Here is a 115343-nt window from a genome sequence, read left to right on the forward strand (position 1 = left end):
TTGAACCCCCACGTCCGTAAGGACACTAACACCTGAAGCTAGCGCGTCTACCAATTCCGCCACCTTCGCACAGTCATCTTACTTTTTTTGATATCGCCTCGTTTGGTGCGAGGGGGGGGACTTGAACCCCCACGTCCGTAAGAACACTAACACCTGAAGCTAGCGCGTCTACCAATTCCGCCACCTTCGCCCAGTGCGAGCAATATCAACGTGGTTTTTGGTGCGAGGGGGGGGACTTGAACCCCCACGTCCGTAAGGACACTAACACCTGAAGCTAGCGCGTCTACCAATTCCGCCACCTTCGCATACCATCAATTCTTAAAAAGAATTGCTACCACGGAGGCGCATTCTAGTGGTTTTCAGCTTTTCGTCAATAGTTAATTATCGCCTGATGTGTAATTGCTGGAAAAATGTCCATCAGGAGACTAACGTGCAGGTTTGGTAGGCATTCGGGGGCAGATGCCAGATGCGACGCTGGCGCGTCTTATCTGGCCTACGAAGGGCTAACGTGCAGGTTTGGTAGGTCAAATAAGGCGTTCACGCCGCATCCAACAAGGCTTGCGGCGGGATACTTAACCTTTCTTCGCCTGGCGGGTCATAATGGCGCGATACACCTTGAAGCGCCCGGTTTGCGCGATCACTTCATGGAAGCCAAATGTCTCATCCAGCACGTCCGGGTAAGGCAGGAAGGCGTTCGCTACAATTCGCAGCTCGCCACCACTATTAAGATGACGCACCGCGCCGCGAATCAACGTTTGTGCTGCATCGAGGCTGGTTTGCATCCCATCGTGGAACGGCGGGTTGGAGATGATCATATCAAAACGACCTTTCACCTCGGAAAAGACGTTGCTGGCAAAGACTTCACCTTCAACACCGTTGGCCGCAAGCGTTGCGCGGCTGGCTTCTACCGCTGGTGCAGAGACATCGCACAGAGTGAGACGAATTTTCGGCGAATGGCGCGCAAAGGCAACTGAAAGCACACCCGCGCCACAGCCGACATCCAGCACTTTACCTTTCGTGTGCGGGGTTAACGTCGAGAGCAGCAACTGGCTACCGACATCCAGACCGTCGCGGCTAAACACGCCCGGCAGCGTTTTGACCGTCAGGCCATCGACGCTGTATTCGCCCCAGAATTTATCCGCATCAAATACTGGCTGTTTTTCCAGACGACCAAAATAGAGGCCACAGCGACGAGCGCTGTCGACTTTATTCAACGGCGCATAATCTGCCAGCATCTGCTCAGCGCTGCGCACGCCGCTGCGGTTCTCGCCAACGACAAAAATATCTGTCCCCACTGGCAGCAGAGAAAGTAAATTCATCAACTGGAACTGGGCTTCCGGTTTGTTCTTCGGCCAGTAGTAAATCAGCGTATCGCAATCTGCGACGTCATCCGCCGTGGCGACCAGACTGAAACGGGCGTTATCCCCCATCTGGCGGCTTAACACCTGCCAATGGTGGAATTGCTGGGTATGAGCACGGCTGGCCGCGGTATCTAAACGCGCGGGCAGGTCATCCTGTAAGTCTCCGGCAAACAGAATACGGCTTTGTTCGAAATCATCACTGTGACGCAGCAAGACTTCACTTGCCGGGGTAAATGCAGACATGGAATGCTCCTCAATTGATACTGGCGGCGATTATAGCCATATGTTGGCGCGGTATCGACGAATTTGCTATATTTGCGCCCCTGACAACAGGAGCGATTCGCTATGACATCCCGACGAGACTGGCAGTTACAGCAACTGGGCATTACCCAGTGGTCGCTGCGTCGCCCTGGCGCGTTGCAGGGGGAGATTGCCATTGCTATCCCCGCACACGTCCGTCTGGTGATGGTGGCAAACGATCTTCCCGCCCTGACCGATCCTTTAGTGAGCGATGTTCTGCGCGCATTAACCGTCAGCCCCGATCAAGTGCTGCAACTGACGCCAGAAAAAATCGCGATGCTGCCGCAAGGCAGTCGCTGCAACAGCTGGCGGTTGGGTACTGACGAACCGCTATCACTGGAAGGCGCTCAGGTGGCATCACCGGCGCTCACCGAATTACGGGCAAACCCAACGGCACGCGCCGCGTTATGGCAACAAATTTGCACATATGAACACGATTTCTTCCCTCGAAACGACTGATTTACCAGCGGCTTACCACATTGAACAACGCGCCCACGCCTTTCCGTGGAGTGAAAAAACCTTTGCCAGCAACCAGGGCGAGCGTTATCTCAACTTTCAGTTAACGCAAAACGGCAAAATGGCGGCGTTTGCGATTACGCAAGTGGTGCTGGATGAAGCTACATTGTTCAATATTGCGGTCGATCCTGACTATCAGCGTCAGGGATTGGGAAGGGCGCTGCTGGAACATCTGATCGACGAACTGGAAAAACGCGGCGTGGCGACGCTATGGCTGGAAGTCCGTGCCTCAAACGCTGCCGCCATTGCCCTGTACGAAAGTTTAGGCTTTAACGAGGCGACGATTCGCCGCAATTACTACCCCACCACGGACGGTCGCGAAGACGCCATCATCATGGCGTTGCCAATCAGTATGTAAGACAAGGTGGAATAATGAAGTGGGACTGGATTTTCTTTGATGCCGATGAAACGCTGTTTACCTTTGACTCATTCACCGGCCTGCAGCGGATGTTTCTTGATTACAGCGTCACCTTTACCGCTGAAGATTTTCAGGACTATCAGGCCGTTAACAAGCCACTGTGGGTGGATTATCAAAACGGCGCGATCACTTCATTACAGCTTCAGCACGGGCGGTTTGAGAGCTGGGCCGAACGGCTGAACGTCGAGCCAGGTAAACTCAACGAAGCCTTTATTAATGCGATGGCGGAAATCTGCACGCCGCTGCCGGGCGCGGTTTCTCTGCTTAACGCCATTCGTGGCAACGCCAAAATCGGCATCATCACCAACGGCTTTAGTGCCTTGCAACAGGTGCGTCTGGAACGCACGGGCCTGCGTGATTACTTCGATTTGCTGGTGATTTCCGAAGAAGTTGGCGTTGCCAAACCGAATAAGAAAATTTTCGATTATGCGCTGGAACAGGCGGGCAATCCTGACCGTTCACGCGTGCTGATGGTTGGCGACACTGCCGAGTCCGATATTCTCGGTGGCATCAACGCCGGGCTTGCGACCTGCTGGCTGAATGCGCACCATCGCGAGCAACCAGAAGGCATCGCGCCCACCTGGACCGTTTCTTCGTTGCACGAACTGGAGCTGCTCCTGTGTAAACACTGATTGCCTCCCCCCCGTTGATGGGTAAAATAGCCGCAATTTTTCGTTTTCAACAAGCGCGGCGCGATGCCGCTTACTCAAGAAGAAAGAATTATGACGTTGTCTCCTTATTTGCAAGAGGTGGCGAAGCGCCGCACTTTTGCCATTATTTCTCACCCGGACGCCGGTAAAACTACCATCACCGAGAAGGTGCTGCTGTTCGGACAGGCCATTCAGACCGCCGGTACAGTAAAAGGCCGTGGTTCCAACCAGCACGCTAAGTCGGACTGGATGGAGATGGAAAAGCAGCGTGGGATCTCCATTACTACGTCTGTGATGCAGTTTCCGTATCATGACTGCCTGGTTAACCTGCTCGACACCCCGGGGCACGAAGACTTCTCGGAAGATACCTACCGTACCCTGACGGCGGTGGACTGCTGCCTGATGGTTATCGACGCCGCAAAAGGTGTTGAAGATCGTACCCGTAAGCTGATGGAAGTTACCCGTCTGCGCGATACGCCGATCCTCACTTTCATGAACAAACTTGACCGTGATATCCGCGACCCGATGGAACTGCTCGATGAAGTTGAGAACGAGCTGAAAATCGGCTGTGCGCCGATCACCTGGCCGATTGGCTGCGGCAAGTTATTTAAAGGCGTTTACCACCTTTATAAAGATGAAACCTATCTCTATCAGAGCGGTCAAGGTCACACCATTCAGGAAGTACGCATTGTTAAAGGGCTGAATAACCCGGATCTCGATGCTGCGGTTGGTGAAGATCTGGCACAGCAGCTGCGTGACGAACTGGAACTGGTTAAAGGCGCGTCTAACGAGTTCGACAAAGAGCTGTTCCTTGCGGGCGAAATCACTCCGGTATTCTTCGGTACTGCGCTGGGTAACTTCGGCGTTGATCATATGCTGGATGGCCTGGTGGAGTGGGCGCCTGCGCCGATGCCGCGTCAGACCGATACCCGTACCGTAGAGGCGAGCGAAGATAAATTTACCGGCTTCGTATTTAAAATTCAGGCCAACATGGACCCGAAACACCGCGACCGCGTGGCGTTTATGCGTGTGGTGTCCGGTAAATATGAAAAAGGCATGAAACTGCGCCAGGTGCGCACTGCGAAAGATGTGGTGATCTCCGACGCGCTGACCTTTATGGCGGGTGACCGTTCGCACGTTGAAGAAGCGTATCCGGGCGATATCCTCGGCCTGCACAACCACGGCACCATTCAGATCGGCGACACCTTTACCCAGGGTGAGATGATGAAGTTCACCGGTATTCCGAACTTCGCGCCAGAACTGTTCCGTCGTATCCGCCTGAAAGATCCGCTGAAGCAAAAACAGCTGCTCAAAGGGCTGGTACAGCTTTCCGAAGAGGGCGCGGTGCAGGTGTTCCGTCCGATCTCCAACAACGACCTGATCGTTGGTGCAGTTGGTGTGCTGCAGTTTGATGTGGTGGTAGCGCGCCTGAAGAGCGAATACAACGTTGAAGCAGTGTATGAGTCAGTCAACGTTGCCACTGCCCGCTGGGTAGAATGTGCGGACGCGAAGAAATTCGAAGAGTTCAAGCGTAAGAACGAAAGCCAACTGGCGCTTGATGGCGGCGATAACCTCGCTTACATCGCTACCAGCATGGTTAACCTGCGCCTGGCACAGGAACGTTATCCGGACGTTCAGTTCCACCAGACCCGCGAGCATTAATTCTTGTCTCCAGGGCGCGGTAGCCGCTGCGCCCTGTCAATTTTCCTTCCTTATTAGCCGCTTACGGAATGTTCTTAAAACATTCACTTTTGCTTATGTTTTCGCTGATATCCCGAGCGGTTTCAAAATTGTGATCTATATTTAACAAAGTAATGACATTTCTGACGGCGTTAAATACCGTTCAATGCGTAGATATCAGTATCTAAAGCCGTCGATTGTCATTCCACCGATATTAATAACTGATTCAGAGGCTGTAATGGTCGTTATTCATTACCCATCGCTTTTGTGATGGCGACCATTGACTTCTGTAGAGGGTGAAGTCTCTCTCTATTCAGCAATGCAACCTCGTGTTGCCAGGCTCAAATTATGAGCAAACATACAGGAATAAATCGATGACTATGACAAGACTGAAGATTTCGAAAACTCTGCTGGCTGTAATGTTGACCTCTGCCGTCGCGACCGGCTCTGCCTACGCGGAAAACAACGCACAGACTACCAATGAAAGCGCAGGGCAAAAAGTCGATAGCTCTATGAATAAAGTCGGTAATTTCATGGATGACAGCGCCATCACCGCGAAAGTGAAGGCGGCGCTGGTGGATCATGACAACATCAAGAGCACCGATATCTCTGTCAAAACCGATCAAAAAGTCGTGACCCTGAGCGGTTTCGTTGAAAGTCAGGCCCAGGCCGAAGAGGCAGTGAAAGTGGCGAAAGGCGTTGAAGGCGTGACCTCTGTCAGCGACAAACTGCACGTTCGCGACGCTAAAGAAGGCTCTGTGAAGGGCTACGCGGGTGACACCGCCACCACCAGTGAAATCAAAGCCAAACTGCTGGCGGACGATATTGTCCCTTCACGTAAAGTGAAAGTTGAAACCACCGATGGCGTGGTTCAGCTCTCCGGTACCGTAGATTCTCAGGCACAAAGTGACCGTGCTGAAAGTATCGCCAAAGCGGTAGATGGTGTGAAAAGCGTTAAAAATGATCTGAAAACTAAGTAATTCGTCGTAATTCGTCCTCCCGAACTTTGTCGGGAGGCGCGATGTGCACCACACTAAAAATATCGCATTGAGTGATTTTCACGCTCATATCAAGCGGTGACATTAACTATGGTAAAGGAGACGCTTATGTTTCGTTGGGGCATCATATTTCTGGTTATCGCGTTAATCGCCGCCGCACTTGGGTTTGGTGGTCTGGCCGGTACCGCTGCAGGCGCAGCAAAAATTGTCTTTGTCGTCGGGATTATTCTGTTCCTGGTGAGTTTGTTCATGGGCCGAAAACGACCCTAGATTTCAAACCATTAAGAAAATTTTATACAAAGCCAGTCCAGCGGACTGGCTTTTGCGGTTTTAGCGAATAATAAATTGCGTTACTTTGTCAGTCTTTCACAACAAAAACAGGAAGGCAGAGGTGGGGCAGCGAATACCTGTAACGCTTGGTAATATTGCGCCGTTGTCGCTAAGGCCGTTCCAGCCCGGACGAATTGCTCTGGTGTGCGAAGGCGGCGGGCAGCGTGGAATTTTCACGGCTGGCGTGCTGGATGAGTTTATGCGCGCGCAGTTTAATCCTTTCGATCTTTATCTCGGCACATCTGCCGGGGCACAGAACCTTTCGGCATATATTTGTAATCAGCCCGGTTACGCGCGCAAAGTCATCATGCGCTATACCACAAAACGCGAATTTTTCGATCCATTGCGTTTTGTCCGTGGAGGAAATCTTATCGATCTCGACTGGCTGGTGGAGGCGACTGCAAACCAGATGCCGTTGCAGATGGACACTGCCGCACGGTTGTTCGATAGCGGCAAATCGTTTTATATGTGCGCCTGTCGTCAGGATGACTACGCGCCGAATTACTTTTTACCAACCAAACAAAACTGGCTGGATGTGATTCGCGCCTCCAGTGCGATACCTGGCTTTTATCGTAGCGGAGTGTCGCTGGAAGGTATTAACTACCTGGATGGCGGGATCAGTGATGCGATTCCGGTTAAAGAGGCGGCAAGGCAGGGCGCTAAAACGTTGGTCGTCATCCGCACTGTGCCGTCACAAATGTACTACACGCCGCAGTGGTTCAAACGCATGGAACGCTGGCTGGGTGACAGTAGCCTGCAGCCGCTGGTCAATCTGGTGCAGCATCATGAAACCAGCTATCGTGACATTCAGCAATTTATTGAGAAACCACCGGGCAAGCTGCGGATATTCGAAATTTATCCGCCGAAGCCGTTGCATAGTATCGCGCTCGGCAGTCGGCTTCCGGCGCTGCGTGAAGACTATAAACTTGGACGTTTATGCGGTCGTTATTTTCTGGCAACGGTTGGTAAGCTATTAACTGAAAAAGCGCCGCTTACCCGCCATCTGGTGCCGGTGGTGACGCCGGAATCGATCGTTATTCCGCCTGCGCCAGTCGCCAACGATACGCTGGTTGCCGAAGTGAGCGACGCTCCGCAGGCGAACGACCCGACATTTAACAATGAGGATCTGGCTTGATTTGCCGTTTTATCGACACCCACTGCCATTTTGATTTTCCGCCGTTTAGCGGTGATGAAGAGGCTAGCCTGCAACGCGCGGCACAAGCGGGCGTAGGCAAGATCATTGTTCCGGCAACCGAGGCGGCAAATTTTGCCCGCGTGCAGGCGTTAGCGGAAAATTTTCAGCCGCTGTATGCCGCATTGGGCTTGCATCCTGGTATGTTGGAAAAACATAGCGATGTGTCTCTTGAGCAGCTACAGCAGGCGCTGGAAAGGCGTCCGGCGAAGGTGGTGGCGGTGGGGGAGATTGGCCTGGATCTCTTCGGCGACGCTCCGCAATTTGAGAGGCAGCAGTGGTTGCTCGACGAACAACTGAAACTGGCGAAACGTTACGATCTGCCGGTGATCCTGCATTCACGGCGCACACACGACAAACTGGCGATGCATCTTAAACGCCACGATTTGCCGCGTGCTGGTGTTGTCCACGGATTTTCTGGCAGCCAGCAACAGGCTGAACGGTTTGTACAGCTGGGCTACAAAATCGGCGTAGGCGGTACTATCACCTATCCACGCGCCAGTAAAACCCGCGATGTCATCGCAAAATTACCGCTGGCATCGTTGTTGCTGGAAACCGATGCGCCGGATATGCCGCTCAACGGTTTTCAGGGGCAGCCTAACCGCCCTGAACAGGCCGCCCGTGTGTTTGCCGTGCTTTGTGAGTTACGCTCGGAACCCGCGGATGAAATTGCCGAAGTGTTGCTTAATAACACGTATACGTTGTTTAACGTGCCGTAGGCCGGATAAGGCGTTTACGCCGCTTCCGGCAGTCGGCGCACAATGCCTGATGCGACGCTTGACGCGTCTTATCATGCCTACAAGTCTGTGCCGAACCGTAGGCCGGATAAGGCGTTTACGCCGCATCCGGCAGTCGGCGCACAATGCCTGATGCGACGCTTGACGCGTCTTATCATGCCTACAAGTTTATGCCGATCCGTAGGCTGCATCCGGCATGTCACAAATACAGCGCCGGAAAAATCAACCGGCTCACCCCGCGCTCCCGTAACGCGCCAGCCAACTGTTCCACGTCTTCCGGCGTGGCGCTCGCCCAGCTTTGCGCCTCGCCATACACGCCGTGGGCATGAAACGCGTTCAGGCGTACCGGAACATCGCCGACTCCCTTGATAAACGCCGCCAGTTCTTCGATGTGTTGCAAATAATCCACCTGGCCAGGGATTACCAGCAAACGCAGTTCCGCCAGCTTACCGCGCTCTGCCAGCAAACAGATGCTGCGCTTAATCTGCTGATTATCGCGTCCGGTTAATTGCTGATGACATTCGCTCCCCCACGCTTTGAGATCGAGCATTGCGCCGTCGCACACCGGGAGCAATTTTTCCCAGCCGGTTTCGCTCAACATACCGTTACTGTCCACCAGACAGGTGAGATGGCACAGTTGCGGATCGTTTTTGATGGCAGTAAACAGCGCCACCACAAACGGCAGCTGGGTCGTGACTTCGCCGCCGCTCACCGTTATCCCTTCAATAAACAGCACCGCTTTGCGGATATGGCTAAGCACCTCGTCCACGCTCATGGATTGCGCCATTGGCGTGGCATGTTGCGGACACATCTTCAGGCAGGTATCACACTGCTCGCAGACAGCCGCGTCCCACACCACTTTGCCGTCAACAATCTGCAACGCCTGATGCGGACACTGCGGCACGCACTCTCCGCAATCATTGCAACGTCCCATCGTCCACGGATTGTGACAATTTTTGCAGCGCAGATTGCAGCCCTGCAAAAACAGAGCCAGACGACTGCCTGGCCCGTCAACGCAGGAGAAGGGGATAATCTTACTGACTAAAGCGCATCTGCTGTTCATGGCTTATCACGCGCGGCTGGCGTTCCAGAATACGAGTATTGCGTGCGTCCTCTTCGCCCAGCCAGGTGGTGTTGGTGCGTGAACCTTCGGCGCGATATTTTTCTAAATCTGACAAACGCACCATATAACCGGTAACGCGAACCAGATCGTTACCGCTGACATTGGCGGTAAATTCACGCATTCCGGCTTTAAAGGCACCGAGGCAAAGCTGTACCAGCGCCAGCGGATTACGTTTGATGGTTTCGTCGAGCGTCAGAATGTCGCTGATGCCAGAATAATAATAAGCATGATGCGGGGCGACAGTTTGCAGATGGGTGATCGGATCTGGCTCATCGCCATACGGCAAACGCGCGCCCGGCGTGGTGCCGATATCGGAACTGATCCCCGACTGTGCGTGTAACATAGCGCGTTTTTGCCAGCCATATTTCACGGGGGTATTGGCGACAAACTCCGCCAGCTGTGCACTGATGCGATAACCCACTTCATTTGCGGCGGCCTCTTTACCGTAGCGCGCGGCAATCCCTTCTTTTTCGCACAGCAAGTTAACCGCTTCCGCCAGTCCGTACATGCCAAACATCGGCACAAAACGTTCAGGATCAATCAACCCTTCTTTCACCAGGAAGCTATTCTCAAAGAAGTGTGATTGTTGATAGAGGAATTCACACCGCGCATCGATGATGGCGATCTGCTGCTGGCAATAGTGCGGTAGAGTGCGCGTAAAGAAGTCATCCAGCGACTCACTGCGCTCGGCAATGGCTTTCAGATTAAGGCGTACCAGCGTGCTACCACCGCCAGCCAGCGGTAGAGAGTTGTAACAGCTCACTATCCCGTAGCCCCCTTTTGTGAAAATTTTATCATGCACCGGACCGTTGGCGATGTGCGGTTTGCTACATTCACAGATGTTTTTCACCACTTCCAGCAGCAGGTCATCAGGGGTGATTTCAGGATCGTAGATAAAGGTCAGGTTCGGTGAAACCTGCTTCAGTTCTGCATCTGCACGTAATATTGCCCGAGTTATAGGGGAATCCGACGGGCCGATGTTGGCATGCATAAAGGCGTCTGGCAGGGTTCTGTCGAGGTAACGCCAGAAACGTTTTATTCGAATATCAATTTCGTCTTGTGTTAGAATTCTAACATACGGTTGCAACAACGCATCCAGTTGCCCCAGGTAGACCGGCATCGATGTGACCGAAGGGACATGATGATAAAGAATGGTCAGCAGAGAGAGTGCATCATCAAGATCTTTTGCGCCTTCCAGCTCCAGCCATTCGGAACCGTTCGCCAGAAAACGAGCGTAATCGGGTAAGACATAGCGCGGTTTGTACGGCGCATGACCTTCAAACATATCGCAGATTACGCCTTCATCCAGCGCGCGGCGGGCTTTGGCAGGCAGCTGCGGGTAGGGCAGATTGTTTTCTGCTTCCAGCGCCAGAAAATGGCGTTTCTGCTCCGGGGTAAGTACCGGACTGGTCACAATTTGCTGGCAACGTTGTTGCAGTGCGCTTTCATTAGACGTGGGCATCTTCTTTTCCTTTTATGCCGAAGGTGATGCGCCATTGTAAGAAGTTTCGTGATGTTCACTTTGATCCTGATGCGTTTGTCACCATCAGTGCATTCGTTTGAAAGTGAATTATTTGAACCAGATCGCATTAACGTAATGCAAATTTGTAAGTAGATTTTCTTAATTGTGATGTATATCGAAGTGTGTTGCGGAGTCGATGTTAGAATACTAACAAACTCGCAAGGTGAACTTTATTGGCGACAAGCCAGGAGAATGAAATGACTGATCTGAAAACAAGCAGCCTGCGTGCACTGAAATTGATGGACCTGACCACCCTGAATGACGACGACACCGACGAGAAAGTAATCGCTCTGTGTCATCAGGCCAAAACTCCGGTCGGCAATACCGCCGCTATCTGTATCTATCCTCGCTTTATCCCGATTGCTCGCAAAACGCTGAAAGAGCAGGGCACCCCGGAAATCCGTATCGCTACGGTAACTAACTTCCCACACGGTAACGACGATATCGAAATCGCGCTGGCAGAAACCCGCGCGGCAATCGCCTACGGTGCTGATGAAGTTGACGTGGTGTTCCCGTACCGCGCGCTGATGGCGGGTAACGAGCAGGTTGGTTTTGACTTGGTGAAAGCCTGTAAAGAGGCTTGCGCAGCGGCGAACGTACTGCTGAAAGTGATCATCGAAACCGGCGAACTGAAAGACGAAGCGCTGATCCGCAAAGCGTCTGAAATCTCCATCAAAGCGGGTGCTGACTTCATCAAAACCTCTACCGGTAAAGTGGCTGTGAACGCGACGCCGGAAAGCGCGCGCATCATGATGGAAGTGATTCGCGATATGGGCGTAGAAAAAACCGTTGGTTTCAAACCGGCGGGCGGCGTGCGTACTGCGGAAGATGCGCAGAAATATCTTGCCATCGCAGATGAACTGTTCGGTGCTGACTGGGCAGATGCGCGTCACTACCGCTTTGGCGCTTCCAGCCTGCTGGCAAGCCTGCTGAAAGCGCTGGGCCATGGCGACGGTAAGAGCGCCAGCAGCTACTAAGTAAGATGCTTTGCGCCCGATGCGCTGTGCTTATCAGGCCTACGAGACGTATCATCCGTAGGCCGGATAAGGCGTAGACGCATCCGGCAAAAGCCGCCTCATACTCTTTTCCACGGGAGGTTACCTTGTTTCTCGCACAAGAAATTATTCGTAAAAAACGTGATGGTCATGCGCTGAGCGATGAAGAAATTCGCTTCTTTATCAACGGCATTCGCGACAACACTATCTCCGAAGGGCAGATTGCCGCCCTCGCGATGACCATTTTCTTCCACGATATGACAATGCCTGAGCGTGTCTCGCTGACGATGGCGATGCGAGATTCAGGAACCGTTCTCGACTGGAAAAGTCTGCATCTGAATGGTCCGATTGTTGATAAGCACTCTACTGGCGGCGTTGGCGATGTGACTTCGCTGATGTTAGGGCCGATGGTGGCTGCTTGTGGCGGCTATATTCCGATGATCTCCGGTCGTGGCCTCGGTCATACTGGCGGTACGCTCGACAAACTGGAATCCATCCCTGGCTTCGACATCTTCCCGGATGACAACCGTTTCCGCGAAATTATTAAAGATGTTGGCGTGGCGATTATCGGCCAGACCAGCTCACTGGCTCCGGCGGATAAACGTTTCTATGCGACCCGCGATATTACCGCAACCGTGGACTCCATTCCGCTGATCACCGCCTCTATTCTGGCGAAGAAACTTGCGGAAGGTCTGGATGCGCTGGTGATGGACGTGAAAGTGGGTAGCGGTGCATTTATGCCGACCTACGAACTTTCTGAAGCCCTTGCCGAAGCGATTGTTGGCGTGGCTAACGGCGCAGGCGTGCGCACCACCGCACTGCTCACCGACATGAATCAGGTGCTGGCCTCCAGTGCCGGTAACGCGGTTGAAGTACGTGAAGCGGTGCAGTTCCTGACGGGTGAATATCGTAACCCGCGTCTGTTTGATGTCACGATGGCGCTGTGTGTGGAGATGCTGATCTCCGGCAAACTGGCGAAAGATGACGCCGAAGCGCGCGCGAAATTGCAGGCGGTGCTGGACAACGGTAAAGCGGCAGAAGTCTTTGGTCGTATGGTAGCGGCACAAAAAGGCCCGACCGACTTCGTTGAGAACTACGCGAAGTATCTGCCGACAGCGATGCTGACGAAAGCAGTCTATGCTGATACCGAAGGTTTTGTCAGTGAAATGGATACCCGCGCGCTGGGGATGGCAGTGGTTGCAATGGGCGGCGGTCGCCGTCAGGCATCTGACACCATCGATTACAGCGTTGGCTTTACTGATATGGCGCGTCTGGGCGACCAGGTAGACGGTCAGCGTCCGCTGGCGGTTATCCACGCGAAAGACGAAAACAGCTGGCAGGAAGCGGCGAAAGCGGTGAAAGCGGCAATTAAACTTGCCGATAAAGCACCGGAAAGCACACCAACTGTCTATCGTCGTATCAGTGAATAACGGTATACTGATCTGATCATTTAAATTTGAAGCACTGAGTACGGAGAACATATGAAACGTGCATTTATTATGGTGCTGGACTCATTCGGCATCGGCGCTACAGAAGATGCAGAACGCTTTGGTGACGTCGGGGCTGATACCCTGGGTCATATCGCAGAAGCTTGCGCCAAAGGCGAAGCTGATAAAGGTCGTAAAGGCCCGCTCAATCTGCCAAATCTGACCCGTCTGGGGCTGGCGAAAGCACACGAAGGTTCTACCGGTTTCATTCCGGCGGGAATGGACGGCAACGCTGAAGTTATCGGCGCGTACGCATGGGCGCACGAAATGTCATCCGGTAAAGATACCCCGTCTGGTCACTGGGAAATCGCCGGTGTACCGGTTCTGTTTGAGTGGGGATATTTCTCCGATCACGAAAACAGCTTCCCGCAAGAGCTGCTGGATAAACTGGTCGAACGCGCTAATCTGCCGGGTTACCTCGGTAACTGCCACTCTTCCGGTACGGTCATTCTGGATCAACTGGGCGAAGAGCACATGAAAACCGGCAAGCCGATTTTCTATACCTCCGCTGACTCCGTGTTCCAGATTGCCTGCCATGAAGAAACTTTCGGTCTGGATAAACTCTACGAACTGTGCGAAATCGCCCGTGAAGAGCTGACCAACGGCGGCTACAATATCGGTCGTGTTATCGCTCGTCCGTTTATCGGCGACAAAGCCGGTAACTTCCAGCGTACCGGTAACCGTCACGACCTGGCTGTTGAGCCGCCAGCACCGACCGTGCTGCAGAAACTGGTTGATGAAAAACACGGCCAGGTGGTTTCTGTCGGTAAAATTGCAGACATCTACGCCAACTGCGGTATCACCAAAAAAGTGAAAGCGACTGGCCTGGACGCGCTGTTTGACGCCACCATCAAAGAGATGAAAGAAGCGGGTGATAACACCATCGTCTTCACCAACTTCGTTGACTTCGACTCTTCCTGGGGCCACCGTCGCGACGTCGCCGGTTATGCTGCGGGTCTGGAACTGTTCGACCGCCGTCTGCCGGAGCTGATGTCTCTGCTGCGCGATGACGACATCCTGATCCTCACCGCTGACCACGGCTGTGATCCGACCTGGACCGGTACTGACCACACGCGTGAACACATTCCGGTACTGGTTTACGGCCCGAAAGTAAAACCGGGTTCACTGGGTCACCGTGAAACCTTCGCGGATATCGGCCAGACTCTGGCAAAATATTTTGGTACTTCTGATATGGAATATGGCAAAGCCATGTTCTGATAATGGGTGCGGCCTGATGCCCTCACCCCGGCCCTCTCCCACAGGGAGAGGGTGAAAACATGTTGATAAGGATAAAACAATGGCTACCCCACACATTAATGCAGAAATGGGCGATTTCGCTGACGTAGTTTTGATGCCAGGCGACCCGCTGCGTGCGAAGTATATTGCTGAAACTTTCCTTGAAGATGCCCGTGAAGTGAACAACGTTCGCGGTATGCTGGGCTTCACTGGTACTTACAAAGGCCGCAAAATTTCCGTAATGGGTCACGGTATGGGTATCCCGTCCTGCTCCATCTACACCAAAGAACTGATCACCGATTTCGGTGTGAAGAAAATCATCCGTGTTGGTTCCTGTGGCGCTGTTCTGCCGCACGTAAAACTGCGTGACGTGGTGATTGGTATGGGTGCCTGCACCGATTCCAAAGTTAACCGTATCCGCTTTAAAGACCATGACTTCGCAGCTATCGCTGACTTCGACATGGTGCGTAACGCAGTAGATGCAGCTAAAGCACTGGGCATTGATGCGCGCGTTGGTAACCTGTTCTCCGCTGACCTGTTCTACTCTCCGGACGGCGAAATGTTCGACGTGATGGAAAAATACGGCATTCTCGGCGTGGAAATGGAAGCGGCTGGTATCTACGGCGTCGCTGCAGAATTTGGCGCGAAAGCACTGGCTATCTGCACCGTGTCTGACCACATCCGTACTCACGAGCAGACCACTGCCGAAGAGCGTCAGACCACCTTCAACGACATGATCAAAATCGCGCTGGAATCCGTTCTGCTGGGCGATAAAGAGTAATCGTTTTTCGCTGAAAGGCGATTGTTGTGTTAAGCCGGAGTGGGAAACTGCTCCGGCTTTTTAGTATCTATTCATCAATAGTGACTGATTTATAGATTTACTATTATTTTTCATATTGATAGAAAATAAAACCCATTCAAAAATCTATTCATTTATGTTCAGCTGTCATCCAGCAAGGGCATATCAGCAACTCTGGTGGACAACCATAAATTCCTGCCATTTTGATTTTGATGTTTGAACTAAGCCGTTCCGTCTTTTCGATCTGTTTTAGAGAATTAATGGAGATACCTAACATTTTACTTACTTCAGCAAGCGATAATTTATGCCTGATACGCACGGCGGCTAGCCAGGAAATACGCTGGCTGAACATTAAATTGATAATCTCCCGTTCCTGGTTTTCCAGATCGATCATATTTCCTTCCCTGGATATTTTAATCAGCGAGTTACCGCACCGCCCCTGCCATCCACGCCGACAGTTCCCGTAGCTCTTTTTCCTGTTCCGGGAAGTCAACCAACAGTGCTTCGCACTCTTGTTGCAGCATATCCGCGCGGTACAGGCAGCCTTGCAGTCGCCCGGCGAGGGCTTCCAGTGGCGCGGGGTTAAGGCTGTCGGTAAATACCTGGGCGCGGGTGATATGGCCTTTTTCGACGTCGAAATGCAGTTCCACGCCGCCCCAGCTAAAGCGTTCATCCAGCAGATGCGAGAACGCCGGAGCCTGACCGAAGTTCCATTCCCAGCTACTCTGACGGGCAAAGGTTTCGTTGAAGTTCGGCAGGTCTGGCGTTTTGTCCGGGGAGATGATTTCCGCTTCCACGCGCTCGCCATAATGGGCGAAAAAGGCCTCGGTTATGGCCTCGCAAACCTGCTCATGGGTGATCCCCGGCAGCAGCTCGGTGAGGTTGGTCACGCGGGAACGTACTGACGTAATGCCTTTCGCCGCCAGTTTCTTTTTATCTGGGTTGAGATAGTTTGCCAGACGGCTGAGGTCGGCATTGAGCAGCAAGGTGCCGTGGTGGAAGCCACGATCCTTGGTTTCGCGATAGGCCGAGCCTGAGACTTTGCGGTCGCCTTCAGCCGTTTTCACCACCAGATCGTTGCGCCCGGAAGCTTCTGCGGTGGCGCCGAGCGCGTTCAGCGCATTAAGCACAATCGCCGTGGAGATGGTTTTATCATACTCCGGCTTGCCAGCCATAAAGGTAAAACAGGTATTGCCGAGATCGTGGAACACCGCGCCGCCACCGCTGCTGCGCCGTGCCAGGCGAACGTTATCTTCTTCCATCCGCCGGGTATTACACTCTTTCCACGGGTTTTGCGCACGACCAATCACTACCGTGTCGGCATTGCGCCAGAGAAACAGAACGCGCTGCGTGGCGGGCATCTGGCGAAAAATACACTCCTCCACCGCCAGGTTAAACCACGGATCGTAAGAGTCAGAGATGAGCAGGCGTAATGTGGACATAACGATTTCCTTTCTTGTAGTAATGGGTCACTCTTTTTTCTCGCTTTCTTCCTCTTCCGGCACCGGTTTGCTGGCGGTTAACAGGAAGGGCGATTGCTGCCAGCGGGTGCGTTTACCTTGCAATAGCGTGCGGGTCAGCACCACGCCGATTGCCAGCGAGAGCAGCAGCATCAGACGTAAAATATTGGTGGTGTTATCCACCTGTTTGGCTTCGGTGGCGAGCGTATGGGTATCGAGCGTCAAGCGCAGATAACCAAGCGGTCCATTTTTCCCCTTAATCGGCTCGACAATCTGCTGGTTAAAATAGCCACCTGCTTTTTTACCGTCGAGCGCCAGTCGGTCGCGCACCTCGACGCTTTCGCCTGCACGGGCGATAAGATCGCCTTGTTCGTCATATACACCCGCGTCGAGGATGCGACTTTCGTCCGTTAACTGGTCGAGAATCGCCTGAATGCGTTTTTCATCAGGTGAGTTGGTACGCATCAGCGGCGCAACGTTCAGGGTTACCTGATGCGCCAGGGTACGGGCCAGTTCTTCCAGCTGAGGATTACGCTGTCGCTGGTGGTTTTGACTAAACCATGATGCTCCCTGCATTAGTGCGACTAACAACGCGAGACAGAACAGGACAATCACTGCCCGATGCAGCCGGAATTTTAGTTTTGTGCGAGCCATATTCCACCCGTTGAAAATTTGAGACTTAATGTTGCCAGAAGCAATGGATACAAGGTAGCCTCATGCGTTATTTTCCCTGCTTCGAACGATTTTACAGGAGCCTTAATGCCTAACATTACCTGGTGCGACCTGCCTGAAGATGTCTCTTTATGGCCTGGTCTGCCTCTTTCATTAAGTGGTGATGAAGTGATGCCACTGGATTACCACGCAGGTCGTAGCGGCTGGCTGCTGTATGGTCGTGGGCTGGATAAACAACGTCTGACCCAGTACCAAAGCAAACTGGGCGCGGCAATGGTGATTGTTGCCGCCTGGTGCGTGGAAGATTATCAGGTGATTCGTCTGGCAGGTTCGCTCACCACGCGGGCAACGCGCCTGGCGCATGAAGCACAGCTGGATGTCGCGCCGCTGGGGAAAATACCGCACCTGCGCACGCCAGGGCTGCTGGTGATGGACATGGACTCCACCGCCATCCAGATAGAATGTATTGATGAAATTGCCAAACTGGCCGGAACGGGCGAGATGGTGGCGGAAGTGACAGAACGGGCAATGCGCGGGGAGCTTGATTTTACTGCCAGCCTGCGTAGCCGCGTGGCGACGCTGAAAGGCGCTGACGCGAACATTTTGCTACAAGTGCGTGAAAATCTCCCGCTGATGCCGGGCTTGACGCAACTGGTACTCAAGCTGGAAACGCTGGGCTGGAAAGTAGCGATTGCCTCTGGCGGCTTTACCTTCTTTGCCGAATATCTGCGCGATAAGCTGCGCCTGACTGCCGTGGTAGCCAATGAACTGGAGATTATGGACGGTAAATTTACCGGCAATGTGATCGGCGACATCGTAGACGCGCAGTACAAAGCTAACACCCTGACCCGGCTGGCGCAGGAGTATGATATCCCGTTGGCGCAAACCGTGGCGATTGGCGATGGCGCCAATGACCTGCCGATGATCAAAGCGGCGGGACTGGGGATTGCCTACCATGCCAAGCCAAAAGTGAATGAAAAGACGGAAGTCACCATCCGTCACGCTGACCTGATGGGGGTATTCTGCATCCTCTCCGGCAGTCTGAATCAGAAGTAATTGCGCGCCCGTCATCCTGCGGGCGGCACAGCATTAACGAGGTACACCGTGGCAAAAGCTCCAAAACGCGCCTTTGTTTGTAATGAATGCGGGGCCGATTATCCGCGCTGGCAGGGGCAGTGCAGTGCCTGTCATGCCTGGAACACCATCACCGAGGTGCGTCTTGCTGCGTCGCCAACGGTGGCGCGTAACGAGCGTCTGAGTGGCTATGCCGGTAGCGCCGGGGTGGCGAAAGTCCAGAAACTCTCCGATATCAGCCTTGAAGAGCTGCCGCGTTTTTCCACCGGATTTAAAGAGTTCGACCGCGTATTAGGCGGCGGGGTGGTACCAGGAAGCGCCATTCTGATTGGCGGTAACCCCGGTGCGGGGAAATCCACGCTGTTGCTGCAAACGCTGTGCAAACTGGCCCAGCAGATGAAAACGCTATATGTCACCGGCGAAGAGTCGCTGCAACAGGTGGCAATGCGCGCTCACCGTCTCGGCCTGCCGACCGACAATCTCAATATGTTGTCGGAAACCAGCATCGAACAGATCTGCCTGATTGCCGAAGAAGAGCAACCGAAGCTGATGGTAATTGACTCGATCCAGGTGATGCATATGGCGGATGTACAATCATCGCCAGGCAGCGTGGCGCAGGTACGTGAAACAGCAGCTTATCTGACGCGTTTTGCCAAGACGCGTGGTGTGGCGATCGTCATGGTCGGTCACGTAACTAAAGATGGTTCACTGGCTGGCCCTAAAGTGCTGGAACACTGTATCGACTGTTCGGTGCTTCTGGACGGCGATGCCGACTCCCGTTTCCGCACCCTGCGCAGCCATAAAAACCGCTTCGGCGCGGTGAATGAACTGGGCGTATTTGCGATGACCGAGCAGGGGCTGCGTGAAGTCAGCAACCCTTCGGCAATTTTCTTAAGTCGCGGCGATGAAGTGACCTCCGGTAGTTCAGTGATGGTGGTATGGGAAGGAACGCGCCCGTTGCTGGTGGAGATTCAGGCGCTGGTCGATCACTCGATGATGGCGAATCCGCGCCGCGTGGCGGTAGGTCTGGAGCAAAACCGTCTGGCTATCCTGCTGGCAGTGCTGCACCGTCACGGCGGTCTGCAAATGGCCGATCAGGATGTGTTTGTGAACGTGGTCGGCGGCGTTAAGGTGACCGAAACCAGCGCCGATTTAGCGTTACTGCTGGCGATGGTTTCCAGCCTGCGTGACAGACCGCTGCCGCAGGATCTGGTGGTGTTTGGTGAAGTCGGGCTGGCAGGTGAGATCCGCCCGGTGCCCAGTGGTCAGGAACGAATCTCAGAAGCGGCGAAACACGGTTTTCGGCGGGCGATTGTTCCGGCGGCTAACGTACCGAAAAAAGCGCCGGAAGGGATGCAGATTTTTGGCGTTAAAAAACTCTCCGACGCGCTTAGCGTGTTCGACGACTTATAATGAGAGATACGGAGGGAGATATGTCGTCATTTGATTACCTGAAAACTGCCATCAAGCAACAGGGCTGCACGCTACAGCAGGTGGCTGATGCCAGCGGTATGACCAAAGGGTATTTAAGCCAGTTACTGAATGCCAAAATTAAAAGCCCCAGCGCGCAAAAGCTGGAGGCATTGCACCGTTTTTTGGGGCTTGAGTTTCCCCGGCAGAAGAAAACGATCGGCGTTGTATTTGGTAAGTTCTACCCGCTGCATACCGGACATATCTACCTTATCCAGCGCGCCTGTAGCCAGGTTGACGAGTTGCATATCATCATGGGCTTTGACGATACCCGTGACCGCGCACTGTTCGAAGACAGTGCCATGTCGCAGCAGCCCACGGTGCCGGATCGTCTGCGCTGGTTATTGCAAACTTTTAAGTATCAGAAAAATATCCGTATTCATGCCTTCAACGAAGAGGGCATGGAGCCGTATCCGCACGGCTGGGATGTGTGGAGCAATGGCATCAAAAAATTTATGGCCGAAAAAGGAATTCAGCCGGATCTGATCTACACCTCGGAAGAAGCCGACGCGCCGCAGTATATGGAACATCTGGGGATCGAAACGGTGCTGGTCGATCCGAAACGTACCTTTATGAGTATCAGCGGTGCGCAGATCCGCGAAAACCCGTTCCGCTACTGGGAATATATTCCTACCGAAGTGAAGCCGTTCTTTGTGCGCACCGTGGCGATCCTCGGCGGCGAATCGAGCGGTAAATCCACCCTGGTAAACAAACTCGCCAATATCTTCAACACCACCAGTGCGTGGGAATATGGTCGCGATTATGTCTTTTCACACCTCGGCGGTGATGAGATTGCATTGCAGTATTCCGATTACGATAAAATCGCGCTGGGTCACGCACAATATATTGATTTTGCAGTGAAATATGCCAATAAAGTGGCGTTTATCGACACCGATTTCGTGACAACTCAGGCGTTCTGCAAAAAGTACGAAGGGCGTGAGCATCCGTTCGTGCAGGCGTTGATTGATGAATACCGTTTCGATCTGGTGATCCTGCTGGAGAACAACACTCCGTGGGTGGCGGATGGTTTACGCAGCCTCGGCAGTTCGGTGGATCGCAAAGAGTTCCAGAACTTGCTGGTGGAGATGCTGGAAGAGAACAATATCGAATTCGTGCGGGTTGAAGAGGATGATTACGACAGCCGTTTCCTGCGCTGCGTGGAACTGGTGCGGGAGATGATGGGGGAGCAAAGGTAAGAACTTATGCCTGATGCGACGCTTACCGCGTCTTATCAGGCCTACAGTTTTACAACGTATTGAAATTGCTGGTTTTGTAGGCCGGATAAGGCGTTCACGCCGCATCCGGCATTTTACGCATTACTTCGCAATACGCTTGTACTTGATACGCTTCGGCTCCAGCGCGTCTGCGCCCAGCGTGCGTTTTTTGTACTCTTCGTACTCGGTAAAGTTACCTTCGAAGAACTCAACTTTACCTTCATCCTGGTAGTCCAGGATGTGCGTGGCAATACGGTCGAGGAACCAACGGTCGTGCGAGATAACCATCGCGCAGCCAGGGAACTCCAGCAGGGCGTTTTCCAGCGCGCGCAGGGTTTCGATATCCAGGTCGTTAGTTGGTTCGTCGAGCAGCAGCATGTTGCCGCCAACCTGCAGCAGCTTCGCCAGATGCAGACGACCGCGCTCACCACCGGAGAGTTCACCAACGCGTTTACCCTGATCAACCCCTTTAAAGTTAAAGCGGCCAACGTAGGCGCGGCTTGGCATCTCGGTGTTGCCAATCTTCATGATATCCAGCCCGCCGGAAACTTCTTCCCAAACGGTTTTGCTGTTATCCATTGAGTCACGGAACTGATCAACCGATGCCAGTTTCACCGTTTCACCCAAAGTGATGGTGCCGCTGTCCGGCTGTTCCTGACCGGAGATCATACGGAACAGGGTCGATTTACCCGCGCCGTTCGGACCGATGATCCCGACGATCGCCCCTTTCGGGATCGAGAAGCTCAGGTCATCAATCAGCAGGCGATCGCCGTAGGATTTACGCAGGTTGCTGACTTCCAGCACTTTATCGCCCAGACGCGGTCCAGGTGGAATAAACAGTTCGTTGGTTTCGTTACGTTTCTGGTATTCGGTATTGTTCAGCTCTTCAAAGCGTGCCAGACGTGCTTTGCCTTTCGACTGACGGCCTTTAGTACCCTGACGTACCCACTCCAGCTCTTTCTCAATCGACTTACGACGCGCCGCTTCTTGTGAAGCTTCTTGCGCCAGACGCTGATCTTTCTGCTCCAGCCAGGAAGAGTAGTTGCCTTCCCACGGAATACCTTCACCGCGGTCAAGTTCGAGGATCCAGCCCGCAACGTTATCGAGGAAGTAACGGTCGTGGGTAATCGCCACCACGGTGCCTTCGAAGTCGTGCAGGAAGCGTTCCAGCCACGCCACGGATTCGGCATCCAGGTGGTTGGTTGGTTCGTCGAGCAGCAGCATGTCTGGTTTTTCCAGCAGCAGGCGGCACAACGCCACGCGACGACGCTCACCACCGGAGAGGTTAGCGATTTTCGCGTCCCAGTCCGGCAGACGCAGCGCATCCGCCGCACGCTCCAGCTGTACGTTCAGGTTATGACCGTCGTGAGCCTGAATGATCTCTTCCAGACGGCCCTGTTCAGCGGCCAGTTTGTCGAAATCTGCATCCGGATCGGCATACAGCGCGTACACTTCATCCAGACGTTTCAGGGCGTTAACCACTTCAGAAACGGCTTCTTCAATGGACTCACGTACGGTGTGTTCCGGGTTGAGCTGCGGTTCCTGCGGCAGATAGCCGATTTTGATATCCGGTTGCGGACGCGCTTCACCTTCGATGTCTTTATCGATGCCCGCCATAATGCGCAGCAGGGTAGACTTACCCGCGCCGTTCAGACCCAGGACGCCAATTTTTGCCCCGGGGAAGAAACTCAGAGAGATGTTTTTCAAAATATGACGTTTCGGCGGAACAACTTTGCCGACACGATGCATGGTATAAACGAATTGAGCCACGTTGGACTTCGCCTCTATGTTTATCGTGATGATGAGTTTTCAAAGGCGAAGTGTAGCCTGTTTCCTTATCTAATCCCAGCCGGTCGATCACCCTCGCAGTATACTCGTCATACTTCAAGTTGCATGTGCTGCGCTTACGCTCGCTCACCCCAGTCACTTACTTCTGTAAGCTCCTGGGGACTCACTCACTTATCGCCTTCCTGCAACTCGAATTATTTAGAGTATAAAAGTAAAAAAGTGTCCGTAACGTGGCGTAAACGGCAATGACTGGTTAGCATAAATCTATTACGCGGCATGATGCTGCATTGATGTATTTACACTTAGAGGGTGCGCTTGTGGAAAAAGCCAAACAAGTTACCTGGCGGCTGTTGGCTGCTGGTGTCTGTCTGCTGACGGTCAGCAGCGTGGCGCGAGCCGACTCACTGGATGAGCAGCGTAGCCGCTACGCGCAAATTAAACAGGCATGGGATAATCGACAAATGGATGTGGTCGAACAAATGATGCCATCCCTGAAGGATTACCCGTTATATCCCTACCTGGAATATCGTCAGATAACCGATGATCTGATGAATCAACCGGCAGTGACGGTGACTAATTTTGTTCGCGCTAACCCCACGCTTCCTCCCGCTCGCACGCTGCAATCTCGTTTCGTCAATGAACTGGCGCGGCGTGAAGACTGGCGTGGCCTGTTAGCCTTTAGCCCAGAAAAACCAGGCACAACCGAAGCCCAGTGTAATTACTACTATGCAAAATGGAACACTGGGCAGAGTGAAGAAGCCTGGCAGGGGGCGAAAGAGCTGTGGCTAACCGGGAAGAGCCAGCCTAACGCTTGTGACAAGTTATTTAGCGTCTGGCGTGCGTCCGGTAAACAAGAACCGCTGGCTTATTTAGAGCGTATCCGTCTGGCGATGAAAGCAGGCAATACCGGTCTGGTGACGGTGCTGGCAGGGCAGATGCCTGCCGATTACCAGACTATCGCTTCGGCAATCATTTCGCTGGCGAATGATCCTAATACGGTGCTGACCTTCGCGCGTTCGACCGGCGCGACCGATTTTACCCGTCAGATGGCGGCGGTGGCATTTGCCAGCGTGGCACGTCAGGATGCTGAAAACGCACGGCTGATGATCCCGTCGCTTGCCCAGGCGCAGCAGCTTAATGAAGATCAGATTCAGGAGCTGCGCGATATCGTCGCCTGGCGTTTGATGGGCAACGATGTTACCAACGAACAGGCGAAATGGCGTGATGACGCGATTATGCGTTCGCAATCCACGTCGTTAATTGAACGCCGCGTGCGGATGGCGCTTGGCACTGGCGATCGCCGTGGTCTGAATACCTGGCTGGCGCGTCTGCCAATGGAGGCGAAAAATAAAGATGAATGGCGCTACTGGCAGGCGGATATACTGCTGGAACGCGGGCGTGAAGCTGAAGCAAAAGAGATTTTGCATCAACTCATGCAACAGCGTGGATTTTACCCGATGGTCGCTGCGCAACGTATTGGCGAAGAGTATCAACTAAAGATTGATAAAGCGCCGCAGAATGTTGACAACGCCCTGACCCAGGGGCCGGAGATGGCGCGCGTGCGTGAGTTGATGTACTGGAATATGGATAACACCGCGCGTAGCGAGTGGGCCAATCTGGTGAAGAGCAAGTCAAAAACAGAGCAGGCGCAGTTGGCACGTTATGCCTTTAATAATCACTGGTGGGATCTCAGTGTTCAGGCGACGATCGCCGGGAAATTGTGGGATCATCTGGAAGAACGATTCCCACTGGCCTACAACGATCTCTTCGAACGTTACACCAACGGCAAAGATATCCCGCAAAGCTATGCAATGGCGATTGCCCGTCAGGAGAGCGCCTGGAATCCGAAAGTGAAATCACCGGTAGGGGCCAGCGGCCTGATGCAGATTATGCCCGGGACGGCGACTCAAACGGTGAAGATGTTTTCTATTCCTGGTTATAGCAGCCCTGGGCAATTGCTGGATCCGGAAACAAACATCAACATAGGCACTAGTTACCTGCAATATGTTTATCAGCAGTTTGGCAATAACCGTATTTTCTCCTCAGCAGCTTATAACGCCGGACCAGGACGGGTACGCACCTGGCTTGGCAACAGCGCCGGGCGTATCGACGCGGTGGCGTTTGTCGAGAGTATTCCGTTCTCCGAGACACGCGGTTATGTGAAAAATGTTCTGGCTTATGACGCGTACTATCGCTATTTCATGGGCGATAAACCCACGCTTTTGAGCGCTACGGAATGGGGACGTCGTTACTGATCCACACGTTTATGATATGCTATCGTACTCTTTAGCGAGTACAACCGGGGGAGGCATTTTGCTTCCCCCGCTAACAATGGCGACACACTATGGCCCAACAATCACCCTATTCAGCAGCGATGGCAGAACAGCGTCACCAGGAGTGGTTACGTTTTGTCGACCTGCTTAAGAATGCCTACGAAAACGATCTCCATTTACCGTTGTTGAATCTGATGCTGACGCCGGATGAGCGCGAAGCATTGGGGACTCGCGTGCGTATCGTCGAAGAGTTGTTGCGCGGTGAAATGAGCCAGCGCGAGTTAAAAAATGAACTCGGCGCGGGCATCGCGACCATTACGCGTGGATCTAACAGTCTGAAAGCCGCCCCCGTTGAGCTGCGTCAGTGGCTGGAAGACGTGTTACTGAAAAGCGATTGATTTTGTAGGTCTGATAAGACGCGGCAGCGCCGAATCAGGTGTTTAATACACGGCATTATGAAACGGACTCAGCGCCAGGATCACCGCCTGGTGATAAACACTGGCGCGGGTGAGTTTCCCGGCAGTAAACACGCCAATCGCCCCTTCCTTACGGCCAATTTCATCAATACCGGTATAACGCGACATCACGGGGCCAAGCGCCTCGCCTTCACGCACTTTTTCCAGAATCACCGCAGGTAACGGCAAAGTTGCCGAACGCGCTTCGCCGCGTTGGTTGGTGCTTTCAATGACCACCCAACTGAAGGTGCTGTCACCATCAATGCCCGCTTCAATCGCCACCCAAAAATCAGCCTCTGGATGTAAACGGCGGGCATTTTCTACCCGATTTCGTGCGCCAGCGCGCGTTTCCTCACTGCCAAAGGGTTGTTCCGGTACACCGCTCTCGACGGCAACGGACTCAATGTGGCAGGATCCTTCGCCGAAGATCTCGTGAAATGCCTGCAGAATGGCCTGAATTTTAGCGGGATTGGTGGTCGCACAGACAACATGGTGCATAATCAGGATTACTCAAAAATTAACGTTACAGCAGTATACGGAAAAAAAGCATGTTACAGGTATACCTAGTCCGCCACGGTGAAACGCAGTGGAACGCCGAGCGACGTATTCAGGGCCAGTCTGATAGCCCACTGACTGCCAAAGGTGAGCAACAAGCAATGCAGGTGGCGGCGCGTGCCAAAGAGCTTGGCATTACACATATCATCAGTAGCGATTTAGGTCGCACCCGGCGCACGGCGGAAATCATCGCCCAGGCTTGCGGCTGTGACATAATCTTTGATTCCCGCCTGCGTGAATTAAATATGGGCGTGCTGGAAAAAAGACATATCGATTCTCTGACCGAAGAAGAAGAGAACTGGCGTCGCCAACTGGTAAATGGCACTGTCGACGGGCGTATTCCTGAAGGCGAGTCAATGCAGGAACTGAGCGATCGCGTCAATGCGGCCCTGGAATCCTGCCGGGATTTGCCGCAGGGAAGTCGACCACTACTGGTGAGCCACGGTATCGCGCTGGGATGTCTGGTGAGTACTATTCTGGGCCTACCTGCATGGGCAGAACGCCGCTTACGTCTGCGTAACTGTTCTATTTCGCGTGTGGATTATCAGGAAAGCCTGTGGCTGGCGTCTGGTTGGGTCGTTGAAACAGCAGGGGACATCTCGCATCTGGACGCCCCTGCATTAGACGAGTTGCAGCGTTAACGACGTACTGGAATCAGCAGTTCGCAGCGCAGATTAATTGGGCGATCTCCCGCTTTGGCATCTTCTGCCGGGTAGTATCGCTCAATATCCTGACCTTTACGGCGCGTCAGGTTGAGCATTGGCATGCATGTTCCGTATACCGTCAGGATAAACTCCTGTACGCCGGTTCCCAGACCTTCATAGGTAAACATCACATATTCGCCGCCCTGCAACAGCACCGGATGCCCCGTCAGAACATAGCCGTCTGCTTGCTCCTGAGCCAACGCAGTAGTGTAGAACACCTCTTGCTCGTCGTCTTTATCCTGGCTTGGACGCGTTTCATTCAGGCCGTAAAGTACTGGCGGAATGGTCGGTGCGTTGCCGAGAAAATCGTGCCAGAACTGATAACGCATTTCATGGCGGAAATCAGAGATTTGCTCCAGTGAACAGGAGTAACTCTGAGTTACGCCAATCAGCGGCGTGTCTTCCAGCGTGACAAATTTGTGCTCTGGCATGGTGAATTCACCCAGACGCAGCGGCGGGCGAATACCAAAGGCGCTCCATTCAGGAGAACGGCGGTAAAGTGCGGGAGTCTGGGCAAACTGCTTCTTGAATGCGCGAGTAAATGTCTGTTGAGAGTCGAAGCGGTATTGCAGCGCAATATCCAGAATTGGGCGCGCGGTCAGGCGTAGTGCAACCGCCGATTTCGACAAACGACGAGCACGTATATACGCGCCAATAGCATGGCCAGTGACATCTTTAAACATTCTCTGTAAGTGCCACTTGGAATAACCTGCTTTCGCCGCTACATTGTCGAGCGACAGTGGCTGATCCAGATGACCTTCCAACCAGATTAAAAGGTCGCGAATAATGCCGGCCTGATCCATAAAATATCCTCATCCTTTCACAACGAGCACCTGACATCAGGTAATTGGATAATAGCATTTTTTGCTGTTTTAGCATTCAGTGTTTTTTTCTTAGTAGAGTATGTTTTAGGTCTTGACGGAAATAAAATTGTTGAAATTTTGTTCTTAATCAATATGTTATTTACCGTGACGAACTAATTGCTCTGTGTAACTTATTAAAATGGTAACAATATGAAATACAAGCATTTGATCCTGTCTTTAAGCCTGATAATGCTGGGGCCATTGGCACATGCGGAAGAAATTGGTTCGGTCGATACCGTATTTAAAATGATCGGCCCGGACCACAAAATTGTCGTAGAAGCCTTTGACGATCCCGATGTGAAAAATGTCACCTGTTATGTGAGTCGGGCAAAAACCGGCGGTATTAAAGGGGGATTGGGCCTGGCGGAAGATACTTCCGATGCGGCTATTTCCTGCCAGCAAGTCGGGCCGATTGAACTGTCAGAGCGCATTAAAAACGGCAAAGCTCAGGGCGAAGTGGTATTCAAAAAACGTACGTCGCTGGTCTTTAAGTCGTTACAGGTCGTACGCTTCTATGACACCAAACGCAACGCGCTCGCTTACCTTGCCTACTCCGACAAAGTTGTTGATGGGTCACCAAAAAACGCGATTAGCGCGGTGCCTGTCATGCCGTGGCGGCAATAACAGAGGCGATATATGCAACGGGAAACGGTCTGGTTAGTGGAAGACGAGCAAGGGATAGCCGACACGCTGGTCTACATGTTGCAGCAGGAAGGTTTTGCCGTCGAGGTCTTTGAACGAGGTTTGCCGGTTTTGGATAAAGCACGCCAGCAGGTTCCCGACGTCATTATTCTCGATGTTGGTCTGCCGGATATCAGCGGCTTTGAATTGTGCCGTCAGTTGCTGGCGATCCATCCGGCGCTACCTGTACTGTTCCTGACTGCTCGTAGTGAAGAGGTGGATCGCCTGCTTGGGCTGGAAATAGGCGCTGACGACTACGTGGCTAAACCGTTTTCACCCCGCGAAGTGTGCGCCAGAGTGCGCACCTTACTGCGTCGGGTGAAGAAGTTCTCGACGCCGTCTCCCGTCATCCGTATTGGTCATTTTGAATTAAATGAACCCGCGGCGCAGATCAGCTGGTTTGACACGCCATTAACGCTAACACGGTATGAGTTTTTGTTGCTGAAAACGTTACTCAAGTCGCCGGGCCGCGTCTGGTCGCGTCAGCAACTGATGGATAGCGTCTGGGAAGATGCGCAGGACACCTACGATCGCACTGTCGATACTCACATTAAAACGCTGCGTGCCAAACTGCGCGCTATTAATCCCGAGCTTTCGCCGATCAATACCCATCGCGGCATGGGATACAGCCTGAGGAGCCTGTAATGCGTATCGGCATGCGGCTGTTGCTGGGGTATTTTTTACTGGTGGCGGTAGCCGCCTGGTTCGTACTGGCTATTTTTGTCAAAGAAGTTAAACCGGGCGTGCGAAGAGCAACGGAGGGGACGTTGATCGACACCGCAACGTTGCTGGCGGAGCTGGCGCGTGCCGATTTGCTCTTTGGTGACCCAACGCATGGGCAGCTGGCGCAGGCGTTTAACCAGCTACAAAATCGCCCGTTTCGCGCCAATATCAGCGGCATCAACAAAGTGCGTAACGAATATCATGTCTATATGACCGATGCGCAGGGCAAAGTATTGTTTGATTCGGCAAATAAAGCCGTTGGGCAGGATTATTCGCGCTGGAATGACGTCTGGCTAACGTTGCGTGGTCAGTATGGTGCGCGCAGCACGTTGCAAAATCCTGCCGATCCCGAAAGTTCGGTGATGTATGTTGCCGCGCCGATTATGGACGGCTCGCGGCTTATTGGCGTTTTGAGCGTAGGCAAACCGAACGCGGCGATGGCTCCGGTCATTAAGCGCAGCGAGCGGCGAATTTTATGGGCCAGCGCCATTTTGCTGGGAATTGCACTGGTAATTGGCGCAGGCATGGTTTGGTGGATCAACCGCTCCATTGCCCGGCTCACTCGCTATGCCGATTCCGTTACCGACAATAAGCCCGTTCCGCTTCCTGAACTCGGCAGTAGCGAGTTGCGTAAGTTAGCGCAGGCGCTGGAAAGTATGCGCGTGAAGCTGGAAGGGAAAAACTATATTGAGCAGTATGTTTATGCGTTAACCCATGAGTTGAAAAGCCCGCTGGCGGCGATTCGTGGTGCTGCGGAAATTTTACGCGAAGGTCCGCCGCCGGATGTGGTGGCTCGTTTTACCGACAACATTCTGACGCAAAACGCGCGAATGCAGGCGCTGGTGGAAACGCTACTACGCCAGGCAAGACTGGAGAATCGTCAGGAGGTCGTTCTTTCTGCGGTTGATGTGGCGGCATTATTTCGCCGCGTCAGCGAAGCGCGCACCGTGCAGTTGGCAGAAAAAAACATCACTCTGCATGTTATGCCCACCGATATTAACGTTGCTGCTGAACCTGCGTTGTTGGAACAGGCGCTGGGGAATTTACTGGATAACGCTATCGATTTTACTCCCGAGAATGGCTGCATAACGCTTAGTGCTGGGGGGGGAGCAGGAACACGTTACGCTTAACGTGCAGGATACCGGTAGCGGCATTCCTGACTACGCGCTATCGCGTATTTTTGAACGCTTTTACTCTTTGCCGCGTGCGAATGGGCAAAAAAGCAGTGGTCTGGGGCTGGCGTTTGTCAGTGAAGTCGCCCGCTTGCTTAATGGCGAAGTCACGCTGTGCAACGTGCCGCAAGGCGGTGTGCTGGCCTCGCTTCGACTTCACCGTTACTTCACATAACTTCAAATTCTTCCCATATAGTCTTCATATCCTGTCGCCATTGCAAAGGAGAAGACTATGTTGAAATCCCCCCTGTTCTGGAAAATGGCCACTTTATTTGGTGCAGTATTGCTGTTGTTAATTCCATTAATGTTGATTCGACAGGTAATTGTCGAACGAGCCGATTACCGTAGCGATGTTGAAGATGCGATTCGTCAAAGCACCAGTGGACCGCAAAAATTAGTTGGACCGCTTATCGCTATTCCTGTGACCGAGCTTTATACGGTGCAGGAAGAGGATAAAACCGTGGAGCGGAAACGAAGTTTTATCCATTTCTGGTTACCTGAGTCGTTGATGGTTGATGGTTGATGGCAATCAGAATGTGGAAGAACGCAAGATTGGGATTTATACCGGTCAGGTCTGGCACAGCGATTTAACACTAAAAGCCGATTTCGATGTTTCGCGTCTTAGTGAACTCAACACGCCAAACATCACCTTAGGCAAGCCGTTTATTGTGATTAGCGTAGGCGATGCGCGCGGGATCGGCGTAGTGAAAGCGCCTGAACTTAACGGAACAGCGCTGACCATTGAGCCCGGAACAGGGTTAGAGCAAGGCGGGCAGGGCGTGCATATTCCTTTACCCGAAGGGGACTGGCTGAAGCAGAACTTGAAGCTGAATATGGCGCTGAATTTAAGCGGTACTGGCGATTTGTCCGTGGTGCCGACGGGACGTAATAGCGAAATGACTTTAACCAGCAACTGGCCGCATCCCAGCTTTTTAGGTGATTTTTTGCCAGCGAAACGAGAAATAAGAGCATCCGGTTTTCAGGCGCAATGGCAAAGCAGTTGGTTTGCTAATAATCTCGGTGAGCGTTTTGCTTCAGGCAATGATACCGGCTGGGAAAACTTCCCGGCGTTTAGCGTCGCAGTGACGACGCCAGCCGATCAGTATCAATTAACGGACCGGGCGACTAAGTACGCCATTTTGCTGATTGCGCTGACTTTTATGGCCTTCTTTGTTTTTGAAACGCTCACCGCGCAACGTTTACACCCAATGCAATATTTGCTGGTGGGACTGTCACTGGTGATGTTTTATCTGCTCTTGCTGGCGCTTTCTGAACACACCGGTTTTACCGTGGCATGGATAATCGCCAGTCTGATTGGAGCGTTAATGAATGGTATTTACTTGCAGGCGGTATTGAAAGGCTGGCGTAACAGCATGTTGTTTACATTCGCGCTGCTGTTGCTGGATGGTGTGATGTGGGGGCTACTGAGTTCTGCTGACAGTGCATTGTTGTTGGGGACGAGTGTGCTGGTGGTGGCGTTGGCAGGCATGATGTTTGTGACGCGGAATATCGACTGGTATGCGTTGTCACTGCCAAAAATGAAAGCCAGTAAAGAAGTTACAACGGACGATGAATTACGTATCTGGAAATAAGGTTGAAAAATAAAAACGGCGCTAAAAAGCGCCGTTTTTTTTGGACGGTGGTAAAGCCGATTAATCTTCCAGATCACCGCAGAAGCGATAACCTTCACCGTGAATGGTGGCGATGATTTCCGGCGTATCCGGCGTAGATTCGAAGTGTTTACGAATACGACGGATCGTCACGTCTACAGTACGGTCGTGCGGTTTCAGCTCACGGCCGGTCATTTTCTTCAGCAGTTCAGCACGAGACTGAATTTTGCCTGGATTTTCACAGAAGTGAAGCATGGCGCGGAACTCGCTGCGCGGCAGTTTGTACTGCTCGCCATCAGGACCGATCAACGAACGGCTGTTGATGTCCAGTTCCCAACCATTGAACTTATAGCTTTCAACGCTACGACGTTCTTCGCTGACTGTACCCAGGTTCATGGTACGGGACAGCAGGTTGCGTGCACGGATGGTCAGTTCACGCGGGTTGAACGGTTTGGTGATGTAGTCATCTGCACCGATTTCGAGGCCGAGAATTTTATCGACTTCGTTGTCACGGCCAGTCAGGAACATCAACGCAACATTCGCCTGCTCGCGCAGTTCACGCGCTAACAGAAGACCGTTCTTACCCGGCAGATTGATATCCATGATCACCAGGTTGATGTCATATTCAGAGAGGATCTGATGCATTTCCGCGCCATCTGTCGCTTCGAAAACATCATAGCCTTCCGCTTCGAAAATACTTTTCAACGTGTTGCGTGTTACCAACTCGTCTTCAACGATAAGAATGTGCGGGGTCTGCATGTTTGCTACCTAAATTGCCAACTAAATCGAAACAGGAAGTACAAAAGTCCCTGACCTGCCTGATGCATGCTGCAAATTAACATGATCGGCGTAACATGACTAAAGTACGTAATTGCGTTCTTGATGCACTTTCCATCAACGTCAACAACATCATTAGCTTGGTCGTGGGTACTTTCCCTCAGGACCCGACAGTGTCAAAAACGGCTGTCATCCTAACCATTTTAACAGCAACATAACAGGCTAAGACGTGCCGGACACCCAATAAAACTACGCTTCGTTGACATATATCAAGTTCAATTGTAGCACGTTAACAGTTTGATGAAATCATCGTATCTAAATGCTAGCTTTCGTCACATTATTTTAATAATACAACTAGTTGCCTTATACAACTAATAAACGTGGTGAATCCAATTGTCGAGATTTATTTTTTATAAAATTATCCTAAGTAAACAGAAAGATATGTAGCAATTTTTAACAATTACACCGTTAGTATAGTCAAGAAATAGTTTAGCTTTTTTTAAGTTAAGTGAAGGGCTTTTTCTGCGACTTACGTTACGAATTTGTAAATTCTCTCCGCGTAATAAGTTGACATTCATCACCCTGTTCGCGGTTATTTGATCAAGAAGAGTGGCAACATGCGTATAACGATTATTCTGGTGGCACCTGCCAGAGCAGAAAATATTGGTGCAGCGGCCCGGGCGATGAAAACAATGGGATTTAGCGAGCTGCGCATTGTCGATAGTCAGGCACACCTGGAGCCAGCTACCCGCTGGGTGGCGCATGGATCTGGTGATATTATTGATAATATTAAGGTTTTCTCAACGCTGGCTGAATCGCTACACGACGTTGATTTTACCGTTGCCACCACTGCGCGCAGTCGGGCGAAGTACCATTACTACGCCACGCCGATAGAGCTGGTGCCGCTACTGGAGGAAAAATCGACATGGATGAACCACGCGGCGCTGGTCTTTGGTCGCGAAGATTCCGGCTTGACTAACGAAGAGTTGGCGCTTGCTGATGTCCTCACCGGCGTGCCAATGGTGGCGGATTATCCATCGCTGAATTTGGGGCAGGCGGTGATGGTTTATTGCTATCAATTAGCAACATTAATACAACAACCGGTGGAATCTGCCGCAACGGCGGACCCATTTCAACTGCAGGCATTACGTGAACGTGCCATGTCATTGTTAACGACTCTGGCGGTGGCAGATGACACCAAACTGGTCGACTGGTTACAGCAACGCATTGGGCTGTTAGAGCAACGAGACACGGCCATGTTGCATCGTTTGCTGCATGATATTGAAAAAAATATCACCAAATAAAAAACGACAAGGAAGGACGTTTTCAGATTTTTATTCTGACTGCAATGGGCAATATGTCTCTGTATGGATTAAAAAAAGAGCATCTGCCAGCACTCTATGAACTGGTAACCTGCCGTGAGCAAATTAAAATTTTATTGACTTAGGTCACTAAATACTTTAACCAATATAGGCATAGCGCACAGACAGATAAAAATTACAGAGTACACAACATCCATGAAACGCATCAGCACCACCATTACCACCACCATCACCATTACCACAGGTAACGGTGCGGGCTGACGCGTACAGGAAACACAGAAAAAAGCCCGCACCTGACAGTGCGGGCTTTTTTTTCGACCAAAGGTAACGAGGTAACAACCATGCGAGTGTTGAAGTTCGGCGGTACATCAGTGGCAAATGCAGAACGTTTTCTGCGGGTTGCCGATATTCTGGAGAGCAATGCCAGGCAGGGGCAGGTGGCCACCGTCCTCTCTGCCCCCGCCAAAATTACCAACCATCTGGTCGCAATGATTGAAAAAACCATTAGCGGTCAGGATGCTTTACCCAATATCAGTGATGCCGAACGTATTTTTGCCGAACTTCTGACGGGACTCGCCGCCGCCCAACCGGGATTTCCACTGGCGCAATTGAAAGCGTTCGTCGATCAAGAATTTGCCCAAATCAAACATGTCCTGCATGGCATTAGCCTGTTGGGGCAATGTCCGGACAGCATCAACGCCGCGCTGATTTGCCGTGGTGAAAAAATGTCGATCGCCATTATGGCCGGTGTGCTGGAAGCGCGTGGTCACAACGTTACCGTTATTGATCCGGTCGAAAAACTGCTGGCAATCGGTCATTACCTCGAATCTACCGTCGATATTGCTGAGTCCACCCGCCGTATTGCGGCAAGTCGCATTCCGGCTGATCACATGGTGCTGATGGCTGGTTTCACTGCGGGTAACGAAAAAGGCGAACTGGTGGTGCTGGGACGTAACGGTTCCGACTACTCCGCCGCGGTACTGGCCGCCTGTTTACGCGCCGATTGTTGCGAGATCTGGACGGACGTCGACGGTGTCTATACCTGCGACCCGCGTCAGGTGCCCGATGCGAGGCTGTTGAAGTCGATGTCCTACCAGGAAGCGATGGAGCTTTCCTACTTCGGCGCTAAAGTTCTTCACCCCCGCACCATTACCCCCATCGCCCAGTTCCAGATCCCTTGCCTGATTAAAAATACCGGAAATCCTCAAGCACCAGGTACGCTCATTGGTGCCAGCCGTGATGAAGATGAATTACCGGTCAAGGGCATTTCCAATCTGAACAACATGGCAATGTTCAGCGTTTCTGGTCCGGGGATGAAAGGGATGGTCGGCATGGCGGCGCGTGTCTTTGCGGCAATGTCACGCGCCCGCATTTCAGTGGTGCTGATTACGCAATCATCTTCCGAATACAGTATCAGTTTCTGCGTTCCACAAAGCGACTGTGCGCGAGCTGAACGGGCAATGCAGGAAGAGTTCTATCTTGAACTGAAAGAAGGCTTACTGGAGCCACTGGCAGTGACAGAACGGCTGGCCATTATCTCGGTGGTAGGCGATGGTATGCGCACCTTGCGTGGGATCTCGGCGAAATTCTTTGCTGCGCTGGCCCGCGCCAATATCAACATTGTCGCCATTGCTCAGGGATCTTCTGAACGCTCAATCTCTGTCGTGGTAAATAACGATGATGCGACCACTGGCGTGCGCGTTACCCACCAGATGCTGTTCAATACCGATCAGGTTATCGAAGTGTTTGTGATTGGCGTTGGTGGCGTTGGCGGCGCGCTGCTGGAGCAACTGAAGCGCCAGCAAAGCTGGCTGAAGAACAAACATATCGATCTTCGCGTTTGCGGCGTTGCTAACTCGAAGGCGCTACTCACCAATGTGCATGGCCTTAACCTGGAAAACTGGCAGGAAGAACTGGCGCAAGCCAAAGAGCCGTTTAATCTCGGGCGCTTAATTCGCCTGGTGAAAGAATATCATTTGTTGAATCCGGTGATTGTCGATTGCACTTCCAGCCAGGCGGTGGCGGATCAATATGCCGATTTCCTGCGAGAAGGTTTCCACGTGGTGACGCCGAACAAAAAGGCCAACACCTCGTCGATGGATTACTACCATCAGCTGCGTTACGCGGCGGAAAAATCACGGCGTAAATTCCTCTATGACACCAACGTTGGTGCGGGATTACCGGTCATTGAGAACCTGCAAAACCTGCTTAACGCTGGCGACGAACTGATGAAATTCTCCGGCATTCTTTCTGGTTCGCTTTCTTTCATCTTCGGTAAGTTAGACGAAGGGATGAGCTTCTCCGAGGCCACCACGCTGGCAAGGGAAATGGGCTATACCGAACCGGACCCGCGTGATGATCTTTCTGGTATGGATGTGGCGCGCAAGCTGTTGATTCTTGCTCGTGAAACGGGGCGTGCCCTGGAGCTGGCGGATATCGAAATCGAATCTGTGCTGCCCGCAGAGTTTAACGCGGAAGGTGATGTTGCGACTTTTATGGTGAACCTGTCACAACTCGACGATCTCTTTGCCGCACGCGTGGCGAAGGCCCGTGATGAAGGTAAAGTTTTGCGCTATGTTGGCAATATTGATGAAGATGGCGTCTGCCGCGTGAAGATTGCTGAAGTGAATGGCAACGATCCGCTGTTCAAAGTGAAAAACGGCGAAAACGCCCTGGCCTTCTATAGCCACTATTATCAGCCACTGCCGCTGGTTCTGCGCGGATACGGCGCGGGTAATGACGTTACGGCTGCCGGTGTCTTTGCCGATCTGCTACGTACCCTCTCATGGAAGTTAGGAGTCTAAAATGGTTAAGGTTTATGCTCCGGCTTCTAGTGCCAATATGAGCGTCGGGTTTGATGTGCTCGGGGCGGCGGTGGCGCCTGTTGATGGTTCCTTGTTGGGAGATGTAGTAACGGTTGAGGCGGCAGAGACATTCAGTCTCAACAATCTTGGACGGTTTGCAGGCAAGCTACCGTCAGAACCGCAGGAAAACATCGTTTATCAGTGCTGGGAGCGTTTTTGCCAGGAAGTGAGTAAGCAAATTCCGGTGGCGATGACCCTGGAAAAGAATATGCCGATCGGTTCTGGCTTAGGTTCCAGCGCCTGTTCGGTAGTTGCAGCGCTGGTGGCGATGAATGAACACTGCGGTAAGCCGCTCAATGATACTCGCCTGCTGGCCTTGATGGGCGAACTGGAAGGGCGTATCTCCGGCAGCATTCATTACGACAACGTGGCACCGTGCTTTCTTGGCGGCATGCAGTTGATGATCGAAGAAAACGGCATCATCAGCCAGCAAGTGCCAGGGTTTGATGAGTGGTTATGGGTGTTGGCGTATCCGGGGATTAAAGTCTCGACGGCAGAAGCGCGGGCTATTTTACCGGCGCAATATCGCCGCCAGGATTGCATTGCTCATGGGCGACATCTGGCGGGCTTCATTCACGCCTGCTATTCCCGCCAGCCTGAGCTTGCTGCGAAGCTGATGAAAGATGTTATCGCTGAACCCTACCGCGAACGATTACTGCCTGGCTTCCGGCAGGCGCGGCAGGCGGTCGCGGAAATCGGCGCGGTAGCGAGCGGTATCTCCGGCTCCGGGCCGACCTTGTTCGCGCTGTGCGATAAACTGGATACCGCCCAGCGCGTTGCCGACTGGTTAGGTAAGAATTACCTGCAAAATCAGGAAGGTTTTGTTCATATTTGCCGGCTGGATACGGCGGGCGCACGAGTACTGGAAAACTAAATGAAACTCTACAATCTGAAAGATCACAACGAGCAGGTCAGTTTTGCGCAAGCCGTAACGCAGGGATTGGGCAAAAATCAGGGGTTGTTTTTCCCTCATGAGTTACCGGAATTCAGCCTGACCGAAATTGACGAGATGCTGAAACTGGATTTCGTCACTCGCAGCGCGAAGATCCTCTCGGCGTTTATTGGTGATGAGATCCCACAGGAAGTACTGGAAGAGCGCGTGCGTGCGGCATTTGCTTTCCCGGCTCCGGTTGCCAAAGTTGAAAATGACGTCGGTTGTCTGGAGTTGTTCCACGGGCCAACGCTGGCATTTAAAGATTTCGGCGGTCGCTTTATGGCGCAAATGCTGACCCATATTGCGGGCGATAAGCCAGTGACTATTCTGACTGCGACTTCCGGCGATACCGGAGCGGCAGTGGCTCACGCTTTCTACGGCTTACCGAACGTTAAAGTGGTCATTCTTTACCCGCACGGCAAAATCAGTCCACTGCAAGAAAAACTGTTCTGTACGCTGGGGGGCAATATTGAAACTGTTGCCATTGACGGCGATTTCGATGCCTGCCAGGCGCTGGTGAAGCAGGCGTTTGATGATGAAGAACTGAAAGCGACGCTGGGGCTGAACTCTGCTAACTCTATTAACATCAGCCGTTTGCTGGCGCAAATTTGCTACTACTTTGAAGCTGTGGCGCAGTTGCCGCAGGAAGCGCGCAACCAGTTGGTTGTTTCGGTGCCGAGCGGAAACTTCGGCGATTTGACGGCAGGATTGCTGGCGAAATCACTCGGTCTACCGGTGAAGCGTTTTATCGCTGCCACTAACGTCAACGATACGGTGCCGCGTTTCCTGCACGACGGGCAGTGGTCACCTAAAGCGACTCAGGCGACATTATCCAATGCGATGGATGTCAGCCAGCCAAACAACTGGCCGCGTGTGGAAGAGTTGTTCCGCCGCAAAATCTGGCAACTGAAAGAGCTGGGTTATGCGGCGGTGGATGATGAAACCACGCAACAGACAATGCGTGAGTTAAAAGAGCTGGGCTATACCTCGGAACCGCACGCTGCCGTAGCTTATCGTGCGCTGCGTGACCAGTTGCATCCAGGAGAATATGGCCTGTTCCTCGGCACCGCGCACCCGGCGAAGTTTAAAGAGAGCGTGGAGGTGATTCTTGGTGAAACGCTGGAACTGCCAAAAGAGCTGGCAGAACGTGCTGATTTGCCCTTACTTTCACATAGTCTGCCTGCCGATTTTGCTGCGCTGCGCAAACTCATGATGAATCATAATTAATATCCATTAAATTCCGACAAAATAGCCGGGTTTGCGTTTATGCAGCTCGGCTTTTTTGTGGAGAAAATATGAGAAAAATCGACAGAAAAAAAGGAGAAATTTTCAATAAATGCGGTGACTTAGATTGGATAATGACAACGAGGATTCTTTTACCGTAAGCTCCTTATATCGGCCCATAACTGGCAATGATGATAAGGAGTCACCTGTGAAAAAGATGCAATCTCTCTTACTCGCATTTTCCCTGGTTCTGGTTGCTCCTATGGCAGCGCAGGCTGAGGAAATAATGCTGGTGCCATCAGTAAAATTACAGATTGGCGATCGTGATTATCGCGGTTTCTACTGGGATGGCGGTTATTGGCGTGACCACGACTGGTGGCACAGAAATTATGAATGGCGAGGCAATCGCTGGCACCCATACGGACTGCAGCCGCACTATAATAATCATCGCGATTATCGTGACGATCATCGTCATGATCACCGGGATGATCATCATCCGGGGCCAGGCAGACATCACCGCTAAATATAAATGCCGGATGACCTCCGGCATTTACCACAAACTTAACGCAGTTCGTAGCGTTTAAATACCAGTTCGCCATTGCTGGAAGAGGCTTCATCGAAGAAATAACCTTCACTATTAAAACCTGTCAGCTGCTCTGGTTTGGTCAGGCGATTTTTAATGATAAACCGACTCATCAGGCCACGCGCTTTTTTAGCATGGAAGCTGATGACCTTAAACTTGCCGTTCTTCTCATCGAGGAATACTGGCTTGATTATCTCGGCATTTAATTTCTTCGGCTTCACTGATTTAAAATACTCATCTGACGCCAGGTTAATCACTACCTGATCGCCTTGTGCTTCGAGCGCTTCGTTCAGCTTGTTGGTGATCACATCCCCCCAGAATTGGTACAGGTCTTTACCCCGCGCATTCTCAAGACGGATCCCCATCTCCAGACGGTATGGTTGCATTAAATCGAGCGGGCGTAATACACCGTATAAACCGGAAAGCATACGTAAATGCTGCTGGGCAAAAGCGAAATCTTCTTCACTAAAGGTTTCGGCTTGCAAGCCGGTATAGACATCGCCTTTAAATGCCAGAATGGCCTGTCGGGCATTCTCTGGCGTAAAGTCAGGCTGCCAGTCATGAAAGCGGGTAGCGTTGAGATCGGCCAGCTTGTCACTGATTTTCATCAGCTTGCCAATCTGCGGTGCCGTTAGTTTTCGCGCTTCATGGATAAGCTGTTGGGAGTTGTCTAACAGCTCCGGCAGCGTGTAGCGCGTGGTGGCCAAAGGGCTTTGATAATCAAGTGTTTTAGCAGGTGAAATCAGAATCAACATATCCAGTCCTTGCAGGAAATTTACTGCGACTGTAGCAAAAAAAGGGGATGAGTTGATCGATAGTTGTGATTACTCCTGCGACAAATCATCCCACGCGTCAGGGGACAGTTGATGGCTGATATCCGGGTAGCGCAGCGGATCAAACACCGGACGCACGCCGAGTTTACGCTGGCGCAGATAATCGCTGGCAATGATATGCACCACAGGAGAAAGCAGCAAAATCGCAGTCAAATTGGTGATTGCCATACAGGCCATAATAATATCGGCCAGTTGCCACATCATAGGAAGGCTCAGTAGGGTGCCGCCAATGACTGTAACAAAGATACAGATACGCAGACTCCAGATAGCTTTCCGGTTATTCAGCCGTAAAAAGAAAAGATTATTTTCGGCATAAATGTAGTTGGCGACGATTGAGCTGTAAGCAAAGAGAATCACCACTATCGTGACAAATTCTGCCCCCCAGGAACCCATTAATACACGCATCGCTTTCTGAATGAGTTGGATACCTTCCAATGGCATATAGGTGGTGCCGTTACCGGCCAGCAATATCAGCATGGCGCTTGCCGTACAGATGACTAGCGTATCGATAAAGATGCCGATCATCTGGACAATACCTTGCGCTGCAGGATGCGGAGGCCATGATGCCGCCGCCGCCGCTGCGTTCGGCGTTGATCCCATCCCCGCCTCATTGGAAAACATACTGCGCTGAAAGCCGTTAGTAATCGCCTGAGTCAGGGTATAACCCGCCGCGCCGCCTGCCGCTTCCTGCCAGCCAAAGGCGCTTTCAAAAATAGACCAAATAACGTGCGGAAGTTGCCCGATATTCATTGCGCAAATAATCAGGCTGGCGAGTACCCAGATTAACGCCATAATAGGGACAAACCATTGCATTAATCGGGCGATGCCATGAATGCCGTGAGTTATCGCCAACAGAGTAAAAATGGCGAGAATGACACCCGTTACTAACGGAGGGCAATCAAATGCAAAACTCATCGCGTGAGCGACAGCATTTGCCTGGACTCCGCTGAAAATCAGTCCGTAGGCGATGAGCAAAAAGACGGCGAACAGAACGCCCATCCAGCGCATCCCCAGCCCGCGCGCCATATACCATGCTGGTCCGCCGCGAAACTGCCCATTGACGTCACGTTCTTTATACAGCTGGGCAAGGGAACATTCGGCAAAAGAGGTCGCCATGCCAATAAACGCGGCAACCCACATCCAGAAGACGGCTCCAGGTCCGCCGGCGGTAATTGCCAGCGCAACGCCTGCCAGGTTGCCGCTGCCGACGCGCGCGGCGAGACTGGTACACAATGATTGAAAAGAGGTTAAACCGCCTCGTTGCGGATGAATGCTATTTTTAAGACTTTTGCCAAACTGACGAATGTAGCGAAATTGAACGAACCCAGAACGAAAAGTGAACCAACAACCTGCCCCGAAGAGCAGATAGATCATCACTGATCCCCATAGTACGTTGTTAATAAAAGAGAAAAAATCAGGCATTCGTATCCCTCTTGTCGCCGGCGCGCGGTTACATTCCCGTGTAAACGTTACCAATTGATTAAGAATTATATACGATGTGCATTGGTTGATAACGTCTGTGTAGCATACATGAGGTTTTGTTTAAAAATGGCGGGTGATATCAACGCCGTGTCAGAAATCTGAAACAGTCTTGCCTGGCGACAACCCTCTTGTCTGCGGTTGCGCTGTCGTTACGTCGTGATATCATCAGGGCAGACCGGTTACATCCCCCTAACAAGCTGTTTAAAGAGAAATACTATCATGACGGACAAATTGACTTCCCTTCGTCAGTACACCACTGTAGTGGCCGACACTGGGGACATCGCGGCAATGAAGCTGTATCAACCGCAGGATGCCACAACCAACCCTTCTCTCATTCTTAACGCAGCGCAAATTCCGGAATACCGTAAGTTGATTGATGATGCTGTCGCATGGGCGAAACAGCAGAGCAACGATCGTGCGCAGCAGATCGTAGACGCAACCGACAAACTGGCGGTAAACATTGGTCTGGAAATTCTGAAACTGGTTCCGGGCCGTATCTCAACTGAAGTTGATGCGCGTCTTTCCTATGACACCGAAGCGTCCATTGCGAAAGCAAAACGCCTGATCAAACTCTACAACGATGCTGGCATCAGCAACGATCGTATTTTGATCAAACTGGCGTCTACCTGGCAGGGTATCCGTGCTGCAGAACAGCTGGAAAAAGAAGGCATCAACTGTAACCTGACTCTGCTGTTCTCCTTCGCTCAGGCGCGTGCTTGTGCGGAAGCGGGCGTGTTCCTGATCTCTCCGTTTGTTGGCCGTATTCTTGACTGGTACAAAGCCAATACCGATAAGAAAGAGTACGCTCCGGCAGAAGATCCGGGTGTGGTTTCTGTATCTGAAATCTACCAGTACTACAAAGAGCACGGTTATGAAACCGTGGTTATGGGCGCAAGCTTCCGTAACATCGGCGAAATTCTGGAACTGGCAGGCTGCGACCGTCTGACCATCGCACCGGCACTGCTGAAAGAGCTGGCTGAGAGCGAAGGGGCAATCGAACGTAAACTGTCTTACACCGGTGAAGTGAAAGCGCGTCCGGCGCGTATCACCGAGTCCGAGTTCCTGTGGCAGCACAACCAGGACCCAATGGCAGTTGATAAACTGGCGGAAGGTATCCGTAAGTTTGCTGTTGACCAGGAAAAACTGGAAAAAATGATCGGCGATCTGCTGTAATCATTCTTAGCGTGACCGGGAAGTCGGTCACGCTACCTCTTCTGAAGCCTGTCTGTCACTCCCTTCGCAGTGTATCATTCTGTTTAACGAGACTGTTTAAACGGAAAAATCTTGATGAATACTTTACGTATCGGCTTAGTTTCCATCTCTGATCGCGCGTCCAGCGGCGTTTATCAGGATAAAGGCATCCCTGCGCTGGAAGAATGGCTGACATCGGCGCTAACCACGCCATTTGAGCTGGAAACCCGATTAATCCCCGATGAGCAGGCGATTATTGAGCAAACGTTGTGTGAGCTGGTGGATGAAATGAGTTGCCATCTGGTGCTCACCACGGGCGGAACTGGCCCGGCGCGCCGTGACGTAACGCCCGACGCAACGCTGGCAGTGGCTGACCGCGAGATGCCTGGCTTTGGCGAACAGATGCGCCAGATTAGCCTGCATTTTGTACCAACTGCGATCCTTTCGCGCCAGGTGGGGGTGATTCGTAAGCAGGCACTGATTCTTAATTTACCCGGTCAGCCGAAGTCCATCAAAGAGACACTGGAAGGAGTGAAGGACGCCGAGGGTAAGGTCGTGGTACATGGCATTTTCGCCAGCGTACCTTACTGCATTCAGTTGCTGGAAGGACCATACGTTGAAACGGCACCGGAAGTGGTTGCAGCATTCAGACCGAAGAGTGCAAGACGCGAAGTTAGCGAATAAAAAAATCCCCCCGAGTGGGGGGATCTCAAAACAATTAGTGGGATTCACCAATCGGCAGAACGGTACGGCCAAACTGCTCGTTCAGCACTTCACCCATTGCCAGATAAATTGCGCTGGCACCGCAGATCAGGCCAATCCAGCCTGCGAAGTGAATGATTGCTTCGTTACCAGCAATGTTACCGATAGCCAGCAGCGCAAACAGCACGGTCAGGCTGAAGAAAACGAATTGCAGAACGCGTGCGCCTTTCAGCGTGCCGAAGAACATAAACAGCGTAAACACGCCCCACAGACCCAGGTAGACACCAAGGAACTGCGCATTTGGCGCATCGGTCAGGCCCAGTTTCGGCATCAGCAGAATCGCAACCAGCGTCAGCCAGAAAGAACCGTAAGAGGTGAAGGCGGTTAACCCGAAAGTGTTGCCTTTTTTATACTCCAGCAGACCAGCAAAAATTTGCGCGATGCCGCCGTAGAAGATGCCCATAGCAAGAATAATACCGTCCAGAGCGAAATAACCCACGTTGTGCAGGTTAAGCAGAATGGTGGTCATGCCGAAGCCCATCAGGCCCAGCGGTGCCGGATTAGCCAACTTAGTGTTGCCCATAATTCCTCAAAAATCATCATTGAATGAATGGTGAAATAATTTCCCTGAATAACTGTAGTGATTTCAGGGCGCGGCATAATAATCAGCCAATGGAGTAGTGTCCATGATCTTTTGAGGGGAAAATGAAAATTTTCCCCGATGTGAGGGATTAAGCCTGAGTGGCGCTGACAATTCGACGCAGGCAGGCAATTTGCAGTACCGCCGGAATGGTGACGCGATAGGCGCTACCGCTGACGGCTTTAACGCCGTTTAATGCCGCGCCTACCGGACCACCAAGCCCCGCACCGCGTAGTAGGCCATGCCCAAGAACGCTCATTGCTGCGTGGGTCCGTAAAATGCGGGTAAGCTGGCTGGAAAGCAGATGCGATACACCTTTTGCCAACAATTTGTCTTTCATCAGCAGCGGTAATAGCTCTTCCAGCTCGTTGACACTGGCATCGACCGCCTGGAGAAATTCCTGTTTATGTTCCTCGTCCATTTTCTTCCAGGTATTACGCAGAAATTGCTCCAGTAACTGTTGCTCAATTTCAAAGGTAGACATCTCTTTATCGGCTTTCAGCTTCAGCCGTTTTGAGACGTCGAGCAAAATGGCCCGGTATAGTTTGCCGTGTCCGCGAAGTTTGTTAGCGATGCTATCGCCGCCAAAATGCTGTAATTCTCCAGCAATCAGCTGCCAGTTGCGGCGATGTTGCTCGGGATGTCCTTCCATCGATTTGAACAGTTCATTACGCATCAGAACGCTGGAGAGTCGAGTTTTGCCTTTTTCGTTATGGGTGAGCAAACGGGCGAAACTGGTCAGCTGCTCCTCACTACAATGCTGGAGAAAATCCAGATCTGAATCATTCAGGTAATTAACATTCATTTATTGTGGCTTCTCTTTCAAGCATTAATCGTCGCCGATAATTTTCAGCGTGGCCATATCGGACGAGTTCACTGTATGACCGGAAAAGGTGATTTTTGACACGCAGCGTTTGTTGTCGTTATCGCTGTTAATGTTGATCCAACTGGTGGTTTGCCCTTCTTTAATTTCTGCGGGAACATTCAGGCTTTGGCTGGCGCTACGGGCGGCTTTGAAATAAACCGACGCGCCGCTCAACTGTAAATCGCCGTGGTCGGCGGTGAGTTGGATGCGTTTTACGATGCGACAAACGGGGAGCTTCAGCGCCAGATCGTTGGTTTCGTTACGCGGCATTGCAATGACGCCGAGGATTTTATGGTCGTTAGCTTGTGCCGTGCAGCACAGCATAAAGCCAAGTACCAGGCTGGCGGAAACCGTAAAAACGGATTTCATAAAGATTCTCTTAGCGGGGAGCAGTAGGGGATGAATAGCCACTAGTTTACTGCTGACGAAAAGAAGATTCAGGTATGTAATCTTTTCTTTTTATTACAATTTTTTGGTGAATGCCTTGTGTTGGATTCATTCTTTATGTGAATGAATTTGTTGCCAGTTTCATGTCTTCTTCCGGCATATCACGAAATTTCTGCGCAAAAGCACAAAAAATTTTTGCATCTCCCCCTTGATGACGTGGGTTACGACCCCATTTAGTAGTCAACCGCAGTGAGTGAGTCTGCAAAAAAATGAAATTGGGCAGTTGAAACCAGACGTTTCGCCCCTATTACAGACTCACACCACATGATGACCGAATATATAGTGGAGACGTTTAGATGGGTAAAATTATTGGTATCGACCTGGGTACTACCAACTCTTGTGTAGCGATTATGGATGGCACCACTCCTCGTGTGCTGGAGAACGCCGAAGGCGATCGCACCACGCCTTCTATCATTGCCTATACCCAGGATGGTGAAACTCTGGTTGGTCAGCCGGCTAAACGTCAGGCAGTGACGAACCCGCAAAACACCCTGTTTGCGATTAAACGCCTGATTGGCCGCCGCTTCCAGGACGAAGAAGTACAGCGTGATGTTTCCATCATGCCGTTCAAAATTATTGCTGCTGATAACGGCGACGCATGGGTCGAAGTTAAAGGCCAGAAAATGGCACCGCCGCAGATCTCTGCTGAAGTGCTGAAAAAAATGAAGAAAACCGCGGAAGATTACCTGGGCGAACCGGTAACTGAAGCTGTTATCACCGTACCGGCATACTTTAACGATGCTCAGCGTCAGGCAACCAAAGACGCAGGTCGTATCGCTGGTCTGGAAGTAAAACGTATCATCAACGAACCGACCGCAGCTGCTTTGGCTTACGGTCTGGACAAAGGTACTGGCAACCGTACTATCGCGGTTTATGACCTGGGTGGTGGTACTTTCGATATTTCCATTATCGAAATCGACGAAGTTGACGGCGAAAAAACCTTCGAAGTTCTGGCAACCAACGGTGATACCCACCTGGGTGGTGAAGACTTCGACAGCCGTCTGATCAACTACCTGGTTGAAGAATTCAAGAAAGATCAGGGCATTGACCTGCGCAACGACCCGCTGGCAATGCAGCGCCTGAAAGAAGCGGCAGAAAAAGCGAAAATCGAACTGTCTTCCGCTCAGCAGACCGACGTTAACCTGCCGTACATCACTGCAGATGCGACCGGTCCGAAACACATGAACATCAAAGTGACTCGTGCGAAACTGGAAAGCCTGGTAGAAGACCTGGTTAACCGTTCCATCGAGCCGCTGAAAGTTGCACTGCAGGACGCTGGCCTGTCCGTATCTGATATCGACGACGTTATCCTCGTTGGTGGTCAGACTCGTATGCCAATGGTTCAGAAGAAAGTTGCTGAGTTCTTCGGTAAAGAGCCGCGTAAAGACGTTAACCCGGACGAAGCTGTGGCCATCGGTGCTGCTGTTCAGGGTGGTGTACTGACTGGTGACGTGAAAGACGTACTGCTGCTGGACGTTACCCCGCTGTCTCTGGGTATCGAAACCATGGGCGGTGTGATGACGACGCTGATCGCGAAAAACACCACTATCCCGACCAAGCACAGCCAGGTGTTCTCTACCGCTGAAGACAACCAGTCTGCGGTAACCATCCATGTGCTGCAGGGTGAACGTAAACGTGCGGCTGATAACAAATCTCTGGGTCAGTTCAACCTGGATGGCATCAACCCGGCACCGCGCGGCATGCCGCAGATCGAAGTTACCTTCGATATCGATGCTGACGGTATCCTGCACGTTTCCGCGAAAGATAAAAACAGCGGTAAAGAGCAGAAGATCACCATCAAGGCTTCTTCTGGTCTGAACGAAGATGAAATCCAGAAAATGGTACGCGACGCAGAAGCTAACGCTGAAGCCGACCGTAAGTTTGAAGAGCTGGTACAGACTCGCAACCAGGGCGACCATCTGCTGCACAGCACCCGTAAGCAGGTTGAAGAAGCAGGCGACAAACTGCCGGCTGACGACAAAACTGCTATCGAGTCTGCGCTGACTGCACTGGAAACTGCTCTGAAAGGTGAAGACAAAGCCGCTATCGAAGCGAAAATGCAGGAACTGGCACAGGTTTCCCAGAAACTGATGGAAATCGCCCAGCAGCAACATGCCCAGCAGCAGACTGCCGGTGCTGATGCTTCTGCAAACAACGCGAAAGATGACGATGTTGTCGACGCTGAGTTTGAAGAAGTCAAAGACAAAAAATAATCGCCCTATAAACGGGTAATTATACTGACACGGGCGAAGGGGAATTTCCTCTCCGCCCGTGCATTCATCTAGGGGCAATTTAAAAAAGATGGCTAAGCAAGATTATTACGAGATTTTAGGCGTTTCCAAAACAGCGGAAGAGCGTGAAATCAAAAAGGCCTACAAACGCCTGGCCATGAAATACCACCCGGACCGTAACCAGGGTGACAAAGAGGCCGAGGCGAAATTTAAAGAGATCAAGGAAGCTTATGAAGTTCTGACCGACTCGCAAAAACGTGCAGCATACGATCAGTATGGTCATGCTGCGTTTGAGCAAGGCGGCATGGGCGGCGGCGGTTTTGGCGGCGGCGCAGACTTCAGCGATATTTTTGGTGACGTTTTCGGCGATATTTTTGGCGGCGGACGTGGTCGTCAACGTGCGGCGCGTGGTGCTGATTTACGCTATAACATGGAGCTCACCCTCGAAGAAGCTGTACGTGGCGTGACCAAAGAGATCCGCATTCCGACTCTGGAAGAGTGTGACGTTTGCCACGGTAGCGGTGCAAAACCAGGCACGCAGCCGCAGACCTGTCCGACCTGTCATGGTTCTGGTCAGGTGCAGATGCGCCAGGGCTTCTTCGCTGTACAGCAGACCTGTCCGCACTGTCAGGGGCGCGGTACGCTTATCAAAGATCCATGCAACAAATGTCATGGTCATGGTCGCGTTGAGCGCAGCAAAACGCTGTCCGTTAAAATCCCGGCTGGGGTAGACACTGGAGATCGCATCCGTCTTGCGGGCGAAGGTGAAGCGGGCGAACACGGCGCACCGGCAGGCGATCTGTACGTTCAGGTACAGGTTAAACAGCACCCGATTTTCGAGCGTGAAGGCAACAACCTGTATTGCGAAGTACCGATCAACTTCGCTATGGCAGCCCTGGGCGGCGAAATCGAAGTGCCGACCCTTGATGGTCGCGTTAAACTGAAAGTTCCTGGCGAAACCCAGACCGGTAAGTTGTTCCGTATGCGCGGTAAAGGCGTCAAGTCTGTTCGCGGCGGTGCGCAGGGTGACTTGCTGTGCCGCGTTGTGGTCGAAACACCGGTAGGTCTGAACGAGAAGCAGAAACAGTTGCTGCAAGATCTGCAAGAAAGCTTCGGTGGCCCAACCGGCGAGAAAAACAGCCCACGCTCGAAGAGCTTCTTTGATGGTGTGAAGAAGTTTTTTGACGACCTGACTCGCTAACCTCCCCAAAAGCCTGCCCGTGGGCAGGCCAGGGTAAAAACAAGGGTGCGTTGAAGATATGCAAGCACCTGTAAAGTGGCGGGGATTGTTCCCCGCCGTTGCTCTTACTCGGATTCGTAAGCCGTGAAAACAGCAACCTCCGTCTGGCCAGTTCGGGTGTGAACCTCACAGAGGTCTTTTCTCGTTACCAGTGCCGCCACTACGGCGGTGATACAGATGACGATCAGGGCGACAATCATCGCCTTATGCTGCTTCATTGCTCTCTTCTCCTTGACCTTACGGTCAGTAAGAGGCACTCTACATGTGTTCTGCATATAGGGGGCCTCGGGTTGATGGTAAAATATCACTCGGGGCTTTTCTCTATCTGCCGTTCAGCTAATGCCTGAGACAGACAGCCTCAAGCACCCGCCGCTATTATATCGCTCTCTTTAACCCATTCTGTTTTATCGATTCTAATCCTGAAGACGCCTCGCATTTTTATGGCGTAATTTTTTAATGATTTAATGATTTAATTATTTAACTTTAATTTATCTCTTTATCGCAATTATTGACGACAAGCTGGATTATTTTTGAAATATTGTCCTAACAAACAACGCCGACTGACAACAAATCAATTATTACTTTTCCTAATTAATCCCTCAGAAATCCTCACATTAAGCTATGATTATCAGGGCTAAGGGTCACTCGTCAGCGCTTACAGCCGTCAAAAGACTCATCTCACCGCTGATGGCGCAAATCCTTCAATGGCTCGTAAAAAACGAACTATTCCTACACTATAATCTGATTTTAACGATGATTCGTGCGGGGTAAAATCGTAAAAACGATCTATTCACCTGAAGAGAAATAAAAAGTGAAACATCTGCATCGATTCTTTAGCAGTGATGCCTCGGGAGGCATTATTCTCATTATTGCCGCTGTATTAGCGATGATTATGGCCAACAGCGGTGCAACCAGTGGATGGTATCACGACTTTCTTGAGACGGCGGTTCAGCTCCGGGTTGGGGCACTTGAGATCAACAAGAACATGCTGCTATGGATCAATGACGCTCTGATGGCGGTATTTTTCCTGTTGGTTGGTCTGGAAGTTAAACGCGAGCTGATGCAAGGTTCGCTGGCCAGTTTGCGCCAGGCAGCATTCCCGGTTATTGCCGCAATCGGCGGGATGATTGTTCCGGCATTGCTCTATCTGGCTTTCAACTATGCCGATCCTATCACTCGTGAAGGCTGGGCGATCCCGGCGGCAACGGATATTGCCTTTGCTCTGGGCGTGTTGGCACTTTTAGGCAGTCGTGTGCCCTTGGCACTGAAGATCTTCTTGATGGCTCTGGCTATTATCGATGATCTTGGAGCCATCATTATCATCGCCTTGTTCTACACTAATGACTTGTCGATGGCCTCTCTCGGCGTTGCGGCAGTAGCGATTGCCGTACTCGCGGTACTGAATATCTGTGGTGTTCGCCGCACGGGTGTTTATATTCTGGTTGGCGTTGTGCTGTGGACAGCGGTGTTGAAATCAGGTGTCCATGCAACGCTGGCTGGCGTCATTGTCGGCTTCTTTATTCCGTTAAAAGAGAAGCATGGGCGCTCTCCGGCTAAACGTCTGGAGCATGTTTTGCATCCGTGGGTGGCATATCTGATTTTGCCGCTGTTTGCGTTTGCCAATGCGGGTGTATCTCTGCAAGGTGTGACGCTGGATGGCCTGACCTCCATTCTGCCATTGGGGATCATCGCTGGCTTGCTGATTGGCAAACCGCTGGGGATTAGTCTGTTCTGCTGGTTGGCGCTGCGTTTGAAACTGGCGCATCTGCCAGAGGGAACGACTTACCAGCAAATTATGGCGGTTGGTATCCTGTGCGGTATCGGTTTTACTATGTCTATCTTTATTGCCAGCCTGGCGTTTGGTAGCGTAGATCCAGAACTGATTAACTGGGCAAAATTAGGCATCCTTGTCGGTTCAATTTCTTCGGCGGTAATTGGATATAGCTGGTTACGCGTTCGTTTACGTCCAGCAGTTTGACAGGACGGTTTACCGGGGAGCCATAAACGGCTCCCTTTTCATTGTTATCAGGGAGAGAAATGAGCATGTCTCATATCAATTACAACCACTTATACTACTTCTGGCATGTCTACAAAGAAGGTTCTGTGGTTGGCGCAGCGGAGGCGCTCTATTTAACACCACAAACGATTACCGGGCAGATCAGGGCGCTGGAAGAGCGTCTGCAAGGGAAATTATTTAAGCGTAAAGGGCGCGGTCTGGAACCCAGTGAACTGGGGGAGCTGGTCTATCGCTATGCCGATAAAATGTTCACTTTAAGTCAGGAAATGCTGGATATCGTGAATTATCGCAAAGAGTCCAATTTATTGTTTGATGTTGGCGTGGCTGACGCGCTTTCCAAACGTCTGGTCAGTAGCGTACTGAACGCCGCAGTGGTAGAAGGGGAGCCGATTCATCTACGTTGCTTTGAGTCTACTCACGAAATGCTCCTCGAGCAGCTAAGCCAGCATAAACTGGACATGATTATTTCGGACTGCCCGATAGATTCTACGCAGCAGGAAGGCCTGTTCTCCGTGAGGATTGGAGAATGCGGCGTGAGCTTCTGGTGCACAAATCCGCCGCCGGAAAAACCTTTCCCGGCTTGTCTGGAAGAACGGCGGCTACTGATTCCTGGGCGTCGCTCCATGTTAGGGCGTAAATTGCTTAACTGGTTTAATTCTCAGGGATTAAACGTCGAGATTCTTGGTGAATTTGATGATGCCGCGTTGATGAAAGCTTTTGGCGCGATGCACAATGCTATTTTTGTCGCGCCGACGCTTTATGCATATGATTTTTATGCTGATAAAACTGTCGTAGAAATTGGCCGCGTTGAGAATGTGATGGAAGAGTACCATGCCATTTTTGCTGAACGCATGATTCAGCATCCGGCAGTACAGCGTATCTGTAATACGGATTATTCTTCGTTGTTTTCTCCTGCCTCACGATAGATATTAGAACTCACGCCCCGCTATATACGGGGCGTGCTAATGAACAAACAATGTCCTTTAAGCGGGTAATAGCTGGCGATATTTCCCTTTCTCGCGAATGAATACCGGTATCTGGTGCAGCGGCGCACAATGATGAAGCGTTTGCCCACCCGCGTAGTGTTCATGGGTATAAAAATCGATCCATGTCTCTCCGGCAGGCAACCAGACATCACGTGAACGTGTACCTTCGTGCATTACAGGGGCAACGAGAAGGTCCGGGCCAAAGCAGTACTGATCATAAATGTTCCAGCTTTCAGCCTGGTCAGGAAATTCAAAGAACATCGTGCGCATTACCGGGCTGTTCTTCTCGTGCGTCTCAGCCATAATTTTACTGATATAAGGTTTCAGCTTCTCACGCAACAGCAGGCAGGAAGTGAGAATTTCACCGGTTTCTTCACCATAGCTCCAGACTTCATTCGGCGCGCCAGTCGGACATTGTGCGATGCCATCACGATAGGGTTGTTCTGGCAAAACTTGCGGGTCGCGGTTGCCATGTAAACGCATTACTGGGCTGAATACCCCCCACTGGAACCAGCGAATAAGCAGTTCATGAAATTTTGGATCATGTATGTTGCCACCGTGGAAACCGCCAATATCCGTCGTCCACCACGGGATCCCGGCAATTCCCATGTTCAGCCCGGCAGCAAACTGATTGCGCAGAGAACGGAAGGAGGAGTGGATATCGCCTGACCACACCAGGGCACCATATTTCTGACTACCGGCCCAGGCGCAACGTAGCAGGTTGATCACCTGCTTTTCTCCGGCTGCCTGCATGCCATCGAAGAAAGTTTTGGCGTACATACGCGGATAGATATTACCGACTTCCAGCACAGGCCCTGCGTAGTAACGATAGTTGTCGTAATCGTAAACACCGAACTCTGGCTCGGCTTCATCCAGCCAGAACAGCTTCACGCCTTTATCGTAATAATTGCGTTTGGCTTTGTTCCAGACATATTCCCGTGCGCCAGGATGGGTCGCATCAAAGAATGTGGTGTTGCCAAGGAAATCCATATTGATCGGCAAACCACGTTCGGTATGGACCAGCCAGCCATTTTCTTTCATCTCCCGATAACTCTCGGTACGGTTATCTACGGTAGGCCAGAATGAAACCATCAGTTCGATGCCCATTTCTTTTAATTCGGCGATCATCGCATCGGGATCTGGCCAGTCACGCAGATCGAACATCCAGTCGCCCTGATTAGGCCAATGGAAGAAATCGATGACAATCACCGAGATCGGAAGATTGCGTTGCTTGTAGCCGCGTGCGACCTCTAACAATTCTTGTTGATTACGATAGCGAAGCTTGCATTGCCAGAACCCCATTGCGTAATCAGGCATCATCGGTGGCGTACCGGTTACTCGTGCATAGGCTTCACTGATTTCAGCCGGTGTATCGCCCGCGGTGATCCAGTAGTCCAGTTGTTCACTGACCTCTGCTACCCATTCCGTGCCGTTTTGCGCGAAGGTGACGCGGCCAATTGCTGGGTTATTCCACAGAAAACCATAACCCTGATCTGATAGCAGGAAGGGAACAGAAGCCTGCGAGTTACGTTGTGCAAGCTCCAGCATGCAACCTTTTAAATCCAGATTTGGTTGCTGATACTGGCCCATGCCAAACAGTTTCTCGCCATCGTTGGCTTCAAATCGTGCCTTAATTGTGAATTTCCCGCCAGGAATAGGCTTGAATTCACGGGCCTGTAGATTAAGAGCGCTCACATATTGGCCGTGTGCGGACTCATCTTCACCAATTTCGCCACGTTGACGCCAGAACTCTTGCAGCAGGCATTTATCATCATTACGCCAGAAAGAGAGCTGGCCCTGAAGATTTACAATGGCAGTGATTTTACCATTTCTCAGCGTTGCCTGTTTTTCATCCCAGGTGATATGAGCGATAGCATCGCCAGGATCCTGAGTTAACGCCCAGTTTTCATTGCGCATTACCGGTAAATGGCGGCCGCTTCGCACGCGTAAACTGTTTTCGCCCCAGGCCTCAATCCAGAGATAACGATCGTCTTGTTGCCAGACCAGACGGTGGGGATCTTGCTTAATAAACGACATAATTGTTCCTCCCAGGAGCAAGTGGCATGTTGATTAAATTCAACGATTGTGGGCTTGCAGATCGTGTTGGATGCGACCTTCCATCGCTTCATACTGGCGAAAGAAGAGCAGTGGTACAGCCGCGAGAGCAAAGAGCAGCGCAGGGACCCAGATAAATGCCAGACTGATACCTTCCAACCCCGCAGCCGTCTGTTGTTGGTTGGGGATATAACCAAAACTGTCCATAATCAAGGCTGCGAAAGCTGTACCGATACCACTGCCCATCTTGATGCAGAAGGTGCTGCCGAAGGCGATCAGAATGCCGGTAGCTTTAATGCCGGTTTTCCAGCGACCAAAGTCAACGGCGAAACCGAGCATCGCGAAAGGCATAGAACAGGCGATACCGCTGCCGATATTGGCGAGTACCCAGGCGGCGATCATCAAAGGGATGCTGTCGGCAGCTAGCCACATGAGGCCCCCGCCTAACATCGCGACCAGCAGCCCGGTAATCCAAATCCAGGTTTTGGTGAGATAGCGACTGAAGAACGGAATGGCAATAATAAACAGGATTTGAATGGTGGCGAGACTGTTAACCAGCGGGACCAGATCTTTGCGATCCAGATTGTAGGTTAAATAGTAAACAATAGTGGTGTTGCGCTGCTGTAGGGCAATCCAGAAGATGAGGTTCGCCACTACCATCAGGATCCACGGCCAGTTCCCCTTCATTGCCGAAAAACTCTTTTTCATCGGCAGTCGTGGTTCTTGCTGTATTTTATCGGTATCCAGTTCGCGAATATTTTTAAAGGCAAACAACGTTAAGGCACAGGATATTACAGCAAAGACAATGGCAGTATAAATAAAGCCTGCTTTATCGTTACCATTACCAAGGAAAGCGACCAATGGCAATGCTGTCGCATTCATTAATAGTACGCCAATTTGCCCACCAGTCATGCGATATGAGTTTAATACCAGACGTTCCTTTGGTGACAGCGTCATCAACGGTAATATGGCGCTTAATGGTGTATTCAACCCAGTAAACAGAATGCTGGCTAACATGTACGATATTGCTGCATAAACAGCTTTTCCTGTCATGCTGATATCGGGTGACCAGAAAGAAAGTGCACTAAATACAGCAAAAGGTAATGGTAACCATAAAAACCATGGACGGCATTTTCCATAACGCGAATGGGTTTTATCGATAATGATCCCCCACACTGGCGCATCAATACCGTCTACAATGCGCGCCAGCAGTAGGATGATGCCTGCAACCGCCAGACTAATCCCTGCTACGTCGGTGTAGAAATAAAGAATGTAGGTAGAGCCAAAACAGTAGAGCAGATTACCGGCAACATCCAGTGAGCCGTAGCTAATTCGCTGTATTAAAGGTAAGGAATCGGATGAAGTTGATTGAGTAGTTTCAATGACGGAACTCATTATATTCTCTCCAGAACAAGAATGCCTGTCTCAGAAAAAAAGCTTTTATTTTCTAAGCAAATACATACTGACTTTCCTTAATGCATATTTATTAATGATTTAAACAACGTTGTGAGAATGAGGTTAGTTAAGGAGAGTGATGGCGACAATTATAATTTTTCGTTTTAAGTTTGCGTTAATTCGTTTTTAGCTTTGTTTCTCTGTATTTTGTTATGCAGTTCACGTTTTATCAGGGAATAAAACATTTTAACTTTTATGATGAAATGTTAAATATTTTATACTTAGGGGAATATATGGCGGCAGAAATAAGCAAAAGAGAGATGCCTTTCATTTGAAACTTCCAGGCGTGCAGGTATAAAAAAACCCGCTTGCGCGGGCTTTTTCACAAAGCTTCAGCAAATTGGCAATTAAGCCAGTTTGTTGATCTGTGCAGTCAGGTTAGCCTTATGACGTGCAGCTTTGTTTTTGTGGATCAGACCTTTAGCAGCCTGACGGTCCACGATCGGTTGCATTTCGTTAAATGCTTTCTGTGCAGCAGCTTTGTCGCCAGCTTCGATAGCTGCGTATACTTTCTTGATGAAAGTACGCATCATAGAGCGACGGCTTGCGTTGTGCTTACGAGCCTTTTCAGACTGAATGGCGCGCTTCTTAGCTGATTTGATATTAGCCAAGGTCCAACTCCCAAATGTGTTCTATATGGACAATTCAAAGGCCGAGGAATATGCCCTTTTAGCCTTCTTTTGTCAATGGATTTGTGCAAATAAGCGCCGTTAATGTGCCGGCACTCGTTACGTAGTGATGGCGCAGGATTCTACCAGCTTGCGTGGTGTGAATACAGCTTTTCCGCGATAAAAATTGCAGCAGGCCGTGAGTTTCTTCCTGTGATTTGCGCCATGGCAATGAAAAGCCACTTCTTTCTGATTTCGGTACTCAATCGCCGGTTAACCTTGACCGCTGTACAAGGTATACTCGGACGATTTTCACTGTTTTGAGCCAGACATGAAGCTGATACGCGGCATACATAATCTCAGCCAGGCCCCGCAAGAAGGGTGTGTGCTGACTATTGGTAATTTCGACGGCGTGCATCGCGGTCATCGCGCGTTGTTACAGGGCTTGCAGGAAGAAGGGCGCAGGCGAAACTTACCGGTAATGGTGATGATTTTCGAGCCTCAACCGCTGGAACTGTTTGCCACTGATAAAGCCCCGGCGCGGCTGACCCGGCTGCGGGAAAAACTGCGTTACCTTGCAGAGTGCGGCGTAGATTACGTGCTCTGTGTGCGTTTCGATAGGCGTTTTGCAGCGTTGACCGCGCAAAATTTCATCAGCGATCTTCTGGTAAAGCATTTGCGGGTAAAATTCCTCGCCGTGGGTGATGATTTCCGCTTTGGCGCTGGTCGTGAAGGCGATTTCTTGTTATTACAGAAAGCTGGCTTGGAATACGGCTTTGACATTACCAGTACGCAAACTTTTTGCGAAGGTGGCGTGCGTATCAGCAGCACCGCCGTGCGTCAGGCACTGGCAGACGATAATCTGTCTCTGGCAGAAAGTTTACTGGGGCACCCGTTTGCCATCTCCGGGCGTGTGGTCCACGGTGATGAATTAGGGCGCACTATAGGTTTCCCGACGGCGAATGTACCGCTGCGCCGTCAGGTTTCCCCGGTGAAAGGGGTTTATGCGGTGGAAGTGCTGGGCCTCGGTGAAAAGCCGTTACCCGGCGTGGCAAACATCGGAACACGCCCAACGGTTGCCGGTATTCGCCAGCAGCTGGAAGTGCATTTGTTAGATGTTGCAATGGACCTTTACGGTCGCCATATACAAGTAGTGCTGCGTAAAAAAATACGCAATGAGCAGCGATTTGCGTCGCTGGACGAACTGAAAGCGCAGATTGCGCGTGATGAATTAACCGCCCGCGAATTTTTTGGGCTAACAAAACCGGCTTAAGCCTGTTATGTAATCAAACCGAAATACGGAACCGAGAATCTGATGAGTGACTATAAATCAACCCTGAATTTGCCGGAAACAGGGTTCCCGATGCGTGGCGATCTCGCCAAGCGCGAACCGGGAATGCTGGCGCGTTGGACTGATGATGATCTGTACGGCATCATCCGTGCGGCTAAAAAAGGCAAAAAAACCTTCATTCTGCATGATGGCCCTCCTTATGCGAATGGCAGCATTCATATTGGTCACTCGGTTAACAAGATTCTGAAAGATATAATCGTGAAGTCCAAAGGACTTTCCGGTTATGACTCGCCGTATGTGCCTGGTTGGGACTGCCACGGTCTGCCGATCGAACTGAAAGTAGAGCAAGAATACGGTAAGCCAGGTGAGAAATTCACCGCCGCCGAGTTCCGCGCTAAGTGCCGCGAATACGCTGCGACCCAGGTTGACGGTCAGCGCAAAGACTTTATCCGTCTGGGCGTGCTGGGCGACTGGTCGCACCCGTACCTGACCATGGACTTCAAAACTGAAGCCAACATCATCCGCGCGCTGGGCAAAATCATCGGTAATGGCCATCTGCACAAAGGCGCGAAGCCGGTGCACTGGTGCGTAGACTGCCGTTCTGCACTGGCAGAAGCAGAAGTTGAGTATTACGACAAAACTTCTCCGTCCATTGACGTCGCTTTCCAGGCGGTCGATCAGGATGCGCTGAAAGCGAAATTTGGCGTCAGCAACGTTAACGGCCCAATCTCGCTGGTTATCTGGACCACCACGCCGTGGACGCTGCCTGCGAACCGTGCAATCTCTATTGCACCTGATTTCGACTATGCGCTGGTGCAGATCGACGGTCAGGCTGTGATTCTGGCAAAAGATCTGGTTGAAAGCGTAATGCAGCGTATCGGCGTGACCGATTACACCATTCTCGGCACGGTAAAAGGTGCGGAGCTTGAGCTGCTGCGCTTTGCCCATCCGTTTATGGGCTTCGATGTTCCGGCAATTCTTGGCGATCACGTTACCCTGGATGCCGGTACTGGTGCCGTTCACACCGCGCCAGGCCACGGTCCGGACGACTATGTAATCGGTCAGAAATATGGTCTGGAAACCGCTAACCCGGTTGGCCCGGATGGCACTTATCTGCCGGGTACTTACCCGACGCTGGATGGCGTGAACGTCTTCAAAGCGAACGACATCGTCGTTGCACTGCTGCAGGAAAAAGGCGCGCTGCTGCACGTTGAGAAAATGCAGCACAGCTATCCGTGCTGCTGGCGTCACAAAACGCCGATCATCTTCCGCGCAACGCCGCAGTGGTTCGTCAGTATGGATCAGAAAGGTCTGCGTGCGCAGTCACTGAAAGAGATCAAAGGCGTGCAGTGGATCCCGGACTGGGGCCAGGCGCGTATCGAGTCGATGGTCGCTAACCGTCCTGACTGGTGTATCTCCCGTCAGCGTACCTGGGGCGTACCGATGTCGCTGTTCGTGCACAAAGACACTGACGAATTGCATCCGCGTACCCTCGAACTGATGGAAGAAGTGGCTAAACGCGTTGAAGTTGACGGTATCCAGGCGTGGTGGGATCTCGATGCGAAAGAGATCCTCGGCGACGAAGCTGACCAGTATGTGAAAGTGCCGGATACTCTCGATGTATGGTTTGACTCCGGATCTACCCACTCTTCTGTTGTTGACGTGCGCCCGGAATTTGCTGGTCACGCAGCGGACATGTATCTGGAAGGTTCTGACCAGCACCGTGGTTGGTTCATGTCTTCCCTGATGATCTCCACCGCGATGAAAGGCAAAGCGCCGTATCGTCAGGTACTGACTCACGGCTTTACCGTGGATGGTCAGGGTCGCAAGATGTCTAAATCCATCGGCAACACCGTTTCGCCGCAGGATGTGATGAACAAGCTGGGCGCGGATATTCTGCGTCTGTGGGTGGCATCAACCGACTACACCGGCGAAATGGCCGTTTCTGACGAGATCCTGAAACGTGCTGCCGATAGCTATCGTCGTATCCGTAACACCGCGCGCTTCCTGCTGGCAAACCTGAACGGTTTTGATCCAGCAAAAGATATGGTGAAACCGGAAGAGATGGTGGTACTGGATCGCTGGGCCGTAGGTTGTGCGAAAGCGGCACAGGAAGATATCCTCAAGGCGTATGAAGCATACGATTTCCACGAAGTGGTACAGCGTCTGATGCGCTTCTGCTCCGTTGAGATGGGTTCCTTCTACCTCGACATCATCAAAGACCGTCAGTACACCGCGAAAGCGGACAGCGTGGCGCGTCGTAGCTGCCAGACTGCGCTGTATCACATCGCGGAAGCGCTGGTTCGCTGGATGGCACCAATCCTCTCCTTCACCGCTGATGAAGTGTGGGGCTACCTGCCGGGCGAACGTGAAAAATACGTCTTCACCGGCGAGTGGTACGAAGGCCTGTTTGGTCTGGCAGACAGTGAAGCGATGAACGATGCGTTCTGGGACGAGCTGTTGAAAGTGCGTGGCGAAGTGAACAAAGTCATTGAGCAAGCGCGTGCCGACAAGAAAGTGGGCGGCTCGCTGGAAGCGGCAGTGACGCTGTATGCTGAACCGGAACTGGCGGCGAAACTGACCGCGCTGGGCGATGAATTACGATTTGTCCTGTTGACCTCTGGCGCTACCGTTGCAGACTATAACGACGCACCTGCTGATGCTCAGCAGAGCGAAGTACTCAAAGGGCTGAAAGTCGCGTTGAGTAAAGCCGAAGGTGAGAAGTGCCCACGCTGCTGGCACTACACCCAGGATGTCGGCAAGGTGGCGGAACACGCAGAAATCTGCGGCCGCTGTGTCAGCAACGTCGCCGGTGACGGTGAAAAACGTAAGTTTGCCTGATGAGTCAATCGATCTGTTCAACAGGGCTACGCTGGCTGTGGCTGGTGGTAGTCGTGCTGATTATCGATCTGGGCAGCAAATACCTGATCCTCCAGAACTTTGCTCTGGGGGATACGGTACCGCTGTTCCCGTCGCTTAATCTGCATTATGCGCGTAACTATGGCGCGGCGTTTAGTTTCCTTGCCGATAGCGGCGGCTGGCAGCGTTGGTTCTTTGCCGGTATTGCGATTGGTATTAGCGTGATTCTGGTGGTGATGATGTATCGCTCGAAGGCCACGCAGAAGCTAAACAATATCGCTTATGCGCTGATTATTGGCGGCGCGCTGGGCAACCTGTTCGACCGCCTGTGGCACGGCTTCGTTGTCGATATGATCGACTTCTACGTCGGCGACTGGCACTTCGCCACCTTCAACCTTGCTGATACAGCCATCTGTGTCGGCGCGGCACTGATTGTGCTGGAAGGTTTTTTGCCTTCTAAAGCGAAAAAACAATAATAAACCCTGCCGGATGTGATGCTGACGCATCTTATCCGGCCTACAGATTGCTGCGAAATCGTAGGCTGCATCCGGCAAAAATCCTCAAAATATAAGAGCAAACCTGCATGTCTGAATCTGTACAGAGCAATAGCGCCGTCCTGGTGCACTTCACGCTGAAACTCGACGATGGCACCACCGCCGAGTCTACCCGTAACAATGGTAAACCGGCGCTATTCCGCCTGGGCGATGCTTCTCTCTCCGAAGGGCTGGAGCAACACCTGCTGGGGCTGAAAGTGGGCGATAAAACCACCTTCTCGCTGGAGCCAGATGCGGCGTTTGGCGTGCCGTCACCGGACCTGATTCAGTACTTCTCCCGCCGTGAATTTATGGATGCAGGCGAGCCAGAAATTGGCGCAATTATGCTTTTTACCGCAATGGATGGCAGTGAGATGCCTGGCGTGATCCGCGAAATTAACGGCGACTCCATTACCGTTGATTTCAACCATCCGCTGGCCGGGCAGACCGTTCATTTTGATATTGAAGTGCTGGAAATCGATCCGGCACTGGAGGCGTAACATGCAGATCCTGTTGGCCAACCCGCGTGGTTTTTGTGCCGGGGTAGACCGCGCTATCAGCATTGTTGAAAACGCGCTGGCCATTTACGGCGCACCGATATATGTCCGTCACGAAGTGGTGCATAACCGCTACGTGGTCGATAGCCTGCGCGAGCGTGGGGCTATCTTTATTGAGCAGATTAGCGAAGTACCGGACGGCGCGATCCTGATTTTCTCCGCACACGGTGTTTCTCAGGCGGTACGTAACGAAGCAAAAAGCCGCGATTTGACGGTGTTTGATGCCACCTGTCCGCTGGTGACCAAAGTGCATATGGAAGTCGCCCGCGCCAGCCGCCGTGGCGAAGAGTCGATTCTCATCGGCCACGCCGGGCATCCGGAAGTGGAAGGTACGATGGGCCAGTACAGTAACCCGGAAGGGGGAATGTATCTGGTCGAATCGCCGGACGATGTGTGGAAACTGACGGTCAAAAACGAAGAGAAACTCTCCTTTATGACCCAGACCACGCTGTCGGTGGATGACACGTCTGATGTGATCGACGCGCTGCGTAAACGCTTCCCGAAAATTGTCGGTCCGCGCAAAGATGACATCTGCTACGCCACGACTAACCGTCAGGAAGCGGTACGCGCCCTGGCAGAACAGGCGGAAGTTGTGTTGGTGGTCGGTTCGAAAAACTCCTCCAACTCCAACCGTCTGGCGGAGCTGGCCCAGCGTATGGGCAAACGCGCGTTTTTGATTGACGATGCGAAAGATATCCAGGAAGAGTGGGTGAAAGAGGTTAAATGCGTCGGCGTGACTGCGGGCGCATCGGCTCCGGATATTCTGGTACAGAATGTGGTGGCACGTTTGCAACAGCTGGGCGGTGGCGAAGCCATTCCGCTGGAAGGCCGCGAAGAAAACATTGTTTTCGAAGTACCGAAAGAGTTGCGTGTCGATATTCGTGAAGTCGATTAAGTCATTAGCAGCCTAAGTTATGCGAAAATGCCGGTCTTGTTACCGGCATTTTTTATGGAGAAAACATGCGCTTACCCATTTTCCTCGATACTGACCCCGGCATTGACGATGCCGTCGCCATTGCCGCCGCGATTTTTGCCCCCGAACTCGACCTGCAACTGATGACCACCGTCGCGGGTAATGTCTCGGTTGAGAAAACCACCCGCAACGCCCTGCAACTGCTGCATTTCTGGAATGCGGAGATTCCGCTCGCCCAGGGAGCCGCTGTGCCGCTGGTACGCGCACCGCGTGATGCAGCATCTGTGCACGGCGAATCGGGAATGGCTGGCTACGACTTTGTTGAGCACAACCGAAAGCCACTCGGGATACCGGCGTTTCTGGCGATTCGGGATGCCCTGATGCGTGCACCAGAGCCCGTTACCCTGGTGGCCATCGGCCCGTTAACCAATATTGCGCTGTTACTTTCACACTGCCCGGAATGTAAACCGTATATTCGTCGTCTGGTGATCATGGGCGGTTCTGCTGGTCGCGGCAACTGTACACCAAACGCCGAGTTTAATATCGCTGCCGATCCAGAAGCGGCAGCCTGTGTCTTCCGCAGTGGTATTGAAATCGTCATGTGCGGTCTGGATGTCACCAATCAGGCAATATTAACCCCTGACTATCTCGCTACTTTGCCGGAGTTGAATCGCACCGGAAAAATGCTCCACGCCCTGTTTAGCCACTACCGTAGCGGCAGTATGCAAAGCGGTCTGCGAATGCACGATCTCTGCGCCATCGCCTGGCTGGTGCGCCCGGATTTATTCACCCTCAAGCCGTGTTTTGTCGCGGTAGAAACTCAAGGCGAATTTACCTCAGGCACGACGGTGGTTGATATCGACGGTTGCCTGGGCAAACCAGCCAATGTACAGGTGGCATTGGATCTGAATGTAAAAGGCTTCCAACAGTGGGTGGCTGAGGTGCTGGCTCTGGTGCCGTAACCTGTCACATGTTATCGGCATGCAGTCATTCATCGACTCATGCCTTTCACTGATATCCCTCCCTGTTTATCATTAATTTCTAATTATCAGCGTTTTTGGCTGGCGGCGTAGCGATGCGCTGGTTACTCTGAAAACGGTCTATGCAAATTAACAAAAGAGAATAGCTATGCATGATGCAAACATCCGCGTTGCCATCGCGGGAGCCGGGGGACGTATGGGCCGCCAGTTGATTCAGGCGGCGCTGGCATTAGAGGGCGTGCAGCTTGGCGCGGCGCTGGAGCGTGAGGGATCTTCTTTACTGGGTAGCGACGCCGGTGAACTGGCTGGAGTCGGAAAAACAGGCGTTACCGTGCAAAGCAGCCTCGATGCGGTAAAAGATGATTTTGATGTGTTTATCGATTTTACCCGTCCGGAAGGTACGCTGAATCATCTCGCTTTTTGTCGCCAGCACGGCAAAGGGATGGTGATTGGTACAACGGGTTTTGATGACGCAGGCAAACAGGCGATTCGCGACGCCGCCGCCGATATTGCGATTGTCTTTGCCGCCAATTTTAGCGTTGGCGTTAACGTCATGCTTAAGCTGCTGGAGAAAGCAGCCAAAGTGATGGGGGACTACACCGATATAGAAATTATCGAAGCACATCATCGACATAAAGTTGATGCACCGTCAGGCACTGCACTGGCGATGGGGGAGGCGATTGCCCACGCACTGGACAAAGATCTGAAAGATTGCGCGGTCTACAGTCGTGAAGGCCATACCGGTGAACGTGTGCCTGGCACCATTGGTTTTGCCACCGTGCGAGCGGGCGACATCGTTGGCGAACATACCGCCATGTTTGCCGATATTGGCGAGCGTCTGGAGATTACCCATAAGGCGTCCAGCCGCATGACATTTGCTAACGGCGCGGTAAGATCGGCTTTGTGGTTGAGTGGTAAGAAAAGTGGTCTTTTTGATATGCGAGATGTGCTTGATCTCAATAATTTGTAACCACAAAATATGTATGGTGATGCAAAAATAACATATTTAATTTATTGATTATAAAGGGCTTTAATTTTTAGCCCTTTTATTTTTGGTGTTATATTTTTAAATTTTATGCAAGCACTAAAAATTACATGTTTTGTCTTCTATTTTTGTTGTTTTAATGTAATTTTTGACCATTTGGTCCACTTTTTTCTTCTCGTTTTAATTTCATGCAATCTTCTTGCTGCGCAAGCGTTTTCCAGAACAGGTTAGATGATCTTTTTGTCGCTTAATGCCTGTAAAACATGCATGAGCCACAAAATAATATAAAAAATCCCGCCATTAAGTTGACTTTTAGCTCCCATATCTCCAGAATGCCGCCGTTTGCCAGAAATTCGTCGGTAAGCAGATTTGCATTGATTTACGTCATCATTGTGAATTAATATGCAAATAAAGTGAGTGAATATTCCCTGGAGGGTGTTTTGATTAAGTCAGCGCTATTGGTTCTGGAAGACGGAACCCAGTTTCACGGTCGGGCCATAGGGGCAACAGGTTCGGCGGTTGGGGAAGTCGTTTTCAATACTTCAATGACCGGTTATCAAGAAATCCTCACTGATCCTTCCTATTCTCGTCAAATCGTTACTCTTACTTATCCCCATATTGGCAATGTCGGCACTAATGACGCCGATGAAGAATCTTCTCAGGTACATGCACAAGGTCTGGTGATTCGCGACCTGCCGCTGATTGCCAGCAACTTCCGTAATACCGAAGACCTCTCTTCTTACCTGAAGCGCCATAACATCGTGGCGATTGCCGATATTGATACCCGTAAGCTGACGCGTTTACTGCGCGAGAAAGGCGCACAGAATGGCTGCATTATCGCAGGCGATAACCCGGATGCGGCGCTGGCGTTAGAAAAAGCCCGCGCGTTCCCAGGTCTGAACGGCATGGATCTGGCAAAAGAAGTGACCACCGCAGAAGCCTATAGCTGGACACAAGGGAGCTGGACGTTGACCGGCGGCCTGCCAGAAGCGAAAAAAGAAGACGAGCTGCCGTTCCACGTCGTGGCTTATGATTTTGGTGCCAAGCGCAACATCCTGCGGATGCTGGTGGATAGAGGCTGTCGCCTGACCATCGTTCCGGCGCAAACTTCTGCGGAAGATGTGCTGAAAATGAATCCAGACGGCATCTTCCTCTCCAACGGTCCTGGCGACCCGGCCCCGTGCGATTACGCCATTACCGCCATCCAGAAATTCCTCGAAACCGATATTCCGGTATTCGGCATCTGCCTCGGCCATCAGTTGCTTGCACTGGCGAGCGGTGCGAAGACCATCAAGATGAAGTTCGGCCACCACGGCGGCAACCATCCGGTTAAAGATGTTGAGAAAAACGTGGTGATGATCACCGCTCAGAACCACGGTTTTGCGGTGGACGAAGCAACATTACCTGCAAACCTGCGTGTCACGCATAAATCCCTGTTCGACGGTACGTTACAGGGCATTCATCGCACCGATAAACCGGCGTTCAGCTTCCAGGGTCACCCTGAAGCCAGCCCTGGTCCACACGACGCCGCGCCGTTGTTCGACCACTTTATCGAGTTAATTGAGCAGTACCGTAAAACCGCTAAGTAATCAGGAGTAAAAGAGCCATGCCAAAACGTACAGATATAAAAAGTATCCTGATTCTGGGTGCGGGCCCGATTGTTATCGGTCAGGCGTGTGAGTTTGACTACTCTGGCGCGCAAGCATGTAAAGCCCTGCGCGAAGAGGGTTACCGCGTCATTCTGGTGAACTCCAACCCGGCGACCATCATGACCGACCCGGAAATGGCCGATGCGACCTACATCGAGCCGATTCACTGGGAAGTGGTACGCAAGATTATTGAAAAAGAGCGCCCGGACGCGGTGCTGCCAACTATGGGCGGTCAGACGGCGCTGAACTGCGCGCTGGAGCTGGAACGTCAGGGCGTGTTGGAAGAGTTCGGCGTCACCATGATTGGTGCCACTGCCGATGCGATTGATAAAGCAGAAGACCGCCGTCGTTTCGACGTAGCGATGAAGAAAATTGGTCTGGAAACCGCGCGTTCCGGTATCGCACACACGATGGAAGAAGCGCTGGCGGTTGCCGCTGACGTGGGCTTCCCGTGCATTATTCGCCCATCCTTTACTATGGGTGGTAGCGGCGGCGGTATCGCTTATAACCGCGAAGAGTTTGAAGAAATTTGCGCCCGCGGTCTGGATCTCTCTCCGACCAAAGAGTTGCTGATTGATGAGTCGCTGATCGGCTGGAAAGAGTACGAGATGGAAGTGGTGCGTGATAAAAACGACAACTGCATCATCGTCTGCTCTATCGAAAACTTCGATGCGATGGGCATCCACACCGGTGACTCCATCACTGTCGCGCCAGCCCAAACGCTGACCGACAAAGAATATCAAATCATGCGTAACGCCTCGATGGCGGTGCTGCGTGAAATCGGCGTTGAAACCGGTGGTTCCAACGTCCAGTTTGCGGTGAACCCGAAAAACGGTCGCCTGATTGTTATCGAAATGAACCCACGCGTGTCCCGTTCTTCGGCGCTGGCGTCGAAAGCGACCGGTTTCCCGATTGCTAAAGTGGCGGCGAAACTGGCGGTGGGTTACACCCTCGACGAACTGATGAACGACATCACTGGCGGGCGTACTCCGGCCTCCTTCGAGCCGTCCATCGACTATGTGGTTACTAAAATTCCTCGCTTCAACTTCGAAAAATTCGCCGGTGCTAACGACCGTCTGACCACTCAGATGAAATCGGTTGGCGAAGTGATGGCGATTGGTCGCACGCAGCAGGAATCCCTGCAAAAAGCGCTGCGCGGCCTGGAAGTGGGCGCAACTGGCTTCGACCCGAAAGTGAGCCTGGATGACCCGGAAGCGCTGACCAAAATCCGCCGCGAACTGAAAGACGCCGGCGCAGAGCGTATCTGGTACATCGCCGATGCTTTCCGCGCGGGCCTGTCTGTGGACGGCGTCTTCAATCTGACCAACATTGACCGCTGGTTCCTGGTGCAGATTGAAGAGCTGGTGCGTCTGGAAGAGAAAGTCGCAGAAGTGGGCATCACTGGCCTGAACGCTGACTTCCTGCGCCAGTTGAAACGTAAAGGCTTTGCCGATGCGCGTCTGGCAAAACTCGCGGGCGTGCGCGAAGCGGAAATCCGTAAGCTGCGTGACCAGTATGACCTGCACCCGGTCTACAAGCGCGTGGATACCTGTGCGGCAGAGTTTGCCACCGACACCGCTTACATGTACTCCACTTATGAAGAAGAGTGCGAAGCGAATCCGTCTACCGACCGTGAAAAAATCATGGTGCTTGGCGGCGGTCCAAACCGTATCGGTCAGGGTATCGAATTCGACTACTGCTGCGTACACGCCTCGCTGGCGCTGCGTGAAGACGGTTACGAAACCATTATGGTTAACTGTAACCCGGAAACCGTCTCTACCGACTACGACACTTCCGATCGCCTCTACTTCGAGCCGGTCACTCTGGAAGATGTGCTGGAAATCGTGCGTATTGAGAAGCCGAAAGGCGTTATCGTTCAGTACGGCGGTCAGACCCCGCTGAAACTGGCGCGTGCACTGGAAGCCGCTGGCGTACCGGTTATCGGCACCAGCCCGGATGCTATCGACCGTGCGGAAGACCGTGAACGCTTCCAGCATGCGGTTGACCGTCTGAAACTGAAACAACCGGCGAACGCCACCGTTACTGCTATTGAAATGGCAGTTGAGAAGGCAAAAGAGATTGGCTACCCGCTGGTGGTGCGTCCGTCTTACGTTCTCGGCGGTCGGGCGATGGAAATCGTCTATGACGAAGCTGACCTGCGTCGCTACTTCCAGACGGCGGTTAGCGTGTCTAACGATGCGCCAGTGTTGCTGGATCATTTCCTTGATGACGCAGTAGAAGTTGACGTGGATGCCATCTGCGACGGCGAAATGGTGCTGATTGGCGGCATCATGGAGCACATCGAGCAGGCGGGCGTGCACTCCGGTGACTCCGCATGTTCGCTGCCAGCGTACACCTTAAGTCAGGAAATTCAGGATGTGATGCGCCAGCAGGTGCAGAAACTGGCCTTCGAATTGCAGGTGCGCGGCCTGATGAACGTGCAGTTTGCGGTGAAAAACAACGAAGTCTACCTGATTGAAGTTAACCCGCGTGCGGCGCGTACCGTTCCGTTCGTCTCCAAAGCCACCGGCGTACCGCTGGCAAAAGTGGCGGCGCGTGTGATGGCTGGCAAATCGCTGGCTGAGCAGGGCGTAACCAAAGAAGTTATCCCGCCGTACTACTCGGTGAAAGAAGTGGTGCTGCCGTTCAATAAATTCCCGGGCGTTGACCCGCTGTTAGGGCCAGAAATGCGCTCTACCGGGGAAGTCATGGGCGTGGGCCGCACCTTCGCTGAAGCGTTTGCCAAAGCGCAGCTGGGCAGCAACTCCACCATGAAGAAACACGGTCGTGCGCTGCTTTCCGTGCGCGAAGGCGATAAAGAACGCGTGGTGGACCTGGCGGCAAAACTGCTGAAACAGGGCTTCGAGCTGGATGCGACCCACGGCACGGCGATTGTGCTGGGCGAAGCGGGTATCAATCCGCGTCTGGTAAACAAGGTGCATGAAGGTCGTCCGCACATTCAGGACCGCATCAAGAATGGCGAATATACCTACATCATCAACACCACTTCAGGTCGTCGCGCGATTGAAGACTCCCGCGTGATCCGTCGCAGTGCGCTGCAATATAAAGTGCATTACGACACCACTCTGAACGGCGGATTTGCCACCGCGATGGCGCTGAATGCCGATGCGACCGAAAAAGTAACTTCGGTACAGGAAATGCACGCACAGATTAAGAAGTAACCCCTCCGCGCCCGGTAACATTGCTGTTGCCGGGCGCAACTCGCCTCAGAACCTTCTGCTTTTTCACTTGCTTTCAGGCAGTTAACCTAAACTGAATGCTTACTACAGCAAAGCAGAGGAAAAGACGATGCAACATAAAGTATTGATCACATCAATCTTCGCCGCGGCGGTAATGTTCACTATGGCTGGCTGCTCCTCAAACCAGGCGGTAAGAACAACCGATGGCCAAACGATAGTCACCGATGGTAAACCGCAGGTTGATGACGATACCGGGCTGGTTTCTTACAAAAATGCGCAAACCGGGCAAACTGAACAGATCAACCGCGATCGGGTTAAGGATATGAGTGAGTTGGACAACTGATTCAGATTTCTGCTTTTTTTAGATCAATATTATTGACTATAAGCCGCGTGAATATATGACTACACTTTGTGGGAAAACAAAGGCGTAAACACGCGGGCTAATAACTATGATCCTCATAATTTATGCGCATCCGTATCCGCATCATTCCCATGCGAATAAACGGATGCTTGAACAGGCAAGGACGCTGGAAGGCGTCGAAATTCGCTCTCTTTATCAACTCTATCCTGACTTCAATATCGATATTGCTGCCGAGCAGGAGGCGCTGTCTCGCGCCGATCTGATCGTCTGGCAGCACCCGATGCAGTGGTACAGTATTCCTCCGCTTCTTAAACTTTGGATCGATAAAGTTTTATCGCACGGCTGGGCTTACGGTCACGGCGGCACGGCGCTGCATGGCAAACATTTGCTGTGGGCGGTGACGACCGGCGGCGGGGAAAGTCATTTTGAGATTGGCGCGTATCCGGGCTTTGATGTGCTGTCGCAGCCGCTACAGGCGACGGCAATCTACTGCGGGCTGAACTGGCTGCCGCCGTTTGCCATGCATTGCACCTTTATTTGTGACGACGAAACCCTCGAAGGGCAGGCGCGCCACTATAAGCAACGTCTGCTGGAATGGCAGGAGGCCCATCATGGATAGTCATACGCTGGTTCAGGCGCTGATCTACCTCGGATCGGCGGCGCTGATTGTACCCATTGCGGTACGTCTTGGTCTGGGATCGGTACTTGGCTACCTGATCGCCGGCTGCATTATTGGCCCGTGGGGGCTGCGACTGGTGACCGATGCCGAATCTATTCTGCACTTTGCCGAGATTGGGGTGGTGCTGATGCTGTTTATTATCGGCCTCGAACTCGATCCACAAAGGCTGTGGAAGCTGCGGGCGGCAGTGTTCGGCGGCGGCGCATTGCAGATGGTGATTTGCGGCGGCCTGCTGGGGCTGTTCTGCATGTTACTTGGGCTGCGCTGGCAGGTAGCGGAGCTGATTGGCATGACGCTGGCGCTTTCCTCAACAGCGATTGCCATGCAGGCGATGAATGAGCGCAACCTGACGGTGACGCAAATGGGCCGTAGCGCCTTTGCGGTGCTGCTGTTCCAGGACATCGCTGCGATCCCGCTGGTGGCGATGATCCCGCTACTGGCGGCGAGCAGTGCCTCGACCACGCTGGGCGCATTTGCCCTGTCGGCATTAAAAGTGGCAGGCGCGTTGGTGCTGGTGGTATTGCTGGGGCGCTATGTCACGCGTCCGGCGCTGCGTTTTGTTGCCCGCTCTGGCTTGCGGGAAGTGTTCAGTGCAGTGGCTTTATTCCTCGTGTTTGGCTTTGGTTTGCTGCTGGAAGAGGTCGGCTTGTCGATGGCGATGGGCGCGTTTCTGGCGGGTGTACTGCTGGCAAGCTCGGAATACCGTCATGCGCTGGAAAGCGATATCGAACCGTTTAAAGGTTTGCTGTTGGGGCTGTTTTTCATCGGTGTTGGCATGTCGATAGACTTTGGCACGCTGATTGAAAACCCATTGCGCATTGTCATTTTGCTGCTCGGTTTCCTCATCATCAAAATCGCCATGCTGTGGCTGATTGCCCGACCGTTGCAGGTGCCAAATAAACAGCGTCGCTGGTTTGCGGTGTTGTTAGGGCAGGGCAGTGAGTTCGCCTTTGTAGTATTTGGTGCGGCGCAGATGGCGAATGTGCTGGAGCCGGAGTGGGCGAAATCGCTGACCCTGGCGGTGGCGCTGTCGATGGCGGCTACGCCGATTCTGCTGGTGATCCTCAATCGTCTTGAGCAATCCAGCACTGAAGAGGCGCGTGAAGCCGATGAGATTGACGAAGAACAGCCGCGGGTAATCATTGCCGGATTCGGGCGTTTTGGGCAGATCACCGGACGTTTACTGCTCTCCAGCGGGGTGAAAATGGTGGTGCTCGATCACGACCCGGACCATATCGAAACCTTGCGTAAATTCGGCATGAAAGTGTTTTACGGCGATGCCACGCGGATGGATTTACTGGAATCTGCCGGAGCGGCGAAAGCGGAAGTGCTGATTAACGCTATTGATGATCCGCAAACCAACCTGCAACTGACGGAGATGGTGAAAGAACATTTCCCGCATTTGCAGATTATTGCCCGCGCCCGCGATGTCGACCACTACATCCGTTTGCGTCAGGCAGGCGTTGAAAAGCCGGAGCGTGAAACCTTTGAAGGTGCGCTGAAAACCGGGCGTCTGGCGCTGGAAAGTTTAGGGCTGGGGCCATATGAAGCGCGGGAGCGTGCTGATGTTTTCCGCCGCTTTAATATTCAGATGGTGGAAGAGATGGCGATGGGCGAAAACGATGCTAAAGCCCGCGCGGCTGTTTACAAACGCACCAGTGCGATGTTGAGCGAAATCATCACCGAGGATCGCGAACATCTGTCATTAATTCAACGGCATGGCTGGCAGGGAACCGAAGAAGGGAAACATACCGGTAATATGGCGGATGAACCGGAAACGAAACCCTTATCCTGATAAAGAGTGACGTAAATCACGCTTTACAGCTAACTATTTGTTTTTATTTCATTGTAATGCTGCGAGTCCATGAACAGATTATGGACTCGCCAGCAAAATAAAAATTTTCCTCAACATCATCCTCTCGCCAGTCGACGAAGGTTTACGCTTTACGTATAGTGACGACAATTTTTTTTATCGGGAAATTTCAATGATCAGTTTGATTGCGGCGCTAGCGGTAGATCGCGTTATAGGCATGGAAAACGCCATGCCGTGGAATCTGCCTGCCGATCTCGCCTGGTTTAAACGCAACACCTTAAATAAACCTGTGATTATGGGCCGCCATACCTGGGAATCCATTGGCCGCCCGCTACCTGGACGCAAGAATATTGTCATCAGCAGTCAACCGGGTACGGACGATCGCGTAACGTGGGTTAAATCGGTGGATGAAGCCATCGCGGCGTGTGGTGATGTACCAGAAATTATGGTGATTGGCGGCGGTCGCGTTTATGAGCAGTTCCTGCCGAAAGCGCAAAAACTGTATCTGACGCATATCGACGCGGAAGTGGAAGGCGACACCCATTTCCCGGATTACGAGCCGGATGACTGGGAATCGGTGTTCAGCGAGTTCCACGACGCTGATGCGCAGAACTCTCATAGCTATTGCTTTGAGATTCTGGAGCGGCGGTAAGTTTGTATAGAATTTACGGCTAGTGCCGGATGCGACGCCGGTCGCGTCTTATCCGGCCTTCCTGTATCAGGCTGTGTTTAAGACGCCGCCGCTTCGCCCATATCCTTATGTCTGTTCGACGGCTGGACAAAATACTGTTTATCTTCCCAGCGCAGGCAGGTTAATGACCCACCCCAGCAACAACCTGTATCCAGCGCATAAATGCCTTCTGGCGTGCCTTTGCCTTCCAGCGATGCCCAGTGGCCAAAGACAATACTGTAATCCTCACTGACTGGTCCCGGAATGGCAAACCACGGTTTCAGCGGGGCAGGGGCTTCTTCCGGCGATTCTTTGCTGTACATATCCAGTTGGCCGTTTGGAAAGCAAAAGCGCATACGGGTAAAGGCATTGGTGATAAAACGCAATCGCGCCAGACCACGCAAATCGGGTGACCAGTTGTTCGGCATATCGCCGTACATGGCATCGAGGAAGAAGGGGTAAGAGTCGCTTGACAGTACCGCTTCTACGTCTCGTGCGCACTCTTTCGCGGTCGGTAAGTCCCACTGCGGCGTGATCCCCGCGTGGGCCATAACCAGCTTTTTCTCTTCATCGATTTGCAACAAAGGCTGACGACGTAGCCAGTTAAGTAGTTCGTCGGCATCAGGCGCTTCCAGCAGCGGCGTAAGGCGATCTTTGGGTTTGTTGCGGCTTATGCCTGAAAATACTGCCAGCAGATGCAGATCGTGATTGCCCAGCACCAGACGTACGCTGTCGCCTAGGGATTTCACATAGCGCAGAACATCAAGCGAACCAGGCCCACGCGCAACCAGATCGCCCGTCAGCCAGAGGGTATCTTTCCCAGGGGTAAATTCTACTTTATGCAGCAATGCGATAAGTTCATCGTAACAGCCATGAATATCGCCAATAAGGTATGTTGCCATATTTTTTAATGAATGAGTGTGGGAACGGCGAGTCGGAATACGGGAATGTCGATACTGAATGGGACGCCGTTTTCATCGATCATTTCGTAATGACCCTGCATGGTGCCCAGCGGCGTTTCAATGATTGCACCGCTGGTGTACTGGTACTCTTCGCCAGGGGCGATATGCGGTTGAACGCCAACGACACCTTCGCCCTGGACTTCTGTTTCACGGCCATTGCCGTTAGTGATCAGCCAGTAACGCCCCAACAACTGCACTGGCGCTCGCCCCAGATTGCGTATGGTTACGGTATAAGAAAAAACGTAACGTTCATTATCAGGTGAAGATTGTGCCTCAATGTAGACGCTTTGAACCTGAATACACACTCGGGGCGAATTGATCATTGTTAACTCTCCTGCAAAGGCGCGTTCTCCGCCAGATAGTTAGCCATCTGACAATATTGCGCGACAGAGATATTTTCCGCTCGCATCGCCGGGTCGATGCCCATTCCCGTTAACACATCGGCGCTAAACAGGTTGCCGAGGCTGTTACGAATGGTTTTACGACGCTGGTTAAAGGCTTCTGTGGTGATACGACTCAGCACGCGAATATCTTTAACCGGATAAGGCATCGTCGTGTGCGGAACCAGACGTACGACGGCGGAATCCACTTTGGGTGGTGGTGTAAAGGCTGATGGCGGCACTTCCAGCACCGGGATCACGTTGCAATAGTATTGCGCCATGACGCTTAATCGACCATACGCCTTGCTGTTCGGTCCTGCAACCAGACGATTCACCACCTCTTTTTGCAACATGAAGTGCATGTCGGCAATGGCATCAGTATAGCTAAACAGATGGAACATCAACGGCGTGGAGATGTTATACGGCAGGTTGCCGAAAACACGCAGCGGCTGGCCCATTTTCTCTGCCAGTTCACCGAAGTTGAAGGTCATCGCATCCTGCTGATAAATAGTCAGTTTCGGGCCTAAGAACGGATGCGTTTGCAGGCGCGCTGCCAGATCACGGTCAAGTTCGATGACTGTCAGCTGGTCCAGTCGTTCGCCAACCGGTTCGGTTAAAGCTGCCAGACCGGGGCCGATTTCGACCATTGCCTGGCCCTTTTGCGGGTTAATGGCAGAAACAATACTGTCGATCACGAACTGATCGTTGAGAAAGTTTTGCCCGAAGCGTTTACGGGCTAAATGGCCCTGGTGGACTCGATTATTCATTGGGTATTAACAATCATTTTGATGGCGAGATTAAGCGCCGTAATAAAACTGCCGACATCGGCTTTGCCACGTCCCGCCAGTTCAAGCGCGGTGCCGTGGTCCACTGATGTGCGAATAAAGGGCAGGCCCAGCGTAATGTTCACACCGCGCCCGAAGCCCTGGTATTTTAGCACGGGAAGACCCTGATCGTGGTACATCGCCAGCACGGCGTCGGCGTTGTCGAGATATTTCGGCTGAAACAGGGTATCTGCCGGCAACGGCCCGTTGAGTTTCATCCCCTGCGTCCGCAGTTCGTCGAGAACGGGAATGATGGTGTCTATCTCTTCCGTGCCCATATGACCGCCTTCGCCCGCGTGCGGATTCAGGCCACAGACCAGAATGCGCGGTTCGGCAATACCAAATTTGCTACGCAGATCGTGATGCAAAATAGCAATCACTTCGTGCAGAAGCTCAGGGGTGATGGCGTCAGCAATATCGCGCAGCGGTAAATGCGTTGTTGCCAGCGCCACGCGAAGTTCTTCGGTCGCCAGCATCATCACCACTTTTTTCGCCTGCGAACGCTCTTCGAAAAACTCGGTATGTCCGGTAAACGGGATGCCAGCGTCGTTAATGACGCCTTTATGCACAGGCCCGGTAATCAGCGCGGCGAATTCACCTTTCAGGCAACCGTCGCACGCGCGCGCCAGCGTCTCCACCACATAATGCCCATTCTCCACTGCTAATTGTCCCGCAGTGACGGGTGCGCGTAGTGCAATGGGAAGTAGCGTCAGCGTTCCCGCAGATTGCGGTTGCGCAGGGGAGTCGGGGGAGTAAGGGCGGAGGGTGAGCGGTAAACCGAGCATTGCTGCCCGGTCGGTAAGGAGAGTGGCATCGGCACAAACAACCAGTTCTAGTGGCCACTCTCGCTGTGCAAGCTGGACAACTAAGTCCGGGCCAATCCCGGCGGGTTCGCCGGGAGTGATCACAACACGTTGGGGTTTAACCATTAGTTGCTCAAAATTTTCACATAAGCGCTGGCGCGTTGTTCCTGCATCCAGCTTGCTGCTTCTTCCGAGAACTTACGGTTCATCAGCATGCGGTATGCACGATCTTTTTGCGCCGCATCGGTTTTATCGACATTACGGGTGTCCAGCAGTTCGATTAAATGCCAGCCGAATGAAGAGTGAACCGGTGCGCTCATTTGACCTTTATTCATGCGGGTCAACGCATCACGGAAGGCTGGATCGAAAATATCTGGCGTAGCCCAACCGAGATCGCCGCCCTGATTTGCAGAGCCAGGATCCTGAGAGAACTCTTTCGCTGCCGCAGCAAACGTGGTTTTCCCGCTCTTGATATCCGCAGCAATTTGTTCCAGTTTCACGCGGGCTTGTTCGTCAGTCATGATCGGCGACGGCTTCAGCAGAATATGGCGAGCATGAACTTCGGTCACCGAGATATTTTTGCTTTCGCCGCGCAGGTCGTTAACTTTCAGAATGTGGAAGCCAACGCCGGAACGAATTGGGCCAACAATGTCGCCTTTCTTCGCGGTGCTTAATGCCTGGGCGAAGATCCCCGGCAGTTCCTGAATGCGCCCCCAGCCCATCTGGCCGCCGTTCAGCGCCTGCTGGTCGGCAGAGTGAGCGATAGCCAGTTTGCCGAAGTCTGCACCGTTACGCGCCTGGTCAACAATGGCACGCGCCTGAGTTTCCGCCTCATTCACCTGTTCAGAAGACGGGTTTTCCGGCAGCGGGATCAGGATGTGGCTTAAGTTCAGTTCAGTGCTGGCATCATTTTGATTACCAACTTGCTGCGCCAGAGCTTCAACTTCCTGTGGCAGGATAGTGATGCGACGACGCACTTCGTTGTTGCGCACTTCCGAGATAATCATCTCTTTGCGGATCTGATTACGATAGGTGTTGTAGTTCAGACCATCGTAAGCCAGACGGCTGCGCATCTGATCCAGCGTCATGTTGTTCTGTTTGGCAATGTTGGCAATCGCCTGATCAAGCTGCTCATCGGAGATTTTAACCCCCATTTTCTGCCCCATCTGCAGGAGGATTTGATCCATGATCAAACGTTCCATGATTTGGTGGCGCAGCGTAGCGTCATCAGGAAGTTGCTGCCTTGCCTGGGCAGCGTTCATTTTTACCGACTGCATTAATCCATCAACGTCGCTTTCCAGCACGACGCCGTTATTGACGACGGCTGCGACTTTATCGACTACCTGGGGGGCAGCGAAACTGGTATTCGCAATCATGGCGATACCGAGAAGCAGCGTTTTCCAGTTCTTCATACTTTTTCCATTTCAATTAACCGCACTGCGGATTACGTGGTAAATCAACAAATCACAAAGAGTTTTGATACGGCAGAATGTTCGAACGCAGCATCTCTTGCGTACCCAGACCGTAGTTGGAACTCAGGCCGCGAAGTTCGATGTTAAAGCCGATTGCGTTGTCATATATCGCATGTTGTTTATCGTTATCCCAACCGTTCAGCTTACGCTCATAACCGACGCGGATCGCATAGCAGCAGGAGCTGTATTGCACACCTAACATTGAGTCGGCTTGCTTGTTCGCGTTGGTGTCGTAGTAGTACGCCCCGACAATCGACCAACGATCGGCGATTGGCCAGCTAGCGACTGCACCCACCTGCGAAATACCATTCTTATACTGCTCGGCAGTAGAATAGTATTTAGGTAGCGTAGCCTGAATATATTCCGGGCTGGCGTAGCGGTAGTTCAGCTGAACCAGACGGTCTTCATCCCGGCGGTATTCAATGCTGGTGTTACTGGTGGCTACGTTATCCAGACGAGTATCGTACTGAATGCCGCCACGCAATCCCCAGCGTTCGGAGATGCGCCAGTAGGTATCGCCTGCCCATACCAGTGAGCCCGTTTTGTCGTCATTCTCCCATGTTATGTTGTCATCGCCGGTGCGAGACTCCGTGAAATAGTAGATTTGACCAACGGAAATATTAAAACGTTCAACGGCTGCATCATCATATACGCGAGTTGTGATACCGGTCGTGACCTGGTTCGCGGAAGCAATACGGTCAAGACCGCCATAAGTCCGGTCCCGGAACAGGCCCGAGTAGTCGGATTGCAGCAAGGAGGAGTCGTAATTATAGATGTCGCTCTGATCGCGATACGGCACATACAGGTATTGCGCGCGTGGCTCCAGCGTCTGGGTGTAACCCGGCGCCAGCATTTCCATATCACGTTCGAAGACCATTTTGCCGTCAACCTTAAATTGCGGCATTACGCGGTTAACAGAATCTGCCAACTTATTGTTTTGTGGGTTGCTGTTATACCAGTCGAGATTGGTCTGCTGATAATGGGTAGCCAGCAGCTTCGCTTCGGTATTGAGACTGCCCCAGGTGTTAGATAACGGCAGGTTGATCGTCGGCTCCAGATGAACGCGAGTAGCCTCCGGCATATTGCTGTTTGTATTAACAAAATGCACTGCCTGACCATAAACACGGGTATCAAACGGGCCGAGATCGTTATGGTAGTAGTTGACGTCTAACTGCGGTTCAGCGGCATAGCTGTTGCCACTGGTATCATCAAAAACCTGGAATTGTTTCGTCGAAAGCGTGGCGTCAAAGTTCTGCACCGCATAGCCCACGCTGAATTTTTGCGTGGCGTAACCATCGGTACTGGAACCATATTTATTATCAAAATCATTGAAATAGGTCGGGTCGCTGACTTTGGTGTAGTCGATGTTAAAGCGCCAAACCTGATCCATCACTCCGGAGTGTTGCCAGTAGAACAACCAACGGCGTGAATTGCTATCTTCTGGATGTTCATCTTCATAGACTTTATCCGAAGGCAGATAGTCCAGTTCCATCAAGCCGGCGCCTGCCTGGGTGAGATAACGGAATTCGTTTTCCCACATAATGTTGCCACGACGATGCATATAATGCGGCGTGATGGTGGCATCCATATTTGGCGCGATGTTCCAGTAATACGGCAGGTAGAACTCAAAGTAGTTGGTGGTGGTGTACTTGGCGTTCGGGATCAAGAAACCAGAACGGCGTTTGTCACCCACCGGCAACTGTAAATAGGGGCTGTAAAAGATCGGAACCGGACCCACTTTAAAACGGGCGTTCCAGATCTCTGCGACTTGTTCTTCGCGGTCATGAATAATTTCGCTACCCACCACGCTCCAGGTATCAGAACCCGGCAGACAGGAGGTAAAAGTACCGTTATCCAGAATGGTGTAGCGGTTTTCGCCACGCTGTTTCATCAGGTCTGCTTTACCACGCCCCTGACGTCCCACCATCTGATAATCACCTTCCCAGACGTTGGTGTCTTTGGTGTTCAGATTCGTCCAGCCTTTTGGCCCTTTGAGGATCACCTGGTTATCGTCGTAATGGACATTACCGAGCGCATCAACGGTACGTATCGGCTCCGGTTGTCCTGGCGCCTCTTTCTGATGAAGCTGTACTTCATCGGCCTGCAGACGGCTGTTACCCTGCATGATATCCACGCTGCCGCTAAACACGGCGTCATCGGGGTAGTTCCCCTTTGCATGGTCAGCATTAATCGTCACGGGTAAGTCATTGGTATCGCCCTGTACCAGAGGACGGTCATAGCTTGGCACGCCCAACATGCACTGTGAGGCGAGGTCGGCTGCCAGTCCCTGTTGACTATAAAGGGCGGTGGCAATCATGGTGGCCAGGAGAGTGGGGATACGTTTTTTCATACGTTGATTTTATTGTTCCATCATCGGTAACGTTGCGCGTGACAAACGGTCAGAGACTAACGTACTCGTCATCTCTACGCTAGTGTTAATCCTGTCCGAATAGCGTCTGTGGTGTTAGGCACGGCATTGAATGACAGGTATGATAATGCAAATTATAGGCGATGTCCCACAATTGACCGCAGCCGGAAAACGGTAAAAGCACCTTTATATTGTGGGAGATAGCGCTGGTTTCCGTTAGTCCATTTGGGGAATATATGCAGTATTGGGGAAAAATCATTGGCGTGGCCGTGGCCTTACTGATGGGCGGCGGCTTTTGGGGCGTAGTGTTAGGCCTGTTAATTGGCCATATGTTTGATAAAGCCCGTAGCCGCAAAATGGCGTGGTTCGCCAACCAGCGCGAGCGTCAGGCGCTGTTTTTTGCCACCACTTTTGAAGTGATGGGGCATTTAACCAAATCCAAAGGTCGCGTTACCGAGGCTGATATTCATATCGCCAGCCAGCTGATGGACCGAATGAATCTTCATGGTGCTTCCCGTACTGCGGCGCAAAATGCGTTCCGGGTGGGAAAATCAGACAATTACCCACTGCGCGAAAAGATGCGTCAGTTCCGCAGCGTCTGCTTCGGTCGTTTTGATTTAATTCGTATGTTTCTGGAGATCCAGATTCAGGCGGCGTTTGCTGATGGTTCACTGCACCCGAATGAACGAGCAGTGCTGTATGTCATTGCTGAAGAATTAGGGATCTCCCGCGCCCAGTTTGACCAGTTTTTGCGCATGATGCAGGGCGGTGCACAGTTTGGCGGCGGTTATCAGCAGCAATCTGGCGGTGGTAACTGGCAGCAAGCGCAGCGTGGTCCAACCCTGGAAGATGCCTGTAATGTGCTGGGCGTGAAGCCAACGGATGATGCGACCACCATTAAACGTGCCTATCGTAAGCTGATGAGTGAACACCATCCGGATAAGCTGGTGGCGAAAGGTCTGCCGCCAGAAATGATGGAGATGGCGAAGCAAAAAGCGCAGGAAATTCAGCAGGCGTATGAGCTGATTAAGCAGCAGAAAGGATTTAAATAAGTTTCAAACTGTAGGCCTGATAAGATGCGGCCCGCGTCGCATCAGGTAATCGGCGCAAAATTGCCGGATGCGGCGTGAACGCCTTCTCCGGCCAACCGAACTTCGCCAGCGTGACTATTAAAAATCCGCTGGCGCCTTAAACGTCATACTATTGCCATACGCCGGATGGGTAATCGTCAGCATCTCGGCATGCAGCAACAAACGCGGTGCCATCGCTCTCGCTTCTGGTGAAGCATAAAAACGATCGCCAAGAATCGGATGACCCAGCGCCAGCATATGCACGCGTAGCTGATGCGAACGCCCGGTAATCGGTTTTAACACTACTCTTGCCGTGTTATCCGCCGCATACTCCACCACTTCATATTCCGTCTGCGCAGGCTTACCCGTTTCGTAACAGACTTTCTGTTTCGGGCGGTTTGGCCAGTCGCAAATCAGTGGTAGATCCACCAGACCTTCCGCAGGGGATGGATGCCCCCAAACGCGGGCCACATACTGCTTTTTCGGCTCGCGCTCGCGGAACTGGCGTTTTAACTCCCGCTCCGCGGCTTTGGTCAGCGCCACTACAATCACCCCGCTGGTAGCCATATCCAGACGATGCACCGATTCTGCCTGCGGATAATCACGCTGAATGCGCGTCATCACGCTGTCTTTGTGCTCTTCCAGACGACCCGGCACAGACAACAAACCGCTCGGCTTGTTGACCACCATAATGTGATCATCCTGATACAGGATAACCAGCCAGGGTTCCTGCGGTGGATTGTAGTTTTCCATCCCCATCTTCGGCTCCGTTACTGATGCGTCACAACGATCAAACGCAGGGCATCCAGACGCCAGCCTGCCTGATCCAGGCTTTCCATTACCTGCTGACGGTTGCTTTCAATGGCGGTTAGTTCGTCGTCACGAATGTTCGGGTTCACTGCGCGCAGCGCTTCCAGACGAGACAGCTCGGCAGACAGTTTTTCGTCGGCTTCGTTACGCGCTGCATCAATCAATGCACGGGCAGATTTCTCAATCTGCGCTTCACCCAACTGGAGGATAGCGTGAACATCCTGCTGCACGGCGTTAACCAATTTGCTGCCGGTGTGACGGTTAACCGCGTTAAGCTGGCGGTTAAATGTTTCAAACTCCACCTGCGCAGCCAGGTTGTTGCCGTTTTTATCCAGCAGCATACGTACCGGCGTCGGTGGCAGGAAGCGGTTAAGCTGCAACTGCTTCGGCGCCTGGGCTTCGACCACGTAAATCAGTTCCACCAACAGCGTACCTACCGGCAACGCTTTGTTTTTCAACAGTGAAATCGTGCTGCTACCGGTATCGCCAGAGAGGATCAGATCCAGACCGTTGCGGATCAGCGGATGCTCCCAGGTAATAAACTGTGCATCTTCACGCGCCAGCGCCACTTCACGATCAAAGGTGATGGTGATGCCATCTTCCGACAGGCCAGGGAAGTCCGGCACCAGCATATGATCGGACGGGGTCAGCACGATCATGTTGTCGCCGCGATCGTCCTGATTGATACCGATAATATCGAACAGGTTCATGGCGAAGGCGATCAGGTTGGTATCGTCATCCTGCTCTTCAATGCTTTCTGCCAGTGCCTGGGCTTTTTCGCCACCGTTGGAATGGATTTCCAGCAGGCGGTCACGACCCTGCTCCAGCTGTGCTTTCAGCGCTTCATGCTGCTCGCGGCAGTTTTTGATCAAATCGTCAAAGCCTTCGGTTTGATCCGGTGAAGCCAGATAGTTAATCAGATCGTTGTATACACTATCGTAAATAGTGCGTCCGGTCGGGCAGGTGTGTTCAAATGCATCCAGACCTTCGTGATACCAGCGCACCAGCACCGACTGAGCAGTTTTTTCCAGATAAGGCACATGGATCTGAATATCGTGCGCCTGGCCGATACGATCCAGACGACCAATACGCTGCTCCAGCAGATCCGGGTTGAATGGCAGGTCAAACATCACCATGTGGCTGGCGAACTGGAAGTTACGTCCTTCAGAACCGATTTCCGAGCACAGCAGTACCTGCGCACCGGTGTCTTCTTCAGCAAACCAGGCGGCAGCGCGGTCACGCTCGATAATCGACATACCTTCGTGGAACACCGCGGCGCGAATACCTTCACGTTCGCGCAGTACCTGCTCCAGTTGCAGCGCAGTGGCAGCTTTGGCGCAGATCACCAGCACTTTCTGAGAGCGATGGCTGGTCAGGTAGCCCATCAGCCACTCAACGCGCGGATCGAAGTTCCACCAGGTGGCGTTATCACCTTCAAATTCCTGATAAATACGCTCCGGGTAGAGCATATCGCGGGCGCGATCTTCCGCACTTTTGCGTGCGCCCATAATGCCGGAGACTTTAATAGCCGTCTGATACTGCGTCGGCAGCGGCAGCTTAATGGTGTGCAGCTCGCGTTTCGGGAAGCCTTTCACACCGTTACGCGTGTTACGGAACAGCACGCGGCTGGTGCCGTGGCGATCCATCAGCATGGAAACCAGTTCCTGACGGGCGCTCTGGGCATCTTCGCTGTCGCTGTTTGCTGCCTGCAAAAGCGGCTCGATATCCTGCTCGCCGATCATCTCGCCAAGCATGTTCAGTTCGTCATTGCTCAGTTTGTTACCTGCCAGCAGCATGGCAACTGCGTCCGCAACCGGACGATAATTTTTCTGCTCTTCAACGAACTGCGCGAAATCGTGGAAACGGTTCGGGTCCAGCAGACGCAGACGAGCGAAGTGGCTTTCCATCCCCAGCTGTTCCGGGGTTGCGGTCAGCAGCAGAACGCCCGGCACGTGCTCTGCCAGTTGTTCAATGGCCTGATATTCACGGCTTGGCGCATCTTCGCTCCACACCAGGTGATGGGCTTCATCGACCACCAGCAGGTCCCACTCGGCTTCACAGAGATGTTCCAGACGCTGTTTGCTGCGACGGGCAAAATCCAGCGAGCAAATCACCAGCTGTTCGGTATCGAACGGGTTGTAAGCATCGTGCTGAGCTTCGGCATAACGCTCATCATCAAACAGGGCAAAGCGCAGGTTGAAACGGCGCAGCATTTCTACCAGCCACTGATGCTGTAAAGTTTCCGGGACGATAATCAGCACACGTTCAGCAGCGCCAGAGAGCAGCTGCTGATGCAGGATCATCCCGGCTTCAATGGTTTTCCCTAAACCCACTTCGTCAGCCAGCAGGACGCGCGGCGCGTGGCGGCGGCCAACATCATGAGCGATGTTGAGCTGGTGCGGGATAAGGCTGGTACGCTGACCACGCAGGCCGCTGTACGGCATACGGAACTGTTCGCTGGAATACTTACGTGCGCGATAACGCAGCGCAAAGCGGTCCATACGGTCAATCTGCCCGGCAAACAGACGGTCTTGTGGTTTGCTGAACACCAGTTTGCTATCAAGGAAAACTTCACGCAGGGCTACGCCGGACTCTTCAGTATCCAGGCGAGTACCGATATAGGTCAGCAAGCCATTTTCTTCTTTTACTTCTTCGACTTGCATCTGCCAGCCGTCGTGGCTGGTAATGGTATCACCAGGGTTGAACATCACGCGGGTCACTGGGGAATCACTGCGTGCGTACAGACGGTTTTCACCAGTAGATGGGAAAAGTAAAGTGACAGTTCGCGCATCCACCGCGACAACGGTTCCAAGTCCCAATTCGCTTTCTGTATCGCTGATCCAGCGTTGACCAAGTGTAAAAGGCATATGTGTTCGGCTCTATATCTTTAATTGCAGGCAATAACCACCCGCTACCGTGCTTATGAGGTAGTGGTGTTATTCAGGTCCAGGAATGGAAAGGGCGCTATGGTACTGGATGGCAAAGCATTCGTCACGCATCAAAATGGCATCTGGCGAACTCTTTTTTTTGCTCAAAATAGCCCAAGTTGCCCGGTCATTAGTGTAGCAAAATTATCCTCTGTAAAGGGGAGTATTCCTTCCGCCACTGGCTGAAGCTGGCGGGTCAGATAGTGTTCGTAATCCAGCGGTGAACGTTGATAGTCCAGCGGCTCCGGGCCGTTGGTGGTCCATACGTACTTAATGGTGCCGCGGTTCTGATATTGCAAGGGGCGACCGCGCTTTTTGTTTTCTTCATCGGCAAGGCGGGCGGCGCGTACGTGAGGCGGCACATTTCGCTGATATTCACTCAGCGGACGACGTAGTCGTTTGCGGTAAACCAGTCGCGCATCCAGTTCACCCGCCATCAGTTGATCGATGGTTTCGCGGATATATTCCTGATACGGTTCGTTGCGGAAGATGCGCAGGTAAAGCTCCTGCTGAAACTGCTGGGCCAGCGGCGTCCAGTCGGTGCGCACGGTTTCCAGCCCTTTAAACACCATCCGCTGTTTGTCGCCCTCCTGAATCAGCCCGGCATATCGCTTTTTGCTGCCGGTATCAGCCCCGCGAATGGTCGGCATCAGAAAACGGCAGAAATGAGTTTCATATTCCAGTTCCAGTGCGCTGGTCAGCCGTTGCTGTTGCAACGTTTCTGCCCACCAGGTGTTAACGTGCTGTACCAGGGCACGACCGATTTTCGCCGCTTCTTCTTCTGAATGTGCACCTTTCAGCCAGACAAAAGTCGAGTCGGTATCGCCGTAGATAACGTCGTAGCCCTGTGCTTCAATCAACGCTTTGGTTTTCCGCATGATCTGATGACCACGCATGGTGATCGACGACGCCAGGCGCGGATCGAAGAAGCGGCAGGCGGTGGTGCCGAGCACGCCATAAAAGGCATTCATAATGATCTTCAGCGCCTGCGAAAGCGGCTTATTACCCTGTCGTTTGGCTTCATCGCGCCCGTGCCAGATGTTAGTCACAATCTCCGGCAGGCAATGTTTTTCCCGCGAGAACCAGGCATCGAGAAAACCTTCGGTACTGTGCTCGGGATCGGGTTGCGCCATGCCTTCCACCAGCCCGACGGGATCAATCAAAAAGGTGCGGATGATCGACGGGTACAGGCTTTTGTAGTCCAGCACCAGCACCGAATCATAAAGCCCTGGCCGCGAATCCATCACATAGCCGCCAGGGCTGGCGTGCGGCGGCACTTCGCCGAGATTGGGCGCGACATATCCGGCGCGATGCATCCGGGGAAAATAGAGATGACCAAACGCCGCCACTGAACCGCCGTGCCGATCCACCGGCAGGCCATTCACCGTCGCTCGTTCGAGTAAAAACGGCATGATTTCAGTTTTGTGGAAGATCTGCGTCACCAGCTCGCAATCTTTCAGGTTATAAGTCGCCAGCGCGGGTTTATCTTCGGCGAAACGGCGGTCAATTTCGTCCATTCGATCCCACGGGTTATCAATCGACTTACCTTCGCCCAACAATTCCTGGGCGACGGTTTCCAGCGAGAATGAAGAGAAATTCCAGAACGCGGATTTCAGCGCCTCGATACCGTCGATAATCAGCCGACCTTTAGCCTGAGCAAAAAAAACACCGTTTTTAAAACCGTGCGCGCGCCACTCCAGCTCGCTGTTATCGCGCCCGAGACGCAGTGGAATACGGTAACGCTCGGCATGTTTTTGCAGCATTCGCAGATCAAACTGCACCACGTTCCAACCGATGATCACATCAGGATCGTAGTTGGCAAACCAGGCGTTAAGTTTTTCCAGTAGCTGCGGGCGACTGGCGACGTATTCCAGTTCAAAATCGAGCGTGGAGGCGTCGCCATTCTCTGGCCCCAGCATATAAACGATGCGCTGCCCGCAACCTTCCAGGCCGATGCAGTACAGCTCACCGTGGCGGGTGGTTTCAATATCAATAGAAACCCACTTGATCGGCGGACGATAGTCGGGATGCGGTTTCAGACGGGCATTAACGATAGCGCCATTGTGCATATCACCCTCGACCCACACCGGCGAGGTGATAAATCGCTCCATCAGGTAGCGTTCTGGCGGGCGAACATCGGCCTCGTAAACGGTAACGCCAGCTTCACGCAGGCGCTTCTCGTAATTCATCAACTGGCGATGGGCGCGACAGTAAAGGCCATACACCGGCTGGCGGTGAAAATCCTTTAACGCCAGCGGCGTCAGGCGAAAGCCTTGCTCCCCCTGCAAAATATGTTGAGCGCGGGGAACCTGATCGGCGGGAATAAACGCCACGGACTCTTGCGGCGCAAGTGTAACCTGCAACGGCCCGTTGTCCGTTGCCAGCCAGAAAGAAACTTCGGTCCCCTGGGGGGTATCCCGCCAGTGTCGGGTTAAGATAAAACCTGCCTGCGCCACGCTGAAAATCCAATAAAAAACCAGGCTTGAGTATAGCCTGGTTTCGTTTGACTGGCTGTGGTTTTATACAGTCATTACTGGCCGTAATACGCTTTCGCACCATGCTTACGCAGATAGTGTTTATCCAGCAAGGTTTGCTGCATATCCGGTAACTGCGGCGCTAACTGGCGGCAGAATATCCCCATATAAGCGACTTCTTCCAGCACGATGGCGTTGTGCACCGCATCTTCGGCGTTTTTGCCCCATGCAAACGGGCCGTGAGAATGGACCAGCACGCCAGGCATTTGCGCTGCATCGATACCCTGTTTTTCGAAGGTTTCGACGATGACGTTACCGGTTTCCCACTCATATTCGCCGTTGATTTCTGCGTCGGTCATTTTACGGGTGCAGGGAATGGCGCCGTAGAAATAGTCGGCGTGGGTGGTACCAGTCGCCGGGATTGACTGACCCGCCTGCGCCCAGATGGTGGCGTGGCGCGAGTGGGTGTGCACAATGCCGCCAATGGACGGGAATGCCTGATAGAGCAACCGGTGAGTTGGCGTGTCGGAAGAGGGCTTTTTCGTTCCTTCAACGACTTCACCGGTTTCGATGCTGACCACGACCATATCGTCAGCGGTCATGGTGCTGTAATCGACGCCGGAAGGTTTGATCACAAAGACGCCGTGCTCGCGATCAACGGCGCTGACGTTGCCCCATGTGAGCGTGACCAGGTTGTGTTTTGGCAGCGCCAGGTTGGCTTCTAAAACCTGACGTTTGAGATCTTCTAACATGTTGACTCCTGAGAGGTCGTTTCCCCTCACCCCGGCCCTCTCCCCAAAGGGGCGAGGGGGAAAAGAATGCCGGATGCGCTTTGCTTATCCGGCCTACAAAATCACAGCGCGTAGGCCTGATAAGACGCACCAGCGTCGCATCAGGCGTTGACAGCCTGATGCGGCTATTTAGCGACGAAATCCGTAATACACTTCGTTCCAGCGCAGCGCGTCTTTAAACGCTGGCAGGCGGGTGTCGTTATCAATCACCGTGATTTCAATGTCGTGCATCTCGGCAAACTGGCGCATATCGTTCAAGTTGAGGGCATGGCTGAAGACGGTATGGTGCGCGCCACCGGCGAGGATCCACGCTTCGGAAGCTGTTGGCAGATCCGGCTGCGCTTTCCACAGCGCATTCGCCACCGGCAGTTTCGGCAGGGAGTGCGGCGTTTTCACCGTGTCGATGCAGTTAACCAGCAGACGATAACGATCGCCGAGATCAATCAGGCTGGCGACAATGGCTGGACCGGTTTGGGTATTGAAGATCAGGCGGGCAGGATCGTCTTTACCACCAATGCCGAGATGCTGAACGTCGAGGATCGGTTTCTCTTCTACGGCGATCGACGGGCAGACTTCCAGCATATGGGAGCCGAGCACCAGGTCATTACCTTTCTCGAAGTGATAGGTGTAGTCCTCCATAAAAGAGGTGCCGCCCTGCAGACCGGTTGACATCACCTTCATGATGCGAAGCAGGGCGGCAGTTTTCCAGTCGCCTTCACCCGCAAAGCCGTAGCCCTGCTGCATCAGACGCTGTACGGCCAGACCAGGAAGCTGTTTCAGACCGTGTAAATCTTCAAAGGTCGTGGTGAACGCGTGGAAGCCACCTTGTTCCAGGAAACGCTTCATCCCCAGCTCAATACGCGCCGCTTCCAGCACGTTCTGCCGTTTTTCGCCGTGGATTTGAGTGGCAGGTGTCATGGTGTAGCTGCTTTCGTACTCATCGACCAGCGCGTTAACATCGCCGTCGCTGATGGAGTTCACCACCTGCACCAGATCGCCGACCGCCCAGGTATTGACGGAGAAACCGAACTTGATCTGTGCGGCAACTTTATCGCCGTCAGTGACTGCCACTTCACGCATGTTATCGCCAAAGCGGCAAACTTTCAGATGACGGGTATCCTGTTTAGATACCGCCTGACGCATCCAGGAGCCGATACGTTCATGTGCTTGTTTATCCTGCCAGTGACCGGTAACGACGGCATGTTGCTGACGCATACGCGCGCCGATGAAACCGAACTCGCGGCCGCCGTGCGCGGTCTGGTTCAGGTTCATAAAGTCCATATCGATGCTGTCCCACGGCAGCGCCGCGTTGAACTGGGTGTGGAATTGCAGCAACGGTTTGTTGAGCATGGTCAGGCCGTTGATCCACATTTTGGCCGGGGAGAAGGTGTGCAGCCACACCACCAGACCTGCACAACGATCGTCGTAATTGGCGTCACGGCAAATTGCGGTGATTTCGTCCGGCGTGGTGCCCAGCGGTTTCAGCACCAGTTTGCAGGGCAGTTTCGCTTCCGTATTCAGCGCATTAACGACGTGCTCGGCATGTTGGGTGACCTGACGCAGGGTTTCCGGGCCATACAGATGCTGGCTGCCAATTACAAACCACACTTCATAATTATCAAAAATCGTCATTGTCGTGTCCTTATAGAGTCGGAACGGCCTGGGCAGCCTGTGCCGGGGCGGAAGTTGGAAGATAGTGTTGTTCGGCGCTTATCGCCCATTGCTGATAGCGGCGATAAAGCTGTTCAAAGCGTTGTGCCTGTTCGCTGCGCGGTTGCAGGGTTTTCTCTACCGCACTGGCCATTTTTTGCTGAGCTGATGGGATGTCTGCGTGCACTTTCGCGGCGACGGCAGCGAAAATCGCTGCACCGAGCGCACAGCACTGATCAGAGGCGACAATTTGCAGCGGGCGATTCAGCACGTCGCAGCAGGCTTGCATAATCACCTGGTTTTTCCGCGCGATGCCGCCTAGCGCCATCACGTTGTTTACGGCGATCCCCTGGTTGGTGAAGCACTCCTGAATTGCGCGCGCGCCAAAAGCGGTAGCGGCAATTAAACCGCCGAACAGCAGCGGGGCGTCGGTAGCGAGGTTCAGGTCGGTAATCACCCCTTTCAGGCGTTGGTTAGCGTTTGGCGTGCGACGGCCGTTAAACCAGTCGAGCACCACCGGCAGGTGATCCAGAGACGGATTTTTGGCCCATGCTTCGGTCAGCGCCGGAAGCAGTTGTTTCTGGCTGTCTTTGATTTGCTCTTTCAGTTCCGGATGCTGGGCGGCAAGCTGTTCCAGCGGCCAGCCGAGTACGCGACCAAACCAAGCGTAGATATCACCAAAGGCCGATTGGCCTGCTTCCAGACCGATAAATCCAGGAACCACGCTGCCATCAACCTGACCGCAAATACCTTTCACTGCACGCTCGCCAACGCTCTGTTTGTCGGCAATCAGAATGTCGCAGGTGGAAGTACCGATAACTTTTACCAGCGCGTTAGGCTGTGCGCCCGCGCCGACCGCGCCCATATGGCAGTCAAACGCGCCGCCGGAAATCACCACGCTTTCAGGCAGGCCGAGACGCTGCGCCCATTCCGGGCATAAAGTGCCAACCGGAATATCGGCAGTCCAGGTGTCAGTGAACAGCGGGGAAGGCAAATGGCGATTGAGGATCGGGTCCAGTTCGTCAAAGAAACTGGCTGGCGGTAAACCGCCCCAGCTTTCGTGCCACAGAGATTTATGCCCGGCGCTGCAACGTCCGCGACGAATATCCTGCGGGCGGGTGGTGCCGGAAAGCAGGGCTGGCACCCAGTCGCACAGCTCAATCCACGATGCGGCAGATTGCGCCACGGTGCTGTCCTGGCGAGTCACATGCAGGATTTTCGCCCAGAACCATTCGCTGGAATAAATACCGCCAATATAGCGGGAGTAGTCAACTTTGCCCGGTGCGTGGCACAAGCGGGTGATCTCTTCAGCTTCTTCAACCGCCGTGTGGTCTTTCCACAATACGAACATCGCGTTCGGGTTTTCGGCAAACTCCGGGCGCAGCGCCAGTACGTTGCCGTCGGCGTCGATTGGCGCAGGTGTGGAGCCGGTACTGTCGACACCAATGCCGACCACGTCCGCGCGTTGTTCGGCACTCAGCGCTGCCAGCACGGTTTTCAGCGCAGCTTCCATTGACTCAATGTAGTCACGCGGATGATGACGGAACTGGTTATTTGGGGCATCACAAAATTGCCCTTCCTGCCAACGGGGGTACCACTCTACGCTGGTGGCGATCTCTTCACCGGTGGTGCAGTCCACCGCCAAAGCTCGCACAGAATCACTGCCAAAATCGAGGCCAATTGCAATCGCCATCGTTTCACTCCATCCAAAAAAACGGGTATGGAGAAACAGTAGAGAGTTGCGATAAAAAGCGTCAGGCAGGATCCGCTAATCTTATGGATAAAAATGCTATTGCATAGCAAAGTGTGACGCCGTGCAAATAATCAATGTGGACTTTTCTGCCGTGATTATAGACACTTTTGTTACACGTTTTTGTCATGGCTTTCGGCTCCTTTTGTTACAAAGTGCTTTTCACAAGCGGGGTTGCCGGTTGGATTAGCGAGAAGAGCCAGTAAAAGACGCAGTGACGGCAATGTCTGATGCAATATGGACAATTGGTTTCTTCTCTGAATGGCGGGAGTATGAAAAGTATGGCTGAAGCGCAAAATGATCCCCTGCTGCCGGGTTACTCGTTCAACGCCCATCTGGTGGCGGGTTTAACGCCGATTGAGGCCAACGGTTATCTCGATTTTTTTATCGACAGACCGCTGGGAATGAAAGGCTATATTCTCAATCTCACCATTCGCGGACAGGGCATAGTGAAAAACCAGGGACGAGAATTTGTCTGCCGACCGGGTGATATTTTGCTGTTCCCGCCAGGAGAGATTCATCACTACGGTCGTCATCCGGAGGCCAGCGAATGGTATCACCAGTGGGTTTACTTTCGTCCGCGCGCTTACTGGCACGAATGGCTTAACTGGCCGTCGATATTTGCCAATACGGGTTTCTTTCGCCCGGACGAAGCGCATCAGCCGCATTTCAGCGATTTGTTCGGGCAAATTATCAATGCCGGGCAAGGGGAGGGACGCTATTCGGAGTTACTGGCGATAAATCTTCTTGAGCAATTGTTACTGCGGCGCATGGAAGCCATTAATGAGTCACTACATCCGCCAATGGACAATCGGGTACGCGAGGCTTGTCAGTACATCAGCGATCACCTGGCTGACAGCAATTTTGATATCGCCAGTGTCGCGCAGCATGTTTGTCTGTCGCCGTCGCGTCTGTCGCATCTGTTCCGCCAGCAGTTAGGGATTAGCGTCTTAAGCTGGCGCGAGGACCAACGCATCAGCCAGGCGAAGCTGCTTTTGAGTACCACCCGGATGCCTATCGCCACCGTCGGGCGCAATGTTGGTTTTGACGATCAACTCTATTTCTCGCGGGTATTTAAAAAATGCACCGGGGCCAGCCCAAGTGAGTTCCGTGCCGGTTGTGAAGAAAAAGTGAATGATGTAGCTCTCAGGTTGTCATAATTGGTAACGAATCAGACGATTGACGGCTTGACGGAGTAGCACTGGGTTTGCAGAATCCCTGCTTCGTCCATTTGACAGGCACATTATGCAAGCATTGCTGGAACACTTTATTACCCAATCCACTGTGTATTCATTGATGGCGGTGGTGTTGGTGGCCTTTCTGGAGTCGCTGGCGCTGGTCGGATTGATTCTGCCCGGTACGGTGCTAATGGCGGGGCTGGGAGCGCTGATTGGCAGCGGCGAGTTAAGTTTCTGGCACGCCTGGCTGGCGGGGATTGTTGGCTGCCTGATGGGTGACTGGATCTCTTTCTGGCTGGGCTGGCGGTTTAAAAAACCGTTGCATCGCTGGTCATTTCTGAAGAAAAACAAAGCACTGCTCGATAAAACTGAACATGCGCTGCATCAACACAGCATGTTTACCATTCTGGTCGGGCGCTTTGTCGGGCCGACGCGCCCGCTAGTGCCAATGGTGGCGGGAATGCTGGATCTGCCCGTAGCGAAATTTATCACGCCAAATATTATTGGCTGCTTGTTATGGCCTCCGTTTTACTTCCTGCCGGGGATTCTGGCGGGCGCGGCGATCGATATTCCAGCCGGAATGCAGAGCGGTGAGTTTAAATGGTTGCTGCTGGCGACGGCGGTATTTTTGTGGGTTGGTGGCTGGCTGTGCTGGCGGTTATGGCGCAGTGGTAAAGCGACTGACCGTTTGAGTCATTATTTGTCCCGCGGTCGTTTGTTGTGGTTGACGCCGTTGATTTCTGCCATTGGCGTGGTGGCGCTGGTGGTGTTAATTCGCCACCCGTTGATGCCGGTGTATATCGATATTTTGCGTAAAGTGGTTGGGGTTTAGGAGATAGTCTTGTGCGGGTTGCCTGATGCGACGCTTGCCGCGTCTTATCAGGCCTACAAAACGCACTACCCGTAGGTCGGATAAGGCGTTCACGCCGCATCCGACAGTGCATATTAACCTGTAATTCCCAACAGCGCCGAAGCACTCGCCTTACCGCTCAACAATTCTTCGGTCTTACCCTGCCAGGCGATGCGCCCGTCGGCGACCACCACCGAGCGCGTGGCGATCCGCGCCGCATCTTCCACGCTGTGCGACACCATCAATAACGTCATTTTTTGCTGCTGGCAGCTCGTGCTCACCAGCGTCAGCATCTCCTGACGCAGCGCCGGATCGAGCGCAGAGAACGGTTCATCGAGCAATAGAATCGGCTGTTCGCGCACCAGACAACGCGCTAACGCCACGCGCTGTCGCTGACCGCCGGAAAGCTCTCCTGGCAACCGCGCCATTAAATTATCAATCCCCATCTGACGGGCGATAGCGTGCATTTTCTCCTGCTGTACCGCGTTCAGCTTCAATCCTGGATTAAGCCCCAGCCCGATGTTCTGCGCGACCGTCAGGTGGCTGAACAGGTTGTTCTCCTGAAACAGCATCGACACCGGACGGCGTGACGGCGGCGTCGTGGTGTGATCAACGCCGCCGATAGTCAGCGAACCGCTGGCTGGCGTCAGAAAACCGGCGATCAAATTCAACAGGGTGCTTTTACCCGCACCGCTTGGCCCGAGGATCGCCACCTGCTCGCCGCGTTCCACCGTTAGGCTAAAACGCATCGGCAAATGGTGATAAAGCCAGGTGATATCAATCAGTTTTAACATTTCGCCCCGGTAGTTTTTCAATCACAGTAAACAGCAGAAAACAGAGCAGCAGCAAAATTAACGCGGTGACCGCGCCGTCCTGGCTGCGATAGGAGCCAATTTGCTGGTAGAGATAAAACGGCAGGGTACGGAAATCATCGTTACCGAACAACGCCACCACGCCAAAATCACCAATCGACAGCACACAAGCAAAGGCCAGTGCCTGTGCCAGCGGGCGTTTCAGGGCGCGCAGTTCCACCACTTTTAAGCGCGACCAACCTTCAATCCCCAGCGACTGACATAACATGCTGTAGCGGGCGGTGATATCGCGCATCGGGTTTTCCAGCACTTTCAGCGCATAAGGGATCGCCATTAACGCATTGGTGAAAATCACAATGCCGTCAGCAGATTGCGGCAGGCCAATAGTGTTGTTGAGCAGCAAAAAGAAGCCCGTTGCCAGCACAATCCCCGGCATGGCGAGGATCAACATGCCGCTCATCTCCAGCGCCTGACCCGCCAGCATTTTTTGTCGTACCCGCAGTTCGCGACTGCTCCATAGCAGCATCATGGTCAGCACCACGCACAATACACCTGCCGCCAGCGCAATACGCAACGAGGTCCACAGTGCCTGCCATAGCACCGGTTGCGCCAGCACTTCTGGCAACTGGCGATTTACCCCATCGACAATCACCGCCAGTAACGGTGGCAGCAACAGCAGCAGCGCCAGCACAATTAACACAGTGTCGCAAATGCGGCTATACAGACGATCGTCTGGGTCGCGCCAACCTTGCAGCAGCGTGGTGCCGGGCGCAATGGCCTTACTCAATCGCTGACTCAACAGCACCAGCCCGAGGCAGCACACCATCTGGATTAATGCCAGCATCGCCGCGCGGGCGGGATCGTAGTCGTAACTCAGCGCCTGATAGATTGCCAGCTCGATAGTGGTTGCCTGCGGACCGCCGCCCAGCGACAGCACGGTGGCGAAGCTGGCGAAACAGAGCATAAAGATCAGCGCAGCAACCGGCGGGATTTGTCGCCGTAACCACGGCCATTCGACGAAACGAAAGAAGTGCCAGCCGCGCATCCCAAGCTGGGCGGCAAGCTGACGCTGCTCGCCTGGGATATTTTCCAGCGCCTGGAGTAACAGGCGGCTTGCCATCGGCAGATTAAAAAATACGTGCGCCAGCAAAATGCCTTGCAGGCCGTAGGGAGAAAATGTCCACTCCAGACCAAGCGATTGCCAGAGCGATGCCAGCCAGCCCTGGCGACCATAGACGCTAAGAATGCCGAAAACGGCAACCAGCACCGGGAGGATCAAGGTCATTGCGCACAGACGCAACAGCGCCAGCCGTCCCGGAAAGTGCCTGCGGTAGAGGGCGCGGGCAAGGAATATCGCGGGAACGACAGAGAGCAGCGCCGAGAGAAACGCCTGCCAGAAGGAGAAGCGCACCACATGCCACAGGTAGCTGTCCTGCCAGATTGTCGCCCAGTCACCCTGCGGCGCATTCCACCACAGGGCGAGAAACGCCGCCAACGCAACCGCCACCACCAGTGTGGCGGCGCTTACGCCTGGAATTAACCAGCCGGGAATTAACGGCTGACGGCGCGTTGCCATTCGCTAATCCATGCTTGACGTTGTGCCGCCACTTCGGCTGGCGTGAACTCCAGCGTGGTTGCTGGTTTGGTCAATTGTTCAAACCCGGCAGGCAGCGTGACGTTTGCTACCGGATACATCCAGTTGCCAGTTGGAATCGCATTCTGGAAAGCCGGAGAAACCATAAACTGGAGGAATTTTTGCGCCAGCTCCGGCTGTTTGCTGGCAGCGGTGCGGGCGGCGACTTCCACTTGCAGATAGTGACCTTCGCTAAAGTTCGCGGCGGCGTAGTTATCTTTCTTCTCTTCGAGAATGTGATAAGCCGGAGAGGTGGTGTAACTCAGTACCAGATCGCTTTCGCCTTTTAAAAACAGGCCGTAGGCTTCGCTCCAGCCTTTGGTGACCGTGACAGTTTTCTTTGCCAGTTTCTGCCAGGCTTGCGGGGTGTTATCGCCATAGACTTTTTGCATCCATAGCAACAGACCCAGCCCCGGCGTACTGGTGCGCGGATCCTGATAAATCACCCGCCAGTTTTGATCGCTCTCAACCAGCTCCTTCAGGCTTTGTGGCGGATTTTTCAGTTTGTTCTTGTCATAGACGAAGGCGAAATAGCCGTAATCAAACGGTACGAAAGTGTCATTATTCCAGCCGCCGGGAACGTTAACGTCATTCGCTGCCACACCGCTTTTAGCAAACAGCCCGGTTTTGCTGGCGGCGTCTAACAGATTGTTATCCAGGCCCAGCACCACATCGGCTTTGCTGTTTTTGCCTTCCATCCGTAGACGGTTGAGCAGCGAGACGCCATCTTCCAGCGCCACCAGTTTTAGTTTGCAATTACAGTCGGCTTCAAAGGCTTTTTTAACCACCGGGCCTGGTCCCCAGTCGGCGGCGAAGGAGTCATAGGTATAGACAGTCAGAACAGGTTTAGCGAAAACGGGCGCTGTGCACAGCAACAGCAGGGGAAGACATTTTTTTAACACTTTGCACCTCAAAGAAGAGTGGCAAAGGACTTGAGATAGAGCCTCAAATCCCTTCGCCGGCGTTATCCGGATCAGGTTCGACGGGTATTTTCTCAGCTAGCGCATGAGCGCAGGCACCCCGTTGAGAACGGCGTTAGTGTAGTGAGTTTGTTATCAACCAGCAATCATGGATCCGGTGGCGCAAACCAGGCTGATTTAAAATCGAACCAGCCGAGGGTATTCATACGCAGGCCGCGCATACTGCGTTGCCCCTGGATGATCAGCCAGTGATGGATGAGCGGCACCATCGCTTTGCTGGCAACCAGTTGCTGGCACCAGTTCGCCAGATTCATTTCGCCATTGCGCCAGCGGGCGGCGTCGGCTTGCCAGTCTATCGGAATACAGTGTTGTAGCAGGGGTACTTCGCACAAGTGTGCGAACAGCGAAAAATCCAGCGGCAGCGTAAAGTTGGCGCTGTTAAGCCATATGTCGCTTTCGATCTCACCTTTGTGCCATTGATCGTAGCTGATCTCTTTGATTTCCATCGTTACCTGATGACTAGCCAGAATCTGCTGCATGATCCTGGCAATCACCCGATGTTCAATATGATCCTGATAAAAGGTCAGGGTGAGATGTTCCAGCCCGGCAGGTTTTTCGCAATGTGTTGGCCGGGCATGGTGCCAGCGGGGGAGCAACCCATAGGCCGGAAACCACAGTTGCTGGTACTGTTCCTCGGCGAAATAAACCAGATTGGTCGGCGAAAGTACATAGCTTATCCAGTCTCTGACTTGCTGATTCGCCCCGCGATGGGTGCGGCTGTCGAACAGTAAATAGTAGCAACCTTCTTCAAGGCGACTTTCAATCTCTTTTTCCTCGCCCTGCGGCCCTTTCAGCATCAGGCCTCCAGCGGGTTCATCGGCAATTTCCGGCAAGACCCAGACGTTAACTTCGTCGATTAATGCCCGATAACCGAAGAAATCGTCGAATGCCTGAATTTTCAGTTGGTTGGTGCTGTTACGCATTACCGCATACGGACCGGTGCCGATAGGGTGGCTGGCAAAGTTACTGAGGGTTTCCCATTCGCGCGGCAGGATCATCGCCGGAACTTGCGCCAGCAGTAACGGCAACCAGCGATCTGGCTGAGTGAGATGAATATCCAGCGTCCAGGGCGTCGGCGATACAATTTCAGCGATGTGGGAATAGAGCGGCAGCGTATTGATCCGCTTCAACGAGGCGATGACGTCGTCCATTTCCAGCTCGCGACCATGATGGAAATGGATCCCGGGGCGCAAAAAGAAACGCCAGTGGAGTGAAGAAATTTGCTGCCAGTGGTGGGCGATGTCCGCCTCCAGTTCCCCATTTTCCTCATTTACGCGCGTTAGCGAACTGAAGATTTGTCGGGCGATATGGGTTTCTGAACGGCGTAATGCGCTACCCGGTAGCAGATTACGTAACGGACGATAGTAGAGGACGCGCAGGATGTGCCGGCCCTGACGGAAGCTACGGCCCAGATGAGAAACCAGCATTTGTCGCACGGCAGTTTTATCACCGACTAACTGCACCAACTGGTCGATGCGATCCTGCTCCAGCAGGTCTTCCGCCCGCTGTTGCTGAAGCGCCAGCCCGGTGTACAGAAACGTCAAACGCGAGCGTTTACCGCGCCCAACTTCTGCTTCCCATGTTAACCAGCCGCGATCTTGCATGGTGTTGAGCAGGGTGCGCATATGACGACGGGAGCAGCTCAATAACTCCGCCAGTTCGTTGAGCGTCGTGTCCTGCGATTTACCCTCGCAGCATTGCCACAGGCGGATGAACTGTTGTTGCAGACGACCAGAAGGCATAAAAGGGGAACTCCTGCGCAAAAGTCAGCAATTTAATTTTCCCTATATTAAGTCAATAATTCTTAACGATGAAGCAAGGAGGTGTCCCATGCGTCAGTTTTATCGGCACTATTTTATCGCGACAGCGAAATTGTGCTGGCTGCGTTGGTTAAGTGTTCCACAACGTTTAGCCATGCTTGAAGAACTGATGCAGTGGGAGGGGAGTGATTCTGAATACTGATTTGCGGACATCATGTGTGACTGAGTATTGGTGTTAATCGCCACGCCAGCAGTGAATACCTGCTGGCTTTTTTCTTTTTGGCGATTGAGTCGGACGGCGTACAAATTAACGCATAAACGCCGGTTGCTTCTCTTCATAAGTGGCAATAGCGTCGTCGTGCTGTAAGGTCAGACCAATGCTGTCCAGACCGTTCATCATGCAGTGGCGGCGGAAGGCATCGATAGAAAAACGATATGTTTTATCACCCGCTTTCACCTCTTGCGCTTCCAGGTCCACGGCGAAATGAATCCCCGGATTGGCGTGCACCAGCGCAAACAACTCATCCACTTCTGCATCGCTTAATTTCACCGGCAGCAGTTGGTTGTTAAAGCTGTTGCCATAGAAGATGTCAGCGAAACTTGGCGCAATCACCACTTTAAAACCGTAATCGGTCAGCGCCCACGGCGCGTGCTCACGCGAGGAGCCGCAGCCGAAGTTTTCCCGCGCCAGCAAAATGGAAGCGCCCTGATATTGCGGGAAGTTCAGCACGAAATCCGGGTTTGGCTGTTGGCCTTTTTCATCCAGAAAACGCCAGTCGTTAAACAGATGCGCGCCAAAACCAGTACGCGTCACTTTCTGCAAAAACTGTTTCGGGATGATCGCATCGGTATCGACATTGGCGGCATCCAGCGGAACCACCAGGCCTGTGTGTTTAATAAATTTCTCTGCCATGGTGTACTCCTTATTTAATATTGCGAATGTCGGCGAAATGCCCGGTCACAGCGGCAGCAGCAGCCATTGCCGGGCTGACCAGATGCGTACGCCCGCCGCGCCCCTGGCGGCCTTCAAAGTTACGGTTGCTGGTGGAGGCGCAACGTTCGCCCGGATTCAGACGGTCGTTGTTCATCGCCAGACACATTGAACAACCTGGCAAGCGCCATTCAAAACCGGCTTCGATAAAGATTTTGTCCAGACCTTCCGCTTCCGCCTGCGCTTTTACCGGACCAGAACCGGGAACCACCAGCGCTTGTACGCCTGGCGCGACTTTCCGCCCTTTGGCGATTTCCGCCGCCGCGCGTAAATCTTCAATGCGCGAGTTGGTACAGGAACCGATAAACACTTTGTCGATGGCCACTTCGGTCAGCGGAATACCCGGTTTCAGCCCCATATAGGCCAGCGCTTTTTCTGCCGACGCGCGTTCAACCGGATCGGCAAACGAAGCCGGATCGGGAATGTTGTCGTTTACGGAAATTACCTGGCCCGGATTGGTGCCCCAGGTGACCTGCGGTGAAATTTCTTCTGCCTGCAAAGTCACAACGGTATCGAAAGTTGCGCCTTCGTCGGTTTGCAGGGTTTTCCAGTAGGCGACGGCATCGTCAAAATCTTTGCCTTTTGGCGCATGCAGACGACCTTTGACATAGTTAAAGGTGGTTTCATCTGGCGCAACCAGACCGGCTTTCGCGCCCATTTCGATTGCCATATTGCACAGGGTCATGCGACCTTCCATGCTTAAATCACGGATTGCTTCGCCGCAAAACTCCACCACATGCCCGGTGCCGCCTGCGCTGCCAGTCTTACCGATAATCGCCAGCACGATATCTTTCGCGGTAATGCCAGGCGCGGCTTTACCCTGGACTTCAATTTTCATGGTCTTTGCGCGGCCCTGTTTCAGGGTTTGCGTTGCCAGTACGTGTTCAACTTCGGAAGTACCGATGCCAAAGGCCAGTGCGCCAAAAGCGCCGTGGGTAGCGGTATGCGAGTCGCCGCAGACAATGGTCATCCCCGGCAAGGTCACGCCCTGTTCCGGCCCCATCACGTGGACGATCCCCTGATACGGGTGATTCAGGTCATACAGCTCGACGCCAAACTCTTTGCAGTTTTTGATCAGTTCCTGCATCTGGATCCGCGCCATTTCACCGCAGGCATTAATGTCTTTTGTCTGAGTAGAAACGTTGTGATCCATGGTGGCGAAGGTTTTCCGCGGCTGACGCACCGGGCGACCGTGGGCGCGCAGACCATCGAACGCCTGCGGTGAGGTCACTTCATGCACCAGGTGGCGGTCGATATATAACAGCGGGGTTTCGTTTTCGGCTTCGTACACTACGTGAGCGTCGAACAATTTTTCGTATAACGTCTTAGCCATGATTACACCCCTTCCGCCACATAGCGGGCAATGATATCGCCCATTTCATCGGTACTAACGGCGGCAGCGCCACGGGCTAAATCCCCGGTGCGAATGCCTTCTTCTAATGCGCGGTTAATGGCGCGTTCAATGGCGGAAGCCGCATCATCGGCATCCAGGCTGTAGCGCAGCAGCAGCGCCAGCGACAGAATTTGTGCAATCGGGTTGGCGATGTTTTTGCCTGCGATATCTGGTGCCGAGCCGCCTGCCGGTTCATACAGACCAAAACCTTGCTCGTTCAGGCTGGCGGAAGGTAACATCCCCATCGAGCCAGTGATCATTGCGCACTCATCAGAAAGAATGTCGCCAAACAGATTGGAGCACAGCAGAACGTCAAACTGTGATGGATCTTTAATCAACTGCATGGTGGCGTTGTCGATGTACATATGCGCCAGTTCGACATCCGGATATTCAATGGCGATCTCATTAACGATTTCCCGCCATAAAATAGAGGATTGCAGCACGTTAGCTTTATCGATCGACGTCACTTTGTGGCGACGCTTGCGAGCAGATTCAAACGCGATGCGGGCAATGCGCTCGATCTCAAAACGGTGATACACCTCGGTATCAAATGCTTTTTCATATTGTCCGCTACCTTCGCGGCCTTTTGGCTGACCGAAATAGATGCCGCCGGTCAGTTCGCGCACGCACAGGATGTCGAAGCCGTTAGCGGCAATGTCTGCACGCAGCGGGCAGAATGCTTCCAGCCCCTGATACAGTTTTGCCGGACGCAGGTTGCTGAATAATTTGAAATGTTTACGCAGAGGTAACAGCGCGCCGCGTTCTGGTTGCTGGTCTGGCGGTAAATGTTCCCACTTCGGACCGCCTACCGAGCCAAACAGCACGGCATCGGCTTGCTCGCAACCTTCAACCGTCGCGGGCGGCAGCGGCTGCCCGTGGTTATCAATGGCTGCGCCGCCTACATCGTAATGGCTGGTGGTGATGCGCATTGCAAAGCGGTTGCGCACGGCATCCAGCACTTTCAGCGCCTGGGTCATTACTTCCGGACCAATTCCGTCTCCCGGCAATACGGCAATATGGTAATTCTTCGACATCACACGGTTTCCTTGTTGTTTTCGTTGTGTTGAGCTTTGCGTTGCAACTCTTTTTCGACTTCTGCGGCGCGCCAGATATTGTTCAGTACGTGCACCATGGCTTTGGCGGAGGACTCGACAATATCGGTGGCCAGGCCGACGCCGTGGAAGCGGCGACCGTTGTAATTTGCGACGATATCTACCTGACCCAGCGCATCTTTACCGTGGCCTTTGGCGGTCAGGCTGTATTTCACCAGTTCGACGTTATAGTCAGTGATGCGGTTAATCGCCTGGTAGACGGCATCGACCGGACCGTTACCGTTGGCGGCTTCTGCTTTGACTTCTTCGCCACAGGCCAGTTTGACGGCGGCAGTGGCGATATCGTTAGAGCCAGACTGCACGCTGAAGTAATCCAGACGGAAGTGTTCCGGTTCTTCTTGCTGCTTACCGATGAAGGCCAGCGCTTCCAGGTCATAATCGAACACCTGACCTTTTTTATCTGCCAGCTTCAGGAACGCGTCGTACAGATTGTCCAAATTATATTCACTTTCTTTATATCCCATCTCATCCATGCGATGTTTTACCGCCGCACGGCCCGAACGGGAGGTCAGATTCAGCTGAATTTGGTTCAGACCAATAGATTCTGGTGTCATGATTTCGTAGTTTTCGCGATTTTTCAGCACACCATCCTGATGAATCCCCGAGGAGTGAGCGAACGCACCGCTGCCGACAATGGCTTTGTTTGCCGGGATTGGCATATTGCAAATCTGGCTAACTAACTGGCTGGTGCGCCATATTTCCTGGTGATTAATGGCGGTATGTACGTCAAGGATATCCTTGCGCACTTTGATCGCCATGATCACTTCTTCCAGCGAACAGTTTCCGGCACGTTCGCCGATCCCGTTCATTGCGCCTTCTACCTGCCGCGCCCCGGCATGTACCGCCGCCAGTGAGTTGCCTACCGCCAGTCCTAAATCGTCGTGGGTGTGTACGGAAATAATGGCTTTATCGATGTTCGGTACACGTTCATACAGGCCGCTAATGATTCCGGCGAACTCAAACGGCATGGTGTAGCCCACGGTATCCGGAATGTTGATGGTGGTGGCACCGGCGTTAATCGCCGCCTCGACCACTCGCGCCAGATCGGCAATCGGTGTACGCCCTGCGTCTTCGCAAGAAAATTCAACATCATCGGTGTAATTACGTGCGCGCTTCACCATATAAACAGCGCGTTCGATCACTTCATCCAGCGTGCTGCGCAACTTGGTGGCGATGTGCATTGGGGAGGTGGCTATAAAGGTATGAATACGGAAGGCTTCGGCGACTTTCAGGGATTCGGCTGCCACGTCAATATCTTTCTCCACGCAGCGAGCTAACGCACATACGCGGCTATTTTTGACCTGGCGGGCGATGGTTTGCACCGATTCGAAATCGCCCGGCGAAGAGACGGGGAAACCGACTTCCATTACGTCAACACCCATACGCTCAAGGGCCAGCGCAATCTGCAGTTTTTCTTTCGCACTCAAGCTTGCCTGTAACGCCTGTTCACCGTCGCGCAATGTGGTATCGAAAATAATGACTTGCTGGCTCATGGTTTAGGTCCTTGTCTCTTTTAGAGCGCCTCGCTTCGGGCATAAAAAAACCCGCGCAATGGCGCGGGTTTTTTGTTTGACTGCGTGCTGGCTTAATGCTGGATGCCGCTCACTCGTCTACCGCGCAAAGAAGATGCGTTTAGTAGTAGTAGACCGATAAAGCGAACGATGTGAGTCATTAAATCAGCTCCAGATGAATGCGATATGCTTTTAGAGTTACTGGATACAAAAACGGATGTCAACCCTGTAGTAAGAAAAGCGGCCTTTCAGCGGTAATTTCTCCTGTTCCAAATTAGCTAATTGTGCTGTGCGATCTATAACTGTCGATATTAATTTCTGCTTAACGAGATACATTTTTCATAGATGGACATACTTCCGCATAGATTATTGCATTTAACCAACGGACTAAAAGAGGATGGGACGTAGGAGAAAACGCTCTTATCCTGATGATTTACCTTGAATTATTTGTTTTATGAATATTTTATATTTACCCGATGAATATTAATGTGCAATTGATGTTAAGAATTAACGCATTAAACATATAAAACAATGATTAAATTAGCACGTTTAATCCATTTTGCGGATGATTGAGTATTCGTGACAGTTATGATTAGATTGTTTACGCAACAAAAACATTATGGATTATTATGCTGTGGTGAATAACTCTCCGTACGGCAGTGGATTCTGTTTTTATCAGAACCCGTATCTTTATGTTTTCCTAATTTTACGTATTTCCCTTTTTCTTATTTTATATGCATGGTAAATCATATTTTTCAGGATTATTTCTCTGCATTCCAATAAGGGAAAGGGAGTTAAGTGTGACAGTGGAGTTAAGTATGTCAGAGGTAAAAACAGAACAGCCAGAGATCGCAGAGTTAAGCAAACCACAGCTGCGTATGGTCGATTTGAATTTGTTAACCGTTTTTGATGCAGTGATGCAGGAGCAGAACATAACTCGTGCCGCGCATGTCCTGGGAATGTCGCAGCCTGCAGTTAGTAACGCTGTTGCACGCCTGAAGGTGATGTTTAATGACGAATTGTTTGTTCGTTATGGCCGTGGTATTCAGCCGACCGCTCGCGCATTTCAACTTTTTGGTTCTGTGCGCCAGGCACTGCAATTAGTGCAAAACGAATTACCAGGTTCAGGTTTTGAGCCTGCCAGTAGCGAGCGGGTATTCCATCTCTGTGTATGCAGCCCGTTAGACAGCATTCTGACTTCGCAGATTTATAATCACATTGAGCAGATTGCGCCAAATATACATGTTATGTTCAAGTCTTCATTAAATCAGAACACCGAACATCAGTTGCGCTATCAGGAAACGGAGTTCGTTATAAGTTATGAAGATTTCCACCGCCCCGAATTTACCAGTGTGCCGTTATTTAAAGATGAAATGGTGCTGGTGGCCAGTAAGAATCATCCGCATATTAAAGGTCCATTACTGAAACATGATGTTTATAATGAGCAACACGCCGCAGTGGCGCTGGACCGTTTCGCGTCATTTAGTCAGCCGTGGTATGACACAGTAGATAAACAAGCGAGTATTGCTTATCAGGGAATGGCAATGATGAGCGTCCTTAGCGTGGTTTCTCAAACGCAACTGGTTGCCATTGCACCGCGTTGGCTGGCAGAGGAGTTTGCTGAATCTTTAGAGTTGCAGGTCTTACCGCTGCCATTAAAACAGAATAGCAGAACCTGTTATCTCTCCTGGCATGAAGCTGCCGGGCGCGATAAAGGCCATCAGTGGATGGAAGAGCAATTAATCTCTATATGTAAACGCTAAACAAAAGCAGAATAAATCAGGTATGTCTTTCTGGTTTATTCTGCGTTTTTTATTAAATGTAGAATTTTGTTCTGAATGCATGTTCGCCAGATTTTATGAATAATTAAAAAAATAGAGAAATTGCTGTAAGTAGCCGAATTCAGCCAATTTATTATCAATTTACGCCTTCATTCTGGAGTATTTTATCGTTTCTTTTCTCCTTTCCTCCTGTTTATTCTTATTTCTTCACGTTTATGACTCTGTCTGCCAATTGCTTAAGCAAGATCGGACGGTTAATGTGTTTTACACATTTTTTCCGCCAAACAGTGAGGCAGGCCATGGAGATGTTGTCTGGAGCCGAGATGGTCGTCCGATCGCTTATCGATCAGGGCGTTAAACAGGTATTCGGTTATCCCGGAGGCGCGGTCCTTGATATTTACGATGCATTGCATACCGTGGGGGGTATCGATCACGTATTAGTTCGTCATGAGCAAGCGGCGGTGCATATGGCCGATGGCCTGGCACGCGCAACCGGGGAAGTGGGTGTCGTGCTGGTGACGTCGGGTCCAGGGGCGACTAACGCGATTACCGGTATCGCTACTGCTTATATGGACTCCATTCCTTTGGTTGTTCTTTCCGGTCAGGTAGCGACCTCGCTGATAGGCTACGATGCCTTTCAGGAGTGCGACATGGTGGGAATTTCCCGCCCGGTGGTAAAACACAGTTTCCTGGTTAAGCAAACGGAAGACATTCCTCAGGTGCTGAAAAAGGCATTCTGGCTGGCGGCAAGTGGTCGTCCTGGACCAGTGGTGGTTGATTTACCGAAAGATATTCTTAATCCGGCGAACAAATTACCCTACGTCTGGCCGGAGTCGGTCAGTATGCGCTCTTATAACCCGACAACACTGGGTCATAAGGGGCAGATTAAACGCGCATTGCAGACACTGGCGGCAGCGAAAAAACCGGTAGTTTACGTTGGCGGCGGCGCAGTGACTGCGAGTTGCCATCAACAACTCAAACAGATTATTGAGCAACTTAATCTTCCCGTCGTCTCTTCATTAATGGGGCTGGGGGCGTTTCCGGCAACGCATCGTCAGGCGCTGGGGATGCTGGGAATGCACGGCACCTACGAAGCCAATATGACCATGCATAATGCCGATGTTATTTTTGCGGTCGGCGTGCGCTTTGACGATCGCACCACTAACAATCTGGCCAAGTACTGCCCGAATGCAACGGTTTTACATATTGATATCGATCCTACGTCGATCTCAAAAACCGTTACCGCCGACATCCCGATCGTTGGTGACGCGCGGTTAGTGCTGGATCAAATGCTGGAGTTGCTGGCACAAGAAACGGCTCACCAACCGCTGGATGAAATCCGTGACTGGTGGCAACAGATTGAACAGTGGCGCGCTCGCCAGTGCCTTAAATACGACACTCAGAGCGAAAAGATTAAACCGCAAGCGGTGATCGAGACACTCTGGCGGCTGACGAAAGGGGACGCTTACGTCACGTCCGACGTCGGGCAGCACCAGATGTTCGCCGCGCTTTATTATCCTTTCGATAAACCGCGTCGTTGGATCAACTCCGGTGGACTCGGCACCATGGGCTTTGGTTTGCCTGCGGCGCTGGGTGTCAAAATGGCGTTACCAGAAGAAACCGTGGTCTGCGTCACTGGCGACGGCAGCATTCAGATGAACATTCAGGAACTGTCTACCGCTTTGCAATATGAACTGCCGGTGCTGGTGGTGAATCTCAATAACCGCTATCTGGGGATGGTGAAGCAGTGGCAGGACATGATCTATTCCGGCCGCCATTCACAATCTTATATGCAATCGCTACCGGATTTCGTTCGTCTGGCGGAAGCCTATGGCCATGTTGGGATCCAGATTTCTCATCCGCAAGAGCTGGAAAACAAACTTAGCGAGGCACTGGAACAGGTACGCAATAATCGCCTGGTGTTTGTTGATGTCACCGTCGATGGCAGTGAGCACGTCTACCCGATGCAGATTCGTGGCGGCGGAATGGATGAAATGTGGTTAAGCAAAACGGAGAGAACCTGATTATGCGCCGGATATTATCCGTATTACTCGAAAATGAATCAGGCGCGTTATCCCGCGTGATCGGCCTCTTTTCCCAACGGGGCTATAACATTGAAAGCCTGACCGTTGCGCCAACCGACGATCCGACATTATCGCGTATGACTATCCAGACCGTGGGCGATGAAAAAGTGTTGGAGCAGATTGAAAAGCAACTACACAAGCTGGTCGATGTGCTGCGCGTGAGCGAACTGGGGCAGGGGGCGCATGTTGAGCGGGAAATCATGCTGGTAAAAATTCAGGCCAGTGGCTACGGACGTGACGAAGTGAAGCGCAATACGGAAATATTCCGTGGGCAAATCATTGATGTCACGCCATCGCTTTATACCGTCCAATTGGCAGGAACCAGCGATAAGCTTGATGCATTTTTAGCATCGATTCGCGATGTGGCGAAAATTGTGGAGGTTGCTCGCTCCGGCGTAGTAGGACTTTCGCGCGGCGATAAAATAATGCGTTGAGAATGATCTCAATGCGCAAATTATAGCCCAACATGCCACGTTGGGCTTTTTTTGCGAATTCAGTGGGAACCTGGAATAAAAGCAGTTGCCGCAGTTAATTTTCTGCGCTTAGATGTTAATGAATTTAACCCATGCCAGTACAATGGGTATGGTTTTTACATTTTACTCAAGGGGCAATTGTGAAACTGGATGAAATCGCTCGGCTGGCGGGAGTGTCGCGGACCACTGCAAGCTATGTTATTAACGGCAAAGCGAAGCAATACCGTGTGAGCGACAAAACCGTTGAAAAAGTCATGGCAGTGGTGCGTGAGCACAATTACCACCCGAATGCCGTGGCTGCTGGGCTTCGTGCTGGACGCACACGTTCGATTGGTCTTGTGATCCCCGATCTGGAGAACACAAGTTACACCCGTATCGCTAATTATCTTGAACGTCAGGCACGGCAACGGGGTTATCAACTACTGATTGCTTGTTCCGAAGATCAGCCAGACAACGAAATGCGCTGTATTGAGCATCTTTTGCAACGTCAGGTTGATGCGATTATCGTTTCGACGTCGCTGCCGCCGGAGCATCCTTTTTATCAACGCTGGGCTAACGACCCGTTCCCGATCGTCGCGCTGGACCGTGCCCTCGATCGTGAACACTTCACCAGCGTTGTGGGTGCCGACCAGGATGATGCAGAAATGCTGGCCGAAGAGTTACGCAAGTTTCCTGCCGAGACGGTGCTTTATCTTGGCGCGTTGCCGGAGCTTTCTGTCAGTTTCCTGCGCGAGCAGGGGTTCCGTACTGCCTGGAAAGATGATCCGCGCGAAGTGCATTTCCTTTATGCCAACAGCTATGAGCGGGAAACCGCTGCCCAGTTGTTCGAAAAATGGCTGGAAACGCATCCGATGCCGCAGGCGCTGTTCACCACCTCATTTGCGTTGTTGCAAGGCGTTATGGATGTCACGCTGCGCCGTGATGGCAAACTGCCTTCTGATTTGGCAATTGCGACCTTTGGCGACAACGAATTGCTCGACTTCTTACAGTGTCCGGTATTGGCAGTAGCCCAGCGTCATCGCGACGTTGCGGAACGCGTACTGGAGATTGTGCTCGCCAGTCTGGACGAGCCGCGCAAACCAAAACCAGGCTTAACACGCATTAAACGTAATCTCTATCGTCGTGGTGTACTAAGCCGTAGATAAATATTACGAAAAAGATGCGCCAGTGGATTTTACCTCTGGCGCATTGAGTACGTAATTGGACATCGATATCCATAATGTAAATAAGACTATTCGGACAATTATCCATAAGCCCTTCTGAATATCCTGCCAATTAACTCCATTTGCTGCGCTGAATGATAATTAAGTCGTAACGATGGATTGCAATTGCATTATTTTGTTACAGGCAAATCGGCAATTGCCGATTAAACAAACACTTTTCTAAACTTTTGCCCAAAGTCGCTGGCATCAGGCATGGCGCACGTGCAACAGGGACTGTTATCCAGGGGAGATATGTCCTAAAATGCCGCTCGCGTCGCAAACTGACACTTTATATTTCCATTAAGGAAATTCGAGTCGTTTTTAAAACGGTAATGATGAATGGGATTTTTTCTTACAACTATTCATAACGTTAATTTGCTTCGTTTGTTGGGCGATTTTTAAACAATGCAGATATTAGCCGTAAACATTGGGTTTTTTGCTTCGGTAAGGAATGTTCCTGGCTTGACAAGCTTTTCCTCCGCTCCGTAAACTCCTTTTAGTGGGAATTTGTGGGATAAAGTGGTAATCGGGGGGAGACTGGCATGTTCCGGGGAGCAACGTTAGTCAATCTCGACAGTAAAGGGCGCTTATCGGTGCCTACCCGTTATCGGGAAGAACTGCTCGGGAGCGCTGCCGGTCAAATGGTGTGTACCATTGACATTCATCACCCGTGCCTGCTGCTTTACCCCCTTCCTGAATGGGAAATTATCGAGCACAAATTATCGCGTCTTTCGAGCATGAACCCTGTTGAACGTCGTGTTCAACGCCTTCTGTTAGGGCATGCCAGTGAGTGTCAGCTGGATAGCGCTGGTCGATTATTAATCGCGCCTGTGTTGCGGCAGCATGCCGGGCTGACGAAAGAAGTGATGTTGGTCGGGCAGTTCAATAAGTTCGAACTGTGGGATGAAACGACATGGCATCAACAGGTCAGGGAAGATATCGACGCTGAACAGTCTGTTACCGAAAACTTGTCGGAGCGGCTGCAGGACTTGTCTCTATAAAATGATGGAAAACTATAAACATACCACGGTACTGCTGGACGAAGCCGTAAATGGCCTCAATATCCGTCCTGACGGTATCTACATTGATGGAACTTTTGGTCGCGGTGGTCACTCACGTCTGATTCTTTCGCAACTTGGCGAAACAGGACGCTTGCTGGCAATCGATCGCGACCCGCAGGCTATTGCCGTCGCGAAGACTATTGATGATCCGCGCTTCTCCATCATTCATGGACCTTTCTCTGCGCTGGGCGAATATGTCGCCGAGCGCGATCTTATCGGCAAGATCGACGGCATTCTCCTCGATCTTGGCGTCTCTTCACCGCAACTTGATGATGCTGAGCGCGGCTTTTCCTTTATGCGCGATGGTCCGCTGGACATGCGTATGGACCCAACCCGTGGGCAGTCAGCCGCTGAATGGCTACAAACCGCAGAAGAAGCCGATATCGCCTGGGTATTGAAAACCTATGGTGAAGAGCGTTTTGCCAAACGCATTGCCCGCGCCATTGTCGAGCGTAACCGCGAACAGCCGATGACCCGCACCAAAGAACTGGCGGAAGTCGTGGCTGCTGCAACGCCGGTGAAAGATAAGTTTAAACATCCCGCGACCCGTACCTTCCAGGCGGTGCGCATTTGGGTAAACAGTGAACTGGAGGAGATAGAGCAGGCGCTAAAAAGCTCGCTCAACGTGCTGGCCCCTGGCGGGCGGCTTTCGATCATCAGTTTTCATTCGCTGGAAGACCGTATTGTGAAACGCTTTATGCGTGAAAACAGTCGTGGTCCACAAGTTCCGGCAGGGTTACCGATGACTGAAGAGCAGCTCAAAAAACTGGGTGGCCGTCAGCTGCGAGCACTAGGTAAGTTGATGCCGGGCGAAGAAGAGGTGGCAGAGAACCCTCGTGCCCGTAGTTCAGTTCTGCGTATTGCAGAGAGGACGAACGCATGATCAGCAGAGTGACAGAAGCCCTCAGCAAAGTTAAAGGATCGATGGGAAGCCACGAGCGCCATGCCTTGCCTGGCGTTATCGGTGACGATCTTTTGCGGTTTGGGAAGCTGCCGCTCTGCCTGTTCATTTGCATTATTTTGACGGCGGTGACTGTGGTGACCACGGCGCACCATACCCGTTTGCTGACCGCTCAGCGCGAACAACTGGTGCTGGAGCGAGACGCTTTAGACATTGAATGGCGCAACCTCATTCTTGAAGAGAATGCGCTCGGCGACCATAGCCGGGTGGAACGGATCGCCACGGAGAAGCTGCAAATGCAGCATGTTGATCCATCACAAGAAAATATCGTAGTGCAAAAATAAGGATAAACGCGACGCATGAAAGCAGCGGCGAAAACGCAGAAACCAAAACGTCAGGAAGAACATGCCAACTTTATCAGTTGGCGTTTTGCGTTGTTATGCGGCTGTATTTTATTGGCACTGGCTTTCCTGCTGGGGCGCGTTGCCTGGTTACAGGTAATCTCCCCGGATATGCTGGTGAAAGAGGGTGACATGCGCTCTCTTCGCGTTCAGCAAGTCTCCACCTCCCGCGGCATGATTACCGACCGTTCTGGTCGCCCGTTAGCAGTGAGTGTGCCAGTAAAAGCGATTTGGGCTGACCCGAAAGAAGTGCATGAAGCTGGCGGCATCAGCGTCGGTGACCGCTGGAAGGCGCTGGCTAACGCGCTCAATATTCCGCTGGATCAGCTTTCAGCCCGCATTAACGCCAACCCGAAAGGGCGCTTTATTTATCTGGCGCGTCAGGTAAACCCTGACATGGCTGAATACATCAAAAAACTGAAGCTGCCGGGGATTCATTTGCGTGAAGAATCTCGCCGTTACTATCCGTCTGGCGAAGTGACCGCTCACCTCATTGGCTTTACCAACGTCGATAGCCAGGGGATTGAGGGCGTCGAGAAAAGTTTCGATAAATGGCTTACCGGGCAACCGGGCGAACGTATTGTGCGTAAAGACCGCTATGGTCGTGTAATTGAAGATATTTCTTCTACCGACAGCCAGGCGGCGCACAACCTGGCGTTGAGTATTGATGAACGCCTGCAGGCGCTGGTTTATCGCGAACTGAATAACGCGGTGGCCTTTAACAAGGCTGAATCCGGTAGCGCCGTGCTGGTGGATGTCAACACTGGTGAAGTGCTGGCGATGGCCAACAGCCCGTCTTACAACCCCAACAATCTGAGTGGCACACCAAAAGAGGCGATGCGTAACCGTACCATTACCGACGTGTTTGAACCGGGCTCAACGGTTAAACCGATGGTGGTGATGACCGCGTTGCAACGTGGCGTGGTGCGGGAAAACTCGGTACTGAATACCGTTCCTTATCGAATTAACGGCCACGAAATCAAAGACGTGGCACGCTACAGCGAATTAACCCTGACCGGGGTATTACAGAAGTCGAGTAACGTCGGTGTTTCCAAGCTGGCGTTAGCGATGCCGTCCTCAGCGTTAGTAGATACTTACTCACGTTTTGGACTGGGAAAAGCGACCAATTTGGGGTTGGTCGGAGAACGCAGTGGCTTATATCCTCAAAAACAACGGTGGTCTGACATAGAGAGGGCCACCTTCTCTTTCGGCTACGGGCTAATGGTAACACCGTTACAGTTAGCGCGAGTCTACGCAACTATCGGCAGCTATGGCATCTATCGCCCGCTGTCGATTACCAAGGTTGACCCCCCGGTTCCTGGCGAGCGAGTTTTCCCGGAATCCATTGTTCGCACTGTGGTGCATATGATGGAAAGCGTGGCGCTACCGGGCGGCGGCGGCGTGAAGGCGGCGATTAAAGGCTATCGTATCGCCATTAAAACCGGTACTGCGAAAAAGGTCGGGCCGGACGGTCGCTATATCAATAAATATATTGCTTATACCGCAGGCGTTGCGCCTGCGAGTCAGCCGCGCTTCGCGCTGGTTGTTGTTATCAACGATCCGCAGGCGGGTAAATACTACGGCGGCGCCGTTTCCGCGCCGGTCTTTGGTGCCATCATGGGCGGCGTATTGCGTACCATGAACATCGAGCCGGATGCGCTGACAACGGGTGATAAAAATGAATTTGTGATTAATCAAGGCGAGGGGACAGGTGGCAGATCGTAATTTGCGCGACCTTCTTGCTCCGTGGGTGCCAGACGCACCTTCGCGAGCACTGCGAGAGATGACACTCGACAGCCGTGTGGCTGCGGCGGGCGATCTCTTTGTAGCTGTAGTAGGTCATCAGGCGGACGGGCGTCGATATATCCCGCAGGCGATAGCGCAAGGTGTGGCTGCCATTATTGCAGAGGCGAAAGGTGAGGCGACCGACGGTGAAATCCGTGAAATGCACGGCGTACCGGTCATCTATCTCAGCCAGCTCAACGAGCGTTTATCTGCACTGGCGGGCCGCTTTTACCATGAACCCTCTGACAATTTACGTCTCGTGGGCGTAACGGGCACCAACGGCAAAACCACCACTACCCAGCTTTTGGCGCAGTGGAGTCATTTGCTTGGTGAAACCAGCGCAGTGATGGGCACCGTAGGTAACGGCCTGCTGGGTAAAGTTATTCCGACGGAAAATACGACCGGTTCGGCAGTCGACGTTCAGCATGAGCTGGCGGGGCTGGTGGACCAGGGGGCGACTTTTTGCGCAATGGAAGTTTCCTCCCACGGGCTGGTACAGCACCGTGTGGCGGCATTGAAATTTGCGGCGTCGGTCTTTACCAACTTAAGCCGCGATCACCTTGATTATCATGGTGATATGGAACACTACGAAGCTGCGAAATGGCTGCTTTACTCCGAACATCATTGCGGTCAGGCGATTATTAACGCCGACGATGAAGTGGGCCGCCGCTGGCTGGCAAAACTGCCGGACGCGGTTGCGGTATCAATGGAAGATCATATCAATCCGAACTGTCACGGACGCTGGTTAAAAGCGATCGACGTGAACTATCACGACAGCGGTGCGACGATTCGCTTTAGCTCAAGTTGGGGCGATGGCGAAATTGAAAGCCATCTGATGGGCGCTTTTAACGTCAGCAACCTGCTGCTCGCGCTGGCGACACTGTTGGCACTCGGCTATCCATTGGCTGATCTGTTGAAAACCGCCGCGCGTCTGCAACCGGTTTGCGGACGTATGGAAGTGTTCACTGCGCCAGGCAAACCGACGGTGGTGGTGGATTACGCGCATACACCGGATGCACTGGAAAAAGCCTTACAGGCGGCGCGTCTGCACTGTGCGGGCAAGCTGTGGTGTGTCTTTGGCTGTGGTGGCGATCGCGATAAAGGTAAGCGTCCACTGATGGGCGCAATTGCCGAAGAGTTTGCTGACGTGGCGGTGGTGACGGACGATAACCCGCGTACCGAAGAACCGCGTGCCATCATCAACGATATTCTGGCGGGAATGTTAGATGCCGGACATGCCAAAGTGATGGAAGGCCGTGCTGAAGCGGTGACTTGCGCCGTTATGCAGGCTAAAGAGAACGATGTGGTGCTGGTCGCGGGCAAAGGCCATGAAGATTACCAGATTGTTGGCAATCAGCGTCTGGACTACTCCGATCGCGTCACGGTGGCGCGTCTGCTGGGGGTGATTGCATGATTAGCGTAACCCTTAGCCAACTTACCGACATTCTCAACGGTGAACTGCAAGGTGCAGATATCACCCTTGATGCTGTAACCACTGATACCCGAAAACTGACGCCGGGCTGCCTGTTTGTTGCCCTGAAAGGCGAACGTTTCGATGCTCATGATTTTGCCGACCAGGCGAAAGCTGGCGGCGCAGGCGCACTACTGGTTAGCCGTCCGCTGGACATCGACCTGCCGCAGTTAATCGTCAAGGATACGCGTCTGGCGTTTGGTGAACTGGCTGCATGGGTTCGCCAGCAAGTTCCGGCGCGCGTGGTTGCTCTGACGGGGTCCTCCGGCAAAACCTCCGTTAAAGAGATGACGGCGGCGATTTTAAGCCAGTGCGGCAACACGCTTTATACCGCGGGCAATCTCAACAACGACATCGGCGTGCCAATGACGCTGCTGCGCTTAACGCCGGAATACGATTACGCAGTCATTGAACTTGGCGCGAACCATCAGGGCGAAATTGCCTGGACGGTTAGTCTGACTCGCCCGGAAGCGGCGCTGGTCAACAACCTGGCGGCAGCGCATCTGGAAGGTTTCGGTTCCCTCGCTGGTGTCGCAAAAGCGAAAGGTGAAATCTTTACCGGCCTGCCGGAAAACGGTATCGCCATAATGAACGCTGACAACAACGACTGGCTGAACTGGCAAAGCGTGATTGGCTCACGCAAAGTGTGGCGCTTCTCACCGAATGCCGCCAACAGCGA

At 52.5% G+C, this 115343-nt stretch carries 102 protein-coding genes, 3 tRNA genes, 2 pseudogenes, 1 riboswitch and 1 other annotated feature (2 of these 109 only partly in view); of the genes and pseudogenes, 64 read left to right on the forward strand and 43 right to left on the reverse strand.

All coding sequences use genetic code 11. The annotated features are described in order from the left end of the window. The 4 genes from D9742_RS23100 to rsmC form a co-directional block, all read right to left on the reverse strand. Positions 1-69, reverse strand: a tRNA-Leu gene (locus D9742_RS23100); it reaches 61 nt to the left of the window's first position. A gap of 34 nt (positions 70-103) precedes the next feature. Then, a tRNA-Leu gene (locus D9742_RS02275) sits at positions 104-190 on the reverse strand. Between the two features lie 28 nt (positions 191-218). Continuing rightward, a tRNA-Leu gene (locus tag D9742_RS02280) sits at positions 219-305 on the reverse strand. A 267-nt stretch (positions 306-572) separates the two neighbouring features. Next, the gene (rsmC, locus tag D9742_RS02285) at positions 573-1604 is read right to left on the reverse strand and encodes a 16S rRNA (guanine(1207)-N(2))-methyltransferase RsmC (RefSeq protein WP_001272323.1); all 1032 of its coding nucleotides are present in this window, start codon (positions 1602-1604) and stop codon (positions 573-575) included. Between the two features lie 102 nt (positions 1605-1706). Between rsmC and holD the strand changes: the two genes are divergently transcribed. From holD to D9742_RS02325, 8 genes are all read left to right on the forward strand, one after another. Then, positions 1707-2120: a DNA polymerase III subunit psi gene (gene holD, locus D9742_RS02290; protein ID WP_000204018.1), complete on the forward strand. Its 414-nt coding sequence runs from the start codon at positions 1707-1709 to the stop codon at positions 2118-2120. Next, positions 2089-2535 (forward strand): ribosomal protein S18-alanine N-acetyltransferase, encoded by a 447-nt coding sequence (gene rimI / locus D9742_RS02295; RefSeq protein WP_001092461.1) that lies wholly within the window; start codon positions 2089-2091, stop codon positions 2533-2535. Before holD ends, rimI begins: the two co-directional genes overlap by 32 nt. A gap of 14 nt (positions 2536-2549) precedes the next feature. Then, entirely contained in the window at positions 2550-3227 is a 678-nt protein-coding gene (gene yjjG / locus D9742_RS02300; protein WP_000870709.1) for a pyrimidine 5'-nucleotidase, read from the forward strand. 90 nt (positions 3228-3317) lie between these two features. Beyond that, positions 3318-4907, forward strand: a complete 1590-nt coding sequence (gene prfC / locus D9742_RS02305) for a peptide chain release factor 3 (RefSeq protein WP_130235866.1) — start codon at positions 3318-3320, stop codon at positions 4905-4907. 392 nt (positions 4908-5299) lie between these two features. Further along, complete coding sequence (osmY, locus tag D9742_RS02310; RefSeq protein ID WP_001295410.1) at positions 5300-5905, forward strand: molecular chaperone OsmY; 606 nt, start codon at positions 5300-5302, stop codon at positions 5903-5905. 126 nt (positions 5906-6031) lie between these two features. Beyond that, complete coding sequence (locus D9742_RS02315; protein WP_000490275.1) at positions 6032-6193, forward strand: DUF1328 family protein; 162 nt, start codon at positions 6032-6034, stop codon at positions 6191-6193. A gap of 121 nt (positions 6194-6314) precedes the next feature. Continuing rightward, the gene (locus tag D9742_RS02320; protein ID WP_130235867.1) at positions 6315-7388 is read left to right on the forward strand and encodes a patatin family protein; all 1074 of its coding nucleotides are present in this window, start codon (positions 6315-6317) and stop codon (positions 7386-7388) included. Continuing rightward, positions 7385-8164, forward strand: a complete 780-nt coding sequence (locus D9742_RS02325; RefSeq protein ID WP_130235868.1) for a metal-dependent hydrolase — start codon at positions 7385-7387, stop codon at positions 8162-8164. Before D9742_RS02320 ends, D9742_RS02325 begins: the two co-directional genes overlap by 4 nt. 217 nt (positions 8165-8381) lie before the next feature. Here the strand turns inward: D9742_RS02325 and D9742_RS02330 are convergent, their stop codons facing one another. Next, the gene (locus D9742_RS02330; RefSeq protein WP_130235869.1) at positions 8382-9245 is read right to left on the reverse strand and encodes a YjjW family glycine radical enzyme activase; all 864 of its coding nucleotides are present in this window, start codon (positions 9243-9245) and stop codon (positions 8382-8384) included. Then, positions 9217-10767 (reverse strand): YjjI family glycine radical enzyme, encoded by a 1551-nt coding sequence (locus D9742_RS02335; RefSeq protein WP_130235870.1) that lies wholly within the window; start codon positions 10765-10767, stop codon positions 9217-9219. The genes D9742_RS02330 and D9742_RS02335 overlap by 29 nt, the downstream gene beginning before the upstream one ends. Before the next feature lie 257 nt (positions 10768-11024). Between D9742_RS02335 and deoC the strand changes: the two genes are divergently transcribed. From deoC to deoD, 4 genes are all read left to right on the forward strand, one after another. Beyond that, positions 11025-11804, forward strand: coding sequence for a deoxyribose-phosphate aldolase (deoC, locus tag D9742_RS02340; RefSeq protein WP_088544469.1), 780 nt, complete (start codon positions 11025-11027; stop codon positions 11802-11804). A gap of 125 nt (positions 11805-11929) precedes the next feature. Further along, complete coding sequence (gene deoA, locus D9742_RS02345) at positions 11930-13252, forward strand: thymidine phosphorylase (RefSeq protein WP_000477811.1); 1323 nt, start codon at positions 11930-11932, stop codon at positions 13250-13252. Between the two features lie 51 nt (positions 13253-13303). Further along, entirely contained in the window at positions 13304-14527 is a 1224-nt protein-coding gene (gene deoB, locus D9742_RS02350) for a phosphopentomutase (protein WP_130204780.1), read from the forward strand. Positions 14528-14606: 79 nt separating this feature from the next. Further along, positions 14607-15326 (forward strand): purine-nucleoside phosphorylase, encoded by a 720-nt coding sequence (deoD, locus tag D9742_RS02355; protein ID WP_000224875.1) that lies wholly within the window; start codon positions 14607-14609, stop codon positions 15324-15326. A 148-nt stretch (positions 15327-15474) separates the two neighbouring features. Here deoD and D9742_RS02360 read toward each other — a convergent pair whose 3' ends face one another. Genes D9742_RS02360 through D9742_RS02370 form a run of 3 tightly spaced genes read right to left on the reverse strand, consistent with a single transcriptional unit; the run spans position 15475 to position 17458 of the window. Further along, positions 15475-15738 (reverse strand): helix-turn-helix transcriptional regulator, encoded by a 264-nt coding sequence (locus tag D9742_RS02360; protein ID WP_130235871.1) that lies wholly within the window; start codon positions 15736-15738, stop codon positions 15475-15477. A gap of 31 nt (positions 15739-15769) precedes the next feature. Then, the gene (lplA, locus tag D9742_RS02365; protein ID WP_130235872.1) at positions 15770-16786 is read right to left on the reverse strand and encodes a lipoate--protein ligase LplA; all 1017 of its coding nucleotides are present in this window, start codon (positions 16784-16786) and stop codon (positions 15770-15772) included. A gap of 27 nt (positions 16787-16813) precedes the next feature. Continuing rightward, positions 16814-17458: a YtjB family periplasmic protein gene (locus D9742_RS02370; RefSeq protein WP_064530388.1), complete on the reverse strand. Its 645-nt coding sequence runs from the start codon at positions 17456-17458 to the stop codon at positions 16814-16816. 105 nt (positions 17459-17563) lie between these two features. Here D9742_RS02370 and serB point away from each other — a divergent pair, with 105 nt between their 5' ends. The 3 genes from serB to nadR are packed head-to-tail and all read left to right on the forward strand — an operon-like array spanning position 17564 to position 21216. After that, positions 17564-18532, forward strand: a complete 969-nt coding sequence (serB, locus tag D9742_RS02375) for a phosphoserine phosphatase (protein ID WP_130235873.1) — start codon at positions 17564-17566, stop codon at positions 18530-18532. A 48-nt stretch (positions 18533-18580) separates the two neighbouring features. Beyond that, complete coding sequence (gene radA, locus D9742_RS02380; protein ID WP_001029698.1) at positions 18581-19963, forward strand: DNA repair protein RadA; 1383 nt, start codon at positions 18581-18583, stop codon at positions 19961-19963. Between the two features lie 20 nt (positions 19964-19983). Continuing rightward, positions 19984-21216 carry a multifunctional transcriptional regulator/nicotinamide-nucleotide adenylyltransferase/ribosylnicotinamide kinase NadR gene (gene nadR / locus D9742_RS02385; RefSeq protein ID WP_000093813.1) on the forward strand — a complete coding sequence of 411 codons (1233 nt, stop codon included), beginning with the start codon at positions 19984-19986 and terminating at the stop codon, positions 21214-21216. 120 nt (positions 21217-21336) lie between these two features. Here the strand turns inward: nadR and ettA are convergent, their stop codons facing one another. Continuing rightward, positions 21337-23004, reverse strand: coding sequence for an energy-dependent translational throttle protein EttA (gene ettA, locus D9742_RS02390; protein WP_097480608.1), 1668 nt, complete (start codon positions 23002-23004; stop codon positions 21337-21339). Positions 23005-23339: 335 nt separating this feature from the next. On the opposite strand from ettA, the gene sltY reads away from it, so the two are divergent. Both sltY and trpR read left to right on the forward strand, forming a co-directional pair. Next, positions 23340-25277 carry a murein transglycosylase gene (gene sltY, locus D9742_RS02395; protein WP_130235874.1) on the forward strand — a complete coding sequence of 646 codons (1938 nt, stop codon included), beginning with the start codon at positions 23340-23342 and terminating at the stop codon, positions 25275-25277. A gap of 89 nt (positions 25278-25366) precedes the next feature. Further along, entirely contained in the window at positions 25367-25693 is a 327-nt protein-coding gene (gene trpR, locus D9742_RS02400; protein WP_064530383.1) for a trp operon repressor, read from the forward strand. 42 nt (positions 25694-25735) lie between these two features. Here trpR and yjjX read toward each other — a convergent pair whose 3' ends face one another. Further along, a complete protein-coding gene (gene yjjX, locus D9742_RS02405; RefSeq protein WP_130235875.1) occupies positions 25736-26248 on the reverse strand; it encodes an inosine/xanthosine triphosphatase in 513 nt (170 codons plus the stop codon). Between the two features lie 50 nt (positions 26249-26298). Between yjjX and gpmB the strand changes: the two genes are divergently transcribed. Next, the gene (gpmB, locus tag D9742_RS02410) at positions 26299-26946 is read left to right on the forward strand and encodes a 2,3-diphosphoglycerate-dependent phosphoglycerate mutase GpmB (RefSeq protein WP_130235876.1); all 648 of its coding nucleotides are present in this window, start codon (positions 26299-26301) and stop codon (positions 26944-26946) included. Here gpmB and robA read toward each other — a convergent pair. After that, a complete protein-coding gene (gene robA, locus D9742_RS02415; RefSeq protein ID WP_130204798.1) occupies positions 26943-27812 on the reverse strand; it encodes an MDR efflux pump AcrAB transcriptional activator RobA in 870 nt (289 codons plus the stop codon). The genes gpmB and robA overlap by 4 nt on opposite strands. Positions 27813-28022: 210 nt before the next feature. Here robA and creA point away from each other — a divergent pair, with 210 nt between their 5' ends. From creA to creD, 4 genes and pseudogenes are all read left to right on the forward strand, one after another. Beyond that, a complete protein-coding gene (creA, locus tag D9742_RS02420) occupies positions 28023-28496 on the forward strand; it encodes a protein CreA (RefSeq protein WP_130235877.1) in 474 nt (157 codons plus the stop codon). 12 nt (positions 28497-28508) lie between these two features. Then, positions 28509-29198 (forward strand): two-component system response regulator CreB, encoded by a 690-nt coding sequence (creB, locus tag D9742_RS02425; RefSeq protein WP_130235878.1) that lies wholly within the window; start codon positions 28509-28511, stop codon positions 29196-29198. Continuing rightward, positions 29198-30623, forward strand: a pseudogene (gene creC / locus D9742_RS02430) (two-component system sensor histidine kinase CreC). Before creB ends, creC begins: the two are co-directional and overlap by 1 nt. Positions 30624-30680: 57 nt before the next feature. After that, positions 30681-32040 (forward strand): annotated as a pseudogene (gene creD / locus D9742_RS02435) (cell envelope integrity protein CreD). Between the two features lie 60 nt (positions 32041-32100). Here the strand turns inward: creD and arcA are convergent. Continuing rightward, positions 32101-32817, reverse strand: coding sequence for a two-component system response regulator ArcA (gene arcA, locus D9742_RS02440; RefSeq protein WP_001194358.1), 717 nt, complete (start codon positions 32815-32817; stop codon positions 32101-32103). A 95-nt stretch (positions 32818-32912) separates the two neighbouring features. Here arcA and yjjY point away from each other — a divergent pair, with 95 nt between their 5' ends. The 7 genes from yjjY (at position 32913) to D9742_RS02475 (ending at position 39702) form a co-directional block, all read left to right on the forward strand. Further along, the gene (gene yjjY, locus D9742_RS02445) at positions 32913-33053 is read left to right on the forward strand and encodes a protein YjjY (RefSeq protein WP_001303782.1); all 141 of its coding nucleotides are present in this window, start codon (positions 32913-32915) and stop codon (positions 33051-33053) included. 399 nt (positions 33054-33452) lie between these two features. After that, entirely contained in the window at positions 33453-34139 is a 687-nt protein-coding gene (locus D9742_RS02450; RefSeq protein WP_130235879.1) for a tRNA/rRNA methyltransferase, read from the forward strand. 213 nt (positions 34140-34352) lie between these two features. Next, positions 34353-34418 (forward strand): thr operon leader peptide, encoded by a 66-nt coding sequence (gene thrL, locus D9742_RS02455; protein ID WP_001386572.1) that lies wholly within the window; start codon positions 34353-34355, stop codon positions 34416-34418. Beyond that, positions 34354-34473 (forward strand) — a sequence feature (Thr leader region). Its footprint overlaps the gene before it by 65 nt. Positions 34474-34498: 25 nt before the next feature. Then, on the forward strand, positions 34499-36961 hold the full coding sequence (gene thrA / locus D9742_RS02460) for a bifunctional aspartate kinase/homoserine dehydrogenase I (protein WP_130235880.1): 2463 nt from the start codon (positions 34499-34501) through the stop codon (positions 36959-36961). A 1-nt stretch (position 36962) separates the two neighbouring features. Beyond that, entirely contained in the window at positions 36963-37895 is a 933-nt protein-coding gene (thrB, locus tag D9742_RS02465) for a homoserine kinase (protein WP_130235881.1), read from the forward strand. Further along, on the forward strand, positions 37896-39182 hold the full coding sequence (gene thrC, locus D9742_RS02470; RefSeq protein WP_130235882.1) for a threonine synthase: 1287 nt from the start codon (positions 37896-37898) through the stop codon (positions 39180-39182). 205 nt (positions 39183-39387) lie between these two features. After that, complete coding sequence (locus D9742_RS02475) at positions 39388-39702, forward strand: DUF2502 domain-containing protein (RefSeq protein WP_130235883.1); 315 nt, start codon at positions 39388-39390, stop codon at positions 39700-39702. Positions 39703-39740: 38 nt separating this feature from the next. Here D9742_RS02475 and yaaA read toward each other — a convergent pair whose 3' ends face one another. Together yaaA and D9742_RS02485 are read right to left on the reverse strand one after the other, a co-directional pair. Further along, on the reverse strand, positions 39741-40517 hold the full coding sequence (yaaA, locus tag D9742_RS02480; protein ID WP_130204817.1) for a peroxide stress protein YaaA: 777 nt from the start codon (positions 40515-40517) through the stop codon (positions 39741-39743). Between the two features lie 69 nt (positions 40518-40586). Continuing rightward, positions 40587-42017: a sodium:alanine symporter family protein gene (locus tag D9742_RS02485; RefSeq protein WP_130235884.1), complete on the reverse strand. Its 1431-nt coding sequence runs from the start codon at positions 42015-42017 to the stop codon at positions 40587-40589. A gap of 279 nt (positions 42018-42296) precedes the next feature. On the opposite strand from D9742_RS02485, the gene tal reads away from it, so the two are divergent. Both tal and mog read left to right on the forward strand, forming a co-directional pair. Next, entirely contained in the window at positions 42297-43250 is a 954-nt protein-coding gene (tal, locus tag D9742_RS02490; RefSeq protein WP_000130187.1) for a transaldolase, read from the forward strand. A gap of 114 nt (positions 43251-43364) precedes the next feature. Beyond that, positions 43365-43952, forward strand: a complete 588-nt coding sequence (mog, locus tag D9742_RS02495; protein WP_130204821.1) for a molybdopterin adenylyltransferase — start codon at positions 43365-43367, stop codon at positions 43950-43952. A 34-nt stretch (positions 43953-43986) separates the two neighbouring features. Here the strand turns inward: mog and satP are convergent, their stop codons facing one another. The 3 genes from satP to D9742_RS02510 form a co-directional block, all read right to left on the reverse strand. Further along, positions 43987-44553, reverse strand: a complete 567-nt coding sequence (gene satP, locus D9742_RS02500; protein WP_064530367.1) for an acetate uptake transporter — start codon at positions 44551-44553, stop codon at positions 43987-43989. 148 nt (positions 44554-44701) lie between these two features. Beyond that, positions 44702-45415: an acidic protein MsyB gene (gene msyB / locus D9742_RS02505; protein ID WP_130235885.1), complete on the reverse strand. Its 714-nt coding sequence runs from the start codon at positions 45413-45415 to the stop codon at positions 44702-44704. Between the two features lie 24 nt (positions 45416-45439). After that, positions 45440-45844, reverse strand: coding sequence for a DUF2541 family protein (locus D9742_RS02510; protein WP_130235886.1), 405 nt, complete (start codon positions 45842-45844; stop codon positions 45440-45442). A gap of 374 nt (positions 45845-46218) precedes the next feature. Here D9742_RS02510 and dnaK point away from each other — a divergent pair, with 374 nt between their 5' ends. Further along, complete coding sequence (gene dnaK / locus D9742_RS02515) at positions 46219-48135, forward strand: molecular chaperone DnaK (protein WP_000516135.1); 1917 nt, start codon at positions 46219-46221, stop codon at positions 48133-48135. A gap of 88 nt (positions 48136-48223) precedes the next feature. Next, positions 48224-49354, forward strand: coding sequence for a molecular chaperone DnaJ (dnaJ, locus tag D9742_RS02520; protein ID WP_130235887.1), 1131 nt, complete (start codon positions 48224-48226; stop codon positions 49352-49354). 104 nt (positions 49355-49458) lie between these two features. Here dnaJ and mokC read toward each other — a convergent pair whose 3' ends face one another. Further along, positions 49459-49611, reverse strand: a complete 153-nt coding sequence (gene mokC, locus D9742_RS02525; protein WP_000809170.1) for a type I toxin-antitoxin system toxin MokC — start codon at positions 49609-49611, stop codon at positions 49459-49461. A 593-nt stretch (positions 49612-50204) separates the two neighbouring features. Between mokC and nhaA the strand changes: the two genes are divergently transcribed. Further along, on the forward strand, positions 50205-51371 hold the full coding sequence (gene nhaA, locus D9742_RS02530; protein WP_130235889.1) for a Na+/H+ antiporter NhaA: 1167 nt from the start codon (positions 50205-50207) through the stop codon (positions 51369-51371). Between the two features lie 65 nt (positions 51372-51436). Continuing rightward, positions 51437-52336, forward strand: coding sequence for a transcriptional activator NhaR (gene nhaR / locus D9742_RS02535; protein WP_001295755.1), 900 nt, complete (start codon positions 51437-51439; stop codon positions 52334-52336). Positions 52337-52393: 57 nt separating this feature from the next. Here nhaR and D9742_RS02540 read toward each other — a convergent pair whose 3' ends face one another. The 3 genes from D9742_RS02540 to rpsT form a co-directional block, all read right to left on the reverse strand. Further along, complete coding sequence (locus D9742_RS02540; protein ID WP_130235890.1) at positions 52394-54433, reverse strand: glycoside hydrolase family 31 protein; 2040 nt, start codon at positions 54431-54433, stop codon at positions 52394-52396. Between the two features lie 39 nt (positions 54434-54472). Beyond that, positions 54473-55846: an MFS transporter gene (locus tag D9742_RS02545; RefSeq protein WP_130235891.1), complete on the reverse strand. Its 1374-nt coding sequence runs from the start codon at positions 55844-55846 to the stop codon at positions 54473-54475. 407 nt (positions 55847-56253) lie between these two features. Continuing rightward, positions 56254-56517, reverse strand: coding sequence for a 30S ribosomal protein S20 (rpsT, locus tag D9742_RS02550; RefSeq protein ID WP_001274021.1), 264 nt, complete (start codon positions 56515-56517; stop codon positions 56254-56256). A 102-nt stretch (positions 56518-56619) separates the two neighbouring features. On the opposite strand from rpsT, the gene D9742_RS02555 reads away from it, so the two are divergent. The 14 genes from D9742_RS02555 (at position 56620) to folA (ending at position 72986) form a co-directional block, all read left to right on the forward strand. Then, the gene (locus D9742_RS02555) at positions 56620-56838 is read left to right on the forward strand and encodes a DUF2575 family protein (RefSeq protein ID WP_130235892.1); all 219 of its coding nucleotides are present in this window, start codon (positions 56620-56622) and stop codon (positions 56836-56838) included. A gap of 7 nt (positions 56839-56845) precedes the next feature. Beyond that, complete coding sequence (gene ribF / locus D9742_RS02560; protein ID WP_130235893.1) at positions 56846-57787, forward strand: bifunctional riboflavin kinase/FAD synthetase; 942 nt, start codon at positions 56846-56848, stop codon at positions 57785-57787. Between the two features lie 42 nt (positions 57788-57829). Beyond that, the gene (gene ileS, locus D9742_RS02565) at positions 57830-60646 is read left to right on the forward strand and encodes an isoleucine--tRNA ligase (RefSeq protein ID WP_130235894.1); all 2817 of its coding nucleotides are present in this window, start codon (positions 57830-57832) and stop codon (positions 60644-60646) included. After that, positions 60646-61140, forward strand: coding sequence for a signal peptidase II (gene lspA / locus D9742_RS02570; protein ID WP_000083381.1), 495 nt, complete (start codon positions 60646-60648; stop codon positions 61138-61140). Before ileS ends, lspA begins: the two co-directional genes overlap by 1 nt. 107 nt (positions 61141-61247) lie before the next feature. Continuing rightward, entirely contained in the window at positions 61248-61697 is a 450-nt protein-coding gene (fkpB, locus tag D9742_RS02575; RefSeq protein ID WP_000004655.1) for an FKBP-type peptidyl-prolyl cis-trans isomerase, read from the forward strand. 1 nt (position 61698) lies between these two features. Then, positions 61699-62649: a 4-hydroxy-3-methylbut-2-enyl diphosphate reductase gene (ispH, locus tag D9742_RS02580; RefSeq protein WP_001166395.1), complete on the forward strand. Its 951-nt coding sequence runs from the start codon at positions 61699-61701 to the stop codon at positions 62647-62649. A gap of 65 nt (positions 62650-62714) precedes the next feature. After that, positions 62715-63629 (forward strand): ribonucleoside hydrolase RihC, encoded by a 915-nt coding sequence (gene rihC / locus D9742_RS02585; protein ID WP_130235895.1) that lies wholly within the window; start codon positions 62715-62717, stop codon positions 63627-63629. A 166-nt stretch (positions 63630-63795) separates the two neighbouring features. Next, positions 63796-64617 carry a 4-hydroxy-tetrahydrodipicolinate reductase gene (dapB, locus tag D9742_RS02590; protein WP_130235896.1) on the forward strand — a complete coding sequence of 274 codons (822 nt, stop codon included), beginning with the start codon at positions 63796-63798 and terminating at the stop codon, positions 64615-64617. Positions 64618-65072: 455 nt separating this feature from the next. Then, positions 65073-66221: a glutamine-hydrolyzing carbamoyl-phosphate synthase small subunit gene (gene carA, locus D9742_RS02595; RefSeq protein ID WP_001589662.1), complete on the forward strand. Its 1149-nt coding sequence runs from the start codon at positions 65073-65075 to the stop codon at positions 66219-66221. Between the two features lie 17 nt (positions 66222-66238). Further along, positions 66239-69463: a carbamoyl-phosphate synthase large subunit gene (gene carB, locus D9742_RS02600; RefSeq protein WP_130235897.1), complete on the forward strand. Its 3225-nt coding sequence runs from the start codon at positions 66239-66241 to the stop codon at positions 69461-69463. A gap of 127 nt (positions 69464-69590) precedes the next feature. Further along, on the forward strand, positions 69591-69824 hold the full coding sequence (locus D9742_RS02605) for a YgdI/YgdR family lipoprotein (protein WP_130235898.1): 234 nt from the start codon (positions 69591-69593) through the stop codon (positions 69822-69824). Positions 69825-69930: 106 nt separating this feature from the next. After that, positions 69931-70461: a glutathione-regulated potassium-efflux system oxidoreductase KefF gene (kefF, locus tag D9742_RS02610; RefSeq protein WP_130235899.1), complete on the forward strand. Its 531-nt coding sequence runs from the start codon at positions 69931-69933 to the stop codon at positions 70459-70461. After that, positions 70454-72316, forward strand: a complete 1863-nt coding sequence (gene kefC / locus D9742_RS02615) for a glutathione-regulated potassium-efflux system protein KefC (protein ID WP_130235900.1) — start codon at positions 70454-70456, stop codon at positions 72314-72316. Before kefF ends, kefC begins: the two co-directional genes overlap by 8 nt. A 190-nt stretch (positions 72317-72506) precedes the next feature. After that, positions 72507-72986, forward strand: a complete 480-nt coding sequence (gene folA, locus D9742_RS02620) for a type 3 dihydrofolate reductase (protein ID WP_130204869.1) — start codon at positions 72507-72509, stop codon at positions 72984-72986. Between the two features lie 77 nt (positions 72987-73063). Here the strand turns inward: folA and apaH are convergent, their stop codons facing one another. Genes apaH through lptD form a run of 6 tightly spaced genes read right to left on the reverse strand, consistent with a single transcriptional unit; the run spans position 73064 to position 79795 of the window. Then, complete coding sequence (gene apaH / locus D9742_RS02625; RefSeq protein WP_130235901.1) at positions 73064-73906, reverse strand: bis(5'-nucleosyl)-tetraphosphatase (symmetrical) ApaH; 843 nt, start codon at positions 73904-73906, stop codon at positions 73064-73066. 5 nt (positions 73907-73911) lie between these two features. Beyond that, positions 73912-74289: a Co2+/Mg2+ efflux protein ApaG gene (gene apaG, locus D9742_RS02630; protein ID WP_130235902.1), complete on the reverse strand. Its 378-nt coding sequence runs from the start codon at positions 74287-74289 to the stop codon at positions 73912-73914. 2 nt (positions 74290-74291) lie between these two features. Then, entirely contained in the window at positions 74292-75113 is an 822-nt protein-coding gene (gene rsmA, locus D9742_RS02635) for a 16S rRNA (adenine(1518)-N(6)/adenine(1519)-N(6))-dimethyltransferase RsmA (RefSeq protein ID WP_130204875.1), read from the reverse strand. Continuing rightward, a complete protein-coding gene (pdxA, locus tag D9742_RS02640; RefSeq protein WP_130235903.1) occupies positions 75110-76099 on the reverse strand; it encodes a 4-hydroxythreonine-4-phosphate dehydrogenase PdxA in 990 nt (329 codons plus the stop codon). Before pdxA ends, rsmA begins: the two co-directional genes overlap by 4 nt. Further along, positions 76099-77385: a peptidylprolyl isomerase SurA gene (gene surA, locus D9742_RS02645; protein ID WP_105289210.1), complete on the reverse strand. Its 1287-nt coding sequence runs from the start codon at positions 77383-77385 to the stop codon at positions 76099-76101. The genes pdxA and surA overlap by 1 nt, the downstream gene beginning before the upstream one ends. A 52-nt stretch (positions 77386-77437) precedes the next feature. Beyond that, complete coding sequence (lptD, locus tag D9742_RS02650) at positions 77438-79795, reverse strand: LPS assembly protein LptD (RefSeq protein ID WP_130235904.1); 2358 nt, start codon at positions 79793-79795, stop codon at positions 77438-77440. A 254-nt stretch (positions 79796-80049) separates the two neighbouring features. Here lptD and djlA point away from each other — a divergent pair, with 254 nt between their 5' ends. Further along, positions 80050-80865 (forward strand): co-chaperone DjlA, encoded by an 816-nt coding sequence (gene djlA / locus D9742_RS02655; RefSeq protein WP_001200573.1) that lies wholly within the window; start codon positions 80050-80052, stop codon positions 80863-80865. 117 nt (positions 80866-80982) lie between these two features. On the opposite strand, the gene rluA is transcribed toward djlA, so the two are convergent. The 6 genes from rluA to araB all read right to left on the reverse strand — a co-directional run bounded on the left by rluA (position 80983) and on the right by araB (position 91228). Next, on the reverse strand, positions 80983-81642 hold the full coding sequence (gene rluA, locus D9742_RS02660; protein WP_000525176.1) for a bifunctional tRNA pseudouridine(32) synthase/23S rRNA pseudouridine(746) synthase RluA: 660 nt from the start codon (positions 81640-81642) through the stop codon (positions 80983-80985). 11 nt (positions 81643-81653) lie between these two features. Then, the gene (gene rapA / locus D9742_RS02665; RefSeq protein ID WP_001117011.1) at positions 81654-84560 is read right to left on the reverse strand and encodes an RNA polymerase-associated protein RapA; all 2907 of its coding nucleotides are present in this window, start codon (positions 84558-84560) and stop codon (positions 81654-81656) included. A 164-nt stretch (positions 84561-84724) separates the two neighbouring features. Then, positions 84725-87076, reverse strand: a complete 2352-nt coding sequence (gene polB, locus D9742_RS02670) for a DNA polymerase II (RefSeq protein ID WP_130235905.1) — start codon at positions 87074-87076, stop codon at positions 84725-84727. A gap of 74 nt (positions 87077-87150) precedes the next feature. Further along, complete coding sequence (gene araD / locus D9742_RS02675; protein WP_097290693.1) at positions 87151-87846, reverse strand: L-ribulose-5-phosphate 4-epimerase; 696 nt, start codon at positions 87844-87846, stop codon at positions 87151-87153. 168 nt (positions 87847-88014) lie between these two features. Next, a complete protein-coding gene (gene araA / locus D9742_RS02680) occupies positions 88015-89517 on the reverse strand; it encodes an L-arabinose isomerase (RefSeq protein ID WP_000151750.1) in 1503 nt (500 codons plus the stop codon). Positions 89518-89527: 10 nt separating this feature from the next. Beyond that, positions 89528-91228, reverse strand: a complete 1701-nt coding sequence (gene araB, locus D9742_RS02685) for a ribulokinase (protein ID WP_130235906.1) — start codon at positions 91226-91228, stop codon at positions 89528-89530. A gap of 338 nt (positions 91229-91566) precedes the next feature. On the opposite strand from araB, the gene araC reads away from it, so the two are divergent. Together araC and D9742_RS02695 are read left to right on the forward strand one after the other, a co-directional pair. After that, positions 91567-92445 carry an arabinose operon transcriptional regulator AraC gene (araC, locus tag D9742_RS02690; protein WP_130235981.1) on the forward strand — a complete coding sequence of 293 codons (879 nt, stop codon included), beginning with the start codon at positions 91567-91569 and terminating at the stop codon, positions 92443-92445. A gap of 85 nt (positions 92446-92530) precedes the next feature. Further along, positions 92531-93295, forward strand: coding sequence for a DedA family protein (locus D9742_RS02695; protein ID WP_130235907.1), 765 nt, complete (start codon positions 92531-92533; stop codon positions 93293-93295). Between the two features lie 113 nt (positions 93296-93408). Here D9742_RS02695 and thiQ read toward each other — a convergent pair whose 3' ends face one another. The 4 genes from thiQ to sgrR form a co-directional block, all read right to left on the reverse strand. Next, complete coding sequence (gene thiQ / locus D9742_RS02700; RefSeq protein WP_130235908.1) at positions 93409-94107, reverse strand: thiamine ABC transporter ATP-binding protein ThiQ; 699 nt, start codon at positions 94105-94107, stop codon at positions 93409-93411. After that, a complete protein-coding gene (thiP, locus tag D9742_RS02705) occupies positions 94091-95701 on the reverse strand; it encodes a thiamine/thiamine pyrophosphate ABC transporter permease ThiP (RefSeq protein WP_130235909.1) in 1611 nt (536 codons plus the stop codon). The genes thiQ and thiP overlap by 17 nt, the downstream gene beginning before the upstream one ends. Further along, complete coding sequence (gene thiB, locus D9742_RS02710; protein ID WP_130235910.1) at positions 95677-96660, reverse strand: thiamine ABC transporter substrate binding subunit; 984 nt, start codon at positions 96658-96660, stop codon at positions 95677-95679. The genes thiP and thiB overlap by 25 nt, the downstream gene beginning before the upstream one ends. 30 nt (positions 96661-96690) lie before the next feature. After that, positions 96691-96791, reverse strand: a riboswitch (TPP riboswitch). A gap of 33 nt (positions 96792-96824) precedes the next feature. Then, on the reverse strand, positions 96825-98480 hold the full coding sequence (gene sgrR, locus D9742_RS02715) for a DNA-binding transcriptional regulator SgrR (protein ID WP_130235911.1): 1656 nt from the start codon (positions 98478-98480) through the stop codon (positions 96825-96827). A gap of 88 nt (positions 98481-98568) precedes the next feature. Between sgrR and sgrT the strand changes: the two genes are divergently transcribed. After that, entirely contained in the window at positions 98569-98700 is a 132-nt protein-coding gene (sgrT, locus tag D9742_RS02720; RefSeq protein ID WP_130235912.1) for a glucose uptake inhibitor SgrT, read from the forward strand. A gap of 105 nt (positions 98701-98805) precedes the next feature. On the opposite strand, the gene leuD is transcribed toward sgrT, so the two are convergent. The 5 genes from leuD to leuL all read right to left on the reverse strand — a co-directional run bounded on the left by leuD (position 98806) and on the right by leuL (position 103666). Next, the gene (gene leuD / locus D9742_RS02725; RefSeq protein WP_130235913.1) at positions 98806-99411 is read right to left on the reverse strand and encodes a 3-isopropylmalate dehydratase small subunit; all 606 of its coding nucleotides are present in this window, start codon (positions 99409-99411) and stop codon (positions 98806-98808) included. A gap of 10 nt (positions 99412-99421) precedes the next feature. Further along, positions 99422-100822 carry a 3-isopropylmalate dehydratase large subunit gene (gene leuC / locus D9742_RS02730; RefSeq protein WP_130235914.1) on the reverse strand — a complete coding sequence of 467 codons (1401 nt, stop codon included), beginning with the start codon at positions 100820-100822 and terminating at the stop codon, positions 99422-99424. A gap of 2 nt (positions 100823-100824) precedes the next feature. Further along, entirely contained in the window at positions 100825-101916 is a 1092-nt protein-coding gene (gene leuB, locus D9742_RS02735; RefSeq protein ID WP_000042349.1) for a 3-isopropylmalate dehydrogenase, read from the reverse strand. Beyond that, positions 101916-103487 carry a 2-isopropylmalate synthase gene (gene leuA / locus D9742_RS02740; RefSeq protein ID WP_130235915.1) on the reverse strand — a complete coding sequence of 524 codons (1572 nt, stop codon included), beginning with the start codon at positions 103485-103487 and terminating at the stop codon, positions 101916-101918. Before leuA ends, leuB begins: the two co-directional genes overlap by 1 nt. Before the next feature lie 92 nt (positions 103488-103579). Then, a complete protein-coding gene (gene leuL, locus D9742_RS02745; protein WP_001300467.1) occupies positions 103580-103666 on the reverse strand; it encodes a leu operon leader peptide in 87 nt (28 codons plus the stop codon). Positions 103667-104323: 657 nt separating this feature from the next. Between leuL and leuO the strand changes: the two genes are divergently transcribed. From leuO to murF, 11 genes are all read left to right on the forward strand, one after another. Further along, a complete protein-coding gene (gene leuO, locus D9742_RS02750; RefSeq protein WP_130235916.1) occupies positions 104324-105268 on the forward strand; it encodes a transcriptional regulator LeuO in 945 nt (314 codons plus the stop codon). A 317-nt stretch (positions 105269-105585) separates the two neighbouring features. Next, positions 105586-107310, forward strand: coding sequence for an acetolactate synthase 3 large subunit (gene ilvI / locus D9742_RS02755; RefSeq protein WP_130204910.1), 1725 nt, complete (start codon positions 105586-105588; stop codon positions 107308-107310). A gap of 2 nt (positions 107311-107312) precedes the next feature. After that, on the forward strand, positions 107313-107804 hold the full coding sequence (gene ilvN / locus D9742_RS02760) for an acetolactate synthase small subunit (protein ID WP_001252744.1): 492 nt from the start codon (positions 107313-107315) through the stop codon (positions 107802-107804). A gap of 32 nt (positions 107805-107836) precedes the next feature. After that, positions 107837-107902 (forward strand): fruR/shl operon leader peptide, encoded by a 66-nt coding sequence (locus D9742_RS02765; RefSeq protein WP_240780497.1) that lies wholly within the window; start codon positions 107837-107839, stop codon positions 107900-107902. 81 nt (positions 107903-107983) lie between these two features. Continuing rightward, positions 107984-108988: a catabolite repressor/activator gene (gene cra / locus D9742_RS02770; RefSeq protein WP_064525210.1), complete on the forward strand. Its 1005-nt coding sequence runs from the start codon at positions 107984-107986 to the stop codon at positions 108986-108988. A 599-nt stretch (positions 108989-109587) separates the two neighbouring features. Next, positions 109588-110046: a division/cell wall cluster transcriptional repressor MraZ gene (gene mraZ, locus D9742_RS02775; protein ID WP_064525207.1), complete on the forward strand. Its 459-nt coding sequence runs from the start codon at positions 109588-109590 to the stop codon at positions 110044-110046. A 1-nt stretch (position 110047) separates the two neighbouring features. Beyond that, positions 110048-110989 carry a 16S rRNA (cytosine(1402)-N(4))-methyltransferase RsmH gene (gene rsmH, locus D9742_RS02780; RefSeq protein WP_130235917.1) on the forward strand — a complete coding sequence of 314 codons (942 nt, stop codon included), beginning with the start codon at positions 110048-110050 and terminating at the stop codon, positions 110987-110989. Next, positions 110986-111351 (forward strand): cell division protein FtsL, encoded by a 366-nt coding sequence (gene ftsL, locus D9742_RS02785; RefSeq protein ID WP_000625658.1) that lies wholly within the window; start codon positions 110986-110988, stop codon positions 111349-111351. The genes rsmH and ftsL overlap by 4 nt, the downstream gene beginning before the upstream one ends. Positions 111352-111366: 15 nt before the next feature. Next, entirely contained in the window at positions 111367-113133 is a 1767-nt protein-coding gene (gene ftsI / locus D9742_RS02790; protein WP_000642222.1) for a peptidoglycan glycosyltransferase FtsI, read from the forward strand. Continuing rightward, the gene (gene murE / locus D9742_RS02795) at positions 113120-114607 is read left to right on the forward strand and encodes a UDP-N-acetylmuramoyl-L-alanyl-D-glutamate--2,6-diaminopimelate ligase (RefSeq protein WP_130235918.1); all 1488 of its coding nucleotides are present in this window, start codon (positions 113120-113122) and stop codon (positions 114605-114607) included. Before ftsI ends, murE begins: the two co-directional genes overlap by 14 nt. Further along, positions 114604-115343: the 5' portion of a UDP-N-acetylmuramoyl-tripeptide--D-alanyl-D-alanine ligase gene (murF, locus tag D9742_RS02800; RefSeq protein ID WP_130235919.1), read on the forward strand. The gene runs 619 nt beyond the window's last position; only the first 740 of its 1359 coding nucleotides appear in the window; the start codon lies at positions 114604-114606; its stop codon lies beyond the right edge, outside the window. Before murE ends, murF begins: the two co-directional genes overlap by 4 nt.

This window comes from Escherichia sp. E1V33 (genome assembly GCF_004211955.1).
Lineage (GTDB): Bacteria > Pseudomonadota > Gammaproteobacteria > Enterobacterales > Enterobacteriaceae > Escherichia.

What these genes read in the sequence shown, in the direction of transcription:
- yjjX (WP_130235875.1), bottom strand. Translation starts at nt 26,248, where the DNA reads ATGCACCATGTTGTCTGTGCGACCACCAATCCCGCTAAAATTCAGGCC.
- fkpB (WP_000004655.1), top strand. Translation starts at nt 61,248, where the DNA reads ATGTCTGAATCTGTACAGAGCAATAGCGCCGTCCTGGTGCACTTCACG.
- thiP (WP_130235909.1), bottom strand. Translation starts at nt 95,701, where the DNA reads ATGGCAACGCGCCGTCAGCCGTTAATTCCCGGCTGGTTAATTCCAGGC.
- araA (WP_000151750.1), bottom strand. Translation starts at nt 89,517, where the DNA reads ATGACGATTTTTGATAATTATGAAGTGTGGTTTGTAATTGGCAGCCAG.
- apaG (WP_130235902.1), bottom strand. Translation starts at nt 74,289, where the DNA reads ATGATCAATTCGCCCCGAGTGTGTATTCAGGTTCAAAGCGTCTACATT.
- araD (WP_097290693.1), bottom strand. Translation starts at nt 87,846, where the DNA reads ATGTTAGAAGATCTCAAACGTCAGGTTTTAGAAGCCAACCTGGCGCTG.
- dnaK (WP_000516135.1), top strand. Translation starts at nt 46,219, where the DNA reads ATGGGTAAAATTATTGGTATCGACCTGGGTACTACCAACTCTTGTGTA.
- arcA (WP_001194358.1), bottom strand. Translation starts at nt 32,817, where the DNA reads ATGCAGACCCCGCACATTCTTATCGTTGAAGACGAGTTGGTAACACGC.
- thiQ (WP_130235908.1), bottom strand. Translation starts at nt 94,107, where the DNA reads ATGTTAAAACTGATTGATATCACCTGGCTTTATCACCATTTGCCGATG.
- prfC (WP_130235866.1), top strand. Translation starts at nt 3,318, where the DNA reads ATGACGTTGTCTCCTTATTTGCAAGAGGTGGCGAAGCGCCGCACTTTT.
- apaH (WP_130235901.1), bottom strand. Translation starts at nt 73,906, where the DNA reads ATGGCAACATACCTTATTGGCGATATTCATGGCTGTTACGATGAACTT.
- leuO (WP_130235916.1), top strand. Translation starts at nt 104,324, where the DNA reads ATGTCAGAGGTAAAAACAGAACAGCCAGAGATCGCAGAGTTAAGCAAA.
- osmY (WP_001295410.1), top strand. Translation starts at nt 5,300, where the DNA reads ATGACTATGACAAGACTGAAGATTTCGAAAACTCTGCTGGCTGTAATG.
- D9742_RS02545 (WP_130235891.1), bottom strand. Translation starts at nt 55,846, where the DNA reads ATGAGTTCCGTCATTGAAACTACTCAATCAACTTCATCCGATTCCTTA.
- D9742_RS02605 (WP_130235898.1), top strand. Translation starts at nt 69,591, where the DNA reads ATGCAACATAAAGTATTGATCACATCAATCTTCGCCGCGGCGGTAATG.
- yjjG (WP_000870709.1), top strand. Translation starts at nt 2,550, where the DNA reads ATGAAGTGGGACTGGATTTTCTTTGATGCCGATGAAACGCTGTTTACC.
- rimI (WP_001092461.1), top strand. Translation starts at nt 2,089, where the DNA reads ATGAACACGATTTCTTCCCTCGAAACGACTGATTTACCAGCGGCTTAC.
- rsmC (WP_001272323.1), bottom strand. Translation starts at nt 1,604, where the DNA reads ATGTCTGCATTTACCCCGGCAAGTGAAGTCTTGCTGCGTCACAGTGAT.
- D9742_RS02695 (WP_130235907.1), top strand. Translation starts at nt 92,531, where the DNA reads ATGCAAGCATTGCTGGAACACTTTATTACCCAATCCACTGTGTATTCA.
- mog (WP_130204821.1), top strand. Translation starts at nt 43,365, where the DNA reads ATGAATACTTTACGTATCGGCTTAGTTTCCATCTCTGATCGCGCGTCC.
- holD (WP_000204018.1), top strand. Translation starts at nt 1,707, where the DNA reads ATGACATCCCGACGAGACTGGCAGTTACAGCAACTGGGCATTACCCAG.
- leuD (WP_130235913.1), bottom strand. Translation starts at nt 99,411, where the DNA reads ATGGCAGAGAAATTTATTAAACACACAGGCCTGGTGGTTCCGCTGGAT.
- robA (WP_130204798.1), bottom strand. Translation starts at nt 27,812, where the DNA reads ATGGATCAGGCCGGCATTATTCGCGACCTTTTAATCTGGTTGGAAGGT.
- D9742_RS02510 (WP_130235886.1), bottom strand. Translation starts at nt 45,844, where the DNA reads ATGAAATCCGTTTTTACGGTTTCCGCCAGCCTGGTACTTGGCTTTATG.
- dapB (WP_130235896.1), top strand. Translation starts at nt 63,796, where the DNA reads ATGCATGATGCAAACATCCGCGTTGCCATCGCGGGAGCCGGGGGACGT.
- D9742_RS02315 (WP_000490275.1), top strand. Translation starts at nt 6,032, where the DNA reads ATGTTTCGTTGGGGCATCATATTTCTGGTTATCGCGTTAATCGCCGCC.
- ftsI (WP_000642222.1), top strand. Translation starts at nt 111,367, where the DNA reads ATGAAAGCAGCGGCGAAAACGCAGAAACCAAAACGTCAGGAAGAACAT.
- leuC (WP_130235914.1), bottom strand. Translation starts at nt 100,822, where the DNA reads ATGGCTAAGACGTTATACGAAAAATTGTTCGACGCTCACGTAGTGTAC.
- D9742_RS02360 (WP_130235871.1), bottom strand. Translation starts at nt 15,738, where the DNA reads ATGATCGATCTGGAAAACCAGGAACGGGAGATTATCAATTTAATGTTC.
- rluA (WP_000525176.1), bottom strand. Translation starts at nt 81,642, where the DNA reads ATGGGGATGGAAAACTACAATCCACCGCAGGAACCCTGGCTGGTTATC.
- deoB (WP_130204780.1), top strand. Translation starts at nt 13,304, where the DNA reads ATGAAACGTGCATTTATTATGGTGCTGGACTCATTCGGCATCGGCGCT.
- D9742_RS02540 (WP_130235890.1), bottom strand. Translation starts at nt 54,433, where the DNA reads ATGTCGTTTATTAAGCAAGATCCCCACCGTCTGGTCTGGCAACAAGAC.
- araC (WP_130235981.1), top strand. Translation starts at nt 91,567, where the DNA reads ATGGCTGAAGCGCAAAATGATCCCCTGCTGCCGGGTTACTCGTTCAAC.
- gpmB (WP_130235876.1), top strand. Translation starts at nt 26,299, where the DNA reads ATGTTACAGGTATACCTAGTCCGCCACGGTGAAACGCAGTGGAACGCC.
- mraZ (WP_064525207.1), top strand. Translation starts at nt 109,588, where the DNA reads ATGTTCCGGGGAGCAACGTTAGTCAATCTCGACAGTAAAGGGCGCTTA.
- ilvI (WP_130204910.1), top strand. Translation starts at nt 105,586, where the DNA reads ATGGAGATGTTGTCTGGAGCCGAGATGGTCGTCCGATCGCTTATCGAT.
- ribF (WP_130235893.1), top strand. Translation starts at nt 56,846, where the DNA reads ATGAAGCTGATACGCGGCATACATAATCTCAGCCAGGCCCCGCAAGAA.
- folA (WP_130204869.1), top strand. Translation starts at nt 72,507, where the DNA reads ATGATCAGTTTGATTGCGGCGCTAGCGGTAGATCGCGTTATAGGCATG.
- leuB (WP_000042349.1), bottom strand. Translation starts at nt 101,916, where the DNA reads ATGTCGAAGAATTACCATATTGCCGTATTGCCGGGAGACGGAATTGGT.
- rihC (WP_130235895.1), top strand. Translation starts at nt 62,715, where the DNA reads ATGCGCTTACCCATTTTCCTCGATACTGACCCCGGCATTGACGATGCC.
- yjjY (WP_001303782.1), top strand. Translation starts at nt 32,913, where the DNA reads ATGACTAAAGTACGTAATTGCGTTCTTGATGCACTTTCCATCAACGTC.
- D9742_RS02335 (WP_130235870.1), bottom strand. Translation starts at nt 10,767, where the DNA reads ATGCCCACGTCTAATGAAAGCGCACTGCAACAACGTTGCCAGCAAATT.
- D9742_RS02370 (WP_064530388.1), bottom strand. Translation starts at nt 17,458, where the DNA reads ATGGCTCGCACAAAACTAAAATTCCGGCTGCATCGGGCAGTGATTGTC.
- araB (WP_130235906.1), bottom strand. Translation starts at nt 91,228, where the DNA reads ATGGCGATTGCAATTGGCCTCGATTTTGGCAGTGATTCTGTGCGAGCT.
- D9742_RS02555 (WP_130235892.1), top strand. Translation starts at nt 56,620, where the DNA reads ATGTGCCGGCACTCGTTACGTAGTGATGGCGCAGGATTCTACCAGCTT.
- msyB (WP_130235885.1), bottom strand. Translation starts at nt 45,415, where the DNA reads ATGAATGTTAATTACCTGAATGATTCAGATCTGGATTTTCTCCAGCAT.
- tal (WP_000130187.1), top strand. Translation starts at nt 42,297, where the DNA reads ATGACGGACAAATTGACTTCCCTTCGTCAGTACACCACTGTAGTGGCC.
- rapA (WP_001117011.1), bottom strand. Translation starts at nt 84,560, where the DNA reads ATGCCTTTTACACTTGGTCAACGCTGGATCAGCGATACAGAAAGCGAA.
- trpR (WP_064530383.1), top strand. Translation starts at nt 25,367, where the DNA reads ATGGCCCAACAATCACCCTATTCAGCAGCGATGGCAGAACAGCGTCAC.
- deoC (WP_088544469.1), top strand. Translation starts at nt 11,025, where the DNA reads ATGACTGATCTGAAAACAAGCAGCCTGCGTGCACTGAAATTGATGGAC.
- lptD (WP_130235904.1), bottom strand. Translation starts at nt 79,795, where the DNA reads ATGAAAAAACGTATCCCCACTCTCCTGGCCACCATGATTGCCACCGCC.
- carB (WP_130235897.1), top strand. Translation starts at nt 66,239, where the DNA reads ATGCCAAAACGTACAGATATAAAAAGTATCCTGATTCTGGGTGCGGGC.
- surA (WP_105289210.1), bottom strand. Translation starts at nt 77,385, where the DNA reads ATGAAGAACTGGAAAACGCTGCTTCTCGGTATCGCCATGATTGCGAAT.
- D9742_RS02450 (WP_130235879.1), top strand. Translation starts at nt 33,453, where the DNA reads ATGCGTATAACGATTATTCTGGTGGCACCTGCCAGAGCAGAAAATATT.
- satP (WP_064530367.1), bottom strand. Translation starts at nt 44,553, where the DNA reads ATGGGCAACACTAAGTTGGCTAATCCGGCACCGCTGGGCCTGATGGGC.
- nhaR (WP_001295755.1), top strand. Translation starts at nt 51,437, where the DNA reads ATGTCTCATATCAATTACAACCACTTATACTACTTCTGGCATGTCTAC.
- pdxA (WP_130235903.1), bottom strand. Translation starts at nt 76,099, where the DNA reads ATGGTTAAACCCCAACGTGTTGTGATCACTCCCGGCGAACCCGCCGGG.
- lplA (WP_130235872.1), bottom strand. Translation starts at nt 16,786, where the DNA reads ATGTCCACATTACGCCTGCTCATCTCTGACTCTTACGATCCGTGGTTT.
- rsmH (WP_130235917.1), top strand. Translation starts at nt 110,048, where the DNA reads ATGATGGAAAACTATAAACATACCACGGTACTGCTGGACGAAGCCGTA.
- leuA (WP_130235915.1), bottom strand. Translation starts at nt 103,487, where the DNA reads ATGAGCCAGCAAGTCATTATTTTCGATACCACATTGCGCGACGGTGAA.
- serB (WP_130235873.1), top strand. Translation starts at nt 17,564, where the DNA reads ATGCCTAACATTACCTGGTGCGACCTGCCTGAAGATGTCTCTTTATGG.
- thrA (WP_130235880.1), top strand. Translation starts at nt 34,499, where the DNA reads ATGCGAGTGTTGAAGTTCGGCGGTACATCAGTGGCAAATGCAGAACGT.
- ileS (WP_130235894.1), top strand. Translation starts at nt 57,830, where the DNA reads ATGAGTGACTATAAATCAACCCTGAATTTGCCGGAAACAGGGTTCCCG.
- creA (WP_130235877.1), top strand. Translation starts at nt 28,023, where the DNA reads ATGAAATACAAGCATTTGATCCTGTCTTTAAGCCTGATAATGCTGGGG.
- leuL (WP_001300467.1), bottom strand. Translation starts at nt 103,666, where the DNA reads ATGACTCACATCGTTCGCTTTATCGGTCTACTACTACTAAACGCATCT.
- nadR (WP_000093813.1), top strand. Translation starts at nt 19,984, where the DNA reads ATGTCGTCATTTGATTACCTGAAAACTGCCATCAAGCAACAGGGCTGC.
- yaaA (WP_130204817.1), bottom strand. Translation starts at nt 40,517, where the DNA reads ATGTTGATTCTGATTTCACCTGCTAAAACACTTGATTATCAAAGCCCT.
- djlA (WP_001200573.1), top strand. Translation starts at nt 80,050, where the DNA reads ATGCAGTATTGGGGAAAAATCATTGGCGTGGCCGTGGCCTTACTGATG.
- lspA (WP_000083381.1), top strand. Translation starts at nt 60,646, where the DNA reads ATGAGTCAATCGATCTGTTCAACAGGGCTACGCTGGCTGTGGCTGGTG.
- ilvN (WP_001252744.1), top strand. Translation starts at nt 107,313, where the DNA reads ATGCGCCGGATATTATCCGTATTACTCGAAAATGAATCAGGCGCGTTA.
- ispH (WP_001166395.1), top strand. Translation starts at nt 61,699, where the DNA reads ATGCAGATCCTGTTGGCCAACCCGCGTGGTTTTTGTGCCGGGGTAGAC.
- D9742_RS02330 (WP_130235869.1), bottom strand. Translation starts at nt 9,245, where the DNA reads ATGAACAGCAGATGCGCTTTAGTCAGTAAGATTATCCCCTTCTCCTGC.
- kefC (WP_130235900.1), top strand. Translation starts at nt 70,454, where the DNA reads ATGGATAGTCATACGCTGGTTCAGGCGCTGATCTACCTCGGATCGGCG.
- deoD (WP_000224875.1), top strand. Translation starts at nt 14,607, where the DNA reads ATGGCTACCCCACACATTAATGCAGAAATGGGCGATTTCGCTGACGTA.
- thrB (WP_130235881.1), top strand. Translation starts at nt 36,963, where the DNA reads ATGGTTAAGGTTTATGCTCCGGCTTCTAGTGCCAATATGAGCGTCGGG.
- dnaJ (WP_130235887.1), top strand. Translation starts at nt 48,224, where the DNA reads ATGGCTAAGCAAGATTATTACGAGATTTTAGGCGTTTCCAAAACAGCG.
- sgrR (WP_130235911.1), bottom strand. Translation starts at nt 98,480, where the DNA reads ATGCCTTCTGGTCGTCTGCAACAACAGTTCATCCGCCTGTGGCAATGC.
- ftsL (WP_000625658.1), top strand. Translation starts at nt 110,986, where the DNA reads ATGATCAGCAGAGTGACAGAAGCCCTCAGCAAAGTTAAAGGATCGATG.
- rsmA (WP_130204875.1), bottom strand. Translation starts at nt 75,113, where the DNA reads ATGAATAATCGAGTCCACCAGGGCCATTTAGCCCGTAAACGCTTCGGG.
- sgrT (WP_130235912.1), top strand. Translation starts at nt 98,569, where the DNA reads ATGCGTCAGTTTTATCGGCACTATTTTATCGCGACAGCGAAATTGTGC.
- D9742_RS02485 (WP_130235884.1), bottom strand. Translation starts at nt 42,017, where the DNA reads ATGCCTGATTTTTTCTCTTTTATTAACAACGTACTATGGGGATCAGTG.
- creB (WP_130235878.1), top strand. Translation starts at nt 28,509, where the DNA reads ATGCAACGGGAAACGGTCTGGTTAGTGGAAGACGAGCAAGGGATAGCC.
- kefF (WP_130235899.1), top strand. Translation starts at nt 69,931, where the DNA reads ATGATCCTCATAATTTATGCGCATCCGTATCCGCATCATTCCCATGCG.
- thrC (WP_130235882.1), top strand. Translation starts at nt 37,896, where the DNA reads ATGAAACTCTACAATCTGAAAGATCACAACGAGCAGGTCAGTTTTGCG.
- mokC (WP_000809170.1), bottom strand. Translation starts at nt 49,611, where the DNA reads ATGAAGCAGCATAAGGCGATGATTGTCGCCCTGATCGTCATCTGTATC.